Consider the following 114,060-nt stretch of genomic DNA (forward strand, 5'->3'; position numbering starts at 1 on the left):
ACCGAGGTCACCGGCCCCGCGCTGGACGACCTCTGGAAGGTGCTGCGCACGCTGAAGGAGGAGGGGCTGACCGACGACGAGCGCGATGTCGCGGTGCAGAACCTGGTGGGCGTCGCCCCGCTGAAGTACGAGACGGCGGCGTCCGTCGCGAACACCCTGGCCGACCAGGTCGAGCAGCATCTTCCGGACGACTTCCAGGCGCAGCTGTACGCCCGTCTGGCGGAGACCGGCACGGTGGAGGCCACCGCCGCGGTGGTGAGCGCCTTCCCGGCGGACCGGCTGGTCACGGTGCTGGTCGGGGACGCCTCGGCGATCGAGGAGCCGGTCCGCGCGCTGGGCATCGGTGAAGTGCGGGTCATCTCCAACTGAGCCGAGGAGAGTTGGCCGGATCCGTGCGCGGAATCGCCGGTCCGGGCGGCTCGCTGACGGTCCGCCAGACGGTTCCGGCGGGCGTCCGGTCCATGAGCCGACAGCGGAAGGGCCCCGGCCCCGTAAGGGCGCCGGGGTCCTTCCGACATGCCCGATTTATGGGATTGACTGCTTGTTTGGTTTGTGGGGAGAGCAACAAAAAACCGGAACCGTTTGGTGATCGAAAGCGGGCCCGTTTAGCGTCAGTCCGGCTGTTCGCCAGCGACCCGCCGCACCCGCGGCACCGGACAGTCATCGCCGAGTCCCCGTACGGCGCAAGCCAGGGGAGCCGGGGACCCAACACGTCCCCAGGGGTGAATCGGGCGCCTTCCCCGGCCGGGGGAGGGGTCCGTAGGAGACCTTCCTGCTCCGAACCCGTCAGCTAACCCGGTAGGCGAGAAGGAAGGAAAGGAGTGCGCCTCAGTATGGCGTCCACCCGCACTGCCACCGGGAAGCACCGCCGCACCACCAAGGTCAACATCCGCACGAGCGCGAACGTCGTGGGCATCACGACCGTCGCCTCGGGTGTGGTCGCCGGGATCACCGGTCAGGCGTTCGCGGCCGACGGGGGCCCCGATCCCCAGCAGACCGGTCTGACCCAGGCGATCGTGATCGGTGACGGGATCGCGGACCACATCGAGGCCCAGGCGCAGTCCCAGGAGAGCGCCGCCGAGCAGGCCGCCGCCAAGGCCAAGGCAGAGGCGATCGCCCGCCAGGAGGCCGCCAGAAAGGCGGAGGCCGCGGCGAAGAAGGCCAAGGCCGAGCGCGAGGCCAAGGAGCGCGCGGCGCGCGAGGCCGAGCGCAAGCGCCTCAACACCTTCGTGTCGCCCATCAGCGGCTCCTACGTCTCCACCGGCTACCAGGCGTCCAGCGGGCTGTGGTCCTCCGGCAGCCACACCGGCATCGACTTCCACGCCTCCACCGGCACCGCGGTGCACTCCGTGGGCATGGGCGAGATCGTCGAGGCGGGCTGGGGCGGCTCCTACGGCAACAACGTCGTCATCAAGATGAACGACGGCACGTACACCCAGTACGGCCACCTGTCGTCGATCAGCGTCTCGGTCGGCCAGAAGGTCACCCCCGGCCAGCAGATCGGCCTGTCGGGCGCCACCGGCAACGTCACCGGACCGCATCTGCACTTCGAGGCCCGCACCAGCCCGGACTACGGCTCGGACATGGACCCGCTGTCGTACCTGCGCAACCACGGCGTCAACGTCTGACCCGCAGCGCGTCCGACGCGAACGCCGCGCGGTCCCCGATCCCGGGATCCCGAGACCCCGCGAGACTTCCAGAAGGCCCCGTCCGCCGGACGGGGCCTTCGGCGTGCCACCGCCCGCCTGACCAAAAAATAGCCATGAAATGCTTCCAGCCATCGGAAATGGCGGCCGCGTGGAATAGAGTCGTTCAACGCGCATTCCATGGCCGCGTTTCGCGGGCGTTAAGGCGGAGGTTCGACAATGCGGGACCGTAAGTGAGCGGGGATACGAACGCGGTCCAGGGCGGTCGCCGGATTTCGGCACACGCGGTCTGCGCGGCGATTCGCGACGACATCGTCTCCGGCGCGTATCAGCCCGGCAGCCGCCTCACCGAGGAACTGCTCGCCCGGCGCTACGGCGTCTCCCGGGTGCCGGTCCGCGAGGCCCTGCGCACCCTGGAGTCCGAGGGCTTCGTGACGACCCGGCGGCACGCGGGCGCCTGTGTCGCCCAGCCCTCCGAGCGCGAGGCGGCCGATCTGCTGGACATCCGCGCGCTGCTGGAGCCGCTGGGCGCCGCGCGGGCCGCACAGCGCCGCACCGAGGCCCATCTGAAGGTGCTGCGCGGACTGGTCCGGCTCGGCCGGGAACGGGCCCGGGGCGGTCAGCTCGGCGAACTGCGGCCGCTGGGCGACTGGTTCCACGAGACGCTCGCCCAGGCGTCCGGCAGCCCGAGCCTGGCCGCGCTCCTCGTCCAGCTGCGCCGTAAGACCGCGTGGGTGTACGCGGCCGCTCCCGGGCCGCGGCCCGTGCCCCCCGAGGGCGCCGCGCGCCCCGACCCGGCCGGGCGGGCCGTGGAGTCCTGGGCGGAGCACGGCGCGCTGGTGGACGCGGTGGCGCGCGGCGACGCCGACCGCGCGCGGGCGCTCGCCACGGTGCACACCGAGCGCGCGCTGTCGGAATACCGGCTGCGCCGCCCGATTCCGGTGAGGACTTCGAAACATTCCGTCAACACGGCGAGCGGCCGGAATTAACAGAGCTCCCGTATACAACTCCTTGGGCTCCTTGCGTTCCTTGCGCATCTTGGGCTCCTTGGGAATTCTCTGTGCGGAAACAGAAAAACGGCGGGGCCGCGGTGGCTATTAAGGCCACCGCGGCCCCGCCGTGCCGAATCCCTGAAATCACCCGGGAGTCACCCCGGAATTCCAGACAGGGCCCGCCCGGGGTCAGACGGTCTCGGGAAGCTCCTCGAGGCCCTCCGCCACCAGCTTCGCCAGACGGTCGAGCGCGACCTCGGCGTCGTCCGCGTCGGAAGCGAGGACGACCTCCTCGCCGCCCTGGGCGCCCAGGCCGAGCACGGCCAGCATGGAGGCGGCGTTGACCGGGGTGCCGTCGCCCTTGGCGATCGTGATGGGGACGCCGGAGGCGGTGGCCGCCCGGACGAAGATCGACGCAGGGCGGGCGTGCAGGCCCTCGGCCCAGCCGATGGTGACGCGGCGCTCAGCCATGGTGTTGCCCTTCAGGTGTGACGGTGCTGTTGTCTAGACCAAAATCATACGGTGTCCGGATTCACCCGAACGATGTCCGAGTGAGCCCGTCCATGCCCGGACTGGCCCGATACGGACCTTCCCCCGACACTTGGGCCCGACGCAAGGGTGTCCACCATCCGGACCGGGCGGGCCCGTACCCTGGCTCCCATGCGGAGCCCGTCGGACCATCACGCCTACCCGACCCACTGGGAAGCCGACGTGGTGCTGCGGGACGGCGGTACGGCACAGATCCGTCCCATCACCACCGATGACGCCCAGCGGCTGGTCAGCTTCTACGAGCGGGTCTCGGACGAGTCGAAGTACTACCGCTTCTTCGCGCCCTACCCCCGTCTCTCCGACCGCGATGTCCACCGCTTCACTCACCACGACTACGTCGACCGGGTGGGCCTGGCGGCCATAGTGGGGGATGAGTTCATCGCCACCGTTCGGTACGACCGCATCGACGGCCGGGGGATGCCAGCCGCGGCCCCCGCCGACGAGGCTGAGGTCGCCTTCCTCGTCCAGGACGCCCACCAGGGCCGCGGGGTGGCTTCCGCGCTCCTCGAACACATCGGCGCCGTGGCACGCGAGCGGGGCATCCGGCGGTTCGCCGCCGAGGTGCTGCCCGCCAACAACAAGATGATCAAGGTGTTCACGGACGCGGGCTACACCCAGAAGCGCAGCTTCGAGGACGGGGTCGTCCGCCTCGAGTTCGACCTCGAACCCACCGACCGCTCCCTGGCCGTCATGCGCGCCCGTGAGCAGCGTGCCGAGGCCCGGTCCGTCCAGCGGCTGCTCTCGCCCGGCTCCGTGGCCGTCATCGGCACCAGCCGCACACCCGGCGGCGTCGGCCGCACCGTGCTGCGCAACCTCCTGGACGCCGGTTTCACCGGGCGCGTCCACGCCGTCAACCACGCCTTCCCCGACGACATGGCGCGCCTGGAGCCCGAGGGCGTCCCGGCTCATCGCTCGCTGCGCGCCATAGAGGAGCCCGTGGACCTGGCCGTCGTCGCCGTCCCCGCCGAGCGGGTGCCCGCCGTCGTGGCCGAATGCGGCGACCACGGCGTCCAGGGGCTCGTCGTGCTCTCCGCCGGATACGCCGAGAGCGGGGGCGAGGGCCGCGACCGGCAGCGGGACCTCGTACGCCAGGCGCGGTCCTACGGCATGCGCGTCATCGGCCCCAACGCCTTCGGCGTCATCAACACCGCCGACGGGGTCCGGCTGAACGCCTCCCTGTCCCCGCAGCTGCCCAACCCCGGCCGGCTGGGGCTGTTCACCCAGTCCGGGGCGATCGGCATCGCGCTGCTGTCCGGGCTGAACCGGCGCGGCGCCGGGCTGGCGAGCCTCGCCGGGATCGCCGGGATATCGACCTTCGTGTCCGCCGGGAACCGCGCCGACGTCTCGGGCAACGACCTGCTCCAGTACTGGTACGACGATCCGCTGACCGACGTCGTCCTGATGTACCTGGAGTCGATCGGCAACCCCCGCAAGTTCACCCGGCTCGCCAGGCGCACCGCGGCCGTCAAACCGGTGGTCGTCGTCAAGGGCGCCCGCCACACCGGCAGCGCCCCCACCGGCCACGCCGTACCCACCACCCGGATCCCGGACGCCACCGTCTCCGATCTGCTGCGGCAGGCCGGCGTCATCCGGGTCGACACCGTGACCGAACTCGCCGACACCGGGGTGCTGCTCGCCTCCCAGCCGCTGCCCGCCGGTCCGCGCGTCGCCATCCTCGGCAACTCCGAGTCGCTCGGCCTGATCACCTACGACGCCTGCCTCACCGAGGAACTCCGTCCGCTGCCGCCCCGCGACCTGACCACCGACGCCACCCCGGACGACTTCCGGCGCGCCCTGACCGAGGCCCTCGCCGACGACACCTGCGACGCCGTCGTCGTCACCGCCATCCCGTGGGTCGGCGACGGCAGCGCTCAGGCCCTCGCAGCGGCCGTAAGGGAGGCGGCGCAGGCTCCCGGGCCCGGTCCGGCCAAACCGGTGGCGGTGGTCCACCTGGAGATCCAGGAGCTCGCGCAGGCCCTGGCCGGCACCGGCGGCGAGCCCGCCCCCGGCACCCGCCGGATCCCCGCCTACCCCGCCGCCGAGCGGGCCGTGCGGGCGCTCGCCGAGGCCGTGCGGTACGCGCGCTGGCGGGAGGAGGCCGCCGAGCCAGGCCGGGTCCCGGAGTACGACGACATCGACGAGGCGGGCGCCGCCGCCGACATCCAGGTGCTGCTCGCCCCGGCCGACGGCAGGGTCGGCGACGGCACAGGAGCCGGCACCGGCGAGGGCACGGGCCCCGGCGTCGAGCTGTCCGCCGCCGACACCCAGCGCCTGCTGGCCCGCTACGGCGTCAGCGTGCTGCCCGCCCTCCCCGCGCCCGACCCCGACGCCGCCGTAAGGGCCGCCGAGCGGCTCGGCTTCCCGGTCGCGCTCAAGCCCACCGCCTCCCATCTGCGCCACCGCGCCGACCTGGGCGGGGTGCGGCTGGAGCTGGGCGGCGAGGCGGAACTGCGCAGGGCCTACGCCGAGTTGACCGACTACCTGGGCCGCCCCGAGGAGCTGGGGCTGGTCGTGCAGCGGATGGCACCGCGCGGCGTGGACACCGTCGTACGGGCCGCCATCGACCCCGCCGCCGGGGCCGTGCTCTCCTTCGGGCTCGCCGGTGCCCCGTCCGAACTGCTCGGCGACACCGCCCACGGCCTCGTCCCCGTCACCGGCCAGGACGCCGCCGAGCTGATCCGGTCCATCCGGACCGCGCCGCTGCTGTTCGGCTGGCGCGGCTCCAAGCCGGTGGACACCGCGGCCCTCGAGGAGCTGTTGCTGAGGGTGTCCCGCCTGGTGGACGACCACCCCGAGATGGTCGCCGTCGACCTCGAACCCGTCGTCGTCGCCCAGCAGGGCCTGTCCGTGCTCGGCGCCTCGGCGCGGCTCGCCCCGCCGCCCCCGCGCACCGACCTCGGCCCCCGCCACATGCCCGCCTACTGAGCCGTCCGCTGAGCCGACCGCGGAGTCATCCGCCGAGTCGTCCGAACCTTGGCGCGCGGTCGTCCGAACCTTGGCGGGAGTCGTCCGAGCCTCGACGGGCACGGGCGCCCGTGTCGGCGTCGCCCCGTAGGATGGTGCACATGGCGAAGACCGGTACGACGACCCAGGGGCTGCGCGCGGCGATCGAGCGCAGCGGCTATTACCCGGCACTCGTGGCCGAGGCGGTGGAGGCCGCCGTAGGCGGCGAGCCCATCGTGTCGTACCTGGTCCACCAGGAGACCACCTTCGACGCCAACGAGGTCCGCCGCCATGTGACGGTCCTCGTCCTCACGGACAACCGCTTCATCGTCAGCCACACCGACGAGCAGGCCGCGGACGGCACCTCCCCGTCGCCGTACGCCACCACCTCCACCGAGTCCGTGAAGCTCCAGCGGATCTCCTCGGTCGTGCTCAGCCGCGTCGTTGCCAACCCCGAGTCGTACACCCCGGGCACGCTGCCCCGCGAGGTCGTGCTGACCATCGGCTGGGGCGCCGTCAGCCGCCTGGACCTGGAGCCCGCCGCCTGCGGCGACCCCAACTGCGAGGCCGACCACGGCTACACCGGCTCCTCCACCGCCGACGACCTCAGCCTGCGCGTCAGCGAGGCGGGGGACGGCCCGGACACCGTCCGTCAGACCCTCGCCTTCGCCCAGGCGCTCTCCGAGGCCACCGCGGCCACCCCGGACACCGGCCGCTGATGTCCGGCCCCGCCACCGGCCCGCTGCCCTCCACCGCCTCCTTCTGGCCCGAGCCCACCCCGCTCGACCCCCGTTCCGCCCCCCTGCCGCGGTACGGCACGGGCTCGCTCGCCGATCTGCTGCCCGCCGTGGCCGCGGGCCAGGAGGTCCCGGGGCTCTCCTCCGATCTGGTGCTCGCCCCCGCCGACCGCGTCTGCGTCTTCCTGGTGGACGGCCTCGGCTGGGAGCTGCTGCGCGCCCACCCCGCCGAGGCGCCCTTTCTGACCTCGCTGCTGCCCAGTTCGCTGAACGGTTTGGGGGAGCCGCTCACCGCGGGCTTCCCGTCCACCACCGCGACCTCGCTCGCCTCGGTGGGCACCGGACTGCCGCCCGGCGCCCACGGCCTGCCCGGCTACACGGTGCGGGACCCGGACACCGGCCAGCTGATGAACCAGCTGCGCTGGCAGCCCTGGACGGAGCCGCACGCCTGGCAGCCGTATCCGACCGTCTTCCAGCTCGCGGACGCGGCGGGCGTGCACACCTGCCAGGTCTCCGCGCCGACCTTCGCCGAGACCCCGCTCACCAAGGTCGCGCTCAGCGGCGGCACCTTCCACGGGCGGCTCACCGGCGAGGAGCGGATGGACCTCGCGGCCGAGCAGCTCGCCGCCGCGGGCCGCTCGCTCGTCTACACGTACTACAGCGAGGTGGACGGCAAAGGGCACCGCTTCGGCGTGGACTCGCCCGAGTGGCGCGAGCAGCTCCGCTATGTCGACGGGCTCGCCCAACGGCTCGCCGAGAGCCTTCCGCCCCGCTCGGCGCTCTATGTCACCGCCGACCACGGCATGATCGACATCCCGTTCGACCCGGAGTCGCGCATCGACTTCGACGAGGACTGGGAGCTGCGCGCGGGCGTCTCGCTGCTGGGCGGCGAGGGCCGCGCCCGCCATGTGTACGCCGTCCCCGGCGCCGCCGGCGATGTGCTGGCCGTCTGGCGCGAAGTGCTGGGGGAGCGGATGTGGGTGGCGGGCCGTGACGAGGCCATCGAGGCGGGCTGGTTCGGCGGGCCCGGCGGCGCCGATGGCGGCGGTAAGGGCGTCGACGACCGGGTGTACCGGCGGATCGGCGACATCGTGGCCGCCGCGCGTGACGACGTAGCGATCGTCGCCTCGCACACCGAGCCGAAGGAGTCCGCCATGGTCGGGCTGCACGGTTCGATGACCCCCCTGGAGCAGCTGGTGCCGCTTCTCGAAGTACGCTCCTGAGCGCCCCCGTTCACGCCCGCCCCCATTTACTCCCGCCCCGGTTGCCCCCGCCCTACGAAAGGCCCCGCTTCCTCATGCCCGAGCTGGTGTTCTTTTCCGGAACGATGGACTGCGGAAAGAGCACCCTCGCTCTTCAGATCCAGCACAACCGCTCGGCGCGCGGGCTCCAGGGGATGATCTACACCCGGGACGACCGGGAGGGCGAGGGCAAGCTCTCCTCGCGGCTCGGGCTGGCCACCAAGGCGATCGAGGTCGCCGACGACCTCGACTTCTACACCCATGTGGTCCGGGCGGTGACCGCCGGGGGCCGGGTCGACTACGTCATAGCCGACGAGGCGCAGTTCCTGACCCCGGCGCAGATCGACCAACTCGCCCGGGTGGTGGACGACCTGGAGGTGGACGTCTTCGCCTTCGGCATCACCACCGACTTCCGCAGCAAGCTCTTCCCCGGCTCCCAGCGCCTGGTGGAGCTCGCCGACCGGGTGGAGGTGCTTCAGGTGGAGGCGTTGTGCTGGTGCGGCGCCCGGGCGACGCACAACGCCCGTACGGTCGGCGGCCAGATGGTCGTCGAGGGCGCCCAGGTGGTCGTGGGCGACGTCAACCGGCCGGGGAACGAGGTCGGTTACGAGGTGCTGTGCCGACGCCACCACCGGCGCCGGATGACGGCCGCCCGGGCGCGCGCCGCCGCCCTGTCACCGGATGTGCTGCCCGTCGACTGACGGCGTCCTCCCGCGGCCCGGCCCTCCGTCCCCCGGCCCTCCGTCCCCGGCCCTCCGGCCGTCGCCCGGCTCAGGGGCCCGGTCCCCGGCCCCAGCCCGTCGCACGGCTCAGGGCCCCCGGCGCCCGGCCCCGGCCCCAGCTCCGGCGCCCGGCTCATCCCTCCGTGCGTCGTACGACGGTGAAGGCCGCCCCCTCCGGGTCCCGCACCATGGCCCGATGGCCGCTCGCCCCCCGTGACGGCGGCCGCACCACCTGACCGCCCAGCGCGGTCACCCGGCGCACCGTCTCGTCCACATCGTCCACCGCGAAGTGGGTCATCCAGTACGGGCCCCGGTCGCGCGGCAGGGCGCCGCCCACGCTCTGGATCGCGCAGACCGGCAGCCCGTCCAGGTGCAGCGTGCGGCAGCCCGGCTCCTCCGGGGCCGCCGGCTCCGCCTGGTAGCCGAAGACCATCTTGTAGAACTTCAGCACCCCGGTGCCGTCACGGGCCAGCAGCTCGTGCCAGACCGGGGTGCCCGGTGCCCCGGGCTCCGCCGCCGCGTACGTGCACTCCTGCCACACCCCGAACACCGCGCCCTCGGGGTCGGCGGCGATCAGCATCCGGCCCGCCTCGTCGGCGTCCAGCGGGCCCACCGCCACGGTGCCGCCGCACGCGCGGATCATCTCGGCGGTCTCATCGGCGTCGTCGGAGGCCAGATAGGTCATCCAGGCCACGGGCAGATGGCGTTCCGGAGGCAGCTCGCTCAACCCGGCGACCGGTCGGCCGCCCTGGACCGCGCGGACATACGCGCCGAGCTGCTGGGGGCCCGGTGTGAACTCCCAGCCGAACAGCGAGTGGTAGAAGTCCTGTGTCGCGGCAAGGCTGTGCACCATCAGACTCGTCCAGCAGGGCGTGCCCGGTGTGCGCCGAGTCGCTGCCTCGGTCATACGTCATTCTCTCCTCGGACCATCGTGGTGGACGTACGGCCCCGGACCGGTCGGCGGCACGGGGCGGTCGTGCGGAGGTGCTGATGCGGGGGGTGCTGATGCGGGGGGCCCGACAGATGTTTGCACCACCTGTGGCACATAGCGCCCTGGCGGAACCGCAATTCGCCGTGTCTCGCAGCAGAATGCCCGAATTATTGCCGCTCATCCGTTTCGGCTTCATTGCGCTCGGGTGTCACCCAGACGTACACCGGGTGACCGGGTGGTCCAATCGACGCAGAGAAATCTACGCAAGGATGATCCCTATGCATGCCATCATCACCGCATCCGATCTCATGAGCGAGCTGGCGGAGGATCATCCTCCGCTCCTGCTCGATGTGCGTTGGCAGCTCGGCGGGCCTCCCGGCCACCCCGCATACGAGGCGGGGCATCTGCCCGGTGCCGTCTACGTCGACCTCGACACCGAGCTCGCGGGCCCGCCCGGAAAGTCCGGCCGCCACCCCCTGCCCGATCTTTCCGCGTTCGCGGCCGCGATGCGCCGGGCCGGGGTGAGCCAGGACCGGCGCGTGGTGGCGTACGACGGCGGACAGGGGTGGGCCGCGGCGCGCGCGTGGTGGCTGCTGCGCTGGGCGGGCCATCCGTCCGTCCGGGTGCTCGACGGGGGTCTGCCCGCCTGGACGGCGGTCGGCGGCTCGCTGACCGCCGAGGTGCCGGACGCGCCCGAGGGCGACTTCGTCCCGCGCCCCGGGGCCCTGCCGCTGCTGGAGGCGGATGACGCGGCGGCGCTCGCGCGGCGCGGAGTGCTGCTGGACGCGCGTGCGGGCGAGCGCTACCGGGGAGAGGTCGAGCCCATCGACCCCGTCGGCGGCCATATCCCGGGCGCGGTCTCCGCCCCCACGGCGGAGAACGTCACGGACGACGGCCACTTCCTGCCCGCCGAGCGGCTGGCCGAGCGGTTCGCGGCCCTGGGCGCCACCGGGGACGCCGAGGTCGGGGTGTACTGCGGCTCCGGGGTCTCGGCCGCGCACCAGGTGCTGGCGCTGGCGGTCGCGGGCGTTCCGGCGGCCCTGTACGTCGGCTCCTGGAGCGAATGGTCCTCGGACGGCGCCCGTCCGGTGGCCACCGGCCCCGAGCGGGGCTGACCACACCGACGGGCCCTGCCACCGGCGTGCGGTGGCAGGGCCCGTCGGCGCGGTGGCGGCCGCTACTCCTGCTTCTTGCGGCGGGTGCCGAAGACGATCTCGTCCCAACTCGGCACCGCGGCCCGGCGGCCGGGGCGGACGCCGTCCGCCTCCGCCTGTCGGTCCGTCGTACCGGTCAGCCGGTCGCGGTGGCCCGCCACCGAGCGCGGCATCAGCACGTCCGCGTACGCCGAACCCGCGCTCGCCGCGGAGGCGGGCGGCTCGACGGCCTCCGGCTCCTCGGCGGGCTCTTCCGGCGGCGGGGCCGCCGACGCGACCGGTGCCTCGGGCACGACCATGTCGCCCCGGAAGTTGGGCACGGCCTCCAGCAGGCTGGTGAGCGAATCCCGCTCACCGAGACCGTCGTCCAGCGAGGCGGACGCGGGTGCCGGGGCGTCGTCGTCGAGGCGCTCGGGCGACGTCCGGTCCCTGTCGCGATCGCGGTCCCTGTCACGATCCCGGTCGCGCGGCAGCCGGGCGATCCGCGGCACGAACGGGAAGCTCGGCTCGGGCGTGTCGTCGGCCTCGCCGATCAGCGCCCGCGCCTCGTCGTCCACCGCCTGGACCAGCCGCCGGGGCGGGTCGTAGGTCCAGCTCGCCGAGTGCGGCTCACCGGCGACCCGGTAGACCAGCAGCACCTCCCAGGTGCCGTCGTCGCGCCGCCAGGAGTCCCACTGCGTGGTGTCCTTCTCGGCGCCGCGCAGCAACAGCCGCTCCGCGACGGCCTCGCCGAGCTGCGGTCCGGTGTTCTCGCCGGGGCGGCGCACGGGAGTCTTACGGGCGCGCTCGGCCATGAAGGCGCGCTCCGCGAGCACCGGGCCCTCGAAGCGCCGCACGCGGTCGACGGGGATGCCCGCCATCTGGGCGACCTCTTCGGCGGTGGCGCCGGCACGTATACGGGCCTGGATGTCACGGGGCCGCAGATGGCTCTCGACCTCGATCTCGATCTGGCCGAGCCGAGCGCGGTCATTGCGCACCGCGGCGCGCAGCCGCTCGTCGATGGGAAGTGTGTACTCCGTGCTGTCCGCAGCCTTGAGCACCAGCCGTGTGCCGTCGTTGCTGACGGCCACGACACGCAGTTCGGGCATGGGGACCTCCCGGGTGGTGCCTGCCGACGTCACGGTTGCGTCGCTGCTCTCCCGCTAGACGAGTGTGGCCTGCCCGGGTGCAGCCTGCCACAACTTTGCCGAGTTGCCCGGGCCGGTTGGTTGCCGCCCTGTGACCCCTCCCGTTGGGTCCGGGCGGCCGGACGGGAACGCGGGGCCAAGGCTCGCCACAGTACTCCATTCGGGCCGCTCAGGTAGAGCGGCACGCCAGCCGAGTTCATGGCCGGGAGGGGGGTGGAAGCCTGAATCCTTCGAAGTGGGGCCCAATTTGGGTGGCAAGTTTCACAGAAACGACAGAATCGGAACGATCTGCTTCGTTTATCGGTCACTTCTCCCCGGAGGCTGGAACGAATGTCCAAGCGAGGCGGGAGATGCACGGCAAGGCCGACGGCGACGGACAACGCAAGAGCGGGCGGATCGAGCTGAGCGTGGCCCATGTGGCCGGCAGCGCGCTGGCGGCCGTCGCCGCCGCGGTGCTCGCGTCCAAACTGGGCGTCTACGGGACGATCCTGGGCGCCGGTGTGGTGAGCGTGGTGGCGACCGCGGGCGGCACCGTCTTCCAGCATCTGTTCCGGCGCACCGGTGAGCAGATCAAGGAGGTACGGGTCCAGACGCGGCCGACCGGGCGACGGCGGTACGGCGGCCCCGCCGGTCCGGTCGTGCAAGGTGAGTTCGCCGGGCCAGATGAGTCCGCCGAGTCGGCCGCACCCCCGTCGGCCCCGGCCCCCGGCGAGTACGGCGAGCCGACCACGCACGGCGCCCGGCCGCGCGTCCGGCGGCGCCACGCCGTCGGGGCGGCCGCCGTCTTCGTCGTCGCCATGAGCGTGATCACGGGGATCGAGATGTTCTCCGGTGGCCCTGTGTCCAACGTCTGGGGGGAGAACCGGACCGGAACCACCGTCAGCGACAGCGTGCGCGGCTCCTCGGGGTCGAAGTCCACCCCCGGCCCCTCGCGCCGCGATCCGACCGCCCCGTCACAGGGCCCCGGCTCCTCCCGGAGCGGCGACGAGGCGCCGTCCCCGGGCACCTCCCGCGAGGGCGGCGCGGCCGACGCCTCGACCTCGCCGACGCCCGACGCGTCCGGACCGTCCGGCTCCGGAAACGGCTCCGGCGACGGCTCAGGACAGGACGGCGGCACCGGCGGCACCGGCGGCGGGACCGCGCCCAGCACCTCCGCGCCCGCCACCCCGGGCCCCTCCCGGACCCCGTCCGGTGGTGCCACGGCGGGCGGAACGGATGCTTCCGGCGAGGTCACGCCCACGCCCGGCGCCACCGGCGCGCCGTGAGACGTCAGTCGCCCAGTACGCCGTGACCCGCCCAGTCGCCCGACGGGCCGTGACGCGTCAGTCGCCCGACGGGCCGTGAGGCGTCAGTCCCCGAGCACCCGCCGCAGATAGTCGTTGGTGAACAGCCGGTCCGGGTCCAGCCGGTCGCGCACCGCCGCGAACTCGCCGAACCGGGGATAGACCCCGGCCAGATAGGCGGCGTCGCGGCTGTGCAGCTTGCCCCAGTGCGGACGCCCGCCGTGCGCGATCATGATCTGCTCGGCCGCCGTGAAGTACGCCCGGTGCGGGGTGCCCCGGTACAGATGGACGGCGATGTACGCGGTCTCGCGCCCGGAGGCGGTGGACAGCGGGATGTCGTCGGCGGGCGCGGTGCGCACCTCCACCGGGAAGCTGACCCGCAGTCCGGACCGCTCGACGGTCGCCTTGAGCTCGCGCAGCACCGTGACCGCGGCCTCGCGCGGCACGGCGTACTCCATCTCCAGGAACCGCACTCGGCGCGGAGAGGTGAAGACTTTGTAAGGGATGTCCGTGTAGGTCCGGGCGGACAGGGCGCGGCTGGAGATCTTGGCGATTCCGGGGATGGTGGCGGGGACCGCCCGGCCCACCGAACAGGCCACCTGGAAGATGCCGTTGGACAGCAGTTCGTCGTCCACCCAGCCGCTGACCCGGCCCACTGGGGCGGCGGGGCCGGTGCTGCGGTTGTTGCGCTTGGTGTTGCAGTTGCCGGTGTGCGGGAACCAGTAGAACTCGAAGTGTTCGTTCTCGGCCACGAGCTGTTCGAAATCGGCCATCACACGGTCGAAGGGCATGGGCTCCTCGCGCGCCGAGAGCAGGAACTCCGGTTCCACCCCGAAGGTGATCTCGCTGACCACGCCGAGCGCGCCGAGCCCGATCCGGGCCGCCGCGAAGATCTCCGGGTTCTCCTCCGCCGAGCAGCGCAGCACCGAACCGTCCGCCGTCACCAGCTCCAGACCCTTGATCTGGGCGGCGATCGAGGCGCTGTCCCGGCCGGTGCCATGGGTGCCGGTGGACGTCGCCCCGGCCACCGTCTGCTCCATGATGTCGCCCATATTGACCAGCGAGAGCCCATGGGCCGACAGCGTCTCGTTGAGCTGTCGCAGCGGTGTGCCGGCCGCGACGGTCACGGTCCCCGCCTCGCGGTCCAGCCCGCGCACCCCCGCCATCCGGTCGGGGCGTATCAGCAGCCCGTCGGTGGCGGCGGCGGTGGTGAAGGAGTGCCCGGTGCCCACCGCCTTCACCTTCAGCCCCTCCTCCGTCGCCCGGCGCACCATCTCGGCCAGCTCCTGCGTGGACGACGGGGCGACGATCCGCGTCGGGCGGGCCATCACGTTCCCCGCCCAGTTACGCCACACGCTGCTCCGTACGGTCCTCACGGTCCTGACGGCCATCCGCACCCGACCCCTCCCGCTGTGGCGCCGGCCGGAGCCGGCGGTACCCGAGGAACGCCACCGCGGCCGCGAGCGCCCCGGCCACGGCCGGCACCACGTACCCCGCCCGGGCGCCGGCCGCGTCCACCACCCATCCGGCGGCCGACGAGCCGAGCGCCACCCCGACCGCGAGCCCGGTGCTCACCCAGGTCATCCCCTCGGTCAGATGCGCGCGTGGTACGTGCCGTTCGACAAGGGCCATGGTGGTGACCATCGTGGGTGCGATGGCCAGGCCCGCGACGAAGAGCGCCACGGCCAGGAACGGCAGGTTCCCGACCAGTTGGAGCGGGATCATACTCACGGCGATCGCACAAATACCCCACAACCAACGACGGGACACCGGACCGCTCAGCCGCAGCACCCCGAAGACCGCCCCCGCGAGGCAGGAGCCCGCCGCGTACACCGCCAGGACCAGACTGGCCGCGCCCTTGTGGCCCTCGTCCTCGGCGAAGGCCACCGTCACCACGTCGATCGCCCCGAAGATCGCGCCGGTCGCCATGAAGGTGGCCACCAGCACCTGGAGCCCGCGCGAGCGCAGCGCCGAACCGCCCGTGTGCTGCCCGCGCGGATGCGGTACGGGCTCGGTGGCCCGCTGCGCGGTCAGCGAGAAGACCCCGGCCGCCAGGAAGCAGGCGGCCAGCATCGGGCCCGCCTCCGGGAACCAGGAGGTGGACAGCCCGATCGAGATGACCGGCCCGACGATGAAGCAGATCTCGTCGACGATGGACTCCCACGCGTACGCGGCGTGCAGCTCGCGCGGGGAGTCCTCGTAGATCGCCGCCCAGCGGGCCCGCACCATGGAGCCCACACTGGGCACACAGCCGGACGCGGCGGCGAAGACGAACAGCGTCCAGTCCGGCCAGCCACGGTGCGCGCTCAGCAGCAGCCCGCAGACGGCGGCGAGCGCCATAAGGGTCGCCGGGCGCAGCACCCGGCGCTGGCCGTGCCGGTCCACCAACCGGGAGATCTGCGGGCCGATGACGGCGGCGGAGAGCGCCAGCGTGGCCGACAGGGCGCCCGCGAGCCCGTACCGGCCGGTGAGTTCGGAGACCATGGTCACCACGCCGATGCCCGCCATGGACAGCGGCATCCGCCCGAGGAAGCCGGCCGCGGAGAACTCCTTGGCACCGGGGGCGGCGAAGATCGCGCGGTAGGGGCTGGCACTGGGCAAGGCAGTCTCCGCCGTGAGCAGGGTAAGGATCGTAGAGCGCTGATACAGATTACGGGCCCGCGCCCGGTTCGCGCAGGGCCGTTTCCCGCCTGTCAGCGGCGGGTGGCAGGATCGGGAGCATGCCGGATCAGTCAGTACAGCCTGCCCCCGACCCCTATGACGCACTGCTGTTGCTCTCCTTCGGCGGTCCGGAGGGCCCCGATGACGTCGTGCCGTTCCTGGAGAACGTCACGCGCGGGCGGGGCATCCCGCGCGAGCGGCTGAAGGAGGTCGGCCGGCACTACTTCCTCTTCGGCGGGGTCAGCCCGATCAACGCGCAGAACCGCGAGCTGCTGCACGCGCTGCGCAAGGACTTCGCCGAGCACGGCCTGGACCTGCCGGTCTACTGGGGCAATCGCAACTGGGCGCCGTATCTGACCGACACCCTGCGCGAGATGGCCGCCGACGGCCACCGCCGGATCCTGGTGCTGGCCACCAGCGCCTACGCCTCGTACTCGGGCTGCCGGCAGTACCGCGAGAACCTGGCGGACGCCCTGGCCGCCCTGGAGGGCGAGGGTCTGCCGCTGCCGCGCGTGGACAAGCTGCGGCACTACTTCAACCACCCCGGTTTCGTGCGGCCCATGGTGGACACCACGCTGGCCGCCCTCGCGGAGCTGCCGGAGGACCGGCGGGCCGGGGCCCACCTCGCCTTCACCACCCACTCCATCCCGACCGCCGCCGCCGACACCTCGGGCCCGGTCGAGGCGCACACCGAGGACGGCGAGGGCGGCGCGTACGTCGCCCAGCACCTCGATGTCGCCCGGCTGATCGCGGACGCGGTGCGCGAGGAGACCGGCGTCGAGCGCCCCTGGCGGCTGGTCTACCAGTCGCGCAGCGGCGCGCCGCACATCCCCTGGCTTGAGCCGGACATCTGCGATCACCTCGAGGAGCTGCACGGCGAGGGCGCGCCCGCCGTCGTCATGGTCCCGATCGGCTTCGTCTCGGACCATATGGAGGTCAAGTACGACCTCGACACCGAGGCCACGGCCAAGGCCGCCGAGCTGGGCCTGCCGGTCTCCCGCGCCTCGACCGTCGGCGCCGATCCGCGGTTTGCCGCGTGCGTGCGCGATCTGGTGCTGGAGCGGGCGGCCACCGAGCGCTTCGCCGAGGGCCGGGCCGCGGCCGCCCCGGAGCGCTGCGCCCTGGGCGCCCTCGGCCCGAGTCATGACGTGTGTCCGGTGGGCTGCTGCCCGGCCCGGTCGCCGCGCCCCGCCGCCGCGGGCGCCGACTGACCGCGCTCGCCCTCACGCCCCGGGCTGCGGCCGACCGCGCCCGCCGCCCCGGCCCGCCACCGCCGCTCGCCCCTCCGGGCAATCCGCTAAGGAGCACGATGACCGACCCGCTCATGACCGAACTCCTCGAGACGGCGCTGGAGGCCGCCCGCGGCGCGGGGGACCTGCTGCGCGACGGCCGCCCGGCCGACCTCGGGGTGGCGGCCACCAAGACCAGCCCGATCGACGTCGTCACCGAGATGGACATCGCCGCCGAGAAGCTGATCACCGACCTCCTCGCGCGCCGCCGCCCGCGGGACGGAGTGCTGGGGGAGGAGGGCTCGAGCAGTGAGGGCAGCAGCGGGGTGCGCTGGGTGATCGACCCGCTCGACGGCACCGTGAACTACCTCTACGGCCTGCCGTCGTGGGCGGTCAGCATCGCCGCCGAGAAGGACGGCGAGGCGGTCGTCGGGGTGGTGATCGCCCCGGCGCGCGGTGAGACCTTCCACGCGGCCCTGGGCCAGGGCGCCTGGCGGAACGGGGAGCAGGTGCGCTGCCGCCCCTCGGCCCCGCTCGAGGAGTCGCTGATCGGCACCGGCTTCGGGTACGTGCGCGAGCGCCGCATCGGGCAGGCGCGGGTACTCAACGAGGTGCTGCCGCGGGTGCGGGACATCCGGCGCGGCGGCTCGGCCGCCATCGATCTGTGCGATGTGGCCTGCGGCCGGCTCAACGGCTACTACGAGCGCGGGCTCAACCCCTGGGACTTCGCGGCCGGTGCGCTCATAGCGCGCGAGGCGGGCGCGCTCACCGGAGGGCGGCCGGGCGTCCCGGCCTCCACCGAGCTGACCATCGCCGCCGCGCCCGGCCTCTTCGAGCCGCTGCGGGGGCTTCTGGACGACCTGGGCGCCTGGCACGACTGAATCCGCCTGGCACGACTGGAATCCCGCCCCAGCCCCATCCACACGCGCGGAAGCGCCCCGGAGTCACGAGGACACCGGGGCGCTTCGGCGTGGTTACCGGATGTTTTCTGGATCACCATCCGGCGGTGTTTGGGAATCGGTCACACGGTCACATGGAATCCGGATCTGGATCGGGTCCGGAATCCACAAGGGATCAAGCGAACGAGGCGCTTACTTCGACGCCGTGCTCGGCGGCGAGGCGACGGAGGTCTTCCAGCTCCGACTGCTCCACGTCCACAAGAAACTCGTCGCCCGTCTCACGGGCGCGAATGAGATCGGACTTGGTGTTCTCTATGCGCTGCAGAATGCCTGCGGTGAACGCGTCCATGTTGCGCCCCCTCGTCGTGGGTCGGTGGCACGGGGGTGTGCCGACGGCGGGTTGATCACGTGAGTGGCCCCTGCCGACGGCAATGCCAGCCAGATATGCCGGGGACAGGGCGTGATCGCGGGTGTGCAGTCGTCCTCCCCACCCCGTCTTCGGGGGAAACCTCCGGACCCGAAAGAAATCTGAATTCGGTGTTCCGGCCACCGCGGACCCCTCCGCCGCGGCCATGATCCGCGCTCGGGATCCCGCGGCGACCCTCTTACCGCCGGTTTATGAGACTTCGAGGCAGGATGGAGGCGCCGAACACCCATCGAGTTCGGCGAGATCATCCCGCCCACTGCGGCAATCAAGGAAGGACCAACGACGTGCGCGTACTCGTCGTCGAGGACGAGCAGCTGCTCGCCGATGCGGTGGCCACCGGACTACGCCGGGAGGCCATGGCCGTCGACGTCGTGTATGACGGAGCCGCCGCCCTGGAGCGGATCGCCGTCAACGACTATGACGTCGTCGTCCTCGACCGGGACCTGCCCCTCGTGCACGGCGACGACGTCTGCCGCAAGATCGTCGAACTCGGCATCCCCACCCGTGTGCTGATGCTCACCGCCTCCGGCGACGTCAGCGACCGCGTGGAGGGCCTGGAGATCGGCGCGGACGACTATCTGCCCAAGCCCTTCGCCTTCAGCGAACTGATCGCGCGCGTCCGGGCGCTCGGCCGCCGGACGACCGTGGCCCTGCCGCCCGTCCTGGAGCGCGCCGGGATCAAGCTGGACCCCAACCGCCGCGAGGTGTTCCGGGACGGCAAGGAGATCCAGCTGGCGCCGAAGGAGTTCGCGGTGCTGGAGGTGCTCCTGCGCAGCGAGGGCGCCGTGGTCTCCGCGGAGCAGCTGCTGGAGAAGGCCTGGGACGAGAACACCGACCCGTTCACCAACGTGGTGCGGGTGACCGTGATGACCCTGCGCCGCAAGCTGGGCGAGCCCGCGGTGATCGTCACCGTCCCCGGCTCCGGTTACCGGATCTGATCAGACATGGCGACGACTCCGACCCCGCTGCCGCCGACGGCGCCGCCCAAGCCCAGCTGGGACCCGCAGGCCGGTTCGCGCTCCAACCCCTGGCTGCGCCCCACGATCCGGATACGGCTCACCCTGCTGTACGGCGGGATGTTCCTGATCGCCGGGGTGGTGCTGCTGACGATCATCTACCTGCTGGCCGCCCAGGCCCTGCACGTCGGCAACGAGCTGCCGTTCAAGCTGGTCGGCGGCAGTGTCCAGCCGACCAACAACACCTGCCCCGAGATCATCGGCCAGAGCAGCCCCGACCAGTTCAACGCGGTCCTGAACACCTGTATGAAGGAGCAGCGCCAGCTGGCCCTCGACGGGCTGCTGCGCCGCTCCCTGATAGCCCTCCTGGGCCTGTCCGTGATCGCCTTCGCCTTCGGCTACGCGATGGCCGGGCGGGTGCTCTCGCCGCTCGGCCGGATCACCCGGACCGCGCGCCAGGTGGCGGGCTCCGACCTGTCCCGCCGGATCGAGCTGGACGGCCCGGACGACGAGCTCAAGGAGCTCGCCGACACCTTCGACGAGATGCTGGAGCGCCTGGACCGGGCGTTCACCGCCCAGCAGCGGTTCGTCGCCAACGCCTCGCACGAGCTGCGCACGCCGCTGGCGATCAACCGCACCCTGCTGGAGGTGCAGCTCTCGGACCCGCAGGCGTCCCCGGAGCTGACCCAGCTGGGCAAGACCCTGCTGGCCACCAACGAGCGCAGCGAGCAGCTGGTGGAGGGCCTGCTGCTGCTGGCCCGCAGCGACAACGAGATCGTCGACCGCAAGCCGGTGGACCTCGCCGAGGTGGCCTCCCAGGCGCTGGAGCAGGTGCGGGCGGAGGCGGAGGACAGGGGCGTGGAGCTGCGCGGGCAGCGCGCTCCCGCGGTGGTCCAGGGCAACGGGGTGCTGCTGGAGCGGATCGCCCTGAACCTGGTCCAGAACGCGGTGCGGTACAACGTGGCCCAGGACGGCTGGGTGGAGGTCACCACCGAGAGCCGGCAGGGCCAGGCCGTGCTGGTGGTCGCGAACACCGGCCCGGTGGTCCCCGCCTACGAGATGGACAACATCTTCGAACCCTTCCGCAGGCTCCGTACGGAGCGCACCGGCAGCGACAAGGGCGTCGGCCTCGGACTGTCGATCGCGCGCTCGGTGGCGCGCGCCCACGGCGGCCGCATCGCGGCGGAGCCGCGTGAGGGAGGCGGCCTGGTGATACGGGTGGTGCTGCCGGTGTGAGGTCGGAGAAGGCGCGGCCGGGACTCCGCCGGGATGTGTTCGCTTTGGGCGGAATTTTCGTGATCCGCCCACCCGATGTAGGGTGTGTGATCGATCACATGGGCGATTTTCCGGCCACATACTCTGCGTGATCGTCACGGTTGACGGAAAGCCGGGAAAATCCGGGTTTTCAGGGGCCGTGATCACGGGAAGTACACGTCATGGCGCATGTGAGTGCGACATTCGGACCGTGTACGGTCCCGATGGCCATCCAACCCGATCACCTCTTCAGGGGTGCGGTTGGGTGTCGATTGAGTAACAGACCTTGATGTGAGGCAAAATCTCCGCCTCGGGTCGGGCACAAGTCCGGCCTCTCACGCGTTACGTGCGCTGGAGACACCACAGACACCCAGAGGGGGAGACAGACATGGCAACGGACTACGACACCCCACGCAAGACCGACGATGACGTCAACGAGGACAGCATCGAGGAACTGAAGGCCCGGCGGAACGACAAGTCCGCGTCCACCGTCGACGTGGATGAGTTCGAGCAGGCCGAGGGCCTGGAGCTGCCCGGTGCGGACCTCTCCAACGAGGAGTTGTCCGTCCGGGTCCTGCCCCGCCAGGCCGACGAGTTCACCTGCATGAGCTGCTTCCTCGTGCACCACCGCAGCCAGCTGGCCGCCGAGACCAAGAACGGCCAGCCGATCTGCCGCGACTGCGCGGCCTGAGCCGCGGGGTCGGCGTGGAGGCGGAACACGACGACACGAACGAGACCGGGCGAGGCCGGATGGCCTCGCTCGCGACCTCTGTCGGCCGTGGTGTGCGGCGAGGCGGTGAGCGCGCGAGAGCGGGGGTCTACGCGGTCGCCGACCGGATCATCGCGAACGCTCCACGTATCGCTGTCCGCGATCTCGCGACGCTGCGCAAGCAGTTCCCGGGGCTGGGCCCCGAAGAGCTCGCGGACAAGCTGGTGGCCGGTGCCGCGGGCGGCACCGCCACAGTGGGCGCCGGCGTCGGTGCCGCGGCGATGCTGTCGGCCCCGCCCGCCATGCCCACCGAGCTGGCCGCCGAGATCGTCGGCGTGGCCTCCATAGAGTTCAAGCTGATCGCCGAGCTGCACGAGGTCTACGGGGTGCGCGCGCCCGGCTCCACGCGTCAGCGCGCCGTCGCCTACCTCGGCGCCTGGGCCGAGGAGCGCGGTATCGACGTCGCCCAGCCGGCGACCGTCAACGCGGCTCTCGGCGTCCAGATGAAGCGCGAGCTGCGGCAGCAGGTGCTCAGGCGCGGCTTCCGGAACATGCCGTCCCTGGCGCCCTTCATGGTCGGCGCGGCCGTGGGAGCCGCGATGAACCGGCGCGACACCAAGAAGCTCGCGCGCAAGGTCCGCAAGGATCTGCGGGCCAAGCAGATCCCCTGGGACCTCCCCGTGGCCCTGGAGAAATGAGCTCCTCGCGCGCCCCCGTCACGCCGAGCGAACGGCCGTGAGCGCGGCGGCGAGCGCCTCCGGATTCCGTGTGGACACATACACATACGGTGTTGGGTCCTCCGGATCGGTGACCTCCACCCGCAGCGCGGTCGGGATGTAGCTGCGCAGCAGCATGAACGCCCGCGGATCGGCCTTGTAGGTCCGCCAGGCGGCCGCCTCGGCGGCGTCCAGCACCTGCGGCGTCCCCAGTGCCGACACCGGGATCTTCGCCTCGCCGGCCACCAGCGAGTCCGCCACCACGCGCACCCGCGCCGAGCCGTACGAACTCACCGCCACACAGGCCAGCGCCGCTCCGCCGATCAGCCCGCCGAGCATCGGCAGGGTGCCGAACGGCAGCATGATCAACCCCACTGAGACCCCCATCAGGACCGCGATGAACCACCAGGAACGGGGCGCGCTGAGGCGTTCGTCGTAAGGCTGCATGCGTATCAGCTTGGCATGGCCGCCGACCCGGACTGTCCGCGCGGGTAAGGTCAGCCGTTGTGAGTGGACGAACGACAGGGCTGACGCCGCCGGAGGGCTCCAAGGCTCCCGTGCGCCACCCCGACGCGCCCGCGCCCGGGGAGCCCCTCGGCGCGCACTACGACCAGTGCTTCGGCTGCGGCGACCAGGCGGGCGGCCTGGGGTTGACCACACGGGCCGGCGAGGGCGTGAGCGTCACCGCCGAGTTCACCGTGCGCGGCGGCCATCAGGGCGCGCCCGGCCTGGCCCACGGCGGGGTGCTGGCCGCGGCGCTGGACGAGACGCTCGGATCGCTCAACTGGCTCCAGCGGGTGATCGCGGTGACCGGGCGGCTGGAGACGGACTTCGTACGGCCCGTGCCGGTCGGCGCCGAGCTCCACCTGGAGGCGCGGGTGGCCGCCGTGCACGGACGCAAGATCTACTGCTCGGCCACGGGCCGGATCGACGCCCCCGACGGCCCCGTCGCGGTGCGGGCGCAGGCCCTCTTCATAGAGGTGCGGGTCGACCACTTCATCGAGAACGGCCGGGCGGAGGAGATCGACGCGGCGCTCGCCGATCCGGATCAGGTGAAGGTCGCGCGCGCTTTCGAGGTGAACCCATGAGCCCGCTCCCCGTCGACGTGCTGATCCGCAGGGTGGACCCCGAGGTGCCGGTCCCCGGCTACGCCCACCCCGGCGACGCCGGGGCCGACCTGGTCACCACCGAGCCCGCCGAGCTGGCCCCCGGGGAGCGCGCGGTTCTGCCCACCGGAGTGTCTATCGCGCTCCCGGAGGGGTATGCCGCCTTCGTGCATCCACGGTCCGGACTTGCCGCGCGCTGCGGCGTCGCCATGGTGAATGCCCCGGGGACCATCGATGCCGGGTACCGTGGAGAGATCAAGGTGATCGTGGTCAATCTGGACCCGCGCGAGAGCGTGCGGTTCGAGCGCTTCGACCGGATCGCCCAATTGGTCGTCCAGCAGGTCGAGAAGGTGCGCTTCCAGGAGGTGGCGGAGCTTCCCGGGTCGGCGCGGGCCGAAGGGGGCTTCGGGTCCACCGGCGGTCATGCCGCCGTGGACGGCACAACGGGTGGGAATGGATACGCTTCGGTCGGTTCCGACCGGGAAGGACGATGACGTGTTCGGACGTCGCCGCAAGCGCAGCAAGGAGGACGTCGAGTCGCTCGACGTGACCTCCGACGAGTTGGCCGAGGACGCGGAGGAGGCGGACGGCGCTGAGGACACCGCCGATCCCGTGGAGAGCGAGCGGGTGAGCCTGCCGCCGGCCCCGCGCCCCGAGGGCCCCTGGGACGTGTCCGAGGTGCGCGAGCCCGGCGAGGGCCGGGTGGACCTCGGTGGTCTGTTCGTGCCCGGCGTGGAGGGCATGGAGCTGCGGGTGGAGGTCGCGGGGGACGCGATCGTCGCCGCGACCGTGGTGCTGCGGGACAGCGCCGTGCAGCTCCAGGGGTTCGCCGCGCCCAAGAAGGAAGGCATCTGGGGCGAGGTGCGCGACGAGATCGCCACCGGCATCACCCAGCAGGGCGGGATCGTGGACGAGGTCGAGGGCCCGCTCGGCTGGGAGCTGCGCGCCCAGGTGCCGGTGCAGCTCCCGGACGGCAAGAACGGTGTGCAGGTGGTCCGCTTCGTCGGCGTGGACGGGCCCCGCTGGTTCCTGCGCGGTGTGATCTCCGGGCAGGGCGCGGTGCAGCCCGAGACCGGCAGCCTCCTGGAAGCGATCTTCCGGGACACGGTCGTGGTGCGCGGCGAGGGCCCGATGGCCCCGCGCGACCCGATCGTCCTCAAGCTGCCGGACGACGCGCAGATGGTGCCCGACGGGGTGCAGCAGGACGAGGCGCAGGGCTCGCGGTTCGCGGGCGGCGCCGACCGGCTCCAGCGCGGCCCGGAGATCTCCGAGGTGCGCTGAGCCGCCCTACGGCACGAGAGCTCGCGTACGGCAGCGCGTACGAGAGCTCGCTTACGAGGAGCGCCATGGCCCGGAAGGGGCCCGGGGCAGGGCCCCGGGCCCCTTCGGCATGTTCCGGAGCCCTCCCCCCCGGGTTTTCGAGGTTTTCCGGAACCCGTTGAACACACCCGCCGCACCGGCCGTACTCATGGGCGCGAGACCTTGTGACGCTCCGAGGGGGAGAGGGCGCGTCACGAGAGACACCCCCTGTCCGACCTCAAGAGGTGAGTGATCAGATGTCGCGTGGCCTTCCGTTACTCCACCGCCGGAGAATCCTCCTCTCCGGGGCGATCGGCGGTATCACCTGTGCGGCCGTCGCGGTGGGAGCCGCCATGGCCGGTCAGGACGGCAGCGGCGACGCCAGTGCGTCGACCAAGGCGGCCTCGGCCATCAGCTGCCCCGCCGTCTCCGGTTCCCTGCCGGAGATCCCGGCGGAGGCCCAGGCCGAGGTGGACCGCAACCTCGCGCTGCTGGACACCCAGCTGGCGGAGGCCAACAAGCGGCTCAGCACCAGCCAGGGCGAGGGCGGCCCCAACTTCGTGCAGAACGCCATCCTCGGGCCGCTGGCGGACAAGCGGAAGTCCACCCTGGACCGCATCGCGATCTCCATAGGGCGGCACGCCGAGAAGCCGGCCGGGCTGGACGCGCTCGCCGAGTGCACGCTGTCGGACGGCGGGGCGGGAGCGGGCTCCGACACCGGCGCGGGCGGCGAGGCGGGCGGCGCGGCGAGCCCGACCGCCGCCGCCTCCCAGCCCGCGGACGAGCAGGGCGGGGGAGCCGACCAGGGCGGGCAGGAGCAGGGCGGCGGGGCCGGCGCGGGCTCCGGCCAGACGATCAGCTGCCCCGATGTCGCCTCCGGGATCGGCGACGTACCGGCCGCCGCCCAGGCCGAGGTGGACCGCAATGTCGCGCTGCTCCAGACCCAGCTCGACGAGGCCAACAAGCGGCTGGCCTCCTCCGCGGGCGAGGGCGGCCCCAACTTCGTACAGAACGCGATCCTCGGCCCGCTGAAGGACAAGCGCGCCTCGACGATCGACCGCATCGAACTCTCGATCTCCCGCCAGGGCTCGACCGCCCCCTCCGGTCTTGACGCCTTGGCGGGCTGCTCGCTCGCGTCCGGCTGAGCCGACGGCGTAAGGCCCGGCCCGATGTGAGCGTCTACCGGTGGGCCGTACTCTTCTCTGCGGAGTACGGCCCACCGGCTTTTCCCGGGGCCCGCCCCGAGGTGTCGGGCGTCGCCCCGGGGTGTTCGGCGCCGCGCGTCAGAGACGCGTCAAGAGGGCGCCGCCGGCCGTAAGGGAGGCGTCAAGGGACGGCCGGTCCGGCCGGGAGCGGGGTTTGCTCGACGGGTATCGCCCGCCGGAGCCTCGCCGAGCGCTCAGGCTCCGTCCAACAGGGAAAATTAGGGGCATGGGACGCGGAAAGTTGCGGATTTACCTCGGTGCGGCACCGGGCGTCGGCAAGACCTACGCGATGCTCTCCGAGGGGCACCGCCGGGTCGAGCGGGGCACGGACCTCGTGGTCGGCTTCGTGGAGCACCACGGCCGCCGGCGCACCCAGGTGATGATGCACGGGCTCGAGGAGGTGCCCCGCCGGGAGCTGGAGTACCGGGGGTCCACCTTCAGCGAGATGGACGTGGACGCGGTGCTGGCGCGCCGCCCCGCCGTCGCGCTCGTCGACGAACTCGCCCACACCAACGTCCCCGGCTGCCGGAACGAGAAGCGCTGGCAGGACGTCGAGGAGCTGCTGCGGGCGGGCGTCGACGTCGTCTCCACCGTCAACATCCAGCACCTGGAGTCGCTGGGGGACGTGGTCGAGTCGATCACGGGGGTGCGCCAGCGGGAGACCGTCCCGGACGAGGTGGTGCGCCGGGCCGACCAGATCGAGCTGGTCGACATGTCGCCCCAGGCGCTGCGCCGCCGCATGGCGCACGGCAACATCTACGCGCCCGACAAGGTCGACGCCGCGCTCTCGAACTACTTCCGGCCCGGGAACCTGACCGCGCTGCGCGAGCTGGCCCTGCTGTGGACCGCCGACCGGGTGGACGAATACCTCCAGCAGTACCGCGACGAGCACTCCATCCGCTCCACCTGGCAGGCGCGTGAGCGCATCGTCGTCGGGCTGACCGGCGGCCCGGAGGGGCGGACGCTGATCCGCCGGGCGGCCCGGATGGCGGCCAAGGGCTCCGGCAGCGAGATCCTCGCCGTCTACATCGCCCGCAGCGACGGTCTGACCTCGGCGTCCCCCAAGGAGCTGGCGGTCCAGCGCACCCTCGTCGAAGACCTCGGGGGCACCTTCCACCACGTCATAGGGGAGGACATCCCCCGGGCGCTGCTGGAGTTCGCCCGCGGGGTCAACGCGACCCAGATCGTGCTCGGCTCCAGCCGCCGCAAGACCTGGCAGTACATGTTCGGACCCGGGGTGGGCGCCACCGTCGCCCGGGAGTCAGGGCCCGACTTGGACGTCCACATCGTCACCCACGACGAGGTCGCCAAGGGCCGCGGGCTGCCGGTCGCGCGCGGCGCCCGGCTCGGCCGCTCCCGGCTGATCGCGGGCTGGGTGGTCGGGGTGGCCGGACCGGCCCTGCTCACGCTGCTGCTCACCGCCACCGGCGCCACCCTCGCCTCCGAGGCCGGGCCCGGGTTCGCCAACGAGGTACTGCTGTTCCTGTTCCTCAATGTGCTGGCCGCCCTGCTGGGCGGCATGGTGCCCGCGCTCGCCTCGGCGGCCGTCGGATCGCTGCTGCTCAACTACTACTTCACCCCGCCCACCCACACCCTGACCATCGCCGACCCCGAGAACATCGTCGCCATAGCGATCTTCGTGGCGGTGGCGGTCTGTGTGGCCTCCGTGGTGGACCTCGCCGCCCGCCGCACCCATCAGGCCGCCCGGCTGCGCGCCGAGTCCGAGATACTGTCCTTCCTCGCGGGCAGCGTGCTGCGCGGCGAGACCAGCCTGGAGGCGCTGCTGGAGCGGGTCCGCGAGACGTTCGCCATGGACTCCGTCGCGTTGCTGGAGCGGGAGAGCGACGTCGCCCCCTGGACCTGCGCGGGCAGCGTCGGCGGCCACGGCGGCACCCCGCCGCCCGAGCGGCCCGAGGACGCGGAGGTGGACATGCCGGTCGGCGACCATATGGCGCTCGCGCTCTCCGGCCGGGTCCTGCCCGCCGAGGACCGCCGGGTGCTCGCCGCCTTCGCCGCCCAGGCCGCCGTCGTCCTCGACCGGCAGCGGCTGGCCCAGGAGGCCGGGCAGGCCCGTGAGCTGGCCGAGGGGAACCGCATCCGCACCGCGCTGCTCGCCGCCGTCAGCCACGACCTGCGCACCCCGCTCGCGGCCATCAAGGCGGCCGTGAGCTCCCTGCGCTCCGATGACGTGGCCTGGTCGGCGGAGGACGAGGCCGAGCTGCTGGAGGGCATCGAGAGCGGCGCCGACCGGCTGGACCACCTGGTGGGCAACCTCCTGGACATGTCCCGGCTACAGACCGGCACCGTCACCCCGCTGATCCGGGAGGTCGACCTGGACGAGGTGGTGCCGATGGCGCTCGTCGGCGTCCCCGAGGCCGACGTCGCCCTCGACATCCCCGAGGAGCTGCCGATGGTCGCGGTCGACCCCGGGCTGCTGGAGCGCGCCGTGGCCAACATCGTGGAGAACGCGGTGAAGTACAGCCCGCCGGACCGCCCCGTTCTGGTCTCCGCGAGCGCCCTCGGCGACCGGGTGGAGCTGCGCGTCGCCGACGGCGGGCCGGGCGTGCCGGACAGCGAGAAGGACCGTATCTTCGAGCCCTTCCAGCGGTACGGGGACGCCCCGCGCGGCGCCGGGGTCGGCCTCGGGCTCGCCGTCGCCCGCGGCTTCGCCGAGGCCATGGGCGGGCGGCTGACCGCCGAGGACACCCCCGGCGGCGGGATGACCATGGTGCTCACGCTGGGTGTGGCCCGAGACCGCCCGCCGGCCGCGCCCGGCCTCCCGGTCCAGGTCGGCTCCACGTCAGGCACGACAGAGCAGAAAGGCAGGCCCGCCAGATGAACCGGGTGCTCGTGGTGGACGACGAGCCGCAGATCGTGCGCGCCCTCGTGATCAACCTGAAGGCCCGCAAGTACGAGGTGGACGCGGCCTCGGACGGCGCCACCGCACTCCGGCTCGCCGCCGCCCGCCACCCCGATGTGATCGTGCTCGACCTCGGCCTGCCCGATATGGACGGGGTGGAGGTGATCAGGGGGCTCCGGGGCTGGACCCGGGTGCCGATCCTGGTGCTCTCCGCCCGTCAGACCTCGGACGAGAAGGTCGAGGCGCTCGACGCCGGGGCGGACGACTACGTCACCAAGCCGTTCGGCATGGACGAGCTGCTCGCCCGGCTGCGCGCGGCCGTCCGCCGCGCCGAGCCGGTCGGGCGGCCGGAGGACTCGGTGGTGGTGGAGACCGACGTGTTCACCGTCGACCTGGCCGCCAAGAAGGCCCATCGCGACGGCCGCGATGTGCGGCTGACCCCCACCGAATGGCATCTGCTGGAGGTCCTGGTGCGCAACGCCGGCCGCCTGGTCAGCCAGAAGCAGCTGCTCCAGGAGGTCTGGGGCCCCTCGTACGGCACCGAGAGCAACTACCTGCGGGTGTATATGGCGCAGCTGCGCCGCAAGCTGGAGGCCGACCCCTCCCATCCGCGCCACTTCGTCACCGAGCCGGGTATGGGGTACCGGTTCGAGCGATGAGCGCGGGGACGGCGTTTCGGCGATGGCTCACCGGTACGCTGGCTGTATGAGTTCCGTACGCCACCCCTCCGACGGGGCCGACAGGGGAGACAGGTCCGAGAAACCGGCCGGCCGGTTCCGGCGGATGCTGGACCGGCTGTCGAGCTCCCAGGAGGAGCTGCACTCCGCCGAGTTGCAGCAGGACGCGGAGGCCGCGGGCTGCACCAAGATCGGCGACTGCGGTGACCGTCAGATCGTCAAGGTGACGGGCACGCTGCGCACGGTGACCCTCAGACCGCGGGCCGGAGTTCCCGCGCTGGAGGCGGAGCTCTTCGACGGCACCGCCGCGCTGGACGTGGTGTGGCTGGGCCGTCGCTCGATCATCGGGATAGAACCGGGGCGCAAGCTGATCGCCTCGGGCCGGATCTCCATGAGCCATGGGCGCCGGGTGCTGTTCAATCCGAAGTACGAACTCCGACCGCTCGGACAGGAGTAGCCGGTGACGCCAGACGACAAGACGCCCCCGACCGGGCACCGACGCACCGCCGCCGACAGCAGGGCGGCGGCGGACACCGCGCTCCTGGAGGCGTTCGGCGGGGTGCGGGGCATGGTGGACACCACCGTCCCCGGTCTGGTCTTCGTCCTGCTGTATACGATCAAGCGGGACATCCACCTCGCCGCGATCGCCGCGCTCGGCCTCACCGTGCTGCTCGGGCTCGCCCGGCTGGTGCGCAAGGAGACGCTGAAGCACGCCTTCAGCGGGGTCTTCGGGGTCGCGTTCGGCGCGATCTTCGCGATGATGTCCGGCGACGCGAAGAACTTCTATCTGCCGGGCATGCTCTACACCCTGGGCCTGGCGATCGCCTACATCCTCTCGGCGATCTTCCGCTTCCCACTGATCGGGGTGCTGCTCGGGCCGATGCTGAAGGAGAACCTCTCCTGGCGCACCCGCAACCCCGGCCGGTTCCGCGCCTACACCCGCTCCACCTGGGCGTGGGGGCTGATCCTGCTGGCCAAGTCGGCGGTGCTGTTCCCGCTGTACTGGTGGGGGGACGCCACCCAGCTCGGCTGGGTCAAGGTCGCGCTCGGCATTCCGCCGTTCCTGCTCTGCGTCTATCTGACCTGGATCTTCCTGGCCAAGGCCCCGCCGCCGATCGATGTCATCGCGGAGATGGAGGCGGAGGAGAAGGCCGAGCGGGACCGGGAGCGGGCGAAGGCCGAGGCCGACAAGATCGCCGACCCGCTGCTCTCGGAGTGGACCGGCCAGATCGTGTCCGAGGCCCGAACCGAATCCGCCGACCGGCAGCCGCCCCGGCGCTGAGACCCGCCGTCCTGGGCTCCCGAGCCGGGAGCCCAGGACGGGAGTTCACGGCCTAACCGGCGGCGCCCTGCCGCTGGACGGACAGCAGCTGCTCCAGCTGCTCCTCGCGCGCCTGAGCCGCGACGAACAGCAGTTCGTCCCCGGCCTCCAGCACATCGTCCTTGTTCGGGGTCAGTACGCGGGTGCCGCGGATGATGGTGACCAGCGTGGTGTCCTCGGGCCACTCCACATCGCCGACCCGGGTGCCCACCAGCGCCGCCTCCGGCGGCAGCGTCAGCTCCACCAGGTTGGCGTCGCCGTGGCTGAAGCGGAGCAGCCGCACCAGGTCGCCGACGCTCACCGCCTCCTCGACCAGCGCCGACATCAGACGCGGAGTGGAGACGGCCACGTCGACGCCCCACGCCTCGTTGAACAGCCACTCGTTCTTGGGGTTGTTGACCCGGGCGACCACCCGGGGCACCCCGTACTCGGTCTTGGCGAGCAGCGAGACGACGAGGTTGACCTTGTCGTCACCGGTGGCCGCGATGACCACGTTGCAGCGCTGAAGTGCCGCCTCGTCCAGCGAGGTGATCTCGCACGCGTCGGCCAGCAGCCACTCGGCCTGCGGCACCCGCTCCACCGAGATGGCGGTCGGCGCCTTGTCGATGAGGAGCACCTCGTGCCCGTTCTCCAGCAGCTCGCTCGCGATGGAACGCCCCACGGCGCCCGCACCGGCAATGGCAACTCTCATCGGTTGGCCTCCTCGGGGCCCTTTTCGAACGCCGCCTCGACCTTCTCGACCTCGTCGGTGCGCATCATCACATGCACCAGGTCGCCCTCCTGGAGCACCGTCCCGGAGGTCGGCAGCATCGCCTCGCCGAGCCGGGTGAGGAACGCGACCCGCACACCGGTCTCCTCCTGGAGGGCGCTGACCTTGTGGCCCACCCACGAGGGGGAGATGTGCACCTCGGCCAGCTGGACCCCGCCACTGGGGTCCCGCCACAGCGGCTCCGCGCCGGACGGCAGCAGCCGCCGCAGCATCTGGTCGGCGGTCCAGCGCACCGTGGCCACGGTCGGGATGCCGAGGCGCTGGTAGACCTCGGCGCGGCGGGGGTCGTAGATCCGGGCCGCCACGTTCTCCACGCCGAACATCTCGCGGGCCACCCGGGCCGCGATGATGTTGGAGTTGTCGCCGCTGCTGACTGCGGCGAAGGCCCCGGCCTCCTCGATGCCCGCCTCGCGCAGGGTGTCCTGGTCGAAGCCGACGCCGGTCACCCGGCGTCCGCCGAAGCCCGCGCCGAGGCGGCGGAAGGCGGTGGGGTCCTGGTCGACGACCGCGACCGTGTGCCCCTGTTGCTCCAGGGTCTGGGCGAGGGCCGCGCCCACCCGGCCACAGCCCATGATCACGATATGCATGCGTCCTACCCCGCACTCCTGATGACCGTGCCGACCTGCGCAAACACCCTGCTCACATCTTCCTTCCAGGACTTACGGGGCGACAGCGGGGCGGGACCCCGATGCCGGTGCCCGGGGACGACGGGAGTCGGCCGCCGCGGCACCTGTCCCCACCGTATCCGTACCGGCGGCCGACTCCCCCGTCCGCGCGCGACGGTCCGGGATCGAAGGTGGTGACGTACGACATAGCGCGAAAGTTCCCACGGTGATCGGTGATGGCGGGAGGTGGCCGAAGGTGATCGCGGACATGCCGGGAGTAAAGAGGTAACGATCATTTCCGGTTGCGGATGGAGAGTGAAAAGGCTGTTGGTGATCAGCCGTGACCACTACGGTGGGCCCGGGTTACGGCGCTCCTCGGGTGGTCGCGACCCTTCATCTTCGTCTGAAATCCCGGATCTTCACCGAGACCACATGACAAATGGCCAGTGATCGCCGCTGGTTCGAACTTTGTCACGGGTGTCGGACGCTAGGTCACGACATGGCTAAGATGATCGTCGTATTCCGTTTCCGGACGGGACATCAGGGCTCTGAACGTTCCTTCCGCGCCCGCGCTTCCCCTGCACGAGGTTCCTGATGACTGATCACATATCGGAGGCGGTGAGCTGGTGTCTGGCCGCCGCGCTTCTCGTCGTCCTGGTGCTTCTGATCCGCCAGCGGCAGATCACCGCCGGAGTCCGCAGGCGCAACGCCACGCTCGAGGACAGCCTGCGCGTCCGTGACGAGGAGGTGCGCCACCTCGTCGACGTGCGCCTCCCCTCGATCGCCGACGCGCTGAGCCAGCCCGGCCCGCTGCCGGGCCTGCGCGACGAGAAGCTGGCCGGTACGGCCTTCGCGCAGAGTCTGCACTCCGTCATGGAGCAGTTCACCCGGGCGGTGGACAAGGCACAGTCGCGCGCCGACGCCTCCGCCAAGGCGGCGCTCAAGGCATCCATGCGAGCCGTCCAGGGACTCGCCAACGAACAGCAGGTCTCCATCTCCGAGATGCAGGAGCGGCACGACAACCCCGATGTGCTGCGGGACCTGCTGGAGATCGACCACGCCAACGCCCAGTTCGGCCGGCGCGCCCAAGCCATCGCGGTGCTCTGCGGCTCCTGGCCCGGCCGCCAGCGCCTGGCCTCCTCGCTGACCGATGTGGTCCGCGGCGCCAAGTCGCGCATCCGCGACTACCAGCGCGTTCAGGTGCACGCCCTGATCGACGTCGCCGTGGTGAGCCGGGCCGTGGAGCCCGCCGTTCTCGCGGTCGCCGAACTGCTGGACAACGCCGCCCGCCACTCGCAGCCCAACACCTCGGTGGAGGTCAGCCTCCAGCCGGTGCACAACGGGGCCTGCATCGTGATCGACGACGCCGGTGTGGGCATGGACGGCCTGGAGGTCCAGCGGGCCGCCAACCTGCTCTCCGGCCAGCGCGCCGTGGACGTCTCCCGGCTCGGCGACCCGCCGCAGTTCGGCTTCGCCGTGGTGGGCCTGCTGGCCGCGCGGTACGGCTTCAGCGTCTCGGTGGACACCCGGTCCCCGTACGGCGGTGTGCGCGCCGTGCTGTTCCTGCCGACCGAGCTGCTCACCCATGTCGACCCCGACGAGCGGCCGGGCACCGCCGGGCAGGACCCCGAGGGCGCCGAGCCGCTGCACACCCTGCCCTCCCGCCGGACCCGTCCCCCCAGGAGAGCGCCGCACGCGCCGACCGTCCCGGCCCAGGCGCAGGAGCCGTCCCCGATCCCGCACCAGGCCCCGGCCCCGCACCAGGCACCGATCCCGCACCAGGCCCAGCCCCCGGCACCGGCCCCCGCGGCGTCCGCCCCGGAACCGGCACCCGCCCCGGCGCCCCAGCCGTCCCCCGACAGCGAGGCCACCCGGGTGTACGGCACCACGGCGGGCGGTCTGCCCAAGCGCCGCCGCCGGGAGGCCGCCGCCACCCCGCCGCCCGGCGACTGGACCACCGGCGCCGGGCAGACCGGCGCCGCCGACCCCGACACGGGCGCGTTCCGCGTGCGGTCGGCGAAGGAAACCGCTTCGCGGATGGGCGCGTTCGCCCGCGGCACCCGCTCCGGCCGTTCCGCAACCCAGGACTCCGCCCCTCACCATGACGAAGGGAATCGCCAGGCATGAACGACCATCTCAACAACGAGCTCGGCTGGATGCTCGACGAGGTCGTCAAGATGCCGGAGGCGCGGCACGCGATCCTGCTCTCCGCGGACGGGATGCTCCGGGCACACTCCCAGGGCATCGCGCGCGACGAGGCCGAGCGCCAGGCCGCCGCACTCTCCGGGCTTCAGTCGATCAGCCGCTCCACCTCCGAGTTCTGTGATCCGCACGAGACGCCCTGGCAGCAGACGCTCGTCGAGTTCGTCGGCGGGTACGTCTTCCTGATCGCCGCCGGGCCCGGTGCGTATCTGGCGGTCTCGGCCACCGAGGCGGTGGACATGGAGGCGGTCAGCTACCGGATGCAGAAACTCGTCGACCGGCTCGGCAAGGAGCTCACCAGCCCGCCGAGGCAGGGCCTCCCGCGGCAGGGGATCGGCAGTCACGCATGAGCCCGGGGAGGCGCGAACGAGGATTGGTACGGCCGTATGTCGTGACCGACGGCCGTGCCTACCCGACTCGTAACACCTTCGACCTGGTGACCCTGGTCATGGCCCACCCCGACCGGCCGCTCACCGGGCTCAGCCCGGAGAAGCGGCGGGTCATGGAGCTGTGTCTGGGCGGGGCGCTCTCGGTGGCCGAGGTCGCCGGGTATCTGGAGCTGCCCGTCAGCGTCACCAAGGTCCTGCTCGGCGACCTCGTGGACAGCGGCCACATCAGCGCGCGGGCCCCCATCCCGCCCGCCGAACTCCCCGAGGTCCAGCTGCTCCAGGAGGTGCTGGATGGACTCCGCGCTCGCCTCTGACCAGGCGGCCTATCTCCCGGCCACGGTGCGGGTGGCGGCGAAGATCCTGGTCGTCGGGCACTTCGCGGTCGGCAAGACGACCTATGTGAGCTCGCTGTCGGAGATCCGGCCGCTGCGCACCGAGGAGACGATGACCGAGGCCGGTGCGCTCACCGACGATCTGCGGGGCACCGAGGACAAGACGACCACCACCGTCGCCATGGACTTCGGCCGGCTCACCCTCAGCGAGTCCCTGGTGCTCTATCTGTTCGGCACGCCGGGGCAGCAGCGCTTCACCCGGCTGTGGCGGGACATGACGCTCGGGGCGCTGGGCGCGCTGGTGCTGGCCGACACCCGGCGGCTGGAGCAGTCCTTCCCGGTGATGGCCGTCCTGGAGGAGCACGGACTGCCGTACGCCGTCGCCGTCAACCACTTCGAGGGCGCTCCCCGCTTCGCCGAGCCGGAGGTCCGGGAGGCCCTCGATCTGCTTCCGGAGACGCCCCTGGTGACCTGCGACGCCCGGGACCGGGTCTCCTCCACCCACGCGCTGATCGCCCTCGTCCAGTACCTACAGGCCCGCCAGACCCGTAGTTCTCAGGAGATTGTGTGACCAACAGTCCAGCCGCCGGACCCGTTCCGCCGCCCGGCTGCCCCGCGCACGCCGCCCCCGCCGAGGCCGGGGGCGCCACCGGGTCCCGCGCCGCCATACCGATGTACGGTCAGGAATTCGCCGACGACCCGCACGGCGCCTATGCGCGGATGCGCGCCACCTTCGGGCCGATCGCGCCGGTCGAGCTGTCGCCGGGGGTGTACGCCTCGCTGGTCACCAGCTATCAGCTCGGCCTGGAGATCCTGCGCGACACCGAGCGGTTCGCCAAGGACCCGCGCGGCTGGCGGGCGATGCAGGACGGCACCGTGGGGCTGGACAACCCGATCGCGCCGATGATGATGTACCGGCCGAACGCGCTGTTCAGCGACGGGGAGGCACACGCCCGGCTGCGCGGGGCGATCACCGACAGCCTGGACCGGGTGGATCCGCACGCCCTCAGCGAGTACGTCGAGCGCAGCGCGGAGACGCTGATCGACGCCTTCGCCTCCCGGGGCCAGGCCGATCTGATCACCGAGTACGCGTCGGTGCTCCCGCTGTTGGTCTTCAACCAGCTCTTCGGTGCCCGCCCGGCGGACGGGCCGAGGCTGGTCGAGACGATGATGAAGCTCTTCGACAGCGGCGAGGACGCGGCGGCGGCCAACGACGAGCTGCTGCGGTGGATCTCCGGGCTGGTGGGGGAGAAGCGCGAGCAGCTCGCCGCCGACGTCACCTCCTGGCTGATCGCGCACCCCTCGCAGCTCTCCGACGACGAGCTGATGCAACAGATCATCCTGCTGATGGCGGCCGGTACCGACCCCCAGCAGAACCTGATCGCCAACGCGCTGCGCCTGCTGCTGTCGGACGACCGCTTCGCCGGTGAGCTGTCCGGCGGCAGCATGCCCGTCCAGGACGCCCTGGACGAGGTGCTCTGGAACGATCCGCCGATGGCCAACTACGGCACCCGCTTCCCCCGGTACGACTGCGAGGTGGCGGGCGTACGGCTGCGCAAGGGCGACCCGGTGCTCATCAGCTACGCGGCGGCCAACCACGAGGCCGCCCTGGCCTCCGACCGGCGCTCCGGCAACCGGGCCCATCTGGCCTGGAGCGCGGGCGCCCACCGCTGCCCCGCCGAGCGGCCCGCCCGGGTGATCGCCTCCGTGGCCATCGAGCGGCTGCTGGACCGCCTCCCGGACATGGAACTGGCGGTCCCCGCCGAGCGGCTGACCTGGCGGACCGGACCCTTCCACCGTGCCCTGGCCGCCCTGCCGGTGCGCTTCCCCGCCCAGGCGGCGGCTCAGGCCGAGCCGTTCGCGGCGTCCGTGTCCAAGTCGGCCCCATTCGACGAGAGCCCTGGAGGCAGCCAGTGGAACCCCGTCCCATCGTCCTCGACCCCACCGGCCGCGACATCGTCGGAGAAGCAGCCCGAGTCGCAGCAGGCGGCGAGGCGACGCTTGTTGAGCTTCCTGACGGCGTGGTGGCGTGGGCAATAACCCGCCAGCGCACGCTCAAACAGCTGCTGACCGACCCCCGGGTCTCCAAGGACCCCCGGCAGCACTGGCCCGCGTGGCAAAACGGTGAGATCTCGCCCGAGTGGCCGCTGATCACCTGGGTCGCCGTGGAGAACATGTTCACGGCCTACGGCGGTGAGCACCGGCGGCTGCGCACCCTGGTCTCCAAGGCGTTCACCGCCCGGCGCACCTCCGCCCTGCGGCCGCGCATCGAGGAGATCTGCGCCAGGCTCCTGGACGACCTGGCCGCCGCAGGGCCGGGCGAGGTGGTCGACCTGCGCGAGGGGTACGCGTACCCGCTGCCCATCCAGGTGATCTCCGAGCTGTTCGGGCTCGAGGACGAGAACCTGCGCGAGCGGATGCGCCGGGTCGTGGACAGCATCTTCCACACCTCCGCCTCCGCCGAGGAGGTCACCGCCACCTACGGCGAGATGTACGCCGTCCTCGGCGAGCTGGTGGCCACCAAGCGCGAGAAGCCAGGCGACGACCTGACCAGCGGGCTGATCGCGGTGCGGGAGGAGGAGAGCGACTCCAGGCTCAGCGAGAAGGAGCTGACCGACACCCTCGCCCTGTTCCTCTCGGCCGGTCACGAGACCACGGTCAACCTCCTGGACAACGCCATCCATGCGCTGCTCACCCGGCCCGAGCAGCTCGAACACGTCCGGGCGGGCCGGGCCACCTGGGACGATGTGATCGAGGAGACACTGCGGCACTCGGCCCCGGTCGCCAACCTGCCGCTGCGCTACGCGGTGGAGGACATCGAGCTGGACGGCGGAGTGGTGCTGCGCAAGGGCGACGCCATCCTGGCCGCCTACGCCGCCGCCGGACGCGACCCGGAGGTGCACGGCGGGGACGCGGACGCCTTCGACGTGACCCGGCAGCTCAAGAGCCATCTGGCGTTCGGCCACGGCGTCCACCTGTGCGTCGGCGCCCCGCTGGGGCGGCTGGAGGCCGCGATCGCGCTCCCGGCGCTCTTCGACCGCTTCCCCGGGCTCACGCTCGCGTCCGGGCAGGACCCGCTGGAGCCGGTGGAGTCCTTCATTTCCAACGGCCACCGCACCCTGCCCGCGCGGCTGGCCTGACCGCCCGGGGGTTCGTGCCCCCGCCCGCCCCTTTTCCCAGGGGTGGGCGGGTGGGCGGCGGCCCGGGCTACCCCTTACGATCCTCAGCGTGTCCAAACTGACCGACCTCCCGAAACGGATCCTGATCGGGCGGGCGCTGCGCAGCGACAAGCTCGGGGAGACCCTCCTCCCGAAGCGCATCGCGCTCCCCGTCTTCGCGTCCGACCCCCTGTCCTCCGTCGCGTACGCGCCGGGGCAGGTGATGATCGTTCTGTCCGTGGCGGGTGCGTCGGCCTACCACTACAGCCCATGGATCACGATCGCCATCGTCGTGCTGATGTTCACGGTGGTCGCCTCGTACCGCCAGAACGTCCACGCGTACCCCAGCGGAGGCGGTGACTACGAGGTCGCCACCACCAACCTCGGCCCCAAGGCCGGGCTGACCGTCGCCAGCGCCCTGCTGGTCGACTACGTCCTCACGGTGGCGGTGTCGATCTCCTCCGGTGTGGAGAACCTCGGCTCGGCCGTCCCCTTCTTCGTCGAGAACAAGACGCTCTGCGCGGTCGGGATCATTCTGCTGCTGACGCTGATGAACCTGCGGGGCGTACGGGAGTCGGGCAAGCTCTTCGCGATCCCCACCTATGTCTTCGTCGGCGGCGTCTTCGCGATGATCCTCTGGGGCGCCTACCGCGGGCTGGTCCTGGGCGACGACATGAAGGCCCCCACCGCGGGCTACGAGGTGCACGCCGAGCAGACCGGGCTGGCGGGCTTCGCGCTGATCTTCCTGCTGCTGCGCGCGTTCTCCGACGGCTGCGCCGCCCTGACCGGTGTCGAGGCGATCAGCAACGGCGTGCCCGCGTTCCGCAAGCCCAAGAGCCGTAACGCGGCGACGACGCTGGCGCTGATGGGCGGCCTCGCCGTGGCCATGTTCGTCGGCATCATCACCCTCGCCCTGGCCACCGACGTCAAGATGGCCGAGAACCCGGCGCACGACCTGCTGAAGAACGGGACACCGCTCGGCGCCGACTACACCCAGAACCCGGTGATCTCGCAGGTGGCGGCCGCGGTCTTCGGCGACGGCTCGTTCTTCTTCGTGGTGCTGGCCGGGGCCACCGCGCTGGTGCTGTTCCTCGCCGCCAACACCGCGTACAACGGCTTCCCGCTGCTCGGCTCGATCCTGGCCCAGGACCGCTATCTGCCCCGCCAGCTGCACACCCGCGGCGACCGGCTCGCCTTCTCCAACGGGATCGTGCTGCTGGCCTCGGCCGCCGCGGTCCTGGTCTACCTCTACGGGGCCGACTCCACCCGGCTGATCCAGCTCTACATCGTCGGTGTCTTCGTCTCGTTCACCCTCAGCCAGACCGGCATGGTGCGGCACTGGAACCGCCATCTGGCCACCGAGCGGAACCCCAACACCCGCCGCCGCATGATCCGCGCCCGCGCGATCAACACCTTCGGGGCCTTCTTCACCGGTCTGGTGCTGGTCGTGGTGCTGCTGACGAAGTTCACCCACGGCGCCTGGGTCGCCCTGCTCGGCATGGTCATCTTCTACGTCACCATGACGGCCATCAGGCGCCACTACGACGGCGTCTCCGAGGAGCTGGCGGCGGCCACCGAACAGCTCGACGAGGAGGAGGTGCGCCCCTCCCGGGTGCACTCCATCGTCCTGGTCTCCAAGGTCCACAAGCCGACGCTGCGCGCCCTGGCCTACGCCAAGCTGATGCGCTCCCACCGGCTGGAGGCGCTGAGCATCAACGTGGACCCCGCCGAGACCAAGGCGCTCCAGACGGTGTGGCACGAGCGCGGCATAGACGTGCCGCTCAAGATCCTCGACTCGCCCTACCGCGAGATCACCCGGCCGGTCATCGACTACGTCAAGAGCCTGCGCCGGGAGAGCCCGCGCGATGTGGTCTCCGTCTTCATCCCCGAGTACGTGGTCGGCCGCTGGTACGAGCATCTGCTGCACAACCAGAGCGCGCTGCGGCTCAAGGGGCGGCTGCTGTTCACCCCGGGCGTCATGGTGACCTCCGTGCCGTGGCAGCTGGACTCCTCCGAGCTGGCCCGGAAGCGGGCCCGCAAGCGGGCCGAGTGGAGCGCGCCGGGTGCGGTGCGGCGCGGCCCGGTGATCCCGCCCAAGCGGGAGAGGGGCGAGAAGGGGCCGAAGGGCGAGCAGCCGGGCGTCACCTCGCAGGTGCCGGGACGCTAGGCCCGGGGGCCCGGGGGCCCGGGGGCCCAGGGGCCCAGGGGCCCAGGGTCGATGGGGCGACGGGGTGAGGTCCGGCGCGACGTAGACTGGTGGGCTGTTGTCCCACCGCACCCCCTCACCCCTTCTGGAGCCTGAGCCCGCCATGCAAAGTGAACCCAAGGCATCGCTGGTCGGCGAGGAGTACGAGGTCGAGGTCGGCCCGGTGGCGCACGGCGGCCACTGCATCGCCCGGACCGCCGAGGGCCAGGTGCTGTTCGTCCGGCACGCGCTGCCCGGCGAGCGGGTCGTCGCCCGGGTGACCGAGGGCGAGGAGGGCGCGCGCTTCCTGCGCGCCGACGCGGTGCGGGTGCTGGACGCCTCCAAGGACCGGGTCGAGGCACCCTGTCCGTTCGCGGGCCCCGGCAGGTGCGGCGGCTGCGACTGGCAGCACGCCGCCCCCGGCGCCCAGCGCAGGCTCAAGGCCGACGTGATCACCGAGCAGCTGGCCCGGCTGGCCGGGCTCACCCCCGAAGAGGCGGGCTGGGACGGCACGGTCGAGCCCGCGCCCGGCGACAAGGTGGCCCGCGGCGAGGTCCCGGCCTGGCGCACCCGGGTGCAGTACGCGGTGGACGAGCAGGGTCGTCCCGGACTGCGCCGCCACCGCTCGCACGAGGTCGAGCCGATCGACCACTGTCTGATCGCCGCCCCCGGCGTCACCGAACTCGGCGTCGAGAAGCGCGAATGGCCCCAGATCGCCACCGTGGAGGCCATCGCCGCCACCGGCTCCTCCGACCGGCAGGTGGTCCTCACCCCGCGCCCCGGCGGCCGACTGCCGATCGTGGAGCTGGACCGGCCGGTCTCGGTGCTGCGGGTCAGCGAGTCCCGCGGCCGGGAGCGGACCCGTCTGGTGCACCGCGTCCACGGCCGCCCCTTCGTCCGCGAGCGCGCGGCGGGCCGCACCTGGCGGGTCGGCGAGGGCGGCTTCTGGCAGGTCCACTCGAAGGCGGCGGACGTCCTCGTCGAGGCCGTGATGCAGGGTCTGATGCCCCGTAAGGGCGAGATGGCCCTCGATCTGTACTGCGGCGTCGGCCTCTTCGCGGGCGCGATCGCCGAGCGGGTGGGGGAGCGCGGCGCGGTGCTGGGCATCGAGTCCAGCAAGCGCGCGGCCGAGGACGCCCGGCACAACCTCCAGGACCTGGAGCGCGTCCGTATCGAGCACGGCAAGGTCGAGCAGGTGCTGCCCCGCACCGGGATCACCGAGGCCGACCTGATCGTCCTGGACCCGCCCCGCGCGGGCGCGGGCAAGGAGACGGTCACCCGCGTCGCGGCCCTGGGCGCCCGCCGCATCGCCTACGTCGCCTGCGACCCGGCGGCCCTCGCCCGCGACCTCAAGTACTTCCGCGACGCGGGCTACGCCCCGCGCCGCACCCGCGCCTTCGACCTGTTCCCGGTCACGCATCATGTGGAGTGCGTGGCGGTGCTGGAGCCGGTGCGCGAGGAGCGCTGAGAGGGAGGGACCGGGGCGCGGGTGAGGGTCCACATCATGGCGCCGCCCGCCAGGACGGCGCACAGGTGGAGGGCGATCGCGAGGCCCAGCCGCTCCGGGAGGACGACGTCGGGTGGCGAGGCGATCGCCACGTACAGGGTGAAGGGCAGTTTCCAGCCGCTCCATGCGAAGAGCGAGCCCGAGCCGAGCCAGCCGAGGAACGACGGCAGTCGGCGGGGGAGGCGGCCGGGGCCCTCGCGGCTCGGGCGGGCCACGGCGAGCGCGGCGATCAGCGCCCAGGCGCCGCAGATTCCGCACAGCAGGCGCCAGGTGGCGCGGCCCTCGTCGGGGTGGGCGAGGCCCGCGGTGCCGCCCGCCGCCCAGTACAGCCACATCAGGCCGACGGCGGCGCCGAGCGCCACGGCCGCCCGGCCGAGCGGTGAGGAACGGCCGGTCCGGCGGGTGAACGCTTCCGGCCAGCGCCTGCGCAGATAGGCGGGGAGCGCGAGGGTGAGGCCCAGGCCCATGCCGATGAAGCCGAACTGGATCAGGGCGGCCTCCCAGCCGGGCATCCCCGGGTCGCCGTCGCCCTCGGGCCCGGAGGTGTCCGGCTCCGACAGCAGCGAGTCGGCCACCGCGTACGGCAGCATCGACACCAGGAACCCCGCGCCGACCCAGGCGCAGAAGACCAGCGGCACCCCGGGCAGCCGCATCCCCCACGGCCGGGCCAGCGCCAGTACGAGGGTGATCCCGATGACCGCCATGGCGACCGTGACGGTGTTGAGCACCACCCATTCGGCGAGCCCGAACCCGGCCCCGACGGGCGCCAGTCCGAGCAGTGAGCCGACGACCCACGACACTTTGATCACGACATAGGGGGCCATGGCGGCGGCGCCCCCGTACGCGGCCGGCCGCCCGATCCGGTCCCATCGGTCCGCCCGGTGGCCCCTCGCGACCGTGTCGCGAAGGGCCACCGCGGCGTTCCGGCGGCCGCGTAAGCCGCGGATCACACCCGTACGGTCTCCGTGGTGTCGGGCTCCTCGGTCCGCCCCGGGCCGGAAGTGCCGGACGCGTGGGGGGAGTCGAAGCGGTGGTTGGGCCACCACGCCTTGGAGCCGAGCATCGCGGTCACCGTCGGCACCAGCAGCAGCGCCATGATGAAGGCGGTGAGCAGGATGCCGAAGGCGACGGCGAAGCCCATCTGCTGGAGCATGGTGTTGCTGGCCAGCATCAGCACACCGAAGGTGCCCGCCAGGATGATGGCGGCCGAACCGATCGTCGGCGCCGACTGGGCCACCGCGAGCCGGGCCGCCTCGGCCGGGGACTTGCCCTTCAGGACTTCCTCCCGCAATCGGGCCACCATCAGGATGTTGTAGTCCGTGCCGATCGCCACCACGAACAGATAGACCACGATCGGCAGCATGAAGAGCAGGCCGTTCTCGCCCTTGATGTCCTGGAACAGCCAGACCGTCGAGCCCAGGGTCGCGGCGAAGCCGAGGCCCACGGCGAGCATCAGATACAGCGGCGCCACCACGCTGCGCAGCAGCAGGCCGAGGATCAGCATGATGGCCACGCCCGCGACCGGGAACACCAGCCGGTAGTCGTGGTTGACCGCGTCCTCGATGTCGCTCAGCACCGCGGTCGTCCCGCCCACCAGGGCCTCGCTGCCCTGGGGCGCGGAGGCGTGCGCGGTGTCCCGCAGCTCCCCGGCCACCAGCGAGATGGCCTTCTCGGAGGCGGGCCGGTACTTCAGCACGACGCTGAACTGGGCCACGTCACCCTTGGGGTTGGGCACGGCGGGGGAGACCTCGCCGACGCCCTCGACCCCCTCCAGCTTCTTGCGGAACCCGGTCAGCGCCGCGGCGTCCAGCTTGGCGCCGTCCTTGGACTGGACGTACACCAGGCTCGGGTCGGACTCACCGGCCGAGAAGCTCTTTTGCAGATCCGCCATGGCCTGGACGGACTCCAGGTCCTTCGGCAGCGAGCTGTCGGTGTCGAACTCGGCCTTGAAGCCGAACGCGCCCACGGCGAGGGCCGCCAGCACACAGGCGGACACCGTGGCGATCAGCCCGGGACGGCGCGAGACCAGGGAGCCGGTGCCGTTGGCGAGCCGGTTGCGAGGGGCCTGCTTCCACGCCTTGGACGGCCAGAACGCCTTCGTTCCCAGCAGCGAGAACACCGCGGGCACCAGGGTGAGGGCCGCCACCAGGGTCACCGCGACGGAGATCGCCAGCGAGGGCCCCATGGCGCGCATGCTGCCCATCGTCGACAGCGTCAGGGCGAGGAACGCCACGATGACCGCGCCGGCCGCCGATGCGATGGTCTCGCCGACCCGGGAAACCGCCTTGACCAGTGCCTCCTTGGGCTCTTGGCCCTGCCGGAGGTGTTCGCGGTAGCGGAACAGCAGGAACAGCATGTAGTCCGTGCCGACGCCGAACAGCACCACGATCAGGATCGCGGAGACGCTGCTGTCGGCCTCGAGTCCGAACAGGTCGCTGGCGGTGGCGATCAGACCCTGGGCCATGATGAACATCACCAGGATCATCAGCACCGGCATCAGCGCGATGAGCGGACTGCGGAAGATGGCGCCGAGCAGCACGATGATCAGGACCAGGGTGGCCATCATGATCATGGCGTCGGTGTCGCCCGAGGACTCGGTGGAATCGACCGCCGAGGCCGCGGGACCGGCCACGGAGACCTTCAGCGAGGTGCCCTTCAGCAGCTTGTCGCGGTCCGCGCGCAGATCCTTGACCGAATCCTGGGTGTCCTGGTTGTAGACGTCCTTCTTGGTCGAGTAGATGTTGGCCAGCGCCATCTTGCCGTCCTTGGAGACGGCCTCGGGCGTGGTCACCACGGACTTGAAGGTCTTGTACTTCTTGTCCTGGAACCCCTTGGTCACCTTGATGACGGCGGCCTTGTCGGCCTCGGAGAGCTTTCCGCCGTCCGGCCGCTGGTAGACCAGGATGGCGGCCGCGCTCTCCTGCTGCGGGAACGCGTGCTCCTGGAGCTTGGACACCCGCACCGACTCATAGTGCGAGGGCAGGAAGTCAGCTTGGTCGGTGCTGGACTTCAGCGGTGGGGCAAGGATGGCCAGGCCGATCGCCGCGATGATCCACATCGCGACCACCAGCCATGGACGGTTGACGGAGAACCGTCCTATTCGCCCGAACATGACGCTCCTTAGGGATTTAAGGTTCCAGTAAGAGGCACGCTAGGACAGCCGTTCGGGGCGGCACCACGTGTCCTCGTGGAAATCGGCCTGGGGGGTGAGGGCGACTCCGCCAAAGGGTTTAGGGAAGCGATCCGCGTCTCAGCATCCGTGCTGATGGCGCCCCTCGGGCCGACGGCCACCGTCCGAGTTTCGGTGGTCGCGGTGCGGACGGGCCGCGAAGTGGGCTGTGCTGACAAGTAGTTGACAAAATTGGTGCGTCCGAGGGGTGCTCGCGGACGCGTTCCCGCCCGGCCCGTCCGCTTCCTGACAACACACCCATACGCCTCGTCAGACGCCCCGCTAGACCTCCTGGAGGGCCGTCTTCGCCGCGTCCACGAAGTCCGTGAGGGCCTGCCAGAACGGGCTGAACGCGGCGTGAAAACGCTGCCCCGCCTCCGGCTCGCCGGAGCGCATCGCGCCCAGGGCGCGGTGGAACGGGCCGGTGGCCTTCTGTAGCGCGTTCGCGGCGGTGGCCGCGGCGGCCGGGCCCTCCAGCTCGACCACGCGCACACAGCGGCGCATCTTGCCGTACTCGTCGCGTTCCCGCTCGGCCAGCTCGTCCAGGAGGGCGGGGCGGCGTTCCGCCGTGCCGGTGCGCTCGACGGCGGCGACCTCCCAGTACAACTCGCCGATGCTGTGGGTCTGTTCGATCAGATCGAGATACGCGGTGCGCCTGCTGTCGCGCAGCCGTTCCGCGCGCTGGGCGAGCGCCGCGGTGTCCGCCTGGATCCGGGCGGCCCGGGTGTTGCCGCGGCTGGTGACCCAGCTGGCCAGGACGGCGGTGCCGCCGGTGAGGGCCGCGATCCAGAACGTGCTGTCAGCCATGGGCCCCCGTACCGTCCTCAATTCCTCGAGCGCCGAACATCCGCTGTCCCTTGGTCATCATCGGCCACGGCGGCTATCCCCCGATGGTAGGAAGATACGGAAGGAGTAACGGTTCGGCGGTATGTGCCACAGATATGTTCCGGAGCATGAGCGCATCCGGGCTGCTGCCCGCAAGGACCGAACTGCGGCCCATCGTCTCCGAGTTGAGGCTGTCGGCCTTCAAGAGCCACCGCCGTGCCGCGTTTCGGCTGGGACCGCTGACCTTGATCTCCGGTCCGAGCGGCAGCGGCAAGTCCGGGGTGCTGGAGGCGTACGCGGCGCTCGCACGGCTCGCGGGCGGCGCCCGGCTCGCGGAGGTGTTCCGCGATCCGGCCGCGTACATCCCGCGCCGGGCGCGGCCGGACCGGCAGGGGCGGCGCGGCTTCCGGATCGGCTGCACCGTGGACGGCCCGGTCGGGCCCGTACGGGTCGATGTCGCCGTACAGGCCGAGCCCGAACTGCGCATCGTGGGCGAGCGGATGACGGGGGCGGGGGAGACCCTGCTGGAGACGGCGCTGCGCGACCCGGGGCGGCGCTGTGTCCAGGCCGCCTGGCACACGGCGGGCGCGGTCGCGGTGACCCGCGCCCCGCTGCCCGACGACCGGCTGGCCACCTCGCTGCTGCCGCTGCGGGTCGCGGGCACGACGGAGGGGCAGCGGCTCGCGCTCGCCGCCGCCGAGCAGGTGGTCATCGCGCTGCGCTCGGTCTTCCCCTGCGATCCGCGGCCGGACCGGATGCGGGCGCCGGCGCCGCCGAGGGACGGGCGGCTGCGCGGCGGCTGCGAGAACCTGGCGGCGGTGCTGCGGCGCACCAGCCGGGAGTGCGGTACGCGGCACGCGGCGCTGGTCGCGGCGGTCCGGGCGGGGTGCGCCGGGCCGGTCGAGGGGCTGGTCACGGAGGGGCGCGCGGACGGGGTGGTGCGGGCCCTGGTCGAGCAGGGGGAGCTCGGCGCGATGCCCGTGGAGCGCCTCGGCGACGGCGAGTTGCGGTATCTCGCGCTCGCGCTGGTACTGCTGACCGGGCCCGGTGTGCTGGCCGTGGACCCGGCGGCCGATGTGCTCCCCGCGCGGCAGGTGCTGACCGTGCTGGCCGACGGTTTCGACCGGTGTCTGGACCGGCGGCAGGCGCGGGAGCTCCTGGGGGTGGCGGCCCGGATGTGCGCACGGGGGCACATCCGGCTCGTGGGGACGGTGGGGGACGTGACGGGGGCGGTCGGGGACGCCCCCGTCACGGTGGTAAACCTGGGGCGTGAGCGAGTCCCATGAGAGCGAGCGACGAACCGACGGCCTGGACGTGGCGGCGCTACAGCGCAGACTGGCCGCCTTCGCGGCGGCGCGCGACTGGCAGCAGTACCACACCCCCAAGAACCTCGCGGCGGCGCTGAGCGTCGAGGCGTCGGAGCTGGTGGAGATCTTCCAGTGGCTGACGCCTGAGCAGTCGGCACGGGTGATGGAGGAGGAGGGGAGGGCGAGCCGGGTCGAGGACGAGGTCGCGGATGTGCTGGCGTATCTGCTCCAGTTCTGTGAGGTGCTGGGGATCGACGCGCTCGCGGCGCTCTCGGCGAAGATCGACCGGAACGAGGTGCGGTTTCCGGTGAACGGGGCGCGCTGACGGCGGACGGGGGCCGAACATGGGTGGGTGGGGGCGCGGTGCTCGGGGCTGAGCGCGAACGGGGGCTGGGCGCGGCGTCGGCGGGGCTGAGCGCGAACGGGGGCTTTGGCGGTGAATGGGTGATCTCGCGGTGAACGGGTGGCTATGCCGGTGAACGGGGGCTGTGATGGTGAACCGTGATCTCTGGCGACTCGCGGGGCTCCGACCCCTTGATCCGTCACTCTCCGTAGTGAAGAAGTTATCCACATCGCAACTGTTGTCAACAGATTCCTGAATTCCCCTAGCTTTTCGGCCTGTTAGTCATCACTCTGGGTAGTGGAGGAGTGACGGGCTCGGAAGTCCGTTGAGAGGGGTGCGGGGAATGGACGCGATGCGGCTGATCGGTGTCACCCGGCACGCCCTGGCAAAGGCCGGGAGCGTGCACGACATCGTGGCCGAAGCCTGGCAGGTTCAAGCGCTGGCCGAAGCGGTCGGCGGATATTTCGTGGTGAGCGGCCCGGCGGCCGCGCGAGCGGAGGCGCGCGGTCTGTGCGAGGCCGGCGGGCGGGCGCGCGGCGCCCTGTTCCACCCGGCGCTGCACCACCCCACATTGCGCGGCGGCGGTTTACGGGCCGCCCAGCTCTCGGAGGTGCGCGATCCGAGGGAGGTGCTGCTGGCGCTGGGGGAGCTGCTGGCGGAGGCGGGCTTCGCGCTGGTCGGGGTCGCCTCCAATACCGAGGAGGAGGCGCTGTACTGGCAGTGCGTGGAGGCGATCGACGCGGCGGACGAGGCCCGGGACCGGGTGCACGGCATGCTCAGGCACCTCACCTTCCGCGAGTGGGGTGGGGAGTGGGGTGGTGCCGCGTGACGAGGCAGGATGGGTGCCATGGATCTTCGCATCTTCACCGAGCCCCAGCAGGGGGCGACCTACGACACGCTGCTCACCGTCGCCAAGGCCACCGAGGACCTCGGATTCGACGCCTTCTTCCGGTCCGACCACTACCTCCGCATGGGGGATGTGGACGGGCTCCCTGGCCCCACCGACGCCTGGATCACCCTGGCCGGGCTGGCCCGCGAGACCCGGCGGATCCGGCTGGGCACCCTGATGACCGCCGCCACCTTCCGGCTGCCCGGTGTGCTGGCGATCCAGGTCGCGCAGGTCGACCAGATGTCGGGTGGACGAGTCGAGCTGGGCCTGGGCGCGGGCTGGTTCGAGGAGGAGCACCGGGCCTATGGGATCCCCTTCCCCAAGGAGAAGTTCGCCCGGCTGGAGGAGCAGCTGGCCATCGTCACCGGGCTGTGGCAGACCCCGGTCGGCGAGACCTTCGGCCATGACGGTGCCCACTACCAGCTGGTGGACTCCCCGGGGCTGCCCAAGCCCGCGCAGAGCAAGGTGCCGGTGCTGATCGGCGGCCAGGGGGCCACCCGTACCCCGCGGCTGGCCGCGCGGTACGCGGATGAGTTCAATATGCCGTTCGCCTCGCCCGAGGACAGTGAGCGCCAGTTCGGCCGGGTGCGGGAGGCGGCCGAGGCCGCCGGCCGCAAGGGCGACGACCTGGTGTACTCCAACGCGCTGGTGGTGTGCGTGGGCAAGGACGACGCCGAGGTCGCCCGGCGGGCCGCGGCGATCGGCCGGGAGGTCGAGGAGCTGAAGGAGAACGGTCTGGCGGGCTCCCCGGCCGAGGTCGTCGAGAAGATCGGCCGCTATGCGGAGGCGGGCGCCTCCCGGCTCTACCTCCAGATGCTCGACCTGAACGACCTCGACCACCTGGAGCTGATTTCCTCGCAGGTCCAGGCCCAACTGGGCTGAGCGCACCACCAGGAGCACCCGTGATGTCCGTAACCCCGACCTCCCTGGCCGCCGCGCTGGAGCGCGGACCGCTCGTCCTCGACGGCGGTCTTTCCAACCAGTTGGAGGCACAGGGCTGCGATCTCTCCGACGAGCTGTGGTCGGCCCGGCTGCTGGCCGACGACCCGGGGCAGCTCGAGGCGGCCCACACCGCCTACGCACGGGCGGGCGCACGGGTGCTCATCACCGGCAGCTATCAGGCCACCTACGAGGGCTTCGCCCACCGGGGCGTGGGCCGCGAGGAGGCCACGGCGCTGCTGCGGCGCAGTGTCGAGCTGGCGCGCACGGGGGCCGAGCGGGCGGCCGCCGAGCGGGCGGCCGCGGGTGAGCGGGGTGCGGAGCCGGTGTGGGTCGCCGCTTCCGTCGGTCCGTACGGGGCGATGCTGGCGGACGGCAGCGAGTACCGCGGGCGGTACGGGCTGAGCGTGGCCGAGTTGGCGCGGTTCCACCGGCCGAGGATCGACGCGCTGGCCGCGGCCGGTCCCGACGCGCTGGCGCTGGAGACGGTGCCGGACGCGGATGAGGCCGCGGCGATGCTGAGCGCCGTCGAGGGATGCGGGGTGCCGGTATGGCTCTCCTACAGCATCGCGGGGGAGACCACCCGGGCCGGGCAGCCGCTGGGGGACGCGTTCGCCCTGGCCGCGGGGGTCGACCAGGTGATCGCGGTCGGCGTCAACTGCTGTGAGCCGGGCGACGCGGACCGGGCCGTGGAGATCGCGGCCGACATCACCGGCAAGCCGGTGGTGGTGTATCCGAACAGCGGAGAGGAGTGGGATGCCACGGCACGGAGCTGGCGCGGCCGGGCGACCTTCGACCCGGGTCGGGTGAAGGCATGGCGGGACGCGGGGGCACGGCTCATCGGCGGCTGCTGCCGGGTGGGCCCGGAGCGGATCGCTGAGCTGGCGGCGGTGGTGAGAGGCGATTAGGCGGTGTCCGGCGGAGCGGGACGCCTGCGGCGGGCTGCTTTCCCCTTCCCGCCCCTTCCCGCAACCGGGGCTGCGCCCCAGCCCCCGGGCCGGGGGCTCCGCACCAGACTCCGGGCGGGGGGCTTCGCCCCTTCCCGCGGTATCGATGTGCGGCTTCGCCGCTTGGTGGGGCTGCCCCGGAGCCCGGGTCCAGGGGCGGAGCCCCTGGTATCGGGAAGGGGCGGGGAGGGGACAGAACAGCCGGACGCCCCGTAGGCGCCGAGCGGCCCGCCGTGGTGGGAAGCCATCGGCGCCGCGCCGGCGGCCGCGGTGAGAAACCATTAGGCGAGGGAGGGTCACCGGGCGATACTCGGACGGGTGTTCTTGACGATAACCACCACCGGCACCGCCGAGCGCCCCGCGACCGACCTCGGGTTTCTGCTGCACAAGCATCCCGACAAGGCGCAGCGGTTCTCGACCTCCTACGGCACCGCGCATGTCCTCTACCCCGAGGCGACCACCGAACGCTGCACCGTGGCGTTGCTGTTGGAAGTGGACCCCGTGGCGCTGGTGCGGCGGGGCCGCGGCAAGGGCCGGGGCGGCGCCCCCGACTCCGCGCTCGCGCAGTACGTCAACGACCGCCCGTACGCCGCGTCCTCCCTGCTGGCGGTCGCGCTGAGCGCGGTCTTCTCCAGCGCGCTGCGGGGCCAGTGCAAGGCCCGGCCCGAGTTGCCGGAGCGGGCGCTGCCGCTGCGGATCGAGGTGCCCGCGTTGCCCGCGCGCGGCGGTGCCTCCCTGGTCGAGCGGCTCTTCGCACCGCTGGGCTGGGCGGTGACGGCCGAGCCGGTGGCGCTGGACGAGGAGTTCCCGGCATGGGGCGACTCGCGGTACGTACGGCTGGTGCTGGAGGGCGAACCGCGGCTGGCCGACGCCCTGCGCCAGCTGTATGTGCTGCTGCCCGTGCTCGATGACGCCAAGCACTACTGGGTCGCCCCGGACGAGGTCGACAAGCTGCTGCGCTCCGGTGAGGGCTGGCTGGAGAGCCACCCCGAGCAGCGGCTGATCACCAACCGCTATCTGGCCCGGCGCTGGTCGCTGACGCGCAGCGCGCTGGAGCGGCTGGAGCTGGCCCGGCTCGCCGAGGCCGACGACACCGCCGCGGAGGAGATCGACAACGCCGTCGGCGAACCGGCGGCGCCCGAGCTGATGGAGGAGGACGGGAGCGAGGAGGGTTCCGAGGAGCGGCCGGTGCCACTGGCGGTCCGGCGGCGGGAGGCGATACTCGACGCCCTGCGCGGGGTCGGGGCGGCCCGGGTGCTCGATCTGGGCTGCGGCCAGGGGCAGTTGCTGGGCGCACTGCTGAAGGAGGCGCGGTTCACCGAGATCGTGGGCGTCGATGTGTCGATGCGCGCGCTCAACGAGGCGGCGCGGAGGCTGCGGCTGGACCGCCCCGGCTTCGACTCGGGCGCGGCCGAGCGGCAGTCCGCGCGGCTGAAGCTGACCCAGGGCGCGCTCACCTACACCGATTCCAGGCTCGCCGGATATGACGCGGCGGTGCTCAGCGAGGTGATCGAGCATGTGGATCCGCCCCGGCTGCCCGCCCTGGAGCATGTGGTGTTCGGCGCCGCACGGCCCAAGGCCGTCGTGGTGACCACGCCCAACGTGGAGTACAACGTGCGCTGGGAGACGCTGCCCGCCGGGCGGATGCGCCACGGCGACCACCGCTTCGAGTGGACGCGCGAGGAGTTCCGGTCCTGGGCGGGAGCGGTGGCCGAACGGCATGGCTACGCGGTGGAGTTCCGCCCCGTCGGCCCCGAGGACCCCGAGGTCGGCCCGCCCACCCAGCTGGCGCTCTTCCGCATCGGCGCCGAGAGCGATGACAGCAGCGCCACCACGACCACCGCCACCGCGACCACCGCGACCACGACGAAGGAGGCAGCGGCATGACCGAGGAGAAGCGCACCATCGGCGTGCCCGACCTGTCCCTCGTGGTGCTCGTCGGCACCACCGGCTCCGGCAAGTCCACCTTCGCCGGGCGCCACTTCCGGCCCACCCAGGTCGTCTCCTCCGACGTCTGCCGCGGACTGGTCGCCGACGACGAGAACGACCAGAGCGCCACCCCCGACGCCTTCGACCTGCTCCACTACATCGCGGGCAAGCGGCTGGCCGCCGGGCGGCTGACCGTCGTCGACGCCACCAACGTCCGCAGCGAGTCCCGCCGCAGCCTGATCAATCTCGCGCGCGAGCATGACGTCCTCCCCGTGGCCATCGTCCTCGACGTCCCCGAGGGCGAGTGCGCCCGGCGCAACGCCCAGCGCCCCGACCGCGCCGGAATGCCCGACCATGTCATCCCCCGCCAGCGCCGTGAGCTGCGCCGCTCGCTGAAGTCCCTGGAGCGGGAGGGGTTCCGCAAGGTGCACGTCCTGCGCGGCGTCGAGGAGGTCGAGGCCGCGGAGGTCGCCACCGAGCGCCGCTACAACGATCTGCGCCATCTCACCGGCCCGTTCGACATCATCGGCGACATCCACGGCTGCCGCTCCGAGCTGGAGACCCTGCTGGGCAAGCTGGGCTACGCCCTGCGCCGCGACGACCTCGGCCGTCCGGTCGACGCCGCCCACCCCGAGGGCCGTACGGCGGTCTTCGTCGGCGACCTCGTCGACCGCGGCCCCGACAGTCCCGGGGTGCTGCGCCTGGTGATGGGCATGGTCGCCTCCGGCGCGGCCCTGTGCGTGCCCGGCAACCACGAGAACAAGCTCGGCCGCTATCTCAAGGGCCGCAAGGTCCGGGTCACCCATGGCCTCGCCGAGACCGTGGAGCAGCTGGACCGGGAGCACCGTGCGGACCCGGCCTTCGTCGACCGGGTGCGGGACTTCATCGAGTCGCTGGTCAGCCACTACGTACTGGACGGCGGGGCGCTGGTGGTGTGTCACGCCGGGCTGCCCGAGAAGTACCACGGCCGCACCTCCGGCCGGGTCCGCTCGCACGCGCTGTACGGGGAGACGACCGGGGAGACCGATGAGTTCGGCCTGCCCGTGCGCTATCCGTGGGCCGAGGACTACCGCGGCCGCGCCGCCGTGGTCTACGGCCACACCCCCACCCCCCGCGCTTCCTGGCTCAACAACACCATCTGCCTGGACACCGGCTGTGTCTTCGGCGGCCGGATGACCGCGCTGCGCTGGCCGGAGCGCGAGCTGGTGGACGTTCCGGCCGAGCGGGTCTGGTACGAACCGGTCAAGCCGCTGACCACCGAGGCCCCCGGAGGCGCCGACGGGCGCCCGCTCGACCTGGGCGACGTACGGGGCCGCCGGATCGTCGAGACCCGCCACATGGGCCGGATCGCGGTCAAGGAGGAGAACGCGGCGGCGGCGCTGGAGGTCATGAGCCGTTTCGCGGTCGACCCCCGGTTGCTCGGCCATCTCCCGCCCACCATGGCGCCGACCGCCACCTCCAAGGAGGGAACCGGCGGCGGAGTCGCCGACGGCGGCTTCCTCGAGCACCCCGCGGAGGCGTTCGCCGCCTACCGCGCGGACGGGGTGCGCCAGGTGATCTGCGAGGAGAAGCACATGGGTTCGCGTGCGGTGGCGCTGGTGTGCCGTGACGCGGACATCGCGCGGGAGCGCTTCGGCACGCCGGACGGCGTCTCCGGCGCGATCCACACCCGTACCGGACGGCCGTTCTTCGACGACGCCCAGCTCACGGAGACCGTGCTGCGCGGGCTGAGCGGCTGCCTCGATCGCGCCGGGCTGTGGCAGGAGCTGGACACCGACTGGCTGCTGCTGGACGCCGAGTTGATGCCGTGGTCGCTCAAGGCGGAGGGGCTGCTGCGCCACCAGTACGCGGCGGTGGGCGCCGCCTCGCGCGCCGTCTTCCCCGGCGTCCTCGCGGCGCTGGAGGGCGCGGAGGCGCGCGGTGTCGAGGTGTCCGCGCTGCTCGCCAAGCAGCGTGACCGGGCCTCGGACGCGGCCGCGTTCACCGATGCCTACCGGCGCTACTGCTGGCCGGTGGACGGGCTGGACGGCATCCGGATGGCGCCGTTCCAGATCCTGGCCGTCCAGGGCCGCAACCTCGCCACCGTGCTTCCGCACGATCAGCAGCTCGCCCTGATCGACCGGATGATCGAGGCGGAGCAGCCGACCGCCGACGGCGCCCGGCTGCTGGCCCCCACCCGCCGGCTGATCGTCGACACCGAGGACGAGGCGTCGGTCGCCGAGGGGGTCCGGTGGTGGCTGGACCTGACGGCCGCGGGCGGCGAGGGCATGGTGGTCAAGCCGCTCCAGGGCTTCGTCCGCAAGGGTGACGGCCGGCTGGTCCAGCCGGGCGTGAAGTGCCGGGGCCGCGAGTATCTGCGCATCATCTACGGCCCGGAGTACACCCGCCCGGAGAACCTGGCCCGGCTGCGGGAGCGCCACCTGGGCCACAAGCGCTCACTCGCTCTGCGCGAGTACGCGCTCGGCTTGGAGGCGCTTGACCGGCTGGCGGAGGGTGAGCCCCTGTGGCGCGTCCACGAGGCGGTTTTCGCGGTGCTCGCGCTGGAGTCGGAGCCGGTGGACCCACGGCTGTAGGGGCGGCGAGCTGTGGGGCGGGTGGTGCTGCCTGCGGCGGACCGTGACGCCTGCGGCGGGCTGTCCCCCTCCCCGCCCCTTCCCGAAACTGGAGCTCCGCCCCAGACCCCGGAGCCCAGGGCCTGGCGGCCGGGCCCGGGCCCGGGCCGGGGACGTGGGGGACGGGCTAGGGCGTCCGGTGGGTTTTCCCCTCCCCGCCCTTCCCGACACCCCCTGACGATATGCGGCTCCGCCGCGTGCGGGGCTCCGCCCCAGAGCCCGGGGCCCAGGGCCTGGGCCCCGGGGGACGGGCTGGGGTGTCCGGTGGGTTTTCCCCTCCCCGCCCCTTCCCGCAGTACCGATATGCGGCTCCGCCGCATGGCAAGGGCTTCGCCCCTGGACCCCGAGGGTCTGGGGCGGAGCCCCAGTTTCGGGAAGGGGCGGGGAGGGGAAAGACCCGCGGCGCGGACGCGGGCCGGGCCCGGGCCGGGGGCGCGGGGGACGGGATCCGGGACGACGGCCCTGGGCCTTGAGATGGCCCCGGGGCCCCGGGCCGTGGCCCGAGGCGGACGCGGCCCAGGGTCGTGGCCCGGCGTGGCCCCGGGCCGGGGGTGAGGGCCGGTGTGTCCAGCGTCAGGTGGCCGAGGGCGTTCGCGCTTTCCGGGTGCGGAAGGCGCGGCGGTAGTCGTGTGTGTGTGTGGGACCCCGACCGCCCGGGTGAAGTGGCGGCGCAGATTGGCCGCCGTGCCCAGGCCGCACAGTTCCGCGATCCGGTCCACCGACAGATCACCGCCCTCCAGCAGCTCCCGGGCGCGCCCGATCCGCTGGCCCTGGAGCCATCGCAGCGGCGTCGTGCCCGTGGCGGCGTGGAAGCGGCGGACCAGGGTGCGCGGGCTGGTGTGGGCCATGCTGTCACTCCTGCCACTCGTTCCGCCCTGCGGCGGGGCCGATGCTGGATGGGCATGACGACCCCTTCCTCGAAGGCCCAGGGAAGCGGTGTGCCCGCCCCGCACCTGACACGGCCCCTGGCCCCCCGCCTCCGACGCGGCCGACGCCCCCGAGACGGCCGACACGGTCGACACCTCCGACGCGGTCCCCGGGCGCCGCCGCTGGCCGATCCTCGCCGTCGCGTCGGCGGCCCAGTTCCTGGCCGTGCTCGACATGATCGCGGTCAATATCGCCTTCCCCGCAGTCGGCGCGGACTTCCGCTCGGCCTCCACCACCGAACTGTCCTGGGTGCTCAACGCCTACACCATCGTGCTGGCGGCGCTGCTGGTCCGGCGGTCGGGCGGCTGGCCGACGCGATCGGTGGGCGGCGCTCTTTCCTGACCGGTATCGCGCTGTTCGGGCTCGCCTCCCTCGCCTGCGGGGCCGCCCCCGGGCTCGGCACCCTGATCGTGGCGCGCGTGGTGCAGGGCGTGGCGGCGGCCGTCCTGGTGCCCACCTCCCTCTCGCTCGCCCTGCCCGCCTTCCCGCCGCGCGAACGGGCCACGGCGATCGGCGTCTGGACGGCGGTGAGCGCGGTCGCGGCGAGCTCGGGGCCGGTGGCGGGCGGTCTGCTGGCCGCCTCCGACTGGCGCTGGATCTTCCTCATCAACCCGCCCGTGGTGCTGGTGGCCTGGGTGGCCGGGCTGCGCGCCGGGTGGGTCTTCACGGCCGTGACCGCCGCGCTCGCGGCCGTCGCGGGCGCCGCCTTGGGCACACGCGTTCGTGTCGACAACGGGGAGACCCCTGCCGCCCCGGGCGAGAGCCGTGGATCCGGCACGGACCCGGATACGGCACCATTGACGTGCCCGTGCCACCTGCCTAGCGTGCTGAGCGGTCCCTGGGTTCTCCGCAGGCAATGACGACGACGAGCTGAGCGGGGAGGGCGGATGAGCCTCTTCGAGGACGGACGGCCCTTCCTGCACGCGCTCCCCGCAGAGGACCGCCGCGCGCTGCTCGCCCTCGGCACCCCCCGCGCCTACGCCCCCGGCGAGGTCGTGGTGCGCGAGCACGACCGTACGACCTTCGTCGTGGCGATCACCTCCGGCTGGGCCACCGTCTCGGTGGAGACCGAGCGCGGGGTGCGGCTGATCCTCGCGCTGCGCGGGGCGGGCGAGGTCGTGGGCGACCAGGCCGCGGTGGACCACGGCTCGCGCAGCGCCACCATCACCGCGCTGGGCCGGATGGAGGCGGTGGTGGTCTCCGGCGACCGGTTCCGGGCGTATCTGGCCGCGCGTCCCGTCGCGACCGTGCTGATCATGCGTCAGTTCAGCTCCCGGCTGCGCAGCTCCGACGGGGAGCGGCGGTCACTCGCCTCCGAGAAGGTGCTCCAGCGGCTGGCGGCCCGGCTCGTCGAACTCGCCGAGCGCACCGGCCACTCCGGCGCCGACGGCACCATCACCATCGATCTCCAGATGCCCCAGCACGACATCGCGGCCGCGGTGGGCTCGACCCGGGAGGCGGTCGCCAAGGCGCTGCGGCTGCTGCGTGGCCAGGGCGTGGTCCGGACCGCCTCGCGCCGCTTCGAGGTGATGGACATCGGACTGCTGCGGCTGCTGGCCGAGGGCCGCGCGAGGGGAGAGCAGATACCGGCGCGCCCCCGCGATTGAGCGCGCCCCCGCGATTGAGCGCGCCGCCGGGATTGAGCGCGTCCCCGCGATTGAGCGCGGGCGCGCACTCCCCCGCGTTTTGACGCGACTGTGTAAACGGCTACAGCCGTCCCGCCGTTCCCCGGCGACCCTGGAGTTGGCACAGGGCGCGGGACCGTGAGCGACGGGGGTGCGCACGGCCCGGCCGCCGTCCGGTGACGGTCTGCCGGACGAGGCCCGAGCGCCCCGCACCGGAGAAGGGCGGCGGGGTGGGCAGGGGGACGAGCCCCGCCGCCCGCTTCCGGCATTCACCGGCACCCCGTCACCACCGCATCCACCACCGCATCGCGAGACGGGGGCCACGGCATGAAGGACGGCAAGCGATGAGCGCATCGGAAGGCGTGAGCGCATCGGAAGGCGTGAGCCCACCGGAAGAGGTGAGTGCCCCGGCACAGCCGCGGGGACGACGGCTGGACATCCCCCAGGGCGGCCCGCTGGACGGCGCGGGCCAGCCGGGCGGTGCCCGTACGGCGCGCGAGGCCCGCGCCCATCTGCACATCGCCTACGGCCCCGCCCGGCTGTGCGCCGATCCGGCGCCGTACCCCCTGCCCGAGGGGCCGGTGCCGCGCGAGGAGCTGGCCCGGCTGCGCCGGCTCCACCGGGCCGTCCCCGGGCATGCCGCGATGCGCGACCATCTGCGCCGTACCCACCTGGTGGCGCTGTGCGGCGAACCCGGCACCGGCCGCGCCTGGACCGGGCTCGCCCTCCTCGCCGAGCTGGCCGAGCTGACCGGCGGCGGGGTCTCCCGGCTCGGATACACCGGCCCGGACGGGGCGTCCGGGGTGGAGAAGGGCGTGGAGAAGACCGAGCGCGGCCACGGCTATCTCCTCGAACTCCCCGCCTACCAGGCCGAATCCACGGCTGGATCCACGGCCGAATCCACGGTCGAGCCCCTGCTGGACCGGCTGCGCGCCCACTTCGCCGAGCACGAGGCGTTCTGCGTGGTGCTGGTCGCGGGCGGCCCGGCCGCCGACCGGCTGCTGCGCGGCCGCCGCCACGCCGTGGCGTACCGGCCCCCGGCCGCCGCCGACGTCCTCGACCGCCATCTCACCGAGCTGCTCGCCGACTACCCCGCCGGACTGCTGGAGACCGCGCGGGCCACCGCCCGGCGCCCCGAGCTGGCCGATGCGCTCGGCCTGGACGAGCCACGGCCCGGCGAGGCCGCCCGGCTGGCCGGGCATCTGGCCGCGCACGCCGAGGGCAGGCTGTCCGACGAGCGGCTGCTGGAGCACTGCCGGTCGTTCGCCCCGCACCAGGCCCGGGAGTGGTTCCTGGAAGCCGGGGCCCCCGGCACCCTGCCCGCCGCGCTGCCCGCGCTGCGCGCCGCCGCGCTGCGGATCGCGCTCGCCGTCTTCGACGGCTCGGCGCACAGCGTCATGGCGGAGGCCGCCGAGCTGCTGGCCTGGGAACTGGCCGTCACACTCGATCCGCAGTACGCGCCCGGCCGTCCGCTATTCACCGCCCGCCCCGGGGCCTGCCTCGCCACGGCGCGCGCGGTCCACGGCGAGGGGGTGGAAGACCTCGGGGACGCCTCGGTGCCCGTGCGCGCCGTGTGGTTCGAGGGGCGGCGGCTGGCGCCCGCCGTGCTCCACGAGTCCTGGGACGCCCACCACAACCTCCGCGGCCCGATGGCCCGTTGGCTGCGCGCGCTGTGCGACGACCCGCGCCCCCAGGTGTGGGTGCGCGCGGCGGTCGCCGCGGGCGTGCTGTGCGCCCGCGACTATCTCTACGGCCTGGTCGAGCTGGCGCTGCCGCTGGCCCGCACCGACAGCCCGGTGCAGCGGATGGCCGCGGCCACCGCGCTCGCCGAGGCGTCCCGCGCCCCGGACGTGCGCCCCGCCGTGAACGGGCTGCTGCACACATGGGCGCGCGGCGACGACGAGCGGGAGCGCGAGACCGCCGCACTCGCCCACGGCTACGGTCTGGCGGCGGGCTCGGTCGCGGCGTCCCTGGAGGAACTCGGCCGGCTCGCCCGCGCCGACGACGGCCGCACCACCTCCTACAGCGCGGTGCGGCTGCTGGCCGGGGCCGAGCCGGAGACCGTACTGGCCGCGCTCACCCACTGGCTGCGCGACACCCGGCGGGCCCGCCGGGACCTGGCGCTGCTCGCGACGTTGCGCGCGGTCACCACCCGCACCTCGCATCTGTGGGGGCTGGGCGAGGTGCCCGAGCTGGAGCCGTACGCCGCCTGGCCGCTGGCCACGGCGCTGCTCGCGGCCCATCCGGAGTGCGGGCCACGGCTGGCCGAACTGCTGCGGGCCGCGCTGACCTGGGCCAGATCGGCCGGTGCGGCCGAGGACGCGCTGGTCGGCTGGATCCGGCGGGCGGCGGGGGACGAGCGGCAGCTGGCCGTGTTGTGGGACTTCCTGCCCCGGCTGGCGCAGGACGGCGACGAGCCGCTCGACGCCGGGGCGGCCACGCGGATACGGGAGGTGCTGGAGGCACTGTGAGGAGAACGTCGATGGTGAAAGAGACAGAGGACCCGACAGGTACCGAGACCACCCACGAGACCACCCACGACCACGCCCACGAGAGGCCGGCGAGCGCGGGGGCGCGCCGGATCTCGGTCACCGGGGCGCGGATGCTGCGCGAGGCGCTGCGCCACGGCGGGGACACCCTGTCGGCGGCGCTGCGGGAGGCCGACGACGGCCTGCTGCTGAGCGCGCTCGACGAGGGGCTGCCCGCCGAGCGGGCCACTCGCGTCGTGGTCGAGCTGGTGCGCCGCGCGCCCGAGCGCGGTCCGGAGCTGGCGGACGCGGTCTGCGAGAAGGTGCTGCTCGCCCAGCTCTATCTCGATCCGCCGCACCGCGCCCCGGGCGGCGCGCGCTTACCCGCCCCGGACCCCGACCGCAGGCTGCGGGTGCGCAACGCGCTGATGCTGTACGAGGGGCTGGTCCGCCCGTACGCGCGGCGCGGCGCGGTGCCGGAGCTGATGGCCTGCGTCCTGCCCGGCCTGTGGACGGCCGGGGACGGGGCGGGCCGCGAGGTGGTGCGCCGGATCGTCGGCACCCGGCAGAGCACCGGGTTCGGTGAGAAGGGCTGGAAGGCGCTGTTCGGCGGCGTGGCCGAGGAGTCCCTGGAGCACCGGGAGGCGGCGGCCCGCGCCGCCCGGCGCGCGGCACGGCGGCGTTGGCGGCGCGGGGGCGCCGAGGACGGCAGCCGTATCGATCTGAAGCCCGGCCAGCTGTGGGTCTCCGCCCTGCTGGGGTTCATCGCGGTGGCGCTGGTGCTGATCGTGGTGATCGCGGCGGGCTGAGCGCTCCGCGGGGAGTGCCGCGAGGTCCGGTCGTTCATCCGCACGCTGCGTCGTGGCTGGTCGCGCCCGCGCGGCGGAGCCGCATATCGGCACAGCCCCGCGCCCCTTCGGGGCGCAACCGAACCACACCGGACCTCAGCGAGGCCGTTCAGTCGCCCGGCTTCCGCCCCGCGGCGGAACCGACGGGGGCCGAGCGGCGCCCGCTCGCCGCCCGCGGCGGACCGCGGTGGCGCTTCCCGCGCGGCGCGCGCGTTTTCACCGCCACTCCGCCGAAGGCGGTCGGCGGTCGGCGGTCCGTGGGAGAGATCGGGAGATCCGTGGCGCGGAGCGTTCACAATGGGCCGCGAGCGGCGAAGATGGGGGCATGGGATTCCATGTCGACTCCGAGGCCGGGCGGCTGCGCCGCGTCATACTGCACCGCCCCGACCTGGAGCTCAAGCGGCTCACACCCACCAACAAGGACGCCCTGCTCTTCGACGACGTCCTGTGGGTGCGCCGTGCCCGCCAGGAGCACGACGGCTTCGCCGATGTGCTGCGGGACCGCGGGGTCGAGGTGCATCTCTTCGGGGATCTGCTCACCGAGAGCCTGACCCTGCCGGACGCGCGGGCGCTGGTGCTGGACCGGGTCTTCGACGAGAAGGAGTACGGGCCGCTGGCCACCGACCACCTGCGCGCCGCCTTCGACGAGCTGACCGCTCCGGAGCTGACCGAGGCGCTGATCGGCGGCATGACCAAGCGGGAGTATCTGGCGCGGTACCCGGAGCCGATCTCCGTCCGCTTCCACGCCATGGAAGCCGATGACTTCCTGGTCAATCCGCTGCCGAACCACCTCTTCACCCGGGACGCCTCCGCGTGGGTGTACGACGGGGTGTCGATCAACGCGATGCGCTGGCCGGCCCGCTGGCACGAGACGGTGCACTACGAGGCCGTCTACCGCCATCACCCGCTCTTCGCGAAGGAGGACTTCCACGTCTGGTCGGAGGGCCAGGCCGCGTACCCCTCCACCATCGAGGGCGGCGATGTGCTGGTCCTCGGCAAGGGCGCGGTGCTGATCGGGATGAGCGAGCGGACCACTCCGCAGGCGGTGGAGATGATCGCCCACCGGCTCTTCGAGGCCGGTTCGGCCCGGACGATCGTGGCGCTCGACATGCCCAAGGGGCGGGCCTTCATGCACCTGGACACCGTGATGACCATGGTGGACGGGGACACCTTCACCCAGTACGCGGGGCTGGGGATGCTCCGCTCGTACACCATCGAGCCGGGCGCGGGCAGCCAGGAACTCAAGGTCACCGACCATCCGCCGGAGCATATGCACCGCGCGATAGCCGCGGCCCTCGGCCTGGACTCCATCCGCGTGCTCACCGCGACCCAGGACGTCCACGCGGCCGAGCGCGAGCAGTGGGACGACGGCTGCAACGTGCTCGCGGTCGAGCCGGGCGTGGTGGTCGCCTACGAGCGGAACGCGACGACCAACACCTATCTGCGCAAGTGCGGGATCGAGGTCATCGACATCCCGGGCAGTGAGCTGGGCCGGGGCCGGGGCGGGCCGCGGTGCATGAGCTGTCCGGTCGAGCGGGACCCGGTGCAGCCGTAGGGTCGGAGTTTCGCCCCGAGCCGCAGTGCCAGGATTCGCCCCCGAGCCGTAGGGCCAGGATTTCACCTACCCGCTTCCGTATATATGCAGAGCCTCGTATATGCTTCCATGGTTCCGGGCCGCGGCACCCCGCCGTAGCCGCTGATCCGCCACGTGTTCGCCGTGACCTAGGAGCCACCCTTATGGCGATTGACCTCACCGGCCGCCACTTCCTCAAGGAGCTGGACTTCACCGCCGACGAGTTCCGCCGCCTGATCGACCTGGCCGCCGAGCTGAAGGCGGCCAAGCGCGCGGGGGCCGAGGAGCGACGGCTGCGGGGCAGGAACATCGCCCTCATCTTCGAGAAGACCTCCACCCGCACCCGCTGCGCCTTCGAGGTCGCGGCCGCCGACCAGGGCGCCTCGACGACCTATCTCGATCCGGTCGGCTCCCAGATCGGTCACAAGGAGTCGGTGCGGGACACCGCGCGGGTGCTCGGCCGGATGTACGACGCGATCGAGTACCGGGGCCATGGCCAGGGCGTCGTCGAGGAGCTCGCCGCCCACGCCGGGGTGCCCGTCTACAACGGCCTCACCGACGAGTGGCACCCCACCCAGATGCTCGCCGATGTGCTGACCATGAGCGAGCACAGCGACAAGCCGCTGGATCGGGTCGCCTACGCCTACCTCGGCGACGCCCGGTACAACATGGGCAACTCCTACCTCGTCACCGGCGCCCTGCTGGGCATGGACGTCCGCATCGTGGCGCCCAGCCTGCTGTGGCCCGACAACACCATCGTGGAGCTGGCGCGGCAGCTCGCCACCACGTCCGGCGCCCGGATCTCGCTCACCGAGAACGTCGAGGAGGGCGTGCGCGGCGCGGACTTCGTCGCAACCGATGTGTGGGTGTCCATGGGCGAGCCCAAGGAGGTCTGGGACGAGCGGATAGCGCTGCTCGGGCCGTACGCGGTGACGATGGATGTGCTGCGCGCCACGGGCAACGACGCGGTGAAGTTCCTGCACTGCCTGCCGGCCTTCCATGACCTGGGCACCGACGTCGGCCGGGAGATCCACGAGCGGCACGGGCTGACCGAGCTCGAGGTCACCGACGAGGTCTTCGAGTCCGAGCACTCGGTCGTCTTCGACGAGGCGGAGAACCGGATGCACACGATCAAGGCGGTGCTGGTCGCGACGCTCGGCGCCCGGTAGCGCCCGACGGGCGGCCGTCCGCCGTGGGCGGGCCGCCCTCACTCCGCCGTGGGCCGCCCTCAGTCCTCCATGGGCGGGAGGACGAACCAGACCGCCTTGCCGTACGGGGTCGGCCGGTAGCCCGCGTCGGCACTGAGGGTCCGGATCAGCAGCAGGCCGCGTCCGCCCTCGGCGAGGCCGTCGGGTCTCTTGGGCCCCTCGGGACGCCCCAGCGAGTCCAGTCCGCCCGGCGGATTCGGGTCCTGGTCGTGCACCTCGACCTGCCAGCCCCCGGTCGGCACCAGCTCCACCACCAGCTCTATCGGCTCGTCGCCGGTCGTGTGCCGCACCGCGTTGGCCACCAGCTCCGCCGTCAGCAGCTCCGCCGTGTCGCCGTCCACGGGCGCCCCGATGTCGGCCAGGGTGTTCCGGATCAGCGCACGCGCCAGCGGGACGGCGGCCGTCGTGTGCGGCAGGGCGAAGCGCCAGGTGGCGGCGTGGGAGGGATCGGGCACGGAAGGCGTCCAGTCGGTCGGCATGAAGCGGAGTACCGCAGCCCTTGACGGTATGAAGCGGACGATAGTTCCGGAAGGGGCTGTGGGCCACTCTTGGTGGGACCTAGGGACCGAAAGGCGCATTCACGCCATACGAGGCAAATGGGCGGCGCCGGTTGCCCGGCGGAGGCTCCGCGCACGGCGCGGTGGCGGCTTCACCGGGACTGCGGTGACGGCTGCGGCGACGGCTTCAGCGGCAACTCCAGCGAGGGCTTCAGGCACGCGCCGCCCACGCCCGTTCCGTAAGCCCGAGCAGCCGCTCGACCGTGGCGGCGTCCGGCAGCGGACCGTGATCCCCGGTCACCATGAGCGCGGACGCGGCAGCAGCTCGCGGCGTCTCCAGGGGCGCGGCGGGCCAGGGCCGGTCCAGGCCGGCGCGGCCAGGCTCAGCACGCTCACCGGCTGTCGGAGATCCACGCCCCGACCACACTGCTCGAACTCCACCTGGAGGGCCCTGGGCTGACGGCGTGTGCCCCCGGGCGGCCGCCGGATCAGGTCAGGGCTGCGTGGGTGCAGCGTCCGGCTCTCCGTCGTCGTTCAGCATGCCGAGCCGCCGCGCGATCGTCTCGTCCTTCAGCCCTGTCGCCAGCAGTCGCAGGATGGTGCGGTCCAGATCCTTGGCGACCGCCTCCAGGCCGTCGGTGGTCGCGTGGGAGAACGGCTGGGCCTGCGACCGCACCTGCTCGAACAGCTCGTACAGCAAGTGCACGACCGACGGCTCCCGGATCACCACCGCGCCCAGCCGGTCGTTGCGGTCGCTCATGAACGCGAGTTCCCGGTCGAAGATGATCAACCGGCCGGCGAGCTGGTGGGCGGTCCGGTACTCGCCGCCCAGCGCGCTCACCGTGGCCACGTACGCCTGGCTGGGGCTGTTGAACCGGGCGGTGTGGTGGTACAGGTTCCGCATCCGCACCCCCCCCCGAGCGAGCATCTGGCTGTCCCGGAGCAGTGCGTCCTGGAGCACCTCGGGCGGGCGGGTGCCGCCGGGCTGCACGGTGACCATGTCCTCGCGGCACTGCTCGGCCGTCCGGTTCAGCGCGGCCCGCACATGGGTGAGCCTGGAATGGTCTCCAGGGCCGTGGAGACACCGTGCCTCCCCTCGTCGTAGTCGGCGGCCAGTTGGGCGAACTGATCACGGAAGAGGCGCAGTTGTGTCTGCTGTTCCGCGATGGCCCGCTCCACCGGTGCGGTGGCCACGGCTGCGACGAGGTGGGGGCGACCGTTCAGAGCCAGCCAGCGGTAGACGGCCACTTCCTCGGCACTGAGTGTGTCTCCCACAGTGAAAACGTTGTCACCGGTCTGCTGATCCGTCATGAGCCCTCCGCTCCCGATACTGGGAATCTTGTGGCTGGCGGACGCCGGGTCGACCAGGATGTGCGGGACGGCGAGTTGAGTCCTGCCCTGCTCGGCCGGTTTGAGGAAGGCAGGATGGGTTGACTGGTTCTGCTTATGGCGGTGATCGAGTCCCCGGTTGCCTCTGTCGACCGGACCGACGGTTGTCGGTGGCCCGGGGTGAGCCCCGGGCTGCCCCCACGACCTGACCGCAACCCGCACCCGTCGCATCATCTGGATCTGCGAACGCCAGGCGTCCCCGTCCTTGCCGACCGCGCCTCTGAGCGCCACCACGCGGTACCGCGAGCCCCAAAAGGGCTCTGCCCTGACCTTTTCCGCGACTCGCTCAACCCGGCCTCTTCCCGGTGACGCAGCATGTCGAGTGCGCCAGGGGGTTTGGCGGCACTGCTTCTGAGAGCTTTCAGATGTCGCGGAAGAGACCAGCCAACGCGTTGACCTGCCATGATGAGGCGTCATTGGCCGCTGACCTGCGCGAATGGTCTTTCAGTTGTTTCATGCTCGTGCCGGTTGATGAAGCCGGAAGTCCCAGAAAAGTCCCAGAGGACTCCCGCGGCTGACGGACACCCCCAGCGTGCGCGGGGCGTCACCCGGCTCAACCGCATACGACTGAGCACGGACGGCCGCCTCACGGTCAGCCACGACGACGGCACCGTACGGGCCCCAGCACCGCGACCGGCCCGCGGAACGACCTCCCCCGAGATCGTCGGCGCACCCCTGTCCGCCACCGCCTTCGACGACGACACCGGCACCCTGTGGGCCGGGACGTACCGGGGGACGGAAACCCCGTCCCGCATCACCGTGGCCGTCGCCGGCCGCACCGTCGAGGCCAGCCTCCTGGTCCTGTCGTCACGGCCCGGCTGGATCGCCTACTACGCCGACTTCCCCGACACCCAGGACACCAACCGGCACCCCGTGATCACCACCCGCTCCGCCGACGGCACCACCGTGGTGACGCTCCAGAAAGCGACCTCACCGACGGTGGTGACCCTCACCGAATAAGCGTCCGTCGCCGTCAGTGAGGCGGAGCGTAAACGACTTCTTTCGGGGCCTTTCAGTGTCGCCGCCGCGGGCGTGCAGCGCGCGTGTCGGCGGTCGGGTCGCCAACATGACCACGCCGAGCGTCCAAGAGAGCCGGGCGTCCGCGAGAGGAACGACACGCACCGCGTCCCCGGCCGTCTCCGCGAAGGTCAGCCCGCTGAGAACGCCCACGGTGAGGCTGCCGCGCAGGCCCGCGGAGAGGGGTTCCACGGCGGCCCGGGCCCAGTCGAGTGCCTCGATCGCGATGCGCGCCTCGGGCAGGAACGCCGAACCGGCCTCCGTCAGCCTGCTGGCCGTTGAGTGAGAGCGGACGCGGTGGCTGCACCTTGCTGATATTGAAGGTGGTGCGGTGTCCACGTTCAACACTGGAAGGACCCTCCGCTGGTTAGAGGTCGCGCGGATAGGCGTGTGGTCATGGTCGGCGGTTCGGGCGTTGGTCCCAGCGGTGAGTGGACCATGCCCGTCTTATCAGGCTGCGCACGGTGATGATCGTGTCGGCGAGGTCGAAGAAGGCGTCGACGACGGTGGCCCGGCGCTCGTAGCAGCGGGCGATGCGGTGGAAGGCGTTCTGCCAGGCGTGGGTGCGTTCCACGTGCCGCCTCTGGCTTGCCTGGATGGGCGCCTTCTCGCCCATGTACGCGATCCGGCCGCGCAGGCCGGGTTCGTCGAGCAGAGTGCGGGTCTTGCCCGAGTCGTAGCCGGCGTCCAGGTGCACGGTGATGTCGTCGGGCAACGGACCCAGGTCGTCCAGCAGGTCCAGGGTCGGGGCGAGTAGCGGGGAGTCGTGGCGGTTGGCACCGGCCAGGACACGGCCCAGGGGAATGCCGTACCCGTCCGTCATGCCCGAGCGTTTCAGGCCCTGTTTGCCGCGGTCGACCGGGGAACGCCCGGCCACCTCGCCGCCTCCGGGAGCCTTGGTGATGGAGCCGCCGACGGCGATCTGGTCGAGGACGAGACCGACGATCCGGTCGCTGATGCGTCGGCGGTGACAGCCAAGCGGATGGTCCGGGTGGTACTCCGGCCGCTCGGGCAGCAGAGCCGCGAATTGGCCCCCGAGCGGTTCGGTCAACCATGATGGAAGCGCGGGCACAGGCCTCCTCAGTGATCACAGAGCGTCGCAACTCCATGATCACCCGGACCTGTGCCCGTTCTGTTGCCGGTGTCCCCAACCGCGCCTATCCCCGCGACCTCTTCCTTGGTGAAGATTCCTATCGGCGGCAGCACGTGCGGAGGGTTGTGCTCAGCAGCCGGCCTCGTCCAGCCACTCAGTGACGACGTCGGCAGCCTGGCGGCTCAGCTTGGGGCCGACTGCGGCTGCGTCACGCCGCAGGGTGCGCGGATCGATGTCCGCGGCGAGGAGAGCCTCGGCGTGGCCCATGAGCCAGTGTTCGATGTCACGGTGATCGGTTTCCAGGTGGAATTGGAACCCGAGGATATGGGCTCCGACGGCGAACGCCTGGTGCGGGCACCGCGTGGTGGACGCGAGGTGGCGGGCGCCGGCGGGCAGTTCGAAGCAGTCGTTGTGCCAATGCAGGACGGGAACATCGGCGAGGTGACGCAGGGCTGAAGTCATGCCTTCGGGTGTGAGGGCGAGGGGGGCGTATCCGATCTCTGTGGCTGGGCCGGGAGCAACTTCGGCCCCAAGCGCGCGGGCGAGAAGCTGGGCCCCGAGACAGATTCCCATCGTGGGTCTCCGCCTGGTGAGCCGTGCCCGCAGCGCGGTGAGTTCGTCGTGCAGGACCGGGTAGCGGTCGGTGTCGTTGGCACCGACCGGACCTCCGAGCACGACGAGCAGATCGGCGCCGGTGACCGCGTCGGAATCGATGCCTTCGGCGGCCACGTCGAGATAGCGCACGTCGTAGCCCCGGTCGCGCAGCAACGGATAGAGCAGCCCGAGGTCCTCGAAGCCGAGATGACGGATAGCCAGGGCGATGGGAGGCATGCGGGTGGCCTATCAAGTGCGTAGGTATGAGGCGCCGTTGAGGTCGACGATGGTGCCCGACGTCCAGGCCGCGGCAGGCGACGCGAGGAAGCACACGGTGGCGGCAATTTCCTCGGGGGTGCCGACCCGGCCGAACGGGCTCTGGCTACGGACCAGATCCCCGTCGGGGCCGGTGAGTTTGGCGGACTGGCGTTCGGTGGCGACGAATCCCGGGGCCACCGACGTGACGGCGATGCCGTGTGGCGCCAGCGCGACAGCCATCGACTGCCCGAAGGCGTGCAGCGCGGCCTTGCTCGCTCCATAGGCGGGAAAGTCGGGTTCGCCGCGGAACGCGCCGCGTGATCCGACGTTCACGATGCTCCCGCCGGTACCGCGGTCGATGAGGTGTCGGGCCACCGCCCAGGTCACATTGGCCGTGCCCAGCACGTTGACGTCCAGCATGCGCCGCCAGATCTGCTGCCAGGTGTGCAGTGGGACATCGGCGACCGGGTGGTGTGTGCCGGCCGCCGGTGCCACGGCGGCGTTGTTGACCAGGACGTCGATGCTGCCGAGCGCCGTCACGGCCTCCGCCACGATCCGTTCGCCGGCATCAGATTCGCCGAGATCGCCTTCGATCAGCGTGTGCCCAGTGCCGGGCAGCTGCCGCAGCGTTTCCTCGGCGTCTGTACGTCGGCTGGCGTACTGCACCGCTACTCGGTCCCCGCCTGCGGCGAACGCCATTGCGATGGCCCGGCCGATGCCCCGGGAGGCGCCGGTCACCAGGACGCCCCTCATCGCGCGAACACCATCGACTCGTCGCGGAATGCTTTGAACTCCAGAGCATTGCCGGCGGGGTCGCGGAAGAACATGGTCCATTGCTCCGCTGGTTGGCCGGGGAATCGGCGGTGTGGCTCGATGTCGAAGTGCACACCGGCTGTCCGTAGCCGGTCGGCGGTGGTGTGGAAGCGCTCCTCGGTCAGCAGCAGGCCGAAGTGCGGGATGGGCACGGTGTGCTGTTCCACTGCGCTGACGCCGGCCGGTGCAGGTGCGGTGGGAACGAGGTGGGTCACCAGCTGGTGGCCGTGCAGGTCCCAGTCGACCCAGTGGTCGGTGGACCGTCCTTCCGGCAGGTTCAGGACGCCTCCGTAGAAGGTGCGGGCGGCGCCAAGGTCGTCGACCGGGATGGCCAGGTGCGCAGCGGGACGGGACGACATGGGCGTCCCTCCTCTCGCGAGGGGATGGACGAGCAACCCTGTCCACCTTCACCGGAGGATGTCCAGATGTCAACATTAGACATTGCGCGAGCTTGTGACTTGCCCGATCGGTGTTCAGATGTCAACATCTGAACATGGTGTCCGCTCTGCCGAAAGCCGCTCTGCCGAAAGCCGCCCGCCGAGGGCTCGCCGACGAGGCAGCCGACCTGGTCCGCGAGGCGATCCTCGCCGGCCATTTCCCGCCTGGAGCGCCGCTGCGGGAGGTTGAACTCGCAACGCACCTCGGCATCAGCCGCGGCTCGGTCCGTCAGGGCCTCGCCGAGCTGGAACACGAAGGCCTCATCCGCACAGGCTGGCACCGGGCGACCACCGTCATCGAGGTGCGAACTGAGGACGTCGAGGAGGTCTACGCCCTGCGCGCCGCGCTCGACCGCCTCGCCGCGACGACCGCGCGGCGGTCGGCGGGCACTGCCGACTTCGCCGAGCTCGACCGCCTCGTCGACGCGATGGACACTGAATGCCGTGCCGCTGCCGACAGCCGTCGTCTGGTGGCACTGGACATCGCGTTTCACGACCAGATCTATGCCGCCGCCCGCAACGGGCGCCTCACTGCGGCGTGGCACGCCATCCGATCTCAGATCCATCTGTTCCAGCTGCGCCGGGTCGAGTCCGGCTATGACCATTACCGTGCCCGGGTCGTCGACGAACATCGGGAACTGGCAGCCCTTTTGCGCGATGGCGACGTACGGACCCTGGCACGAAAGGCTGAGGAACACGTCGACTCCGCTCGCCGCTCGCTGCTGGCGGGTCTGCCGAAGGCGTCGCCTGCATCGCCTTGATCGTGCTCGGTGGATTCTCGCTGGTGCTGTGCTCCGGCCGTGAGATCCGCCAGGCCACGGACGGCGCGGAGCTGAAGGCACGCGGCGGCGGTGCCGGACGGCCTTGGCCGCCACGGCGGCCCGGCACCCCGCCGCTGGCGACGGTCGACCCGGTGCCGCGATGGCCTGCCGCTAGCAGCATCTCACTTGACAGCGCTGATTCCACAGAAACCAACTCAGTCGGAGGCGGCGGAGGTGGTGTCGGTGAGGGCGTCGAGTCGGGCGGCGAGGTCGGGGTGGAGGTGTGTCAGGTAGGGGCGAGTGGCGTTCCGGGGGCGGACGAGGGCGGCGGGATCGTCCTGGGCGAGGGCCGCGTCGAGCTGGCTGACGCAGCCGCGGGCGGCGGCCGGGAGTTCGGTGAGGGCGGTGATCTGGCCGGCGATGCGGCGCAGGTCGGCGGCATTGTTTCGGGCCCAGGCGGTGAGGGGGCGGTCGGCGGCGCGGCGTTCGCGGGTGGCCTGGACGCGTTGTTCGCCGGTGGTTCCGGTGGGGCCGGGCTGGCCTCGCAGGTACTGGCGTTCGGCGGCCTGGCGGCTGGCGACGCCGAGCGGGTGGGCGAGGTCGGCCCAGCTGGCGCCCGCGGCGCGGGCTGTTTCGATACAGGCCGAAGGTCCGCCGTTGCTAACGAATCCGCGGATCCTAGGCCCCGAAAGTGAGGCCACGCCCGCGGAGCATCGCGCGGACCTGCTCGGACGTACCGTCGCGGCAGCAGTCGAACCGTCCGCCCCCGTGGACGAGGAGACCGTCCGGACGGCCGCCGGCGAGGTCGTCGATTTGCTGACCGCTGCCCGACGGGCGCTCATCTCCGGTACCTCGTGAGGCTGGTCGAGTCGCAGGAGCGATCACGGCAGGGAACTGTCCGCGCTTTCGCCGGTCCGCCCTCTCGCCCCAAGAGGGGCGTGATCGCCGGCCGGCACCAGCCGAACCCTCAGCCGCGCCACACAGCCTGCGCCGGTGACACGGAGGACCGGTGGCTCCGTGCTGGAGCGTGAGTGGCTCTTTGGAGTGACGAAGGCCGGCGTGCGAGGTCCTAGTGTCGGAGGGATGAGAGTGATGGACGGCAGGTGGCGCGGGTGGGGCGCCGACGCCGGGTTGGTCGTGCTGACGCTTCTGCCGCCGCTGCTGTCGCAGCCGTACGTGGACACCTCCGGGCCGGCCTGGGCGTCGCTCACGGTGTACGAGGCGGTGGGCGTGGTGATCCTGCTCCTGCGGCGGCGACTGCCGGCCACCGCCTTCGTCGTGGGTTTCGGGACCCTGCTGGTGGCGCTGGTGGGGAGCGCGGGCGCGGGGGCCAAGCTGTCGCCGCTGGTCTTCCTGCCGCTGGCGGTGCTGCTCTACGCCATGGGCAGTCACTGCGCGAGCTGGAGGCGGACCGTGTCGGCGCTCCTCGGCGTCACCGTGCTGAGCGCGGCCGGTCTCTGGCTGAACCGGATGACGACCGACTCCGGTGACTTCCGGGGCGGTCTGGACGTCCTCGCCGCGCTGGCCCCGATGCCGCTGGCGTGGGCGATGGGGTTCGCCGCGCGGACCCGGCAGGAACTACTGGCCGCGGCCGAGCGGCGGGCGGCCGACGCGCGCCGGGCGCAGGCCCTGGAGGCGGCGCAGGCCACGCAACGCGAGCGGACACGGATCGCCGGTGAGATGCACGACGTGGTCGCGCACTCGCTGACCCTGCTCGTCGTGCACGCGGAGACCCTGCGGGCCCGCGGCGGCGAACTGCCCGACTGGGCCCGCACGCAGGTGGACGGGCTGGCGGCGGCGGGCCGGCAGAGCAGCGGCGAACTGCGCGACCTACTGCGGATGCTGCGCGACCCCGCGGACGCGGCCCCGCTCCAGCCCGTGCCGGACCTCGGCGAGCTGGACGCGCTGCTGGACAGTCACCGTGCCGCGGGAGGGACGGTCGAGCTGACGACGGCCGGCGCGCTGGAATCCGTGCCGGGACCGGTGCAGCTGGCGGCGTACCGCGTCGTGCAGGAAGCACTGGTCAACGCGCGCCGACACGCGCCCGGGGCGCTGGTCCGGGTGAGTGTCGACGACGCTGCGGGAGAGTTGCGGTGCGAGGTCGTGAACAGTCGCGCCGCCCGCCGCGGCACGGCCGGCGCGGGGGTCGGGCTCGGCCTGGTCAGCATGGAGGAACGGGTGGGTGCGCTGGACGGCGAACTCATCGCGGGCCCGACCGAGGACGGCGGCTTCCGCGTCGTGGCCACGATGCCGTGGGAGCCTGCCGGTGTCTGAGCAGATCAGCGTGCTTGTCGTGGACGACGAGCCGATCATCCGCGCCGGACTGAGCGCGATCCTGGACAGCCAGACGGACATCACCGTGGCAGGCACCGCGGACGACGGTGAGGAAGCCGTCGAGGCGTGCGCGCGGCTGCGGCCGGACGTGCTGCTGATGGACATTCGCATGCCGCGCCGCAACGGCCTGTGGGCCCTGGCCGAGCTGGGCCGCCGGGGACTGCTCGGGCCGGGGCGCAGCCGGGTGCTCATGCTGACGACGTTCGACCTGGACGAGTACGTCGACGACGCGCTGGCGGCCGGCGCCTCCGGCTTCCTGCTGAAGAACAGCTCCTACGAGGAGCTGACCGGGGCCGTCCGTGCCGCGGCGGCCGGGCACAGCGCGCTGAGCCCCGCGGTGACCCAGCGGATCATCGAGGGCCATCTCAGCGGCCGGCGACGGCCCAGCGACCAGGACCTGGCCCGGCTGAGGGGCCTCACCGAGCGGGAGGTCGACGTGCTGCGTCTGATCCGGGACGGGCTGAGCAACGCCGAGATCGCCGACCGGCTCGTTGTCAGCCTGCACACGGTCAAGACGCACGTCAGCCGTGTGCTCACGAAGACCGGCTGCCAGAGCAGGGCGCAGGCGGCGGTGCTGGCCAGGAACACTCTGTCCTGATCACCCGGGCCGGCGGGGCGCCGTACCCGACGGGGTCACTCCTTGGAGTGAGCCCGCGCCGGTGGGAAGCCCGCCATCGAGCGATGTACCGGATGCGCGCCGCTGACTGAATGGTCGTTGTGCGCGGGACCCGCCGAACGGCCGCTCATCAGGTGAGTGCCCGGCCCCTCGACGCACACAGCAACTGTCATGCGCCGAAGGGAACCTGCCATGTCCGCACACACCCTGTCCCGCCGTCACCGGATCCGCCGTGGAGCGCTGATCACGGCGTTGGCGACCTGCATGGGCGCGGCGCTCGTGAGCTGCTCGGACGGGGCCGGGCCGGCGGCCGAGCAGAGCGTGGCGAGCCCGGCGGCCGACGCGCCACTGGCCCGCCTCGCGCAGCAGGCGGCCGACACCGGCTCCCTCGGCGTCATCGTCCGGGTCGACTCCGGCGACGGAGCGCCCGTCGAGATCGCGAAGCAGGCCGCCTGGACGGAGGACGACCACCATCTTGCCGCCGACGACCGGTTCCGGGTCGGCTCCAACACCAAGACGGTCACCGCGACCCTCGTCCTGCAACAGGTCGCCGAGAACAAGATCAGCCTCGACGACACGGTGGAGAAGTGGCTGCCCGGCCTGGTCGAGAGCGGCGAGGACATCACCGTCCGGATGCTGCTCAACCACACCAGCGGACTCGGCGACTTCCTGCTGACCCCGGAGTTCCTGCCCTCCCTCACCGGCCAGGAGAAGCGCACCTGGACGCCGCAGGAACTGCTCGCCATCACGCCCGGGCAGGACCCGCCGGCCGAGCCCGGCGAGAAGTACTCCTACAGCAACGCCAATTACGAAGCGCTCGGGCTGATTCTCGAGAAGGCGACCGGGAGTAGCCTGACCGAGCTGATCAAGGAGAAGATCACCGGGCCGCTCGGCATGAAGGACTCGTACCTCGCCACGAACGCCGACTGGGACACCGACGAGACCACTGAAAAGCAGCACGTCACCGGTTACGAGCCGGACGCCGAGCGCCTGAGGGCCATCCTCTCCGGGACCGTAGACCTGCCCGAAGGCGTCGGGTTCGCCGGTCCCGAGCGTTCCGGGGACAACATCGACACCTCCGCCATCGACCCGAGCTGGTCCTGGGCGGCAGGCGGCATGGTCTCCACCGCGCGGGACTGGCAGACCTTCCTCACCGCGCTGAACTCGGGCGAGCTGCTGCCGATGGCCCAGATGAAGCAGATGCGGACCACCGTGAACGCGCCCGAAGAAGGCGGCGGCTACGGGCTCGGCCTGATGAAGGTGGACACGGCCTGCGGCACCGTCTGGGGCCACACCGGCGGCCTGCCCGGCTACTCCAGCGAGATCTACACCGACGCGAGCGGCCGGCGCAGCGTCGCCGTCCTGACGAGCACGAACTTCGGCATCAAGGAAGAAAAGGCCGCCACCGCGAACAAGGCGCTCGTCGAAGCGGCCAGCTGCCAGATGCTCGGCGAGCCGCAGCCCTCGGACAACCCGGCCGGATGACAGCCGCGGAAGCAGGCCGCCCCTGCTTTCCGTCCGCGACCGTCTTGCTGACGACCGGGGCGTGACGGCTGCCGTGCCGCGGATCTCGCGCGGTCGCCGCACCCCGGCCTGGGACGGGGCGCGGCGCTCCGGAAGCGGAGCCGTGTTCCCTGGCGCAGCCAGGGCCACCAAGATCACTCCCCAGCCCCCGGACGATCACCGCAATAGGCCGTAAGGCCCGTCTGCCGCGCCCCCGCGTCCGCCGACGTGAGGTAGCGGGCGAGCTGTCCGGCATCGGTGTCCGGGGGCAGGTCGCCTTCGGTGACGGCTCGTCGGAACCGGTCGCGCAGACGCGCGGTGCCTTCGTTGCGCCAGGCGATGAGGGCATCGCGGGCGTGGCCCGCGGTGTCGCCGGCGGCGAGGGACGCCTGGACGCCGAGGCACCCGGTGGGGCAGTCGGGGCGGGTGGTGACCCGCACGGAGCCGTCGAGGAACGCGGTGGCCACCTGCCGGGCGGTCGGCTCCTCCAGGGCACGGGCCGCATATGAGGCGGGGCCCTCGGTGTAGCGCTCCAGCGCCCTGCGGAACAGCTCCTCCTTGTTGCCGAAGGCCGCGTACATGCTGGTGCGGGTGATGCCCATGGCACCGGTCAGGTCTGTAAGGCCGGCTCCTTCGTAGCCCTTCTCCCAGAAGACCCGCATGGCCCGCACCGGCCGACGCAAGGCCGAACTCGACGCGGCCGTCGAGACCATCGGTGCGGCGAGGGCCACCGCGGTGGCCGGAGGCATCTCCGACCTGACCGACCTGGACCGGTTGTACGACGCGGTCCGCGCCCGCGGCCGGGGCCTGGACGTGGTCTTCGCGAACGCCGCGTCCGCCTCGTCGATACCGCTGGAGCAGATCACCGAGAAGGACCTCGCCCGCGTCTTCGACGTCAACGTGCGAGGCACCCTGTTCACCGTGCAGAAGGCGCTGCCCCTGCTCAACGAGGGCGCCTCGGTGATCCTGAACGCCTCCACCGCCGCCGACAACGGCGCCGAGGGATTCGGCCTCTACGCGGCGTCGAAGGCCGCCGTACGGTCCTTCGCTCGGGTCTGGGCCAACGAACTCAAGGGCAGCGGCGTCCGGGTCAACGCCATCTCGCCGGGCCCGGTCGACACCCCCGGGGTCACCAACCTGGCCGGACCGGAGAACGCGGCCGGTCTCCGGTCCGTGCTCGCCGCGAACACCGCGCTGGGCCGGATGGCACGACCCGAGGAGATCGCCGCGGTCGTCGCCTTCCTCGCCTCCGACCAGAGCAGCTTCATCCTCGGCGCCAACCTCTACGTCGACGGCGGCGAGAACCAGATCTGACCCCGGAGTGGGGGCTTCCGGTCCGCCAGGCCGATGACTGGGCCCCGGTGCCGGGGCCGGAGCCGAAGCGGGAGGCCGGCCGGGGCGTGACGCTCGAGTGACGCTCCGGGCTCACTGGAGTCTTGTCGATGACTCCGAAATCGGCCTCCGAACTGGTGCTATGCCAGACGCATACGCTCACCACATGTTTCCGGTGACGCATCGTGTGGAGTGTGTAGCGATCTGAAGGCGTCGACGCCGACTCAAAGTCCCTGAGAAGTCCCAGGGGCGCCACCACCTCCCCTCTCACAACGCATTTGTGCAGGTCAGAAGGGGTGTGGCGGCAGTTTTTCGTAAGGCTTTCAGATGTCGCGGAAGGTCTCGATCTGGGCGCCGATCGAGTTCAGCCGCTCCGCGAGATCCTCGTAGCCGCGGTTGATGACGTACACGTTGCGCAGCACGGAGGTGCCCGGCGAGGCCATCATCGCCAGCAGCACGACCACGGCGGGGCGCAGGGCGGGCGGGCACATCATCTCGGCGGAGCGCCAGCGGGTGGGGCCCTCGACCAGGACGCGGTGCGGGTCGAGGAGTTTGACGTGGGCGCCGAGGCGGTTGAGCTCGGTGAGGTAGATCGCGCGGTTGTCGTAGACCCAGTCGTGGATCAGCGTCGAGCCCTGGGCGACGGCCGCGATGGCCGCGAAGAAGGGCACGTTGTCGATGTTGACGCCGGGGAACGGCATCGGGTGGATCTTGTCGATGGGGGCTTGCAGCTTGGACGGGCGCACGGTCAGATCGACCAGCCGGGTGCGGCCGTTGTCCGCCGCGTACTCCCGGCCGCGCTCGTGGTCCAGCCCCATCTCCTCCAGAACGGCCAGCTCGATCTCCAGGAACTCCACCGGCACCCGGCGGATCGTCAGCTCCGACTCGGTGATGACGGCGGCGGCCAGCAGGCTCATCGCCTCGACCGGGTCCTCGGAGGGGGAGTAGTCGACATCGCGGTCGATCTGGGCCACGCCGTGGACGGTCAGCGTCGTGGTGCCCACGCCCTCGACCTTGACGCCCAACTCCTCCAGGAAGAAGCAGAGATCCTGGACCATGTAGTTGGACGAGGCGTTGCGGATCACCGTGACGCCGTCGTGCCGGGCGGCCGCCAGCAGCGCGTTCTCGGTGACGGTGTCGCCGCGTTCGGTCAGCACGATGGCGCGGGTGGGGGCGACCGAGCGGTCGACGCGGGAGTGGTACATCCCGTCGGTGGCGGTCACTTCGAGGCCGAAGTGGCGCAGGGCGGTCATATGCGGCTGCACGGTGCGGGTGCCGAGGTCGCAACCGCCCGCGTAGGGAATCCGGAAGCGGTCCATCCGGTGCAGCAGCGGGCCGAGGAACATGATGACGCTGCGTGTCCGGCGCGCGGCCTCGGTGTCCATGGATTCGAGGTCCAGCACGGCGGGCGGCACGATCTCCAGATCGGCGCCGTCGTTGATCCAGCGGGTGCGGACGCCGATGCTGCCCAGAACCTCGAGGATGCGGTAGACCTCCTCGATCCTGGCGACCCTCCGCAGCGTCGTACGGCCCGCGTTGAGGAGCGTGGCGCACAGCAGCGCCACACACGCGTTCTTGCTCGTCTTGACGTCGATGGCCCCGGACAGCCGGCGGCCGCCGACCACCCGGAGGTGCATCGGGCCCGCGTAGCCGAGGGAGACGATCTCGCTGTCCAGGGCCTCGCCGATCCTGGCGATCATCTCAAGACTGATGTTCTGGTTTCCCCGCTCAATGCGGTTGACCGCACTCTGGCTTGTGCCGAGGGCCTCCGCGAGTTGGGACTGGGTCCAGCCACGGTGTTGACGGGCGTCACGGATGAGCTTGCCGATGCGTGAGAGGTAGTCGTCAGTCATGAAGAGGAGGCTATCTCACATATGAGATGCGCACGCGAGGTGGGGGCGGAAAGAGTGACGGCTCTCCGCTCGGGCATTGTTCTATTAGTATGCGAACAAGTGGGGAAACGCGTGGCGAAGTGAGGGGTCGATATGCGTCCTGTCCGACGGCGCGCGCTGGTCGTCGCACTGCCCTTCGCGCTGGCGTGGGCCGTGGTGGTGGCGACGTTCGCCGGACTGCGCGACCGGCTGCCGGACCCGCTCGCCACGCACTTCGGCGCGGACGGGAAGGCCGACGGATTCACCGGTACGGGTGCGTTCCTCTCGGTGGTCACCGCCCTCCTCCTCGGCTCCGGACTCCTCACCCTCGTACCCACCCTCCGCCTGACCAAGGGCCTCGGCGCCCAGCGGTTCGCGGTCACCCTCGGCTACGGCATGTCCGGCCTGCTGGGCTACGCCTTCGCCGCCCTGCTCTTCGCCAACGCCGACGCCACCCGCGCCTCCCGGGTCTCCCAGCCCCTGTGGCAGTTGGGCATCGCCCTCGCCGTCGCGGCCGCCATGGGCGCGCTGGGCTGGCTGCTCGCGAGCCGTGACGCGGCGCCGGAGACCGATGCCGGGCGGCGGGCCGCCGCGCCCCGGCTCCCGCTGGCCACGGGCGAAGTGGCCATCTGGACGCGCACCGTCGGATCGCCCGTGCTGCTCACCGTGGGCGCGGGGACCACGCTGCTGGGCGCGGTGCTGGTCGCCGTGGGCTTGGGGACGGAGGCGTGGCTGATCGCCATCGGGCTGATCGTCATCGGGCTGGTCTGCACGGCACTGGCCCGCTGCCGGGTGACCGTCGACCGCCGGGGCCTCGCCCTGGCCCTATGGTTCGCCCCGCGGCCCCGGATGCGGATACCGCTGGACCGGATCGAGCGGGCCACCAGCCGCGAGGCCGCCGCGCTGAGCCTCGGCGGCTGGGGCTACCGGGTCCGCGGCGGCGGCAGCGCCCTGGTGTTCCGCTCCGGCGACGCGCTGTTCCTGACGCTCGCCACGGGCCGGGAGTTCGCGGTGACGGTGGACGACGCCGCCACCGCCGCCGCGCTGCTCAACACCCTGATCGAGCGCGACCGCCCCGCGGCGGGGGAGCGGGGCTGAGATGCTCTTCCGCGTCGACCCCGGCTCCGCGGTCCCGCTGGCCGACCAGATCGCCGCCTCCGTACGCGGCGCGATCGCCGACGGCACCGTACGCCCCGGGGAACGCCTCCCCGCCGCCCGCGCGCTCGGCGAATCCCTCGGCGTCAACGTCCACACGGTCCTGCGCGGCTACCAACGGCTCCGCGAGGAGGGCCTGATCGAACTCCGCCGAGGCCGCGGCGCGGTCGTCACCGGCGACCAGCCCACGGCCCGCGCCCGGCTCCTGGAGGGCGTCCAGGGCCTGGTGGACCAGGCCCGCGCCCTGGGCCTCTCCGACGAGGAGGTCCTCACCCTGGTCAGAACCCGCCTCGCGGGCGGCTGAGGCCCGTCGGAGGTCGCGTCGACGACCGGGGCAGGGGTCCGGGCCCCGGGATCACCCGTACCGGTGACGGTCCCCCGTCACCACCGCCGCCAGCGTTCGGGCCGGGCCGTCGACCGCGGGGCCGTGGAGGAGTTCGGTGCGGTGGAGGAGGCGGGGGGCGATCAAAGGGGCGGTGACGATGCCGGGGGTGCCCTTGGTGGCGGGGTGGGGGAGGAGGGTCAGGCCGTGGCCGGCGGCGGTGAGGGCGAGGAGGCCGCGGACATCGGTGCCCTCGTACGTCAGCGAGGCGCGGAAGCCGTCGGTCCGGCTGACCGCGCGCAGCTGCTCGAGCGGCATGGCGGCGTCCGGGGCGTCCAGCCAGTGGGTGTCGGCGAGGTCGGCCAGTCGCAGGCCGAGGCGGCGGGCCAGCGGGTGGCCGGTGGGCAGGGCGACCACCAGCGGGGCCTCCGCGACCGTGACCGCGGTGAGCGGGCCCACCTCGGGCAGCGGCAGGGCGTCGGCGGTGGTGGCCGGGCCGTCGATCAGCCCCAGGTCCAGGGTTCCGGACGCCACCGCGGCCGGGATCTCCCGGCGGCCGAGGATCCGCAGGGAGGCCTTGGCGGCCGGATGCGCCTGGCGCACCCGGTCCAGGGCCGCGGCGATTCTCGGGGTCATCGCCAGCGGCGAGGCCCCCACGACCAGCCGGGCGGCGCCCGACCCCGACAGCCGCTCGACGTCGGCCCGCGCCGCGTCCAGACGGAGCAGCAGCGGACCGGCGTGTTCCAGCAGCCGGGCGCCCGCGCTGGTGAGCATGACCGGCCGCCGGGTCAGCAGCGACGTCCGCAGCTCCGCTTCCAGGGACGCGATGTGCTCGGAGACCGCCGCGGGGGTGAACCCCAGCTCATGGGCGGCGTCGGAGAAGGATCCGCAGCGGGCCACGGAGATGAACGTGCGGAGCAGATGCGGGTCCATGGCAGCAGTATCGCGGTGGTGGGCGCGGCTCAGTCGGCGATCACCCTTACCGGTGAACACGGGTGGAGATGGGTGAACATCGATGCCCCGACCGCGCTCGCACCCGGGCAGGGCATGACCGCGCGGGGGCGATGTATTAGGGTTATCTCGACATCGAGATATCTGCTGGAAGGCGCATAGCCGCCCCGCGTCGGTAAGGCTTACCTAACTTAGCCATACCTTAGCGGATCGGCGCGGGCATGTGACGGCAGCATTGCGGTGGTACGCGCGAAATCATGCATGAAGGAGACTGTCGTGTCGGCGAACAGCTTCGACGCCCGCAGCACCCTGCACGTGGGCGACGAATCGTACGAGATCTTCAGGCTGGACAAGGTCGAGGGGTCGGCCCGGCTCCCTTACAGCCTCAAGGTGCTGCTGGAGAACCTGCTCCGCACCGAGGACGGCGCGAACATCACCGCCGACCACATCCACGCGCTGGGCGGCTGGGACTCGCAGGCCCAGCCCAGCCAGGAGATCCAGTTCACGCCGGCCCGCGTGATCATGCAGGACTTCACGGGTGTGCCCTGCGTGGTCGACCTCGCCACCATGCGTGAGGCCGTCAAGGAGCTCGGCGGCGACCCGGCGAAGATCAACCCGCTGGCCCCGGCCGAGCTGGTCATCGACCACTCCGTGATCGCCGACCGCTTCGGCACCCCGGACGCCTTCACCCAGAACGTGGAGCTGGAGTACGGCCGCAACAAGGAGCGCTACCAGTTCCTGCGCTGGGGCCAGACCGCCTTCGACGAGTTCAAGGTCGTCCCGCCCGGCACCGGCATCGTCCACCAGGTCAACATCGAGCACCTGGCCCGCACCGTCATGGTCCGGAACGGCCAGGCGTACCCGGACACCCTGGTCGGCACCGACTCCCACACCACCATGGTCAACGGCCTCGGTGTGCTCGGCTGGGGCGTAGGCGGCATCGAGGCCGAGGCCGCGATGCTGGGCCAGCCGGTCTCCATGCTGATCCCGCGCGTCGTCGGCTTCAAGCTCACCGGCTCGCTGCCGACCGGCACCACCGCCACCGACCTCGTGCTGACGATCACCGAGATGCTGCGCAAGCACGGCGTCGTCGGCAAGTTCGTCGAGTTCTACGGCGAGGGCGTGTCCTCCATCCCGCTCGCCAACCGCGCCACCATCGGCAACATGTCGCCGGAGTTCGGTTCCACCGCCGCGATCTTCCCCATCGACGGCGAGACCATCAACTACCTGAAGCTCACCGGCCGCAGCGAGCAGCAGCTCGCGCTGGTCGAGGCCTACGCCAAGGAGCAGGGCCTGTGGCTGGACCCGGCCGCCGAGCCGGACTTCTCCGAGAAGCTGGAGCTGGACCTGGCGACGGTCGTCCCGTCGATCGCCGGCCCGAAGCGCCCGCAGGACCGCATCATCCTGGCCGAGGCCGCCGAGAAGTTCGCCCAGGACGTCCGCGCCTACGCCCCCGTGGCCGACCTGGACGAGGCGGGTGTCGAGTCATTCCCGGCCTCCGACGCCCCGGCCGTCTCCAACGGCGTGCCCACCAAGCCGACCCCGGTGATCGCCCCCGACGGCTCGCAGTACGAGATCGACCACGGTGCCGTCACCGTCGCCGCGATCACCTCCTGCACCAACACCTCCAACCCGTATGTGATGGTCGCGGCCGCCCTGGTGGCCAAGAAGGCCGTCGAGAAGGGCCTCACCCGCAAGCCGTGGGTCAAGACCACCCTGGCCCCCGGGTCCAAGGTCGTCATGGACTACTACGACCGCGCCGGGCTCACCCCGTACCTCGACAAGCTGGGCTTCAACCTCGTCGGCTACGGCTGCACCACCTGCATCGGCAACTCCGGCCCGCTGCCGGAGGAGGTCTCCAAGGCCGTCAACGAGGCCGACCTGGCCGTCACCTCGGTCCTCTCCGGCAACCGCAACTTCGAGGGCCGGATCAACCCCGACGTCAAGATGAACTACCTGGCGTCCCCGCCGCTGGTCGTCGCCTACGCCATCGCCGGCTCCATGAAGGTGGACATCACCAAGGACGCCCTCGGCATCGACCAGGACGGCAACCCGGTCCACCTGACGGACATCTGGCCCTCCGAGAAGGAGGTCGAGGAGGTCGTGGCCTCCGCGATCGGCCAGGAGATGTTCAACACCAGCTACGCCGACGTCTTCGCCGGTGACGCCCAGTGGCAGTCGCTCCCGGTGCCCACCGGCAACACCTTCGAGTGGGACCCGGAGTCCACCTACGTCCGCAAGCCCCCGTACTTCGAGGGTCTGACGATGGACCCGGCCCCGGTCGAGGACATCGCCGGTGCCCGCGTGCTGGCCAAGCTGGGCGACTCGGTCACCACCGACCACATCTCCCCGGCCGGTGCGATCAAGGCCGACACCCCGGCCGGCAAGTACCTCACCGAGCACGGTGTCGAGCGGCGTGACTTCAACTCCTACGGCTCCCGCCGCGGCAACCACGAGGTCATGATCCGCGGCACCTTCGCCAACATCCGGCTGCGCAACCAGATCGCGCCGGGCACCGAGGGCGGCTTCACCCGCGACTTCACGCAGGACGGCGGCCCGGTCTCCTTCATCTACGACGCCTCGCAGAACTACCAGGCGGCCGGCACCCCGCTGGTCATCCTGGCGGGCAAGGAGTACGGCTCCGGCTCGTCCCGCGACTGGGCCGCCAAGGGCACCGCGCTGCTCGGCGTCAAGGCCGTCATCGCCGAGTCGTACGAGCGCATCCACCGCTCGAACCTCATCGGCATGGGCGTCCTGCCGCTCCAGTTCCCCGAGGGCGCCTCGGCGGACTCGCTGGGCCTGACCGGCGAGGAGACTTATCAGATCACCGGCGTCACCGCGCTCAACGAGGGCGGCATCCCGGAGACCGTGAAGGTGAAGGCCGGCGCGGTTGAGTTCGACGCCAAGGTGCGCATCGACACCCCCGGCGAGGCGGACTACTACCGCAACGGCGGCATCATGCAGTACGTGCTGCGCTCGCTGATCCGCAAGTAGGCGCGGCTCAGCGCCTCAGCGGCTCAGCCTCACGGCGGCGACGACGGGCCGCACCCCCGGGCGGGGGTGCGGCCGTCCGCGTACCGGAGACACCACGGTCAGAGAAACGTCCCCGAGGGGATGTACGGCATCGGCGGCGGCATCCCCCGCAGACACACATAGCCGCTCGTGGACAGCTCGAGCCCGGCCTCGATCCCCACGTCCACCGCCCACTGCTGCTCGGCCGTCAGCCCCGCGACCCGGGCGTCGGTGCCCTCCGGAAGGCACAGCAGCGCTGCGGTCAGCAGCCGCTTCGCCAGCCGCCGCGAGGTCGCGGCCAGCATCTCGACCCTGCCGTCCTCGCCCACGTAGCAGTAGCCGCTGCCCGCGAGGTCGTCCACCACCAGCAACCGCCGCTGGGTGAGCAGCAGTTCGTGGTCGGCGCCGTGCGCGCCGCCCCGGGTGCGGCGGTCCACCGAGTCCAGCAGGTCCCGGTGGCGGGCCACGCCCTCGTGCACCGCGCCGTCCGGCGGGGACAGCCGCTCCTTGGTCTCCGGTCCGACCGTGCCGCGCAGCCGCATCGCTGGATGCAGCGCGAACCCCGCGCGCCGGTAGGTGCTCGCCGCGCGCGCGTCCTCCGATCCGCAGATGATGCCGCGCAGACACCCCCGTCCGTACAGCAGCGCCGCAGCCAGCAACTCCCGGCCCACGCCCTGCCGCTGGGCCCGTGGCAGCACCGCGAACATCGACAGCCCCCAGGTGCCCTCGCGCCGGGCCGACAGCGTCACACCGAGCGGCATCCCGGACTCGTCCAGGGCGAGCCAGCAGCCGCCCGGGTCGGTGCGGGCGAGATGGCGGTGCCGCTCATGGACCTCGGCCGCGTACCCCGGCGGCCATCCGTCCTTGCCCGCGAGGGCGGCCGAGTCCCGGAGGGCGGCCGAGTCCCGGAGGGCGGCCGAGTCCCGGAGGGCGGTGGAGTCCCCGAAGGCGGCGGCCACCACCTCCCATGCCGCCTCGGCGTCCTCGTCGGTGTCACGTAGCTGGCGGAGGATCATGCGCCCATGATGGCCCGTCCGATGGGCGATTGTCGGTACGCGGAAGCGGCTTGCTCGACCGGCGAACGCGACAACGTTGTCAGACTGACTGTAACGATCAGTACGCCGCCAACCAGGCGTCCCTGTCAAGACCGTCCCCGCACCCTTACGGCCGACGGCCCCCGTGCGGTACGGTCCCCACGGCTTGCTCGACCCGGCGATCGCGGCCCTTCCGAACAAGGTGGGACCGCAATGCCCTCAAGACCCCTGGCCGCCCTGGCGGCCGCGGCCCTGACCGCGGGGCTCCTCGCCACTGCGGCCACCGCGCCCGCGTCGGCCGCCCCGCCGCCGACGCTGGTCAAGGACCCGGCGGCGTACGTCGATCCGCTCATCGGCAGCTCGGCGGGCGGCAACACCTTCCCCGGTGCCGTCGCGCCCTTCGGCATGCTGTCGTGGAGCCCGGAGAACACCCGCGGCGACGCCACCCGCACCGCCGCGCCCGGCGGCTACCACTACGACGCCACCCGCGTCCGCGGCTTCAGCCTCACCCATATGTCCGGCACCGGCTGCGCGGGCGGCGCGGGCGACATCCCGTTCTTCCCCCACGTCGGCGAGGTCACCACCTCACCCGCCGCCGACACCAAGGACCAGGTCTACGCCTCCGACTTCAGCCACTCCGGCGAGACCGCCGAACCCGGCCGCTACAAGGTCTCCCTCGCCTCCGGCGCCGGTGCGGAGCTGACCGCGACCGCCCGCACCGGCTCGGCCCGCTTCACCTACCCCGCGGACAAGACCGCCTCCCTGCTGATCCGCACCTCCTCCTCCGAGGTCGGCAGCTCCGACGCCGACCTCACCATCGACCCGGCGCACCGCACCGTCTCCGGCTCGGTCACCAGCGGCAACTTCTGCGGCTATCTCGACCCCGAGGGGCGCCGCAGCTACTACACGCTGCACTTCACCGCCACGTTCGACACCCCGTTCACCGCCCAGGGCACCTGGCGGGACGGCACCCTGCGGCCCGGCACCACCAGCGCCCAGGGCGGCTCCGGCGGCTATGGCGGCGACGGCCGCCCGGTGGCCGGGAAGGGCTCCGGAGGCTATCTCCAATTCGCCCCGGGCACCCGCCGGGTGGGCGTCAAGGTCGGCATCAGCTACGTCAGCGACCAGGGCGCACGGGCCAACCTCGCCGCCGAGAACCCGCCGCGGCGCGGTTTCGACCAGGTGCGGAGCGCCGCGTACGACGCCTGGCGGCGGCAGCTGTCGGCCATCCGGGTCGGCGGCGGCGCGGACGCGGACCGCACCACCTTCTACACCGCGCTCTACCACTCGCTGCTGCACCCCAACGTCATCAGCGACACCGACGGCCGCTACCGGGGCAGCGACGGTGAGGTGCACCGGGTGAGCCGGGGCCACCGGGCCCAGTACGGCACCTTCTCCGGCTGGGACGTCTACCGCTCCCAACTCCAACTGCTCACCCTGCTGGAGCCGGACAAGGGCTCCGACATCGCCCAGTCCCTGCTGAACCTCGCCCAGCAGAACGGCGGCGTCTGGGACCGCTGGCTCCAGGGCGCCTCGGGGACGCATGTGATGAACGGCGACCCGTCGGCTGCCGCCCTCGCCGGGATCCGGGCCTTCGGCGGCGACGACTACGACCTCGACGCCGCCCTCGACTCGCTCGTCAAGGCGGCCACCGTGCCGACGGAGAAGGACCTCAGCCCGGCGGGCAAGCCCATCATGTCGGTCGGTCAGCGGCCCTCCCTCGACAAGTACCTGAAGCTGCACTACATGCCGTCCGTCTCCAACGCCTGGGGTGGCGCGGCCGAGACCCTGGAGATGTCCGGCGCGGACTTCGCCCTCTCCCAACTGGCACGGGCCGCGGGCCGTAAGGACACCGCCGAGACCTTCGCGCGCCGCGCCCAGTGGTGGCAGAACAACTTCAACGCCGCCGCCGACCCGGAGACCGGCGGCTACGCCGCCAACCGTAAGGCCGACGGCAGCTGGGTCACCGGCTTCACCCCGGCCACCGGCAACGGCTTCGTCGAGGGCACCAGCGCCCAGTACACGTGGATGGTCCCGCACAACCCCGCCGGTCTCTTCGCCGCCATGGGCGGTAAGGACGCCGCGGTGAAGCGTCTGGACGCCTTCTTCCACGACGCCGACGGGGGCTGGGCGCTCACCGGGGCGGGCGGCGAGAAGTCCGAGCTGGACAACGAGCCGTCGATCAACGTCCCCTATCTGTACGCCTACGCCGGACAGCCGTACAAGACGCAGGAGACCGTGCGCGCCGCGATGCGCCAGCTGTGGACCACGAAGTCCGGCGGCATCCCCGGCAACGACGACCTCGGCGAGATGTCGTCGTGGTACGTCTTCTCGGCCCTCGGCATGTATCCGCAGGTGCCCTCCCGCGCCGAACTGGTGCTGGCCTCGCCCCTCTTCCCGCGGATCGAGATCGACCGCGGCGGCCGGGACATCTCCATCAGCGCCCCGCAGGCCGCGCCCGGCGCGCCCTACGTGCAGGCGCTGAAGGTGAACGGGCGGGCGAGTGACCGCCCCTGGCTGCCGGAGTCCTTCGTACGGCACGGCGGAACGCTGGACTACACCCTGTCCGACGCCCCCGACCGCGCCTGGGGTTCGGCCCCGTCCGACGCCCCGCCCTCCTTCCGCGAGGGCGAGCAGCCGTACCAGATCGGGGTGGGCCCGACCACGGGCACGCTCGCCCCGGGCGACAGCCTGACCGTGAAGGTGGCCGCCGTCCCGGTCAGCGAGGGCGACCGCCCCGAGGTGCGCTTCACCACCGACGCCCCCGACGGGATCACCGCCTCACCCGCCTCCGGGACGGTGGGCGCGGACGGCACGGCGGAGATCGCGCTGCGCGCGGGGAAGGACACGGCCGAGGGGTTCTACGACGCGAAGGTGACGGTGACCAGCGAGGGCACCGAGGTCGTCCAGCCGATCACGCTGACCGTGGCCGCCCCCGGCTCGCTGCTCGCCGCGTACAACAACGTCGGCGCGACCGAGGACGCCGGCGAGCACGACGAGGGCGACTACGACGGCGGCGGCTGGAGCTACTCCCGCCAGGCCCTCGCCGCCGCCGGCCTCGAGCCGGGCGCCAAGGGAACCACCCAGGGCCTGGACTACACCTGGCCCACCTCCCCGTCCGGCCGCCCCGACAACGCCTCGGCCACCGGCCAGACCATCGCTCTCCCGGCCTCCACCGCCCTGTCCTTCATCGGCAGCGCCGTCAACGGCAACCAGAAGGCCACCGCCAAGGTCACCTACACGGATGGCAGCTCGGACGAGGCGGACCTGTCCTTCACCGACTGGACGGTGGGCGGCGGCGCCGGAACCGTCCAATACGGCAATGTGACCCTCGCCAAGACCCCGTACCGCAACATCAGTGGCGGCGACAAGGACGTGGTGGACGCCTACATCTTCGCCACGAAGGCGTTCCGGGCACCGGAGGGCAAGACGGTCAAGAGCGTCACCCTGCCGGACAACGCGGATCTCCACGTCTTCGCGGTCGCCCGCGGCTGAGTGAGTCAACGCGAAGAGTCGCGACCTACGATCGAGTGAAGTGAGGGCAAGGGCCACCGGCACTTGCCCTCCCCTCTCTAGGTTTCGACGCATGGTCAGTTCTTCACACGAGGCCCTCCACCGGATTTTCCAGGAGGACACCGGCGCCATAGTCCGAGCGCTCAGACAACTGCTCGGCGTCCCCTTCCCGGAGACGAGCAGCGCGTTTGTCGTCAGCCCCGACCTCACCGAGATCGCACCGGTTGAGAGGCGCGTGGACACGCTGCTCCAAGTCGAGACCGAGGCTGACGGCACGTATCTGTTCGCCATCGAATCCCAGAGCAGAAGAGATCCGAAGAAGCCTGCGGCCTGGGCCTACTACCTCTCGTACATGCACGCCAAATTCGGCCACCAGCCGGTGCTGATCGTGCTCTGCCCGGATGAGGCCACCGCCCGATGGGCCGCTCACCCGATCAGGCTCGGCATCCCCGACTGCCCGTCCCTGACGGTTCGCCCACTTGTCCTGGGCCCCGGAAACACTCCTGTCGTCACCGACGCGAAGGACGTGGTCCGGGATGTTCCGATGGCCGTCTTCTCGGCGATTACGCATAGTAAGAGCGAAAACGTCGATGCCATACTGAAGGCACTGGCGACCACGCTCAACAGTCTCGACCCCGAACAGGCAACGATCTACGCCGAGCTCGTCGAAGCGGGACTCGGAAACACCCCGGCACGAAAGATCTGGAGCGACCTGATGTCCGCGTTGCTGAACTTCTTCCGTTCCGAGCACGCCCAGCGAGCCTTCGCGGAGGTACGAGCTGAGACCCAGGTCGAGGCCCGTGCCGAGAGCGTTTTGCGGGTCCTCAACGCTCGAGGGCTCGAAGTCACCGCCGCGACCCGCGAGCGCGTGGGGTCGTGCAAGGATCTGGACCTCCTCGACACGTGGCTTGACCGTGCGGTGACTGTCTCACGTGCGGAGGAACTCTTCGCCGACAGTTAGCGTCGCCTGTTCGCGTGGGGTGGCGGGGGCGGGGCCGGTGAGGTCGTACGTACGTCCCGCGTGGCCTGGCTCCCGCAGGTCCGCCGAGACGGCCCCTACCGCCCGCTAACCGGCGGTGAAGTCCATTTCGGCCGCGGGCACCACGCGGACGCGGCGCCCCGGAAAGTCGATCTGCCGGAAAATCGCGTTGTGGTGGGCGATCGACCGCTCCGGCGGGGCGAAGTCGCCGGTGTCCGGCCGCTCGGATGTGGTGTGCCCATCGGCGACCAGCACCACGTCGTACTGGTGGCTCAGCGCCTGCCGGGCCGTGGTGTCCACGCAGATCTCGGTCGCGAACCCGGTGACGACCACCGCGGTGACTCCCAGCGCCTTGAGGGTCTTGTCGAGATCCGTGTCCAGGAAGCTGTCCGCACTGGTCTTGTGGACGATCACCTCGTCGGCGGAGGGCCTGAGTTCGGGGACGATCTGCCAGCCCTCCGTACCGGGCTCCAACTCGACGCCCTGGTGCTGAATCGTCACCACCGGTACGCCCGCGGCCTTGGCCCGTTCGCGCAGCTCCGCGATCACGGCGACGGTTTCGGTGGTCCGGTGCGAGATCGCCGCCAGGGCGTTCTGCATGTCGATGACGAGGAGCGCGGGGGCATGTGGCATGGACCCACCGTATCGGGCCGCCCGCGCTCGCGATGCGTGAGCCGCGGCCAGGGCCGGGCGGGCCGGGTCCGCGGATACGGACCCGGCCCGCCCAATCGCTCAGCCGAGGAGTTCGACCTCCGCCAGTGTCGACTTGTCGTCCGGCACCAAGCGGTAGTGCTCGTACGTGCCCGGCGTCCGTACCGTGAAGACGCGGGTCTGCTTGTCCCAGGACCAGGACTCGCCCGATCTCCGGTCCAGGTCCCGCCACTTCTCGCCGTCCGGAGAGCCCTGGAGCACCCATCCCGTCGGGGCCTTGCCGCGCTCCGACGAGGTCAGGGTGTACTGCACCGCGCGGCCCGGCTCCGTGACCGGCAGGTCCACCGACTCGAAGGCCGCCTCGGTGCCCGAGGTGTTGTCCAGCAGCGCCGTACCGCCGCTCGGCACCGTCAGGTCGTGGCGTGGGGTGGGCACCTTGTCGTCCTTGGTGATGGAGGACGGCGCGGCGTTCGCGCCGGTGCCCCAGGCCGACGGCTTGGGACCCATCGCGAACTCCAGGGTGCCGCCCTTGGCGATCACCGAGTGCGGCAGCGCGGTGGAGTTCCACGCCTTGCCGTTGACCTTCAGACCCTGGACGTACACGTTCCGCGCGCTGTTGCGCGGGGCCTTGACGACGAGGTCGCGGCCGTTCTCCAGATGCACCGTGACCTTGGTGAACTGCGGCGATCCGATCGCGTACTCCGAGCCGCCCATCACCAGCGGATAGAAGCCCAGCGAGCTGAAGAGGTACCAGGCGGACTGCTCGCCGTTGTCCTCGTCGCCGTGGTAGCCCTGGCCGATCTCGCTGCCGGTGTAGAGGCGGGAGAGCACCTCGCGCACCTTCTCCTGGGTCTTCCACGGCTGGCCCGCCGCGTCGTACATGTACGTCGCATGGTGGGCGACCTGGTTGCTGTGGCCGTACATGCCCATGCGGACGTCCCGCGCCTCGGTCATCTCGTGGATGACGCCGCTGTAGGAACCCTTGAACTCAGGTGAGGCGGTCTCCGGGGTGGAGAAATAGGTGTCCAGCTTCTTCGCCAGGCCCGCGCGGCCGCCGTAGAGGTTGGCCAGGCCCCGGCTGTCCTGGGGCGCGGTGAAGGCGTAGCCCCAGCCGTTGGTCTCGGTGTAGTCGTAGCCCCAGATCCGGGGGTCGTACTTGTCGGAGGGCACGCGCCACTTCCCATTGGCGTCCTTGCCCTGGAAGAAGCCCGCCTTGTCGTCGAAGAGCGAGACATAGCCCTGCGCACGGTGCAGGAAGTACTCGGACTCCTCCTTGTAGCGCGCCTTCTTCGTCTTCGCGTAGAGCGCCTTGCCCATGTTGGCGAGGCCGAAGTCGTTGAGATAGCCCTCCAGCGCCCAGGACAGCCCCTCATGGGTCTCGGTGCTGGTGTAGCCGAGGAAGGGCGAGCTGGCCATGCCCTTCCGGCCGACGCCCGACGTGGGCGGCACGGTGGTGGCGTTCTTCAGCGCGGCCTCGTACGCGGCCTCGGCGTCGAACCGCACGCCCTTCAGGTACGCGTCGGCGAAGGCCACGTCCGAACTGGTGCCGGTCATCAGATCGGCGTAGCCCGGTGAGGACCAGCGGGATATCCAGCCGCCGTCCTTGTACTGCTGTACGAAGCCGTCGACCATCGTGCCCGCCCGCTTCGGGGTGAGCAGGGAGTAGGCGGGCCAAGTGGTGCGGTAGGTGTCCCAGAAGCCGTTGTTGACGTACACCTCGCCGTCGACGATCTTCGCGCCGGTGTGGGTCGGGGTGTTCTCCCCGGTGGCCGGCGAGAAGGCGCTCGCGTACTGGTTGCGGGGCTTGGCCACCGTGCCCGTGTTCTCGAAAGCGGAATTGGGATAGAGGTACAGCCGGTAGAGGCTGGAGTAGAGCGAGGTGAGCTGGCCGCGGTCCGCGCCCTCGACCTCGACCCGGCCCAGGATGTTGTCCCACTCCGCCTGGGCGGCCCGCTTGACCTGCCCGAACGACCGCGACGCGGGCAGCTCCCGGTCAAGGTTGGTCTTTGCCTGGTCGACGCCGATCAGCGAGGTGGCGAGTCGGAGGGTGACCGTGCGGTCCTTCCCCGGCTTGAAGCGGAAGTAGCCGGTGACGTCCTTGCCGCCGCCTCCGTCCAGCTTGCCGCTCGCGCTCACCGGGGTGTCGAAGACGCCGTAGACGAACAGCCGGGTGGCGCCCGCGGACCCCCCGCTCTTGACGTCGGAGTAGCCGGTGACGACGCCGTGCTCGGCGTCGAGGGTCAGCCCGCCGTTGTTGTTGACGTTGTCGAAGATGACGCTCGCGTCCTCGCCCGGATAGGTGAAGCGCATGGCCGCGGCGTGATCGGTGGGCGCCATCTCGGCGGTGAGGCCGTTCTCGAAGGTCACCCCATAGTAGTAGGGACGGGCGGTCTCCTTCTCATGGCGGAAGGGGAGCGCGCGGGCGGTGCGCCCGGCGTCGGGGGTGCCGCTCGCCCCGGACGGCATCACCTGGAAGGTCTGCCGGTCGCCCATCCAGGGGCTGGGCTCATGGCTGGCGCTGAACGACTGGATGGTGGGGAGGTTGTCGTCGTTGTTGGCGCGGGCGTACTGGTAGAGCCAGTCGGTGGAGCCCGCGTTGGTCACCGGCGTCCAGAAGTTGAAGCCGTTGGGGACGGCGGTGGCAGGGAAGTTGTTGCCGCGCGAGAAGCTGCCGCTGGAGTTGGTGCCGCGGGTGGTCAGCGCGTAGTCCGACGGGTGCGCCAGCGGCTTCTCGGGCGCCTTGGGGGCGATGGAGATGTCGTCCACCCAGCCGCGGAACTGCGCGGGGCCCTTGGGGGAGTCGTAGGCCACGAGGATCCGGTCGACCGTCTTGCCCGCGGCGACCGCGCCGATCCGCGACTCCTTGTGGTTCCACTGGTTGACGTAGAGCGTCTTGGAGGCGGCCTGGCCCTGCGGGCTCATCCGGGCGCCGTGCTGGTCGACCGCGCCGGGCAGCTCGCTGAGGTAGGTGCCGTCGGTGAAGGCGAGATCGACGGAGACATGGGTGGCCGGGTAGTCGAGGTCCGTCTCGGGCATCGACGGGAAGATCCGGTAGGACAGCTGGGTGTCCCGGGTGACGGCCGTGTCGACGTCGAAGACCTTGTTGTACGAGTACGCCCGGCCGTCCGGCTTGTGGGTGCCCGCGTACAGCAGGGCACGGGTGCCGGTGAAGCCCGCGTTGGCCTTGGCGGTGGGGGAGCCGGTCGGGCCGCGGTCGGTCTGGGTGCGCATGTCGGCGGGCGCGGGCGGGGTGGTGTCGCCGTTCGCGAACTGCACCTCCGCGAGCTGGACGATGTCGTCCCCGGCGTTGCGGGTGATCTCCAGCCGGAAGTGCTTGAAGGCCGTGGAGTTGTCGAACGAGAACTCCCGCGTCTGCTGGCGCGAGGAGAACGTCTCGTCCTTACGGGTGTCCAGCGTCGTCCAGTCGGAGCCGTTGGCCGAGCCCTTGAGGGTCCAGTCCTTCGGGTCCCGGCCGGGGGCGTCGTTGGCGGAGGTGAGGGCGTAGCGGACGGCCTCCACCGGCTCGCTCAGGTCGAACTCGAGCCAGGCGGTGGTGTCGAAGGCCAGCCACTTGCTGGTGACCTCGCCGTCGACGAGGTTCTCCTTGATCTCCCCGCCGTCGGCGTTCTCCGCGCTCGCGCGGACCTCGGTGACCTTGTCGGTGACATTGCCGGGGATCCCGGAGGAGTAGCCTCCGTCGACTCCCGACGCCTTCTTCTTGCCGTCGGGGCCGGTCTCGACCGTGTTCCGCCAGTCGGGCTGGGGATCGCCCGACTCGAAGGACGAGGCGAAGGTGCGGTCGGCGTGGTGCGCGGAGTCCGGGCCGGCGGGGGCGGCGACCGCACCGCCCTGGGCCGTCACCGCCAGCAGGACGGCCGCCACCAGGGCGGCCGACCGTCCGATCCCACGCCATCGTCTCTGGGGTCGTCTCTGTCGCATACTCAGCCTCTCAACGAGTCTGACAACGTTGTCCACTGGGTCGGGCAGAGATAAGTAGGGAGGCAGGGGGAGGGTGGTGTCAAGGTTGCGGACAGCGCTCAATGGGCGCCCGTGCGGCGGGTGGTACGCCGCGGGCCGTACCCCGGTCGGTGGTACGGCCCGCGTCCATGGGGGCGATTCCGTGCGCCCGTTGAGCTTGCTTCTGGTGTGTCGTCGAGGTTGGCCCTGGCGCGTTGTCGAGGTTTGCTCCTGGCGTGTCGCCGAGGTTGGCCCTGGCGCGTCGTCAGCCCGCGTTGTCGGACTTGGTGGCGAGCGACAGTCGGCACTTCTTCGCGGTGTGGGAGCTGTCCGCCTTGAGCCCGGTGACCTTGATGGTCTTCTCGGAGCCGCCCGCCACGGAGGCGTCGGACTCCACCCCGGTGGTCACGACCTCCTCGGAGCTGTCCACGAAGCCGACCAGCAGCGAGTAGTAGGCCGTGCTGGAGCCGGAGTTGCTGATCTTCACATTGGCGTAGGGCTTGCCGTTCGAACCCCATCCGCAGGTGCCCATCTTGGCGTCCGGGGTGACCAGTCCTGAGCCGCCGGTGGGGGAGTCCGACGGCTCGTCATACGGGTCGTCGGTGGGCTCCTCGGTCGGTGCCTGGGTGGGCTCCACCGGCAGCTGGGCCATGCCCTTGCCGATCGCCGCGCCGCCCTTGCTGTCCCCGGCGGACGAGCCCCCTCTGTCGGCGCCGCACCCCGCGGTGGCCGCGAGTGTCGCGGTCACGACAATGCTGGTGGCGAGGGTGAGCTGCTTCCGGGACACGGGAACCGCCTTTCGGGGAGCGCGCACGGCGGCGTGCCGCGCGGCATGTCTCCCCTTACGGTATGTCGGGCAGGTCTCAACTCGGGAAAGACTGGTACCCGATGACCTCTCGATCTTGCCCATATGAGGCCCAGTGGACTATACCTGTCGCCCCAGGGGGAAGGCCGCACCGCGGCCCATATCGGAGGGCCTCGGCGGGTCATCCGCTCTCCCCGGCGTACACCCAGCAATACTCCGCTTGACGCTTCAACTGACCCGCGGTGTCGGGCCCCTCGCCGGAGGCGAGTATGTACGGGAGACCGTTACACCGCCTGAGTCCTGACGAAGGCGAGGACTTGAGCATGGGATCCACCTCAGATGTCGGCCGTCGCGATCTGATCAAGCGCTCGGCGGCGCTCGGATTGATCACCGTGCCGGCGATGAGCGCGCTGTCCGCCTGTGCCAGTGGCGGTGACGACGACTCCAAGAAGGTCGACAAGGGCAAGAAGAGCGCCAAGAACCCGCTCGCGGTCAATGAGAGCGCGGCGCTCGACGTCGTCATCTTCGACGGCGGCTTCGGCCAGCAGTACGCCAAGGACGCCGAGGCGGAGTACGCCAAGGCCTTCCCGAAGACCAAGGGAAAGGTCAAGCACGCCGCCACCCAGAAGATCCAGACCGTGCTCCAGCCGCGCTTCAACGGCGGCACCCCGCCGGACCTCGTCGACAACTCCGGCGCCGAGCAGATGGACATGGGCACCCTGGTCGCCAAGAACCAGCTGACCGACCTCACCCCGCTGCTGGACGCGCCCTCCCTCGACGACCCGAACAAGACGGTGCGCGAGACGCTGCGCCCCGGTGTCGTGGAGATGGGCCAGTTCGACGGCAAGCCGGTGTGGATCCTCTACTACGCCTACACCGTCTACGGCGTCTGGTACTCCAAGAGCAACCTCGCCAAGCTCGACGTGGAGTACCCCGAGACCTGGGACGACATGCTCAAGGTCTGCGAGAAGGCCAAGAAGAAGGGCGTCGCGGGCTGGACCTACCCCGGCAAGTACCCCTACTACCTGCCGTTCAGCCTCTACCCCTTCATCGCCAAGATCGGCGGCCGGGACGTCCTGGACTCGATCGACAACCTGGAGCCGAACGCCTGGAAGCACCCGGCGGTGAAGGCCGCCTTCGAGGCGTACTACGAGCTCTACAAGAAGGGCTACATCCTCAAGGGCACCCCGGGCCTGACCCACATCGAGTCCCAGACCGCGTGGAACCAGGGCAAGGCGCTGTTCATCCCGAACGGCTCCTGGGTGGAGAACGAGGCGAAGAAGACCACTCCGAAGGACTTCCAGATGGCGGTGGCCGCGCCGTCCAGCCTGGACAAGAGCGACAAGCTGCCGTTCGGCACCCTGTGGGCCTCCGGCGGTGAGCCCTTCATCGTCCCGAAGTCGGCGAAGAACCCCGAGGGCGGCATGGAGCTGCTGCGGATCATGCTCGGTGAGAAGTCCACCAAGAACTTCATCAAGCAGGTCTCCTCGCTCTCCTCCCTCAACGGCGGCACCGAAGGGCTCTCCCTGCCGCCGGGTCTGGCGTCGGCGCAGGAGGCGCTGACCAAGGCGGGCAAGAACGTGGTCAACCCGCGGCTCCAGGACTGGTACGTGACGCTGGAAAAGCAGCAGATCGGCGTCGGCGCGCTCGGCGAGATGATGGCCGGCCGGATGACCCCCGCCGAGACGATCAAGAAGTGCCAGAAGTTCGCCGATGACACGGCCAAGGACGACGCCGTCAAGAAGTACAAGCACGTCTGATGCGGGTCCACGCGTCGCCGGCGGCATTATCCGTAGGGGAAGACCGAGGTCGGTAGAAATGCAGCATGGGAAGTACCGGTTCATCGCGGGGTTCCTGGCCCTGCCGGTGATCCTTTACGCGGTCTTCGTGATCTCGCCGTTCGTCCAGGCCATCTACTACTCCTTCACGGACTGGACGGGTCTGAGCTCCGACTTCAAGATGGTCGGGTTCAAGAACTACGACTGGCTGCTGCACGACGACCTCTTCTGGAAAGCGGTCGGGCACAATGTCCTGCTGCTGCTGGTGGTGCCGCTGGTGACGCTCGGCCTCGGGCTCTTCTTCGCCTTCATGCTCAACGTGGGCGGCCGGGGCCGTAAGAACGCTGCGGTCTCCGGGGTGCGCGGGTCGAGCCTGTACAAGGTGATCTATTTCTTCCCGCAGGTGCTGTCGATCGCGATCGTCGCCCTGCTGTTCCAGTTCACCTACAACCCGCGCAACGGCGCGATCAACTCCTTCCTCGACGGAGTCGGCCTGGATTCGCTCCAGCAGCAGTGGCTGGCCGATCCGAAGCTGGCGCTGTGGTGCCTGATGGCGGTGATGGTCTGGAGCAACGTCGGCTTCTACGTCGTCCTCTTCTCCGCCGGGATGAGCTCCATCCCGAGGGACTTCTACGAGGCGGCGCTGCTCGACGGGGCCAACCGGATCAAGACCTTCTTCAAGATCACCCTGCCGCTGCTGTGGGACACGGTCCAGACCGGCTGGATCTATATGGGCATCATCGCGCTCGACGCGTTCGCCGTGGTGCAGATCATGACCGTGGGGCCGGGCGGCCCCGCCGACTCCACCCAGGTCATGGGCTACTACGTCTACACCAAGACCTTCCACGACGGGCAGGCCGGACGGGCCACCACGATCGGCGTCGCGATGCTCATCGTCACCCTGATCTTCGCGGTCATCGTGACCAGGCTCGGCCGGCGCGAACGGCTGGAGTACTGATGCCGATCACATCGACCGCACCCGGCCACCGCCGCCCGACCGCCGATCTGGGGGTACCACAGTGACCTCGCACGCAGAGCCCTCGGAGCTCCCGGGCGTCACCAAGGAGGGCGAGGCACCGGCCACCGGGCCGGTCGCCAAGCAGCCGCCGCCGGGCTTCACCCCCGAGGGCCGGATCGGCAGCGAGGGCAAGGTCCTCAACGTCTTCTCGCACGGCATCCTGGTGGTCTGGGGACTCCTGGTCACGCTGCCGCTGCTGTGGGCGGTGATGAGCTCCCTCAAGACCGACAAGCAGATCTTCACCTCGCCCTGGGGGCTGCCCTCGGTCCTGCACTTCGACAACTGGAGCAGGGCCTGGAGCAAGTCGAACATCGGCGACTTCTTCCTCAATACGATCCTGGTGGTGGGCTGCTCCCTGATCGGGACGATGTTGCTGGGCTCGATGGCGGCGTACATCCTGGCCCGCTTTGAATTCCCGGGAAAGCGGTTCATCTATTTCATGTTCGTCGGCGGGATGAGTTTCCCGATCATCCTGGCGCTGGTGCCGCTGTTCTTCGTGATGAAGAACATGAGCCTGCTCAACACCTTTCATGGGCTCATTCTGGTCTATATCGCCTATTCGCTGCCGTTCACGGTCTTCTTCCTCACCTCGTTCTTCAAGACGCTGCCGTCCTCGGTCGCGGAGGCTGCCCTGATCGACGGGGCGTCCCACACCAGGACGTTCTTCCAGGTCATGCTGCCGATGGCGAAGCCCGGACTGATCAGCGTGGGGATCTTCAACTTCCTCGGGCAGTGGAATCAGTACATGCTGCCGACGGTGCTCAACACCGATGAGGACAAGCGGGTGCTCACCCAGGGCCTGGTGCAGCTCGCGGCCAGTCAGCAGTACAAGGGGGACTGGTCGGCGCTTTTCGCCGGTCTGGTGCTTGCGATGCTTCCCGTACTCGGTGTCTATATCCTCTTCCAGCGGCAGGTCCAGGCGGGTCTGACCGCGGGCGCGCTCAAATAGGGGCACATCGCGGAGGGCTTTTCACGGCCCCGTCCTTTCCGTTTCGCGGAAGGGACGGGGCCGTGCCGCTGTGGGCGGCGAAGGGTACCGCGAGCGGTCCCACGGCGGTCAGGGGCTTGACGTGGGACAACCGTGGCGGCTCAGCTTAGAGTTCACATGTTGGAGACACAGCCGGGCCTCACTGCTGCGGTCCGGTCGGGCGGAGCGGCCGTCGTGCCGCCCGCGAAGGCGGGAGTGGATGGGCGTGGAGACTCCGGGATCGCAGTCGTCGCTGCACCGGGCCAATCTCGAGCGGGTGGTCCGTGCGGTGCGGATGGCGGGCTCGCTGACCCAGGCGGAGATCGCCAGGTCCACCGGGCTGTCCGCCGCCACCGTCTCCAACATCGTGCGCGAGCTCAAGGACGGCGGAACGGTCGAGGTCACGCCCACCTCGGCGGGTGGCCGCCGGGCGCGCAGCGTCTCGCTCAGCGGTGACGCGGGCATTGTCGTGGGGGTGGATTTCGGCCATACGCATCTGCGTGTCGCCATTGGCAACCTCGCCCATCAGGTGCTGGCCGAGGAGGCCGAGCCGCTGGATGTGGACGCCTCCTCCGCGCAGGGTCTGGACCGGGCCGAGCAACTGGTCAGCAGGCTGATCACGGCCAGCGGGCTGAGCCAGGACAAGGTGGTCGGCGTCGGGCTCGGCGTGCCCGCCCCGATCGACGTGGAGACCGGCACGCTGGGCTCGACCGCGATCCTGCCGGGCTGGGCGGGCACCAATCCGCGCGACGACCTGGCCCAGCGGCTCGGGGTGCCGGTGCACGTGGACAACGACGCCAACCTCGGCGCGCTCGGCGAGCTGGTCTGGGGCTCCGGCCGGGGGGTCGGCGACCTCGCGTACATCAAGGTGGCCGACGGTGTCGGCGCGGGATTGGTGATCAGCGGGAAGATCTACCGCGGCCCCGGCGGTACGGCGGGCGAGATCGGCCACATCACCCTGGACGAGTCGGGCCCGGTGTGCCGCTGCGGCAACCGCGGCTGTCTGGAGACCTTCACCGCGGCCCGCTATGTGCTGCCGCTGCTGCGTTCCAGCCATGGGGCGGACCTCACCGTGGAGCGCATGGTGCAGCTCGCCCGCGAGGGCGACCCGGGCTGCCGGCGGGTGATCGGGGACGTCGGCCGGCACATCGGCAGCGGGGTGGCCAACCTCTGCAATCTGATCAACCCGAGCCGGATGGTGCTGGGCGGCCAGCTCGCCGAGGCGGGGGAGCTGGTGCTGGGCCCGATCCGGGAGTCGGTCGCGCGGTACGCGATCCCGAGCGCGGCCCATCAGCTGTCGGTGATGCCGGGGGCGCTGGGCGGCCGGGCCGAGGTGCTGGGCGCGCTCGCGCTGGTGCTGAGCGAGATGGGCGATTCGACGCTGCTGGACGGCGCGCTCTCGGCGGGGGCTCCGGCCCTCACCTGACCGCCGGGCGGGGGCTGTTGGGCCGTGGGGCTTGCCTTGAGAGGCTTTGTCCGGTCACGCTCCGTCTATCCGGCCTGTCCGGCTGCGTTCACTCAGATAACGAATGGCACCGTTGCCATCTCGTTAAGGATTTACTTCTTGACGCCATGCGGGCGGCCGAGTTGACTTCCAGCCACCTCGGCCGCAATGACGCGGCCTCGTCAGGGAGGTCAGCCCTAAATGAACGCAACGATGCGTCGCGTCGCTCTTGCCGCTTCTGTCATGTCGATGACGGTAGCCCTCGCCGCCTGTGGCTCGGCGAAGGAAGCCGACAACGACAAGAAGGACGAGAAGAAGAAGACCGGTCCGCTCACGATCGGGCTACTGCTGCCCGAGGACCAGACGGCCAGATACGAGAACTTCGACCGGCCATACATCACCAAGAAGCTCAAGGCGCTCTGTGCGGACTGCAAGATCCTGTACGTCAACGCCAAGTCCGACCCCTCGGTTCAGCAGCAGCAGGTCGACTCGATGATCACCAAGAAGGTCGACGCGATCATCCTCGACTCGGTGGACTCCAAGTCCATCGCCAGCTCGGTCAAGAAGGCCGACGAGGACGGTATCCCGGTCGTCGCCTATGACCGGCTCGCCGAGGGCCCGGTCTCCGCGTACACCTCGTTCGACAACGAGACGGTCGGCAAGGTCCAGGGCAAGGCACTGCTCGAGGCGCTGGGGGACAAGGCCAAGAGCGGCAAGATCGTCATGCTCAACGGCTGGGAGGCCGACCCCAACGCCGCCATGTTCAAGAAGGGCGCGATGTCCGTGCTCAAGGGCAAGGTGGACGTCGGCAAGTCGTACGACATCGATCGCTGGCTCGCGGACAAGGCCAACGAGGCCATGACGGGCGCCATCTCCTCGCTCGGCAAGAAGAACATCGTCGGCGTCTACTCGGCCAACGACAGCATGGCCGGCGGCGCGATCACCGCGCTCAAGAGCGGCGGCTTCAACCCGCTGCCCCCGGTCACCGGCCAGGACGCCGAACTCGAGGGTGTGCGCCGGGTCGTCACCGGCGAGCAGTACATGAGCGTCTACAAGTCCTACCTGGACGAGGCCGCGGCCGCCGCCGAGATGGCCATCGCGCTCGGCCGCGGCGAGAAGGTCAACGAGTCCAACACGGTCGACAGCCCGACCACCAAGGACATCCCGGCGACCCTGATCACCCCGATCTCGCTGACCAAGAAGAACATCAAGGACACCGTCGTCAAGGACGGGAACTACACGGTCGCCCAGATCTGCACCGCCAAGTTCAAGGCGGCGTGCGCTGAGGCCGGTCTGAACTAACGCCGGTCTCCGGCCCACAGACGGAGCAGGGCCGTCCGTACCCGCGGACGGCCCGCCCCCCTGACTCACCCCCCATCCGAGGGGAGAGCGCGCTCTCCCCTCCGTCACACAGCAGGGACCACCCTGCCCGGAACGGAGATGGCCATCGTGCCGAACGGACCCGTGTTGGCGTTGCGCGGGATCTCCAAGCGGTTCGGCGCCGTCCAGGCGCTCACCGACATCCATCTGGAGGTCCACGCCGGTGAAGTCGTCGCCCTGGTGGGCGACAACGGCGCCGGCAAGTCGACCCTCGTCAAGAGCATTGCCGGAGTCGGCCCCGCCGACGAGGGCGTCGTCGAGTGGCAGGGCAGGCCCGTCCAGGTCACCCGGCCGCACGACGCCCAGGAGCTGGGCATCGCGACCGTCTACCAGGACCTCGCCCTCTGCGACAACATCGACGTCGTCGGCAACCTCTTCCTCGGCCGCGAGATCCTGCGCGCCGGGGTGCTCGACGAGGTCGAAATGGAGCGGCGCTCCCGTGAGTTGCTCCAGACCCTGTCGATCCGCATTCCCAGTGTGCGGATCCCGATCGCCTCGCTCTCGGGCGGCCAGCGGCAGACCGTCGCCATCGCCCGTTCGATGCTCGGCGAGCCCAAGCTGGTGATCCTGGACGAGCCGACCGCCGCCCTCGGCGTCGAGCAGACCGCGCAGGTCCTGGACCTGGTCGAGCGGCTGCGCGACCGCGGCCTCGCCGTCATCCTCATCAGCCACAACATGGCCGATGTGAAGGCCGTCGCGGACCGGGTCGCGGTGCTGCGGCTGGGCCGCAACAACGGCATCTTCGACGTGAAGACCACCTCTCAGGAAGAGATCATTTCCGCCATCACCGGCGCCACGGACAACGCCGTGACCCGCCGCAAGGCGCGTAGCGGGGAGGTCGCGAAGTGACCACGAACGTCGACAAGACCAACGGCGGTCCGTCGAACGGCGCCAACAAGGCGAGCGGCCCGGCCGACGCCAACCCCGTCGCCAAGGACGCGGTCACCGTCGTCGACCCCCGGCTGCTGGTCCGTCAGGAGGGCTTCAAGGGCTATCTGACGGAGTTCGGCCGCAAGATGCGCAGCGGTGATCTGGGCGCGGTCCCGGTCATCGTCGGCATCGCCATCATCTGGGCGGTCTTCCAGGCGAAGGACAGTGCCTTCCTCTCGCCCAAGAACCTCTCCGACCTCTCCATCCTGCTCGGCGGCACCGGCATGATCTCGGTCGGGATCGTCTTCGTGCTGCTGCTCGGGGAGATCGACCTGTCCGTCGGCTCGCTCAGCGGTCTGGCCGCGGCGACCCTGGCGGTGCTCAACGTCAACCACGGGGTGCCCGAGGGGATCGCGGTGCTCGCGGCGCTCGCCAGCGGCGCGGTCCTCGGCGCGGTGCACGGCTTCTTCTTCGCCAAGATCGGCGTACCGGCCTTCGTGGTGACCCTGGCCGGTCTGCTGGCCTGGAACGGTCTGATGCTCCAGGTGCTCGGCACCACCGGCACCATCAGCATCGCCGACGACAGCTTCGTGCGCGATCTCACCGCGCACTACTTCAGCCAGCTCATCGCCGCGTACGGGGTGGCCACGGTGGCGACGGCGGGCTTCTTCCTCGCCCAGTTCCTGGACAGCAGGCGCCGTAAGGCGGTCGGCATACCCTCGCGGCCGCTGAGCGAGATCCTGGTCCGTACGGGCGTGCTCGCGGTGATCCTCTTCGCCGCGGCCTGGCGGCTCAACGAGTACAAGGGTCTGCCCCTCGCCCTGGTGATCTTCGTGGCGGTCCTGGTGATCCTGGACTTCGTGGTCCGCCGCACCTCCTACGGGCGCAAGGTGATCGCCCTGGGCGGCAGCGTCGAGGCCGCCCGCCGGGCGGGCATCAACGTCGTCGCCATCCGGATCTCGGTCTACTCGCTGGCCGGGCTGATGGCCGCGTTCGGCGGCATCATGATCGCCTCCCGGATCGGCTCCGCCAGCCAGCAGGCAGGCACCGGCAACCTGCTGATGGAGGCCATCGCGGCCGCGGTCATCGGCGGCACCAGCCTCTTCGGCGGCCGGGGCTCGGTCTGGTCGGCGCTGCTCGGCATGCTGGTCATCGGCTCCATCTCGTCCGGGATGAACCTGCTGGGCGTCGCGAACTCCGTCCAGTACATGATCACCGGTGGGGTGCTGCTGGCCGCCGTCGTCATCGACTCGGTGTCGCGCAGGACACAGCGGTCCGCGGGTCGCGGCTGACCCCGGACGCCTCATCCGCTCACCCGGCTGCCCGGTGCCTTCACGGAAGGCACCGGGCAGCTGTCTGAAAAGAACACGCGTGACGGAGATCGCATGGGGGGAGGTCTGCGCCGGAGGGCGGAACATTAGACTCGGGCGGACGGCAAGCTCCATGGAGACGCTCGAAGCAAGGAGGCACGGGTGCTGCTGACCCGCATCACGGGACCGCGCGATCTGGACCGGCTCACTCCGGAGGAGCTGGACCAGCTGGCCGCGGAGATCCGCTCCTTCCTCGTCGACGCCGTCTCCAAGACCGGTGGCCATCTCGGCCCCAATCTCGGCGTGGTGGAGCTGACCATCGCCCTGCACCGGGTCTTCGACTCGCCCCGGGACAAGGTGTTGCTGGACACCGGCCACCAGTCCTATGTGCACAAGCTGCTCACCGGCCGCCAGGACTTCACCAGGCTCAAGAGCAAGGGCGGTTTGTCCGGTTATCCCTCGCGCGCCGAGTCCGAGCACGACGTCATCGAGAACAGCCACGCCTCGACCGTCCTCGGCTGGGCCGAGGGCCTCGCCAAGGCCAATGAGCTACTGGGCAAGCAGGACCATGTGGTCGCCGTGATCGGCGACGGGGCGCTGACCGGCGGTATGGCCTGGGAGGCGCTCAACAACATCGCCGCCGCCAAGAACCGCCCGCTGGTCATCGTCGTCAACGACAACGAGCGCTCCTACGGCCCGACCATCGGCGGCCTGGCCAACCACCTGGCCACCCTGCGCACCACCGACGGCTATGAGCGCTTCCTGGCCCGCGGCAAGGACCTGCTGGAGCGCACCCCGGTCGTCGGCAGGCCGCTGTACGAGACGCTGCACGGGGCCAAGAAGGGGCTGAAGGACTTCATCACCCCGCAGGGCATGTTCGAGGATCTGGGGCTGAAGTACGTCGGCCCGATCGACGGCCATGACATCGAGGCGCTGGAGTCGGCGCTTCAGCGGGCGAAGCGTTTCGGCGGCCCGGTCATCGTGCACTGCCTCACCGAGAAGGGCCGCGGCTACCAGCCCGCCCTCCAGGACGAGGCGGACCGCTTCCACGCCGTCGGCAAGATCCACCCGGACACCGGGCTGCCGATCTCGGCCTCCGGCGCCGACTGGACCTCGGTCTTCGGCGAGGAGATGGTCAAGCTGGGCGAGGAGCGCGAGGACATCGTCGCGATCACCGCGGCCATGCTGCACCCGGTGGGGCTCACCGAGTTCGCCAAGCGCTTCCCGGACCGGGTCTACGACGTGGGCATCGCCGAGCAGCACGCGGCCGTCTCGGCGGCGGGCCTGGCCACCGGCGGCGTCCACCCGGTCTTCGCCGTCTACGCCACCTTCCTCAACCGCGCCTTCGACCAGGTCCTGATGGATGTGGCGCTGCACAAATGCGGGGTCACCTTCGTCCTGGACCGCGCCGGTATCACCGGCACCGACGGGGCCTCGCACAACGGCATGTGGGACATGTCGCTCCTCCAGGTGGTCCCCGGCCTGCGGATCGCCGCCCCGCGCGACGCCGACCAGGTCCGCGCCCAGCTGCGCGAGGCCGTGGAGGTGGAGGACGCGCCGACCGTGGTGCGCTACTCCAAGGGCGCGGTGGGCCCGGCGGTCGCGGCCGTCGGCCGGATCGGCGGCATGGACGTACTGCGGGAGCCCGCCGAGTCCGCAGGGGACGCCCCCGACGTACTGCTGGTCTCGGTCGGCGCGCTCGCTCCCATGTGCCTGGAAATTGCCGACCTTCTCGACAAACAGGGCATTTCCACAACGGTGGTGGACCCCCGCTGGGTCAAGCCGGTCGACGAGGAGCTGCCCGCCCTCGCCGAGCGCCACCGCGTCGTCGTCACCGTCGAGGACAACAGCCGGGTCGGCGGTGTGGGCTCCGCCGTCGCCCAGGCGCTGCGCGACTCGGGCATCGACATGCCGGTGCGCGACTTCGGCATCCCGCCGCGCTTCCTCGACCATGCCTCCCGTAAGGAGGTCATGGCGGAGATCGGGCTGACCGCGCCGGACATCGCCCGGCAGGTCACCGGGCTGGTCTCCAGGATCGGTGGCCGCTACGGACACGAGTCCGCGGACACGGGCTCCCAGGGCGCCGATGTGACCCGGTCGACGACGGCCGAGCCGGTCCGCGACTGAGCCACCGCCCCTTTCCGCCTGGGCCGGTCGGAGTGCCTCCTGCTCCGACCGGCCCAGCGTGCGTCGCACCGCCCGCCCCCATCGGGTGAATCGGGGACGGCCCTGAGCGTGCATACCTCGCCGCCGATCGGTAACCAGAAGCATGAACCGCACGGCAGGCGTGGAGGTGGCACCGGTGAACGTATCGGAACCAGGCGGAGGCACCGGCGGCAGAGTCCGGCCGCGCTACCTGCGGACGAAGAGCATCGAGCAGTCCATCCAGGACACCGAGGAGCCCGAGCACACCCTCACCCGGTCCCTGTCCGTCCTCGACCTCACGGTCTTCGGTGTCGGCGTCATCATCGGCACCGGCATCTTCGTGCTCACCGGCTCGGTCGCCAAGGAGCAGGCGGGGCCCGCCACCGCGCTGTCCTTCGTGGCCGCCGGTATCGCCTGCGCCCTGGCCGCGCTGTGCTACGCCGAGTTCGCCTCCACGGTTCCGGTCGCGGGATCCGCGTACACCTTCTCGTACGCCTCGCTCGGCGAACTGCCCGCCTGGATCATCGGCTGGGACCTGGTGCTGGAGTTCGCGCTGGCCTGTGCCGTGGTCTCGGTGGGCTGGTCGGGGTACATCCGCTCGCTGCTGGACAACGCCGGATGGCATCTGCCCGACGCCCTGTCCGGGCCCGATGCCGCGCACGGCTTCTCCTTCGACCTGCTGGCCTTCCTGCTCGTGCTGGTGATCACCGCGATCCTCGTCTTCGGCATGAAGCTGTCCGCGCGGGTCACCTCCGTGGTGGTCGCGATCAAGGTGGCCGTGGTGCTGCTCGTCATCATCGCGGGCGCCTTCTTCATCCACCCGGAGAACTACCACCCCTTCATCCCCGAGGCCCAGGGCTCGGTCTCCGGCTCGGGGCTGAAGGCGCCGCTGATCCAGCTGATGTTCGGTTACCAACCGACGACCTTCGGCGTCCAGGGCATCTTCACCGGCGCCGCCGTGGTCTTCTTCGCCTTCATCGGCTTCGACATCGTGGCGACCGCGGCGGAGGAGACCCGGAATCCGCAGCGGGACATGCCCCGCGGGATCCTGGGCTCGCTGCTCATCTGCACGGTGCTGTACGTCGCGGTGTCCATCGTGGTCACCGGCATGCAGAAGTACACCAAGCTGTCGGTGGACGCGCCGCTCGCCGACGCCTTCAAGGCGACCGGCCATCCGTTCTACGCGGGCCTCATCAGCTTCGGCGCCGCCGTCGGACTCACCACCGTGTCCATGATCCTGCTGCTCGGCCAGAGCCGGGTGTTCTTCGCGATGAGCCGCGACGGGCTGCTGCCCAGGGTCTTCTCCCGGGTGCATCCGCGCTTCGGGACGCCCTACCGCTCGACGATCGTGCTGGGCGTGGTCATCGCCGTGGTCGCCGGGTTCACCTCCATCTCCGAGCTGGCGGCCCTGGTGAACATCGGCACGCTCTTCGCCTTCGTCGTGGTCGCGCTGGGCGTCATCATCCTCCGCCGCACCCGGCCCGATCTGCCCCGCGCCTTCCGCACACCCTGGGTCCCGGTGCTGCCGGTCCTGTCGGTGGCCGCGTCGCTGTGGCTGATGCTCAATCTGCCCGCCGAGACCTGGGTGCGGTTCGGGGTCTGGATGGTCATCGGCCTCCTCGTCTACTTCCTCTACGGGCGCCGCCACAGCCGGGTGACGGAGGCGGGGACGCGTACGGAGTAGGGGCCCGCGGACCACGCGGCGGAGGCGTCACGCTCCGTAGGACACCTCCTGGGCCCTGACAGGCCCTAGGACGAGCCGTCCGGGCGGACCGACCGGGGGCCCGTCGTCTCCGCGCCCAGGGCCGTGACCCGCGCCCGCAGCCCCTGGTCCGCCGTCACCACCAGGCAGGGGCGGGCCTCCTCACGGGCCGCCACCACGGCCACGATGTGGTCGTCGCCGCTGCCCGGCGCGCTCTCCACCCGTACGCCTGCCACCGGCTCGACGCCCCGCGCCGCGCCCTCGACCACCATCACGATGTCCACCGGAGGTTCGGTGGCCCAGCCGGGCACGCCCGGGCGGCCGGGGAGCCCTGCCCCGGCGAGGGCGGCCAGCCGGTCGCGGAGCCGCTCGGCGGCGCCGCGCCGGTCACGCCACCAGCCATCCGGAACCGACCCGACCACATTGGCGGCGTCCACGACCACAACCCCATCCATAGTCCAGGCAAATTACTATGGACATCGTTCGATCAGGTGGACGGGCTCGGGGAAGGGTTGGCAGCGGGCCATGGCGTTGCGGTTGCTCCGCGGCAAGGACGGCAGGCTCACGGCCTACGCACCGGTGACGGGCGGTGTCGCCCGCTGGACCGAGGACCGCCCCGGCGGGGCGGAGTGGTCGGGGCCGTGGTTGATCGAGGTGTCCGGGCGCCTGGCCGGGCTGACCGTCGTTCAGAGCCCCGAGGGCTATGCCCATCTGGTGGGGCTTCGGCACCGGCCGGGCGGCGCCGGGGAACCGGCGCGCGTGGACATCGTCCACGCCACCCAGTTTCAGTCCGGCCGCCCGCTGACGGCGTGGCACTCGCTGGGCACCCCGCATCCCAAGGACGCCCGCAAGGCCGAGCGGACCGGCCCGCCGGCCGCGGCGGTGGACTCCTCCGGCGCCCTCCGCGTCTTCGTGCGCAACGCCGGGGGCGGGGTGAGCGCGCGGCGGCAGGACCCCAAGGGCACGTGGGAGCGCTGGACCGACTGGAAGGGCGCGCACGTACTGGGCGGCATGTCGGCGGCCGCGACCGCCGACGGCCGTCTCGAACTGCTCGCACCGGCCGGGAAGGGCGCCGCGCTGCGCTGGTACCAGCCCAAGCCCGGCGCCGCCCCCAAGCGGGGCGAGGACGTCCCCGCCGACGCGCGGCCGGATTCGGCGTCCATGGTGGAGAGCAGCCCCGGCACCCTCACCCACTACTGGCGTGACGCCCGCAGCGGTGAGGTCATGGCCTGGCGGCCGGACTCCCCGGCCCCCGCGCCGCTTGGCGGTGCCACGGGCACCGGCCCGGTCGCCGCGGTGCGCGCCATGGTGGACGGTCACGACTGCACCGTCCTGGCCCACCAGGACCCCGCGGCGGGCGGGCTGGCCGTCGCCGCCCACCCCTGCGAGGACGAGGCGGCGGGGGTGTGGTGGACGCCCTCGGGCGAACAGGGCGCCCACACCCCGGCCCTGGCGCTGGACGCCCAGGGCCGAGTGGTGCTGGCCGCGCTGGGCCTGGACGGAAAGCTCCTGGTGGCCCGTCAGAAGACCGACGAGCCCGGCCTGGCACTCCAGGCCTGGACCCGCGTGGGAAGCCGCTGAGCAACGCCACAGCCCCACCAAGAGCCCACCCGCCCCGCCGCCCGGCGCCCCAGCGGTCTGGCGAGTACGGCGGTCCGGCGGTCCGGCGCCCTGGCGGTCCGGTGCCCCCGAGGCCCGGCGGTCCGGAGGCTCGGCGCCCCGGCGGTCTAGCGCCTCGGTGCCCCGGCGCCCCGGCGGTCCGGTGCCCCGGCGGTCCGGTGCCCCGGCGGTCTGGCGGTCCGGTGCCCCGGCGGTCCGGTGCCCCGGCGGTCTGGCGCCCGGAGAAGGTGGAGCTGGTCGGTTTCCCACCCCGGGCGTGATCCGACCGACGGCCGTGACCCGATCGACGGGAGCGACCCGCCTCGGCCGTGACCTGACGGGCGTGACCCGACCGCCGGGAGCGCCCCGCACCGGCCGTGACCCGACCGGGAGCGCGCCCCGCCTCGGATACGCGTGGCGGGTGCTCGCCGCCGGGCGGTGGCGGTGGTCCGGCCGCGGCGGGTGGCGCGGGCGGGTACACCCTTCGCCGGGGCGCAGGGGTGTCCTTCGCCGGGGTGCGGGGGCGGCGGTGCCGGTGGGGTGGGGTCCGGAGTGCCCATGTGTCGGACGCGCCTTCGCCCGCCCGGCACCCGGGTACACCCTTCGCCGGGGCGCAGGGGTGCCCTTCGCCGGGGTGCGGGGGCGGCGGTGCCGGTGGGGTGGGGTCCGGAGTGCCCATGTGTCGGACGGGCCTTCGCCCGCCCAGCCCCCGGGTACACCCTTCGCCGGGGCGCGGGGGCGCCCCGGTGGGGCGGGGCCCGGAACGCCCGAGTGCCGGGCGGGGGTTTGCCCGCCCGGCACTCGGGTACGCCATGCGCCGCCGGCGCTACGCGGGAACGCTCGCGACGCCCTGCGCCAGGAACGTCTTTCCGTTCACCCGCTCCGAGACGCCCTCGCGGTCCAGGTACGGCGTGATGCCGCCCAGGTGGAAGGGCCAGCCCGCGCCGGTGATCAGGCACAGGTCGATGTCCTGCGCCTCGGCGACGACGCCCTCCTCGAGCATCAGCCCGATCTCCTGCGCGACCGCGTCCAGCACCCGGGCGCGCACCTGCTCCTCGGTGAGGACGGTGTCGCCCTGCTGGAGCAGCGCGGCGACCTCCGGGTCCAGCTCCGGCTTGCCGGAGTCGTGGACGTAGAAGCCGCGCTTGCCCGCATCGACCACGCGCTTGAGGTTCTCGGAGACCGTGAAGCGGTCCGGGAACGCGCCGTGCAGGGTCTCGGAGACATGCAGACCGATCGCCGGGCCGACCAGCTCCAGCAGCACCAGCGGGGACATCGGCAGCCCGAGCGGCTCCACCGCGCGCTCCGCGACGTCCACCGGGGTGCCCTCGTCGATCACGTTCTGGATCTCGCCCATGAAGCGGGTCAGGATCCGGTTGACCACGAACGCCGGGGCGTCCTTGACCAGGACGGCGGTCTTCTTCAGCTTCTTGGCCACGCCGAAGGCCGTGGCCAGCGACGCGTCATCGGTCTTCTCACCGCGGACGATCTCCAGCAGCGGCAGGATCGCGACCGGGTTGAAGAAGTGGAAGCCCACGACCCGCTCGGGGTGCTTGAGCTGGGACGCCATCTCGGAGACCGACAGCGAGGAGGTGTTGGTGGCGAGGATGGCGTGCTCCGGCACGACCGCCTCGACCTCGGCGAACACCTGCTGCTTGACGCCCATTTCCTCGAAGACGGCCTCGATGACGAAGTCGGCGTCGGAGAAGGCGGCGGCCTTGTCCAGCGAACCGGTCACCGCGGCCTTGAGGCGGTTGGCCTTGTCCTGGTTGATCCGGCCCTTGAGCAGCAGCTTGTCGATCTCGCCGTGGACGTAGCCGACGCCCTTGTCGACGCGCTCCTGGTCGATGTCGGTCAGCACGACCGGCACCTCCAGGCGGCGCGCGAACAGCAGCGCGAGCTGCGAGGCCATCAGCCCCGCGCCCACTACGCCGACCTTGGAGACCGGGCGGGCGAGCGACTTGTCCGGGGCGCCCGCGGGCCGCTTGGCGCGCTTCTGCACCAGGTTGAAGGCGTAGATGCCGCTGCGCAGCTCGCTGCCCATGATGAGGTCGGCGAGCGCCTTCTCCTCGGCCTCGTAGCCCAGGGCGAGGTCGCCGTTGCGCGCGGCGTCGATGATCTCCAGCGCGCGGTAGGCGGCCGGGGCCGCCCCGTGCACCTTGCCGTCGGCGATGGCGCGGCCGCGCACCACGGCCTCGTGCCAGGCGTCGCCGCGGTCGATCTCGGGCCGTACGACCTCGATCTCGCCCTTGAGGACGGCGGCGGTCCAGATCAGCGACTGCTCGAGGAAGTCCGCGCCCTCGAAGATCGCGTCGGCGATCCCGAGCTCGTAGACCTGCTCGCCCTTGAGCTGCTTGTTCTGGTTGAGCGAGTTCTCGATGATGACGGAGACCGCGCGGTCGGCGCCGATCAGGTTCGGCAGCAGGGTGCAGCCGCCCCAGCCGGGCACCAGCCCGAGGAACACCTCGGGCAGCGAGAAGGCGGGCAGCGCCGCGGAGACGGTGCGGTAGGCGCAGTGCAGCCCGACCTCGACCCCGCCGCCCATCGCCGCGCCGTTGTAGTACGCGAAGGTGGGCACGGCGAGCGTGGACAGCCGCTTGAAGACGTCATGGCCGCCCTTGCCGATGGCCAGCGCGTCCTCGTGGCGCTTCAGCAGCTCCACGCCCTTGAGGTCGGCGCCGACCGCGAAGATGAACGGCTTGCCGGTGATGCCGACGCCGGTGATCTCGCCGTCCGCGGCCTCCTTCTCGACCTGGTCGATCGCCGCGTTGAGGTTGGCGAGCGAGGCCGGGCCGAAGGTGGTGGGCTTGGTGTGGTCCAGGCCGTTGTCCAGTGTGATGAGCGCGAAGCGGCCCGCGTCCTGGGGGAGATCGAGGTGGCGGACGTGCGCCTGCGTCACGACCTCGCCCGGGAAGAGCTCTGCCGCTCCCTTGAGAAGCTCTGCGGTGTTGGTCACTTGTTCCCCTCGAAGTGCGGGTTCTCCCAGATCACGGTGCCACCCATGCCGAAGCCGATGCACATCGTCGTGATGCCGTAGCGGACCTCGGGGCGCTCCTCGAACTGCCGTGCCAGCTGCGTCATCAGGCGGACACCGGAGGAGGCCAGCGGATGGCCGAAGGCGATCGCGCCGCCGTACTGATTGACGCGCTCGTCGTCGTCCGCGATGCCGTAGTGGTCCAGGAACGACAGGACCTGGACGGCGAACGCCTCGTTGATCTCGAACAGGCCGATGTCCTCGATGGACAGACCGGCCTTCGCCAGGGCCTTCTTGGTGGCCGGGACCGGGCCGTAGCCCATCACCTCGGGCTCGACGCCCGCGAAGGCGAACGAGACCAGGCGCATCCTGACCGGCAGGCCCAGCTCCCGGGCGAAGTCCTCGGAGGCGATCAGCGAGGCGGTGGCGCCATCGTTGAGCCCGGCGGAGTTACCGGCCGTGACCCGGCCGTGCGGGCGGAACGGGGTCTTCAGCGTGGCCAGGCCCTCCAGCGTGGTGCCCGGGCGCATCGGCTCGTCGGCCGTCGCCAGGCCCCAGCCCAGCTCCCCGCCCTCGGGGGAGGTGCGGCGCACCGAGATCGGCACCAGATCCTGCTGGATCTTGCCGTTGGCGTACGCTTTGGCGGCCTTCTCCTGGCTGCGCACCGCGAACTCGTCGGCGCGCTGCTTGGAGATGTGCGGCAGCCGGTCGTGGAGGTTCTCCGCCGTCATGCCCATGAACAGGGCCGACTCGTCGACCAGCTTCTCCGAGACGAAGCGCGGGTTGGGGTCGACCGCCTCGCCCATGGGGTGGCGGCCCATGTGCTCGACCCCGCCCGCGACCACGGCGTCGTAGGCGCCGAAGGAGATGGATCCCGCGGTGGTGGTCACGGCCGTCATCGCACCGGCACACATCCGGTCGATGGCGTAACCGGGGACGGACTGGGGCAGCCCGGCCAGGATGCCCGCGGTGCGGCCAATGGTCAGGCCCTGGTCGCCGATCTGCGTCGTCGCGGCGATGGCCACCTCGTCGATGCGCTCCGGCGGCAGATCCGGGTTGCGGCGCAGCAGCTCCCGGATGCACTTGACGACCAGGTCGTCGGCGCGGGTCTCGTGGTAGATGCCCTTCGGGCCCGCCTTGCCGAATGGGGTCCGGACGCCGTCGACGAAGACGACGTCCCTAGCGGTACGAGGCACGTTGGCTCTCCTCCAGGTGCGGGATGGCACTGCTGCGGGCACGCCGGGGGCGCGCCGTCACACCCTCATGCTACTTATGAGTAACCAAGCTGCCCAGTCCCCACCGCCGGAGGGTTGAAGGTCACAGCCGTGGAACGGCGGCGGGGCCGCCGTTCCACGCGCGTCACATCACGCCGGGGGCGTCAATAGGGCGGCCGTCAGCACGGGAGTCACCTGGTCGATCTGCCAGGGACGGGCGCCGTGACCTGCGAGAACGGACGCGATCGCATCCGTCGTCGGCTCGGCGGGCGGCTCCCAGCACAGCCGCCGGACGGTGTCCGGGGCGATCAGGTTCTCCTGCGGGAGATTCAGCTGTTCGGCCAGCTGGGTGACGGCCGCACGCGCCGCGGAGAGCCGCGCGGCGGCGGCCGGGTCCTTGTCGGCCCACGCCCGCGGCGGGGGCGGCCCGGCCACCGGCTGGCCCGGCTGGGGGAGGTCCGCCTCCGGCAGCGCCCGCGCCCGGTCCACCGCGGCCTGCCACTGTTCCAGCTGGCGCCGGTTCATCCGGTGGCCGAAACCGTTCAGCGCGGACAGCGCCCGGACGTCCCCCGGCAGGGCCAGCGCGGCCTCGACGATGGCCGCGTCGCCCAGCACCTTGCCCGGTGAGACATCGCGGCGCTGGGCGATCCGGTCCCGGGCCGTCCACAGCTCGCGCACCACGGCCATCTGCCGGCGCCGCCGGACCTTGTGCATCCCCGACGTACGCCGCCAGGGGTCCTTGCGCGGCGGGGCGGGCGGGGCCGCGGCGATGGCCGCGAACTCCTGGTGTGCCCACTCCAGCTTCTCCTGCCGCTCCAGCTCCTCCTCCAGCGCGTCGCGCAGGTCCACCAGCAGCTCGACGTCGAGCGCGGCGTAGTGCAGCCAGGGCTCGGGCAGCGGGCGGGTGGACCAGTCCACGGCGGAGTGGCCCTTCTCCAGGGCGTATCCGAGGATGTTCTCGACCATGGCGCCGAGCCCCACCCGGGCGAATCCGGCCAGCCGGCCCGCGAGTTCGGTGTCGAAGATCCGGGCCGGGACCATGCCTATGTCCCGCAGGCAGGGCAGGTCCTGGGTCGCGGCGTGCAGGACCCATTCGGCGTCGGCGATCGCGGCGCCCAGACCCGAGAGGTCGGGGCAGCCGACGGGGTCGATCAGTGCGGTCCCCGCTCCGGCCCGGCGCAGCTGGACCAGATAGGCCCGCTGTCCGTAGCGGTAGCCGGAGGCGCGCTCGGCGTCGACGGCCACCGGGCCGTGGCCCGCGGCGAAGGTCGCGATGACCTCGGCCAGCGTGTCCGCGTCTGCGGTGACGGGCGGGATGCCCTCGCGCGGCTCCAGCAAGGGGACCGGCGCCGGGGGGAGGTCGTC

96 protein-coding genes, 3 pseudogenes and 1 riboswitch (2 of these 100 running past the window's edge) are annotated in these 114,060 nt (G+C 71.5%); of the genes and pseudogenes, 67 read left to right on the forward strand and 32 right to left on the reverse strand.

What is annotated here, in order from left to right:
- The 3 genes from ACJX2R_RS36805 to ACJX2R_RS36815 all read left to right on the forward strand — a co-directional run.
- Positions 1-369: the 3' end of a M16 family metallopeptidase gene (locus ACJX2R_RS36805; protein WP_262702861.1), read on the forward strand. It extends 1,014 nt beyond the left edge of the window; 369 of the gene's 1,383 nt are visible here — the last part of the coding sequence; its start codon lies off the left edge, out of view; its stop codon occupies positions 367-369.
- A gap of 285 nt (positions 370-654) precedes the next feature.
- A riboswitch (cyclic di-AMP (ydaO/yuaA leader) is annotated at positions 655-819 on the forward strand.
- A gap of 14 nt (positions 820-833) precedes the next feature.
- Positions 834-1,628 (forward strand): M23 family metallopeptidase, encoded by a 795-nt coding sequence (locus ACJX2R_RS36810; RefSeq protein WP_413103600.1) that lies wholly within the window; start codon positions 834-836, stop codon positions 1,626-1,628.
- A gap of 251 nt (positions 1,629-1,879) precedes the next feature.
- Entirely contained in the window at positions 1,880-2,635 is a 756-nt protein-coding gene (locus ACJX2R_RS36815; RefSeq protein ID WP_413103601.1) for a GntR family transcriptional regulator, read from the forward strand.
- A gap of 192 nt (positions 2,636-2,827) precedes the next feature.
- Here the strand turns inward: ACJX2R_RS36815 and ACJX2R_RS36820 are convergent, their stop codons facing one another.
- The gene (locus tag ACJX2R_RS36820) at positions 2,828-3,109 is read right to left on the reverse strand and encodes an HPr family phosphocarrier protein (RefSeq protein WP_137979878.1); all 282 of its coding nucleotides are present in this window, start codon (positions 3,107-3,109) and stop codon (positions 2,828-2,830) included.
- A gap of 189 nt (positions 3,110-3,298) precedes the next feature.
- On the opposite strand from ACJX2R_RS36820, the gene ACJX2R_RS36825 reads away from it, so the two are divergent.
- The 4 genes from ACJX2R_RS36825 (at position 3,299) to ACJX2R_RS36840 (ending at position 8,809) form a co-directional block, all read left to right on the forward strand.
- Entirely contained in the window at positions 3,299-6,112 is a 2,814-nt protein-coding gene (locus ACJX2R_RS36825; RefSeq protein WP_413103602.1) for a GNAT family N-acetyltransferase, read from the forward strand.
- A 140-nt stretch (positions 6,113-6,252) separates the two neighbouring features.
- Entirely contained in the window at positions 6,253-6,849 is a 597-nt protein-coding gene (locus tag ACJX2R_RS36830) for a DUF5998 family protein (RefSeq protein ID WP_020867961.1), read from the forward strand.
- Entirely contained in the window at positions 6,849-8,090 is a 1,242-nt protein-coding gene (locus ACJX2R_RS36835; RefSeq protein ID WP_413103603.1) for an alkaline phosphatase family protein, read from the forward strand. Before ACJX2R_RS36830 ends, ACJX2R_RS36835 begins: the two co-directional genes overlap by 1 nt.
- A 74-nt stretch (positions 8,091-8,164) precedes the next feature.
- Positions 8,165-8,809, forward strand: a complete 645-nt coding sequence (locus tag ACJX2R_RS36840) for a thymidine kinase (RefSeq protein ID WP_262702790.1) — start codon at positions 8,165-8,167, stop codon at positions 8,807-8,809.
- A 154-nt stretch (positions 8,810-8,963) separates the two neighbouring features.
- Here the strand turns inward: ACJX2R_RS36840 and ACJX2R_RS36845 are convergent, their stop codons facing one another.
- Positions 8,964-9,737, reverse strand: a complete 774-nt coding sequence (locus ACJX2R_RS36845; protein WP_413103604.1) for a VOC family protein — start codon at positions 9,735-9,737, stop codon at positions 8,964-8,966.
- Positions 9,738-10,039: 302 nt separating this feature from the next.
- On the opposite strand from ACJX2R_RS36845, the gene ACJX2R_RS36850 reads away from it, so the two are divergent.
- Positions 10,040-10,876 carry a sulfurtransferase gene (locus ACJX2R_RS36850; RefSeq protein WP_413103605.1) on the forward strand — a complete coding sequence of 279 codons (837 nt, stop codon included), beginning with the start codon at positions 10,040-10,042 and terminating at the stop codon, positions 10,874-10,876.
- Between the two features lie 62 nt (positions 10,877-10,938).
- On the opposite strand, the gene sepH is transcribed toward ACJX2R_RS36850, so the two are convergent.
- The gene (gene sepH / locus ACJX2R_RS36855; protein ID WP_413103606.1) at positions 10,939-12,036 is read right to left on the reverse strand and encodes a septation protein SepH; all 1,098 of its coding nucleotides are present in this window, start codon (positions 12,034-12,036) and stop codon (positions 10,939-10,941) included.
- 356 nt (positions 12,037-12,392) lie between these two features.
- On the opposite strand from sepH, the gene ACJX2R_RS36860 reads away from it, so the two are divergent.
- Positions 12,393-13,307, forward strand: a complete 915-nt coding sequence (locus tag ACJX2R_RS36860) for a hypothetical protein (RefSeq protein ID WP_413103607.1) — start codon at positions 12,393-12,395, stop codon at positions 13,305-13,307.
- Positions 13,308-13,390: 83 nt separating this feature from the next.
- Here ACJX2R_RS36860 and ACJX2R_RS36865 read toward each other — a convergent pair whose 3' ends face one another.
- Both ACJX2R_RS36865 and ACJX2R_RS36870 read right to left on the reverse strand, forming a co-directional pair.
- On the reverse strand, positions 13,391-14,716 hold the full coding sequence (locus ACJX2R_RS36865) for a D-arabinono-1,4-lactone oxidase (RefSeq protein WP_413103608.1): 1,326 nt from the start codon (positions 14,714-14,716) through the stop codon (positions 13,391-13,393).
- Entirely contained in the window at positions 14,670-15,926 is a 1,257-nt protein-coding gene (locus ACJX2R_RS36870) for an MFS transporter (protein WP_413103609.1), read from the reverse strand. Before ACJX2R_RS36870 ends, ACJX2R_RS36865 begins: the two co-directional genes overlap by 47 nt.
- Before the next feature lie 119 nt (positions 15,927-16,045).
- Between ACJX2R_RS36870 and ACJX2R_RS36875 the strand changes: the two genes are divergently transcribed.
- Entirely contained in the window at positions 16,046-17,197 is a 1,152-nt protein-coding gene (locus ACJX2R_RS36875; protein ID WP_413103610.1) for a ferrochelatase, read from the forward strand.
- Positions 17,198-17,295: 98 nt separating this feature from the next.
- Complete coding sequence (locus ACJX2R_RS36880; RefSeq protein WP_413103611.1) at positions 17,296-18,096, forward strand: inositol monophosphatase family protein; 801 nt, start codon at positions 17,296-17,298, stop codon at positions 18,094-18,096.
- Positions 18,097-18,289: 193 nt separating this feature from the next.
- Here ACJX2R_RS36880 and ACJX2R_RS36885 read toward each other — a convergent pair whose 3' ends face one another.
- Positions 18,290-18,463, reverse strand: coding sequence for a hypothetical protein (locus tag ACJX2R_RS36885; RefSeq protein ID WP_413103612.1), 174 nt, complete (start codon positions 18,461-18,463; stop codon positions 18,290-18,292).
- 362 nt (positions 18,464-18,825) lie between these two features.
- On the opposite strand from ACJX2R_RS36885, the gene ACJX2R_RS36890 reads away from it, so the two are divergent.
- The 4 genes from ACJX2R_RS36890 (at position 18,826) to ACJX2R_RS36905 (ending at position 22,158) form a co-directional block, all read left to right on the forward strand.
- Positions 18,826-19,479, forward strand: a complete 654-nt coding sequence (locus ACJX2R_RS36890; protein WP_020867950.1) for a response regulator transcription factor — start codon at positions 18,826-18,828, stop codon at positions 19,477-19,479.
- 6 nt (positions 19,480-19,485) lie between these two features.
- On the forward strand, positions 19,486-20,733 hold the full coding sequence (locus ACJX2R_RS36895; RefSeq protein WP_413103613.1) for a sensor histidine kinase: 1,248 nt from the start codon (positions 19,486-19,488) through the stop codon (positions 20,731-20,733).
- A gap of 406 nt (positions 20,734-21,139) precedes the next feature.
- Positions 21,140-21,442: a DUF4193 domain-containing protein gene (locus ACJX2R_RS36900; RefSeq protein WP_009714537.1), complete on the forward strand. Its 303-nt coding sequence runs from the start codon at positions 21,140-21,142 to the stop codon at positions 21,440-21,442.
- Between the two features lie 14 nt (positions 21,443-21,456).
- A complete protein-coding gene (locus tag ACJX2R_RS36905) occupies positions 21,457-22,158 on the forward strand; it encodes a hypothetical protein (RefSeq protein WP_413103614.1) in 702 nt (233 codons plus the stop codon).
- An 18-nt stretch (positions 22,159-22,176) separates the two neighbouring features.
- On the opposite strand, the gene ACJX2R_RS36910 is transcribed toward ACJX2R_RS36905, so the two are convergent.
- A complete protein-coding gene (locus tag ACJX2R_RS36910) occupies positions 22,177-22,623 on the reverse strand; it encodes a DUF3093 domain-containing protein (RefSeq protein WP_020867947.1) in 447 nt (148 codons plus the stop codon).
- Positions 22,624-22,682: 59 nt separating this feature from the next.
- Between ACJX2R_RS36910 and ACJX2R_RS36915 the strand changes: the two genes are divergently transcribed.
- The 8 genes from ACJX2R_RS36915 (at position 22,683) to ACJX2R_RS36950 (ending at position 30,605) form a co-directional block, all read left to right on the forward strand.
- Entirely contained in the window at positions 22,683-23,264 is a 582-nt protein-coding gene (locus tag ACJX2R_RS36915) for a PaaI family thioesterase (RefSeq protein WP_413103615.1), read from the forward strand.
- Complete coding sequence (gene dut, locus ACJX2R_RS36920) at positions 23,261-23,776, forward strand: dUTP diphosphatase (protein ID WP_037962336.1); 516 nt, start codon at positions 23,261-23,263, stop codon at positions 23,774-23,776. Before ACJX2R_RS36915 ends, dut begins: the two co-directional genes overlap by 4 nt.
- A gap of 1 nt (position 23,777) precedes the next feature.
- Positions 23,778-24,563: a DUF3710 domain-containing protein gene (locus tag ACJX2R_RS36925; protein ID WP_413103616.1), complete on the forward strand. Its 786-nt coding sequence runs from the start codon at positions 23,778-23,780 to the stop codon at positions 24,561-24,563.
- Between the two features lie 275 nt (positions 24,564-24,838).
- Positions 24,839-25,726 (forward strand): hypothetical protein, encoded by an 888-nt coding sequence (locus tag ACJX2R_RS36930; RefSeq protein WP_413103617.1) that lies wholly within the window; start codon positions 24,839-24,841, stop codon positions 25,724-25,726.
- 286 nt (positions 25,727-26,012) lie between these two features.
- On the forward strand, positions 26,013-28,625 hold the full coding sequence (locus ACJX2R_RS36935) for a sensor histidine kinase (RefSeq protein WP_262702776.1): 2,613 nt from the start codon (positions 26,013-26,015) through the stop codon (positions 28,623-28,625).
- Positions 28,622-29,305, forward strand: a complete 684-nt coding sequence (locus tag ACJX2R_RS36940) for a response regulator (protein WP_044569286.1) — start codon at positions 28,622-28,624, stop codon at positions 29,303-29,305. Before ACJX2R_RS36935 ends, ACJX2R_RS36940 begins: the two co-directional genes overlap by 4 nt.
- Positions 29,306-29,429: 124 nt before the next feature.
- Entirely contained in the window at positions 29,430-29,780 is a 351-nt protein-coding gene (locus ACJX2R_RS36945; RefSeq protein WP_037962343.1) for an OB-fold nucleic acid binding domain-containing protein, read from the forward strand.
- 3 nt (positions 29,781-29,783) lie between these two features.
- The gene (locus ACJX2R_RS36950; protein WP_413103618.1) at positions 29,784-30,605 is read left to right on the forward strand and encodes a DUF3159 domain-containing protein; all 822 of its coding nucleotides are present in this window, start codon (positions 29,784-29,786) and stop codon (positions 30,603-30,605) included.
- Positions 30,606-30,657: 52 nt separating this feature from the next.
- Here the strand turns inward: ACJX2R_RS36950 and ACJX2R_RS36955 are convergent, their stop codons facing one another.
- The gene (locus ACJX2R_RS36955; protein ID WP_262702774.1) at positions 30,658-31,335 is read right to left on the reverse strand and encodes a potassium channel family protein; all 678 of its coding nucleotides are present in this window, start codon (positions 31,333-31,335) and stop codon (positions 30,658-30,660) included.
- Positions 31,332-32,000, reverse strand: a complete 669-nt coding sequence (locus ACJX2R_RS36960) for a potassium channel family protein (protein ID WP_262702773.1) — start codon at positions 31,998-32,000, stop codon at positions 31,332-31,334. The genes ACJX2R_RS36955 and ACJX2R_RS36960 overlap by 4 nt, the downstream gene beginning before the upstream one ends.
- 612 nt (positions 32,001-32,612) lie before the next feature.
- Between ACJX2R_RS36960 and ACJX2R_RS36965 the strand changes: the two genes are divergently transcribed.
- The 8 genes from ACJX2R_RS36965 to ACJX2R_RS37000 all read left to right on the forward strand — a co-directional run bounded on the left by ACJX2R_RS36965 (position 32,613) and on the right by ACJX2R_RS37000 (position 41,752).
- Positions 32,613-34,145: an ATP-binding protein gene (locus ACJX2R_RS36965; RefSeq protein WP_413103619.1), complete on the forward strand. Its 1,533-nt coding sequence runs from the start codon at positions 32,613-32,615 to the stop codon at positions 34,143-34,145.
- Positions 34,142-34,570: a roadblock/LC7 domain-containing protein gene (locus tag ACJX2R_RS36970; protein ID WP_037962350.1), complete on the forward strand. Its 429-nt coding sequence runs from the start codon at positions 34,142-34,144 to the stop codon at positions 34,568-34,570. Before ACJX2R_RS36965 ends, ACJX2R_RS36970 begins: the two co-directional genes overlap by 4 nt.
- Positions 34,567-34,923, forward strand: a complete 357-nt coding sequence (locus ACJX2R_RS36975; RefSeq protein ID WP_037962352.1) for a DUF742 domain-containing protein — start codon at positions 34,567-34,569, stop codon at positions 34,921-34,923. The genes ACJX2R_RS36970 and ACJX2R_RS36975 overlap by 4 nt, the downstream gene beginning before the upstream one ends.
- The gene (locus ACJX2R_RS36980) at positions 34,901-35,512 is read left to right on the forward strand and encodes a GTP-binding protein (RefSeq protein WP_262702771.1); all 612 of its coding nucleotides are present in this window, start codon (positions 34,901-34,903) and stop codon (positions 35,510-35,512) included. The genes ACJX2R_RS36975 and ACJX2R_RS36980 overlap by 23 nt, the downstream gene beginning before the upstream one ends.
- Positions 35,509-36,981 (forward strand): cytochrome P450, encoded by a 1,473-nt coding sequence (locus tag ACJX2R_RS36985; RefSeq protein ID WP_413103620.1) that lies wholly within the window; start codon positions 35,509-35,511, stop codon positions 36,979-36,981. Before ACJX2R_RS36980 ends, ACJX2R_RS36985 begins: the two co-directional genes overlap by 4 nt.
- Positions 36,963-38,081: a cytochrome P450 family protein gene (locus tag ACJX2R_RS36990; protein WP_413103621.1), complete on the forward strand. Its 1,119-nt coding sequence runs from the start codon at positions 36,963-36,965 to the stop codon at positions 38,079-38,081. Before ACJX2R_RS36985 ends, ACJX2R_RS36990 begins: the two co-directional genes overlap by 19 nt.
- A gap of 88 nt (positions 38,082-38,169) precedes the next feature.
- On the forward strand, positions 38,170-40,266 hold the full coding sequence (locus tag ACJX2R_RS36995; protein ID WP_262702768.1) for an APC family permease: 2,097 nt from the start codon (positions 38,170-38,172) through the stop codon (positions 40,264-40,266).
- A gap of 142 nt (positions 40,267-40,408) precedes the next feature.
- Positions 40,409-41,752: a class I SAM-dependent RNA methyltransferase gene (locus tag ACJX2R_RS37000; RefSeq protein ID WP_413103622.1), complete on the forward strand. Its 1,344-nt coding sequence runs from the start codon at positions 40,409-40,411 to the stop codon at positions 41,750-41,752.
- On the opposite strand, the gene ACJX2R_RS37005 is transcribed toward ACJX2R_RS37000, so the two are convergent.
- From ACJX2R_RS37005 to ACJX2R_RS37015, 3 genes are all read right to left on the reverse strand, one after another.
- Positions 41,704-42,615 (reverse strand): hypothetical protein, encoded by a 912-nt coding sequence (locus ACJX2R_RS37005; protein ID WP_413106026.1) that lies wholly within the window; start codon positions 42,613-42,615, stop codon positions 41,704-41,706. The genes ACJX2R_RS37000 and ACJX2R_RS37005 overlap by 49 nt on opposite strands.
- Positions 42,616-42,737: 122 nt before the next feature.
- Positions 42,738-44,903, reverse strand: coding sequence for an MMPL family transporter (locus tag ACJX2R_RS37010; RefSeq protein WP_413103623.1), 2,166 nt, complete (start codon positions 44,901-44,903; stop codon positions 42,738-42,740).
- Between the two features lie 339 nt (positions 44,904-45,242).
- Positions 45,243-45,767, reverse strand: coding sequence for a hypothetical protein (locus tag ACJX2R_RS37015; RefSeq protein ID WP_413103624.1), 525 nt, complete (start codon positions 45,765-45,767; stop codon positions 45,243-45,245).
- A 146-nt stretch (positions 45,768-45,913) separates the two neighbouring features.
- On the opposite strand from ACJX2R_RS37015, the gene ACJX2R_RS37020 reads away from it, so the two are divergent.
- From ACJX2R_RS37020 to ACJX2R_RS37050, 7 genes are all read left to right on the forward strand, one after another.
- Positions 45,914-47,071, forward strand: a complete 1,158-nt coding sequence (locus tag ACJX2R_RS37020; protein ID WP_413103625.1) for an ATP-binding protein — start codon at positions 45,914-45,916, stop codon at positions 47,069-47,071.
- Positions 47,055-47,417 carry a nucleotide pyrophosphohydrolase gene (locus tag ACJX2R_RS37025; protein ID WP_413103626.1) on the forward strand — a complete coding sequence of 121 codons (363 nt, stop codon included), beginning with the start codon at positions 47,055-47,057 and terminating at the stop codon, positions 47,415-47,417. The genes ACJX2R_RS37020 and ACJX2R_RS37025 overlap by 17 nt, the downstream gene beginning before the upstream one ends.
- Positions 47,418-47,778: 361 nt before the next feature.
- Complete coding sequence (locus ACJX2R_RS37030) at positions 47,779-48,264, forward strand: DUF6099 family protein (protein WP_020867923.1); 486 nt, start codon at positions 47,779-47,781, stop codon at positions 48,262-48,264.
- Between the two features lie 18 nt (positions 48,265-48,282).
- On the forward strand, positions 48,283-49,206 hold the full coding sequence (locus ACJX2R_RS37035; RefSeq protein WP_413103627.1) for an LLM class F420-dependent oxidoreductase: 924 nt from the start codon (positions 48,283-48,285) through the stop codon (positions 49,204-49,206).
- Positions 49,207-49,229: 23 nt separating this feature from the next.
- On the forward strand, positions 49,230-50,171 hold the full coding sequence (mmuM, locus tag ACJX2R_RS37040) for a homocysteine S-methyltransferase (RefSeq protein WP_413103628.1): 942 nt from the start codon (positions 49,230-49,232) through the stop codon (positions 50,169-50,171).
- Between the two features lie 357 nt (positions 50,172-50,528).
- Complete coding sequence (locus ACJX2R_RS37045) at positions 50,529-52,097, forward strand: 3' terminal RNA ribose 2'-O-methyltransferase Hen1 (RefSeq protein ID WP_413103629.1); 1,569 nt, start codon at positions 50,529-50,531, stop codon at positions 52,095-52,097.
- Positions 52,094-54,712 carry a polynucleotide kinase-phosphatase gene (locus ACJX2R_RS37050; protein WP_413103630.1) on the forward strand — a complete coding sequence of 873 codons (2,619 nt, stop codon included), beginning with the start codon at positions 52,094-52,096 and terminating at the stop codon, positions 54,710-54,712. The genes ACJX2R_RS37045 and ACJX2R_RS37050 overlap by 4 nt, the downstream gene beginning before the upstream one ends.
- Before the next feature lie 737 nt (positions 54,713-55,449).
- On the opposite strand, the pseudogene ACJX2R_RS37055 reads toward ACJX2R_RS37050, so the two are convergent.
- Positions 55,450-55,854, reverse strand: a pseudogene (locus ACJX2R_RS37055) (helix-turn-helix domain-containing protein); the annotation flags it as partial.
- Here ACJX2R_RS37055 and ACJX2R_RS37060 point away from each other — a divergent pair.
- The 7 genes from ACJX2R_RS37060 to argF all read left to right on the forward strand — a co-directional run bounded on the left by ACJX2R_RS37060 (position 55,844) and on the right by argF (position 63,361).
- Entirely contained in the window at positions 55,844-56,020 is a 177-nt protein-coding gene (locus ACJX2R_RS37060) for a hypothetical protein (protein ID WP_413106193.1), read from the forward strand. The pseudogene ACJX2R_RS37055 and the gene ACJX2R_RS37060 overlap by 11 nt on opposite strands.
- Positions 56,017-56,538: an MFS transporter gene (locus ACJX2R_RS37065; RefSeq protein ID WP_413106027.1), complete on the forward strand. Its 522-nt coding sequence runs from the start codon at positions 56,017-56,019 to the stop codon at positions 56,536-56,538. Before ACJX2R_RS37060 ends, ACJX2R_RS37065 begins: the two co-directional genes overlap by 4 nt.
- A 27-nt stretch (positions 56,539-56,565) precedes the next feature.
- Complete coding sequence (locus ACJX2R_RS37070) at positions 56,566-57,285, forward strand: Crp/Fnr family transcriptional regulator (protein ID WP_262702756.1); 720 nt, start codon at positions 56,566-56,568, stop codon at positions 57,283-57,285.
- A gap of 362 nt (positions 57,286-57,647) precedes the next feature.
- Positions 57,648-59,774: a hypothetical protein gene (locus ACJX2R_RS37075; RefSeq protein ID WP_413103631.1), complete on the forward strand. Its 2,127-nt coding sequence runs from the start codon at positions 57,648-57,650 to the stop codon at positions 59,772-59,774.
- Positions 59,775-59,785: 11 nt separating this feature from the next.
- On the forward strand, positions 59,786-60,580 hold the full coding sequence (locus ACJX2R_RS37080) for a hypothetical protein (RefSeq protein ID WP_413103632.1): 795 nt from the start codon (positions 59,786-59,788) through the stop codon (positions 60,578-60,580).
- Positions 60,581-60,944: 364 nt separating this feature from the next.
- Positions 60,945-62,174 carry an arginine deiminase gene (locus ACJX2R_RS37085; protein WP_413103633.1) on the forward strand — a complete coding sequence of 410 codons (1,230 nt, stop codon included), beginning with the start codon at positions 60,945-60,947 and terminating at the stop codon, positions 62,172-62,174.
- 182 nt (positions 62,175-62,356) lie between these two features.
- Positions 62,357-63,361, forward strand: a complete 1,005-nt coding sequence (gene argF, locus ACJX2R_RS37090; RefSeq protein WP_262702752.1) for an ornithine carbamoyltransferase — start codon at positions 62,357-62,359, stop codon at positions 63,359-63,361.
- Positions 63,362-63,420: 59 nt separating this feature from the next.
- Here the strand turns inward: argF and ACJX2R_RS37095 are convergent, their stop codons facing one another.
- The 3 genes from ACJX2R_RS37095 to ACJX2R_RS37105 form a co-directional block, all read right to left on the reverse strand.
- Complete coding sequence (locus ACJX2R_RS37095) at positions 63,421-63,879, reverse strand: ATP-binding protein (protein ID WP_413103634.1); 459 nt, start codon at positions 63,877-63,879, stop codon at positions 63,421-63,423.
- A gap of 511 nt (positions 63,880-64,390) precedes the next feature.
- Positions 64,391-64,942, reverse strand: a complete 552-nt coding sequence (locus tag ACJX2R_RS37100) for a hypothetical protein (protein WP_413103635.1) — start codon at positions 64,940-64,942, stop codon at positions 64,391-64,393.
- The gene (locus ACJX2R_RS37105; RefSeq protein WP_413103636.1) at positions 64,927-65,172 is read right to left on the reverse strand and encodes a hypothetical protein; all 246 of its coding nucleotides are present in this window, start codon (positions 65,170-65,172) and stop codon (positions 64,927-64,929) included. The genes ACJX2R_RS37100 and ACJX2R_RS37105 overlap by 16 nt, the downstream gene beginning before the upstream one ends.
- A 241-nt stretch (positions 65,173-65,413) precedes the next feature.
- On the opposite strand from ACJX2R_RS37105, the pseudogene ACJX2R_RS37110 reads away from it, so the two are divergent.
- A pseudogene (locus ACJX2R_RS37110) lies at positions 65,414-65,505 on the forward strand (IS5/IS1182 family transposase); the annotation flags it as partial.
- Between the two features lie 252 nt (positions 65,506-65,757).
- Positions 65,758-66,246 (forward strand): hypothetical protein, encoded by a 489-nt coding sequence (locus tag ACJX2R_RS37115; protein WP_413103637.1) that lies wholly within the window; start codon positions 65,758-65,760, stop codon positions 66,244-66,246.
- Positions 66,247-66,697: 451 nt separating this feature from the next.
- On the opposite strand, the gene ACJX2R_RS37120 is transcribed toward ACJX2R_RS37115, so the two are convergent.
- From ACJX2R_RS37120 to ACJX2R_RS37135, 4 genes are all read right to left on the reverse strand, one after another.
- On the reverse strand, positions 66,698-67,375 hold the full coding sequence (locus tag ACJX2R_RS37120; RefSeq protein ID WP_413103638.1) for a transposase: 678 nt from the start codon (positions 67,373-67,375) through the stop codon (positions 66,698-66,700).
- Between the two features lie 150 nt (positions 67,376-67,525).
- A complete protein-coding gene (locus tag ACJX2R_RS37125; protein ID WP_413103639.1) occupies positions 67,526-68,227 on the reverse strand; it encodes a glutamine amidotransferase in 702 nt (233 codons plus the stop codon).
- Between the two features lie 12 nt (positions 68,228-68,239).
- The gene (locus ACJX2R_RS37130) at positions 68,240-69,001 is read right to left on the reverse strand and encodes an SDR family NAD(P)-dependent oxidoreductase (RefSeq protein ID WP_413103640.1); all 762 of its coding nucleotides are present in this window, start codon (positions 68,999-69,001) and stop codon (positions 68,240-68,242) included.
- Positions 68,998-69,420: a VOC family protein gene (locus ACJX2R_RS37135; RefSeq protein ID WP_413103641.1), complete on the reverse strand. Its 423-nt coding sequence runs from the start codon at positions 69,418-69,420 to the stop codon at positions 68,998-69,000. Before ACJX2R_RS37135 ends, ACJX2R_RS37130 begins: the two co-directional genes overlap by 4 nt.
- A gap of 134 nt (positions 69,421-69,554) precedes the next feature.
- On the opposite strand from ACJX2R_RS37135, the gene ACJX2R_RS37140 reads away from it, so the two are divergent.
- Positions 69,555-70,259, forward strand: coding sequence for a GntR family transcriptional regulator (locus ACJX2R_RS37140; RefSeq protein ID WP_413103642.1), 705 nt, complete (start codon positions 69,555-69,557; stop codon positions 70,257-70,259).
- A 215-nt stretch (positions 70,260-70,474) separates the two neighbouring features.
- Here the strand turns inward: ACJX2R_RS37140 and ACJX2R_RS37145 are convergent, their stop codons facing one another.
- On the reverse strand, positions 70,475-71,101 hold the full coding sequence (locus ACJX2R_RS37145; protein ID WP_413103643.1) for a type III effector protein: 627 nt from the start codon (positions 71,099-71,101) through the stop codon (positions 70,475-70,477).
- Positions 71,102-71,351: 250 nt separating this feature from the next.
- Here ACJX2R_RS37145 and ACJX2R_RS37150 point away from each other — a divergent pair, with 250 nt between their 5' ends.
- The 3 genes from ACJX2R_RS37150 (at position 71,352) to ACJX2R_RS37160 (ending at position 74,694) form a co-directional block, all read left to right on the forward strand.
- Entirely contained in the window at positions 71,352-72,533 is a 1,182-nt protein-coding gene (locus ACJX2R_RS37150) for a sensor histidine kinase (RefSeq protein WP_413106028.1), read from the forward strand.
- Positions 72,520-73,191, forward strand: a complete 672-nt coding sequence (locus tag ACJX2R_RS37155; protein WP_182470677.1) for a response regulator — start codon at positions 72,520-72,522, stop codon at positions 73,189-73,191. Before ACJX2R_RS37150 ends, ACJX2R_RS37155 begins: the two co-directional genes overlap by 14 nt.
- A 210-nt stretch (positions 73,192-73,401) precedes the next feature.
- Positions 73,402-74,694 (forward strand): serine hydrolase domain-containing protein, encoded by a 1,293-nt coding sequence (locus tag ACJX2R_RS37160; RefSeq protein ID WP_413103644.1) that lies wholly within the window; start codon positions 73,402-73,404, stop codon positions 74,692-74,694.
- Between the two features lie 230 nt (positions 74,695-74,924).
- Here the strand turns inward: ACJX2R_RS37160 and ACJX2R_RS37165 are convergent.
- Positions 74,925-75,380: pseudogene (locus ACJX2R_RS37165) on the reverse strand (TetR/AcrR family transcriptional regulator); the annotation flags it as partial.
- Between ACJX2R_RS37165 and ACJX2R_RS37170 the strand changes: the two are divergent.
- Positions 75,373-76,026 carry an SDR family NAD(P)-dependent oxidoreductase gene (locus ACJX2R_RS37170; protein WP_413103645.1) on the forward strand — a complete coding sequence of 218 codons (654 nt, stop codon included), beginning with the start codon at positions 75,373-75,375 and terminating at the stop codon, positions 76,024-76,026. The pseudogene ACJX2R_RS37165 and the gene ACJX2R_RS37170 sit on opposite strands and share 8 nt — an antisense overlap.
- A gap of 341 nt (positions 76,027-76,367) precedes the next feature.
- Here ACJX2R_RS37170 and ACJX2R_RS37175 read toward each other — a convergent pair whose 3' ends face one another.
- A complete protein-coding gene (locus ACJX2R_RS37175) occupies positions 76,368-77,897 on the reverse strand; it encodes a helix-turn-helix domain-containing protein (protein ID WP_413103646.1) in 1,530 nt (509 codons plus the stop codon).
- Positions 77,898-78,029: 132 nt separating this feature from the next.
- Here ACJX2R_RS37175 and ACJX2R_RS37180 point away from each other — a divergent pair, with 132 nt between their 5' ends.
- Positions 78,030-79,013, forward strand: coding sequence for a hypothetical protein (locus ACJX2R_RS37180; protein ID WP_413103647.1), 984 nt, complete (start codon positions 78,030-78,032; stop codon positions 79,011-79,013).
- A gap of 1 nt (position 79,014) precedes the next feature.
- Positions 79,015-79,374 (forward strand): GntR family transcriptional regulator, encoded by a 360-nt coding sequence (locus tag ACJX2R_RS37185; protein WP_020867895.1) that lies wholly within the window; start codon positions 79,015-79,017, stop codon positions 79,372-79,374.
- 51 nt (positions 79,375-79,425) lie between these two features.
- On the opposite strand, the gene ACJX2R_RS37190 is transcribed toward ACJX2R_RS37185, so the two are convergent.
- Positions 79,426-80,325, reverse strand: coding sequence for a LysR substrate-binding domain-containing protein (locus ACJX2R_RS37190; RefSeq protein WP_413103648.1), 900 nt, complete (start codon positions 80,323-80,325; stop codon positions 79,426-79,428).
- 294 nt (positions 80,326-80,619) lie between these two features.
- Between ACJX2R_RS37190 and acnA the strand changes: the two genes are divergently transcribed.
- Positions 80,620-83,337 carry an aconitate hydratase AcnA gene (acnA, locus tag ACJX2R_RS37195; RefSeq protein ID WP_413103649.1) on the forward strand — a complete coding sequence of 906 codons (2,718 nt, stop codon included), beginning with the start codon at positions 80,620-80,622 and terminating at the stop codon, positions 83,335-83,337.
- A gap of 98 nt (positions 83,338-83,435) precedes the next feature.
- On the opposite strand, the gene ACJX2R_RS37200 is transcribed toward acnA, so the two are convergent.
- A complete protein-coding gene (locus tag ACJX2R_RS37200) occupies positions 83,436-84,371 on the reverse strand; it encodes a GNAT family N-acetyltransferase (protein ID WP_413103650.1) in 936 nt (311 codons plus the stop codon).
- 231 nt (positions 84,372-84,602) lie between these two features.
- Here ACJX2R_RS37200 and ACJX2R_RS37205 point away from each other — a divergent pair, with 231 nt between their 5' ends.
- On the forward strand, positions 84,603-87,884 hold the full coding sequence (locus ACJX2R_RS37205) for a GH92 family glycosyl hydrolase (protein ID WP_413103651.1): 3,282 nt from the start codon (positions 84,603-84,605) through the stop codon (positions 87,882-87,884).
- 91 nt (positions 87,885-87,975) lie between these two features.
- Positions 87,976-88,863, forward strand: coding sequence for a hypothetical protein (locus ACJX2R_RS37210; RefSeq protein WP_413103652.1), 888 nt, complete (start codon positions 87,976-87,978; stop codon positions 88,861-88,863).
- Positions 88,864-88,968: 105 nt separating this feature from the next.
- Here the strand turns inward: ACJX2R_RS37210 and ACJX2R_RS37215 are convergent, their stop codons facing one another.
- From ACJX2R_RS37215 to ACJX2R_RS37225, 3 genes are all read right to left on the reverse strand, one after another.
- Entirely contained in the window at positions 88,969-89,514 is a 546-nt protein-coding gene (locus ACJX2R_RS37215) for an isochorismatase family protein (protein ID WP_413103653.1), read from the reverse strand.
- Positions 89,515-89,613: 99 nt separating this feature from the next.
- Positions 89,614-93,471 carry a GH92 family glycosyl hydrolase gene (locus ACJX2R_RS37220; RefSeq protein ID WP_413103654.1) on the reverse strand — a complete coding sequence of 1,286 codons (3,858 nt, stop codon included), beginning with the start codon at positions 93,469-93,471 and terminating at the stop codon, positions 89,614-89,616.
- 283 nt (positions 93,472-93,754) lie between these two features.
- Positions 93,755-94,276: a PT domain-containing protein gene (locus tag ACJX2R_RS37225; RefSeq protein WP_413103655.1), complete on the reverse strand. Its 522-nt coding sequence runs from the start codon at positions 94,274-94,276 to the stop codon at positions 93,755-93,757.
- A 341-nt stretch (positions 94,277-94,617) separates the two neighbouring features.
- On the opposite strand from ACJX2R_RS37225, the gene ngcE reads away from it, so the two are divergent.
- The 9 genes from ngcE to ACJX2R_RS37270 all read left to right on the forward strand — a co-directional run bounded on the left by ngcE (position 94,618) and on the right by ACJX2R_RS37270 (position 106,890).
- Complete coding sequence (ngcE, locus tag ACJX2R_RS37230) at positions 94,618-96,054, forward strand: N-acetylglucosamine/diacetylchitobiose ABC transporter substrate-binding protein (protein ID WP_413103656.1); 1,437 nt, start codon at positions 94,618-94,620, stop codon at positions 96,052-96,054.
- A 58-nt stretch (positions 96,055-96,112) separates the two neighbouring features.
- Positions 96,113-97,030, forward strand: coding sequence for a carbohydrate ABC transporter permease (locus ACJX2R_RS37235; RefSeq protein WP_262699338.1), 918 nt, complete (start codon positions 96,113-96,115; stop codon positions 97,028-97,030).
- Positions 97,031-97,205: 175 nt separating this feature from the next.
- Positions 97,206-98,039, forward strand: coding sequence for a carbohydrate ABC transporter permease (locus ACJX2R_RS37240; RefSeq protein ID WP_413106029.1), 834 nt, complete (start codon positions 97,206-97,208; stop codon positions 98,037-98,039).
- Positions 98,040-98,283: 244 nt separating this feature from the next.
- Positions 98,284-99,483, forward strand: a complete 1,200-nt coding sequence (locus ACJX2R_RS37245; RefSeq protein WP_262699339.1) for an ROK family transcriptional regulator — start codon at positions 98,284-98,286, stop codon at positions 99,481-99,483.
- 219 nt (positions 99,484-99,702) lie between these two features.
- Positions 99,703-100,803, forward strand: a complete 1,101-nt coding sequence (locus ACJX2R_RS37250; protein WP_413103657.1) for a substrate-binding domain-containing protein — start codon at positions 99,703-99,705, stop codon at positions 100,801-100,803.
- A gap of 138 nt (positions 100,804-100,941) precedes the next feature.
- Entirely contained in the window at positions 100,942-101,730 is a 789-nt protein-coding gene (locus tag ACJX2R_RS37255) for an ATP-binding cassette domain-containing protein (protein WP_262699341.1), read from the forward strand.
- The gene (locus tag ACJX2R_RS37260) at positions 101,727-103,043 is read left to right on the forward strand and encodes a sugar ABC transporter permease (protein ID WP_413103658.1); all 1,317 of its coding nucleotides are present in this window, start codon (positions 101,727-101,729) and stop codon (positions 103,041-103,043) included. The genes ACJX2R_RS37255 and ACJX2R_RS37260 overlap by 4 nt, the downstream gene beginning before the upstream one ends.
- A 180-nt stretch (positions 103,044-103,223) precedes the next feature.
- Positions 103,224-105,188, forward strand: a complete 1,965-nt coding sequence (gene dxs / locus ACJX2R_RS37265) for a 1-deoxy-D-xylulose-5-phosphate synthase (RefSeq protein ID WP_413103659.1) — start codon at positions 103,224-103,226, stop codon at positions 105,186-105,188.
- Positions 105,189-105,363: 175 nt separating this feature from the next.
- Complete coding sequence (locus ACJX2R_RS37270) at positions 105,364-106,890, forward strand: amino acid permease (RefSeq protein ID WP_413103660.1); 1,527 nt, start codon at positions 105,364-105,366, stop codon at positions 106,888-106,890.
- A gap of 65 nt (positions 106,891-106,955) precedes the next feature.
- Here ACJX2R_RS37270 and ACJX2R_RS37275 read toward each other — a convergent pair whose 3' ends face one another.
- Positions 106,956-107,363 carry an NTP pyrophosphohydrolase gene (locus tag ACJX2R_RS37275; RefSeq protein WP_413103661.1) on the reverse strand — a complete coding sequence of 136 codons (408 nt, stop codon included), beginning with the start codon at positions 107,361-107,363 and terminating at the stop codon, positions 106,956-106,958.
- 70 nt (positions 107,364-107,433) lie between these two features.
- Here ACJX2R_RS37275 and ACJX2R_RS37280 point away from each other — a divergent pair, with 70 nt between their 5' ends.
- Entirely contained in the window at positions 107,434-108,489 is a 1,056-nt protein-coding gene (locus tag ACJX2R_RS37280) for a hypothetical protein (RefSeq protein ID WP_413103662.1), read from the forward strand.
- An 844-nt stretch (positions 108,490-109,333) separates the two neighbouring features.
- Here the strand turns inward: ACJX2R_RS37280 and ACJX2R_RS37285 are convergent.
- The 3 genes from ACJX2R_RS37285 to ACJX2R_RS37295 form a co-directional block, all read right to left on the reverse strand.
- On the reverse strand, positions 109,334-111,463 hold the full coding sequence (locus ACJX2R_RS37285) for a 3-hydroxyacyl-CoA dehydrogenase NAD-binding domain-containing protein (protein WP_413103663.1): 2,130 nt from the start codon (positions 111,461-111,463) through the stop codon (positions 109,334-109,336).
- Positions 111,460-112,677, reverse strand: coding sequence for a thiolase family protein (locus tag ACJX2R_RS37290; protein ID WP_262699347.1), 1,218 nt, complete (start codon positions 112,675-112,677; stop codon positions 111,460-111,462). The genes ACJX2R_RS37285 and ACJX2R_RS37290 overlap by 4 nt, the downstream gene beginning before the upstream one ends.
- Positions 112,678-112,845: 168 nt before the next feature.
- Positions 112,846-114,060 carry the 3' portion of an HRDC domain-containing protein gene (locus tag ACJX2R_RS37295; RefSeq protein WP_413103664.1) on the reverse strand. Its footprint extends 63 nt past the window's final position, so 1,215 of the gene's 1,278 nt are visible here — the last part of the coding sequence; the start codon falls outside the window, past its right edge — the gene reads right to left on this strand; its stop codon occupies positions 112,846-112,848.

Origin of the sequence: Streptomyces sp. Inha503 (assembly GCF_047215865.1) — a bacterium.
GTDB lineage: Bacteria > Actinomycetota > Actinomycetes > Streptomycetales > Streptomycetaceae > Streptomyces > Streptomyces lycopersici.

What these genes read in the sequence shown, in the direction of transcription:
- ACJX2R_RS36820 (WP_137979878.1), bottom strand. Translation starts at nt 3,109, where the DNA reads ATGGCTGAGCGCCGCGTCACCATCGGCTGGGCCGAGGGCCTGCACGCC.
- ACJX2R_RS36900 (WP_009714537.1), top strand. Translation starts at nt 21,140, where the DNA reads ATGGCAACGGACTACGACACCCCACGCAAGACCGACGATGACGTCAAC.
- mmuM (WP_413103628.1), top strand. Translation starts at nt 49,230, where the DNA reads ATGTCCGTAACCCCGACCTCCCTGGCCGCCGCGCTGGAGCGCGGACCG.
- ACJX2R_RS37135 (WP_413103641.1), bottom strand. Translation starts at nt 69,420, where the DNA reads ATGTCGTCCCGTCCCGCTGCGCACCTGGCCATCCCGGTCGACGACCTT.
- ACJX2R_RS37130 (WP_413103640.1), bottom strand. Translation starts at nt 69,001, where the DNA reads ATGAGGGGCGTCCTGGTGACCGGCGCCTCCCGGGGCATCGGCCGGGCC.
- argF (WP_262702752.1), top strand. Translation starts at nt 62,357, where the DNA reads ATGGCGATTGACCTCACCGGCCGCCACTTCCTCAAGGAGCTGGACTTC.
- ACJX2R_RS36835 (WP_413103603.1), top strand. Translation starts at nt 6,849, where the DNA reads ATGTCCGGCCCCGCCACCGGCCCGCTGCCCTCCACCGCCTCCTTCTGG.
- ACJX2R_RS37080 (WP_413103632.1), top strand. Translation starts at nt 59,786, where the DNA reads ATGGTGAAAGAGACAGAGGACCCGACAGGTACCGAGACCACCCACGAG.
- ACJX2R_RS36880 (WP_413103611.1), top strand. Translation starts at nt 17,296, where the DNA reads ATGACCGACCCGCTCATGACCGAACTCCTCGAGACGGCGCTGGAGGCC.
- ACJX2R_RS36895 (WP_413103613.1), top strand. Translation starts at nt 19,486, where the DNA reads ATGGCGACGACTCCGACCCCGCTGCCGCCGACGGCGCCGCCCAAGCCC.
- ACJX2R_RS37125 (WP_413103639.1), bottom strand. Translation starts at nt 68,227, where the DNA reads ATGCCTCCCATCGCCCTGGCTATCCGTCATCTCGGCTTCGAGGACCTC.
- ACJX2R_RS37035 (WP_413103627.1), top strand. Translation starts at nt 48,283, where the DNA reads ATGGATCTTCGCATCTTCACCGAGCCCCAGCAGGGGGCGACCTACGAC.
- ACJX2R_RS36980 (WP_262702771.1), top strand. Translation starts at nt 34,901, where the DNA reads ATGGACTCCGCGCTCGCCTCTGACCAGGCGGCCTATCTCCCGGCCACG.
- ACJX2R_RS36845 (WP_413103604.1), bottom strand. Translation starts at nt 9,737, where the DNA reads ATGACCGAGGCAGCGACTCGGCGCACACCGGGCACGCCCTGCTGGACG.
- ACJX2R_RS36930 (WP_413103617.1), top strand. Translation starts at nt 24,839, where the DNA reads ATGTCGCGTGGCCTTCCGTTACTCCACCGCCGGAGAATCCTCCTCTCC.
- ACJX2R_RS37150 (WP_413106028.1), top strand. Translation starts at nt 71,352, where the DNA reads ATGGACGGCAGGTGGCGCGGGTGGGGCGCCGACGCCGGGTTGGTCGTG.
- ACJX2R_RS36965 (WP_413103619.1), top strand. Translation starts at nt 32,613, where the DNA reads ATGACTGATCACATATCGGAGGCGGTGAGCTGGTGTCTGGCCGCCGCG.
- ACJX2R_RS36850 (WP_413103605.1), top strand. Translation starts at nt 10,040, where the DNA reads ATGCATGCCATCATCACCGCATCCGATCTCATGAGCGAGCTGGCGGAG.
- ACJX2R_RS37070 (WP_262702756.1), top strand. Translation starts at nt 56,566, where the DNA reads ATGAGCCTCTTCGAGGACGGACGGCCCTTCCTGCACGCGCTCCCCGCA.
- ACJX2R_RS36810 (WP_413103600.1), top strand. Translation starts at nt 834, where the DNA reads ATGGCGTCCACCCGCACTGCCACCGGGAAGCACCGCCGCACCACCAAG.
- ACJX2R_RS37160 (WP_413103644.1), top strand. Translation starts at nt 73,402, where the DNA reads ATGTCCGCACACACCCTGTCCCGCCGTCACCGGATCCGCCGTGGAGCG.
- ACJX2R_RS37115 (WP_413103637.1), top strand. Translation starts at nt 65,758, where the DNA reads ATGAAGCCGGAAGTCCCAGAAAAGTCCCAGAGGACTCCCGCGGCTGAC.
- ACJX2R_RS37095 (WP_413103634.1), bottom strand. Translation starts at nt 63,879, where the DNA reads ATGCCGACCGACTGGACGCCTTCCGTGCCCGATCCCTCCCACGCCGCC.
- ACJX2R_RS37145 (WP_413103643.1), bottom strand. Translation starts at nt 71,101, where the DNA reads ATGAGCGCCCGTCGGGCAGCGGTCAGCAAATCGACGACCTCGCCGGCG.
- ACJX2R_RS37205 (WP_413103651.1), top strand. Translation starts at nt 84,603, where the DNA reads ATGCCCTCAAGACCCCTGGCCGCCCTGGCGGCCGCGGCCCTGACCGCG.
- ACJX2R_RS36860 (WP_413103607.1), top strand. Translation starts at nt 12,393, where the DNA reads ATGCACGGCAAGGCCGACGGCGACGGACAACGCAAGAGCGGGCGGATC.
- ACJX2R_RS37005 (WP_413106026.1), bottom strand. Translation starts at nt 42,615, where the DNA reads ATGGCCCCCTATGTCGTGATCAAAGTGTCGTGGGTCGTCGGCTCACTG.
- ACJX2R_RS36830 (WP_020867961.1), top strand. Translation starts at nt 6,253, where the DNA reads ATGGCGAAGACCGGTACGACGACCCAGGGGCTGCGCGCGGCGATCGAG.
- ACJX2R_RS37020 (WP_413103625.1), top strand. Translation starts at nt 45,914, where the DNA reads ATGAGCGCATCCGGGCTGCTGCCCGCAAGGACCGAACTGCGGCCCATC.
- ACJX2R_RS37220 (WP_413103654.1), bottom strand. Translation starts at nt 93,471, where the DNA reads ATGCGACAGAGACGACCCCAGAGACGATGGCGTGGGATCGGACGGTCG.
- dut (WP_037962336.1), top strand. Translation starts at nt 23,261, where the DNA reads ATGAGCCCGCTCCCCGTCGACGTGCTGATCCGCAGGGTGGACCCCGAG.
- ACJX2R_RS36910 (WP_020867947.1), bottom strand. Translation starts at nt 22,623, where the DNA reads ATGCAGCCTTACGACGAACGCCTCAGCGCGCCCCGTTCCTGGTGGTTC.
- ACJX2R_RS36955 (WP_262702774.1), bottom strand. Translation starts at nt 31,335, where the DNA reads ATGAGAGTTGCCATTGCCGGTGCGGGCGCCGTGGGGCGTTCCATCGCG.
- ACJX2R_RS36825 (WP_413103602.1), top strand. Translation starts at nt 3,299, where the DNA reads ATGCGGAGCCCGTCGGACCATCACGCCTACCCGACCCACTGGGAAGCC.
- ACJX2R_RS37185 (WP_020867895.1), top strand. Translation starts at nt 79,015, where the DNA reads ATGCTCTTCCGCGTCGACCCCGGCTCCGCGGTCCCGCTGGCCGACCAG.
- ACJX2R_RS37140 (WP_413103642.1), top strand. Translation starts at nt 69,555, where the DNA reads ATGGTGTCCGCTCTGCCGAAAGCCGCTCTGCCGAAAGCCGCCCGCCGA.
- ACJX2R_RS36945 (WP_037962343.1), top strand. Translation starts at nt 29,430, where the DNA reads ATGCTGGACCGGCTGTCGAGCTCCCAGGAGGAGCTGCACTCCGCCGAG.
- ACJX2R_RS37000 (WP_413103622.1), top strand. Translation starts at nt 40,409, where the DNA reads ATGCAAAGTGAACCCAAGGCATCGCTGGTCGGCGAGGAGTACGAGGTC.
- ACJX2R_RS37275 (WP_413103661.1), bottom strand. Translation starts at nt 107,363, where the DNA reads ATGGATGGGGTTGTGGTCGTGGACGCCGCCAATGTGGTCGGGTCGGTT.
- ACJX2R_RS36935 (WP_262702776.1), top strand. Translation starts at nt 26,013, where the DNA reads ATGGGACGCGGAAAGTTGCGGATTTACCTCGGTGCGGCACCGGGCGTC.
- ngcE (WP_413103656.1), top strand. Translation starts at nt 94,618, where the DNA reads ATGGGATCCACCTCAGATGTCGGCCGTCGCGATCTGATCAAGCGCTCG.
- ACJX2R_RS37280 (WP_413103662.1), top strand. Translation starts at nt 107,434, where the DNA reads ATGGCGTTGCGGTTGCTCCGCGGCAAGGACGGCAGGCTCACGGCCTAC.
- ACJX2R_RS37190 (WP_413103648.1), bottom strand. Translation starts at nt 80,325, where the DNA reads ATGGACCCGCATCTGCTCCGCACGTTCATCTCCGTGGCCCGCTGCGGA.
- ACJX2R_RS37075 (WP_413103631.1), top strand. Translation starts at nt 57,648, where the DNA reads ATGAGCGCATCGGAAGGCGTGAGCGCATCGGAAGGCGTGAGCCCACCG.
- ACJX2R_RS37250 (WP_413103657.1), top strand. Translation starts at nt 99,703, where the DNA reads ATGAACGCAACGATGCGTCGCGTCGCTCTTGCCGCTTCTGTCATGTCG.
- ACJX2R_RS37170 (WP_413103645.1), top strand. Translation starts at nt 75,373, where the DNA reads ATGGCCCGCACCGGCCGACGCAAGGCCGAACTCGACGCGGCCGTCGAG.
- ACJX2R_RS36865 (WP_413103608.1), bottom strand. Translation starts at nt 14,716, where the DNA reads ATGGCCGTCAGGACCGTGAGGACCGTACGGAGCAGCGTGTGGCGTAAC.
- ACJX2R_RS37175 (WP_413103646.1), bottom strand. Translation starts at nt 77,897, where the DNA reads ATGACTGACGACTACCTCTCACGCATCGGCAAGCTCATCCGTGACGCC.
- ACJX2R_RS37215 (WP_413103653.1), bottom strand. Translation starts at nt 89,514, where the DNA reads ATGCCACATGCCCCCGCGCTCCTCGTCATCGACATGCAGAACGCCCTG.
- ACJX2R_RS37050 (WP_413103630.1), top strand. Translation starts at nt 52,094, where the DNA reads ATGACCGAGGAGAAGCGCACCATCGGCGTGCCCGACCTGTCCCTCGTG.
- ACJX2R_RS37010 (WP_413103623.1), bottom strand. Translation starts at nt 44,903, where the DNA reads ATGTTCGGGCGAATAGGACGGTTCTCCGTCAACCGTCCATGGCTGGTG.
- ACJX2R_RS37210 (WP_413103652.1), top strand. Translation starts at nt 87,976, where the DNA reads ATGGTCAGTTCTTCACACGAGGCCCTCCACCGGATTTTCCAGGAGGAC.
- ACJX2R_RS37235 (WP_262699338.1), top strand. Translation starts at nt 96,113, where the DNA reads ATGCAGCATGGGAAGTACCGGTTCATCGCGGGGTTCCTGGCCCTGCCG.
- ACJX2R_RS36840 (WP_262702790.1), top strand. Translation starts at nt 8,165, where the DNA reads ATGCCCGAGCTGGTGTTCTTTTCCGGAACGATGGACTGCGGAAAGAGC.
- ACJX2R_RS37180 (WP_413103647.1), top strand. Translation starts at nt 78,030, where the DNA reads ATGCGTCCTGTCCGACGGCGCGCGCTGGTCGTCGCACTGCCCTTCGCG.
- ACJX2R_RS36960 (WP_262702773.1), bottom strand. Translation starts at nt 32,000, where the DNA reads ATGCATATCGTGATCATGGGCTGTGGCCGGGTGGGCGCGGCCCTCGCC.
- ACJX2R_RS36940 (WP_044569286.1), top strand. Translation starts at nt 28,622, where the DNA reads ATGAACCGGGTGCTCGTGGTGGACGACGAGCCGCAGATCGTGCGCGCC.
- ACJX2R_RS36970 (WP_037962350.1), top strand. Translation starts at nt 34,142, where the DNA reads ATGAACGACCATCTCAACAACGAGCTCGGCTGGATGCTCGACGAGGTC.
- ACJX2R_RS37085 (WP_413103633.1), top strand. Translation starts at nt 60,945, where the DNA reads ATGGGATTCCATGTCGACTCCGAGGCCGGGCGGCTGCGCCGCGTCATA.
- ACJX2R_RS36885 (WP_413103612.1), bottom strand. Translation starts at nt 18,463, where the DNA reads ATGGACGCGTTCACCGCAGGCATTCTGCAGCGCATAGAGAACACCAAG.
- ACJX2R_RS36975 (WP_037962352.1), top strand. Translation starts at nt 34,567, where the DNA reads ATGAGCCCGGGGAGGCGCGAACGAGGATTGGTACGGCCGTATGTCGTG.
- ACJX2R_RS37200 (WP_413103650.1), bottom strand. Translation starts at nt 84,371, where the DNA reads ATGATCCTCCGCCAGCTACGTGACACCGACGAGGACGCCGAGGCGGCA.
- ACJX2R_RS36875 (WP_413103610.1), top strand. Translation starts at nt 16,046, where the DNA reads ATGCCGGATCAGTCAGTACAGCCTGCCCCCGACCCCTATGACGCACTG.
- ACJX2R_RS37015 (WP_413103624.1), bottom strand. Translation starts at nt 45,767, where the DNA reads ATGGCTGACAGCACGTTCTGGATCGCGGCCCTCACCGGCGGCACCGCC.
- ACJX2R_RS37255 (WP_262699341.1), top strand. Translation starts at nt 100,942, where the DNA reads ATGGCCATCGTGCCGAACGGACCCGTGTTGGCGTTGCGCGGGATCTCC.
- ACJX2R_RS37030 (WP_020867923.1), top strand. Translation starts at nt 47,779, where the DNA reads ATGGACGCGATGCGGCTGATCGGTGTCACCCGGCACGCCCTGGCAAAG.